106 protein-coding genes, 1 tRNA gene, 1 pseudogene and 2 riboswitches (2 of these 110 cut by a window edge) are annotated in these 115,343 nt (G+C 58.8%); of the genes and pseudogenes, 52 read left to right on the forward strand and 56 right to left on the reverse strand.

The features are described 5' to 3' along the window. The 9 genes from J122_RS03860 to cbiB all read right to left on the reverse strand — a co-directional run. On the reverse strand, positions 1–897 hold the 5' portion of the coding sequence (locus J122_RS03860) for a cobyric acid synthase (protein WP_061331221.1). It extends 573 nt beyond the left edge of the window; only the first 897 of its 1,470 coding nucleotides appear in the window; its start codon is at positions 895–897; its stop codon lies beyond the left edge, outside the window. Further along, the gene (cobO, locus tag J122_RS03865; protein ID WP_061331222.1) at positions 898–1,509 is read right to left on the reverse strand and encodes a cob(I)yrinic acid a,c-diamide adenosyltransferase; all 612 of its coding nucleotides are present in this window, start codon (positions 1,507–1,509) and stop codon (positions 898–900) included. 34 nt (positions 1,510–1,543) lie between these two features. After that, positions 1,544–2,851, reverse strand: a complete 1,308-nt coding sequence (locus J122_RS03870; protein ID WP_061331223.1) for a cobyrinate a,c-diamide synthase — start codon at positions 2,849–2,851, stop codon at positions 1,544–1,546. A 159-nt stretch (positions 2,852–3,010) separates the two neighbouring features. Next, the gene (locus tag J122_RS03875; RefSeq protein ID WP_061331428.1) at positions 3,011–3,781 is read right to left on the reverse strand and encodes an ABC transporter ATP-binding protein; all 771 of its coding nucleotides are present in this window, start codon (positions 3,779–3,781) and stop codon (positions 3,011–3,013) included. Between the two features lie 23 nt (positions 3,782–3,804). Continuing rightward, positions 3,805–4,719: a FecCD family ABC transporter permease gene (locus J122_RS03880; protein ID WP_061331429.1), complete on the reverse strand. Its 915-nt coding sequence runs from the start codon at positions 4,717–4,719 to the stop codon at positions 3,805–3,807. 69 nt (positions 4,720–4,788) lie between these two features. Next, positions 4,789–5,640, reverse strand: a complete 852-nt coding sequence (locus tag J122_RS03885; RefSeq protein ID WP_061331430.1) for a cobalamin-binding protein — start codon at positions 5,638–5,640, stop codon at positions 4,789–4,791. A 68-nt stretch (positions 5,641–5,708) separates the two neighbouring features. Then, on the reverse strand, positions 5,709–7,538 hold the full coding sequence (locus J122_RS03890; protein ID WP_061331224.1) for a TonB-dependent receptor domain-containing protein: 1,830 nt from the start codon (positions 7,536–7,538) through the stop codon (positions 5,709–5,711). 157 nt (positions 7,539–7,695) lie between these two features. Then, positions 7,696–7,889: riboswitch (cobalamin riboswitch) on the reverse strand. A gap of 39 nt (positions 7,890–7,928) precedes the next feature. Then, complete coding sequence (cobD, locus tag J122_RS03895) at positions 7,929–8,993, reverse strand: threonine-phosphate decarboxylase CobD (RefSeq protein WP_061331225.1); 1,065 nt, start codon at positions 8,991–8,993, stop codon at positions 7,929–7,931. Next, positions 8,990–9,949: an adenosylcobinamide-phosphate synthase CbiB gene (cbiB, locus tag J122_RS03900; RefSeq protein ID WP_061331226.1), complete on the reverse strand. Its 960-nt coding sequence runs from the start codon at positions 9,947–9,949 to the stop codon at positions 8,990–8,992. The genes cobD and cbiB overlap by 4 nt, the downstream gene beginning before the upstream one ends. 114 nt (positions 9,950–10,063) lie before the next feature. Between cbiB and cobT the strand changes: the two genes are divergently transcribed. Together cobT and J122_RS03910 are read left to right on the forward strand one after the other, a co-directional pair. Then, the gene (gene cobT, locus J122_RS03905) at positions 10,064–11,122 is read left to right on the forward strand and encodes a nicotinate-nucleotide--dimethylbenzimidazole phosphoribosyltransferase (protein WP_061331227.1); all 1,059 of its coding nucleotides are present in this window, start codon (positions 10,064–10,066) and stop codon (positions 11,120–11,122) included. A 4-nt stretch (positions 11,123–11,126) separates the two neighbouring features. After that, positions 11,127–11,726, forward strand: a complete 600-nt coding sequence (locus tag J122_RS03910) for a histidine phosphatase family protein (RefSeq protein WP_061331228.1) — start codon at positions 11,127–11,129, stop codon at positions 11,724–11,726. On the opposite strand, the gene cobU is transcribed toward J122_RS03910, so the two are convergent. Further along, the gene (gene cobU, locus J122_RS03915; protein ID WP_061331229.1) at positions 11,710–12,240 is read right to left on the reverse strand and encodes a bifunctional adenosylcobinamide kinase/adenosylcobinamide-phosphate guanylyltransferase; all 531 of its coding nucleotides are present in this window, start codon (positions 12,238–12,240) and stop codon (positions 11,710–11,712) included. The two genes, J122_RS03910 and cobU, sit on opposite strands and share 17 nt — an antisense overlap. 139 nt (positions 12,241–12,379) lie before the next feature. Here cobU and J122_RS03920 point away from each other — a divergent pair, with 139 nt between their 5' ends. From J122_RS03920 to J122_RS03940, 5 genes are all read left to right on the forward strand, one after another. Continuing rightward, complete coding sequence (locus tag J122_RS03920) at positions 12,380–14,257, forward strand: putative nucleotidyltransferase substrate binding domain-containing protein (RefSeq protein WP_061331230.1); 1,878 nt, start codon at positions 12,380–12,382, stop codon at positions 14,255–14,257. Beyond that, positions 14,250–14,972, forward strand: a complete 723-nt coding sequence (locus J122_RS03925; RefSeq protein WP_061331231.1) for a 3'-5' exonuclease — start codon at positions 14,250–14,252, stop codon at positions 14,970–14,972. The genes J122_RS03920 and J122_RS03925 overlap by 8 nt, the downstream gene beginning before the upstream one ends. A gap of 291 nt (positions 14,973–15,263) precedes the next feature. Then, positions 15,264–15,842, forward strand: a complete 579-nt coding sequence (locus J122_RS03930) for a QsdR family transcriptional regulator (protein ID WP_227510086.1) — start codon at positions 15,264–15,266, stop codon at positions 15,840–15,842. A gap of 120 nt (positions 15,843–15,962) precedes the next feature. Continuing rightward, positions 15,963–16,568, forward strand: coding sequence for a hypothetical protein (locus J122_RS03935; RefSeq protein ID WP_061331232.1), 606 nt, complete (start codon positions 15,963–15,965; stop codon positions 16,566–16,568). Between the two features lie 129 nt (positions 16,569–16,697). After that, complete coding sequence (locus J122_RS03940) at positions 16,698–18,272, forward strand: methyl-accepting chemotaxis protein (RefSeq protein WP_061331233.1); 1,575 nt, start codon at positions 16,698–16,700, stop codon at positions 18,270–18,272. Between the two features lie 102 nt (positions 18,273–18,374). Here J122_RS03940 and J122_RS03945 read toward each other — a convergent pair whose 3' ends face one another. The 3 genes from J122_RS03945 to J122_RS03955 form a co-directional block, all read right to left on the reverse strand. Beyond that, complete coding sequence (locus J122_RS03945) at positions 18,375–19,769, reverse strand: sodium-dependent transporter (protein ID WP_061331234.1); 1,395 nt, start codon at positions 19,767–19,769, stop codon at positions 18,375–18,377. 171 nt (positions 19,770–19,940) lie between these two features. Beyond that, positions 19,941–21,515, reverse strand: a complete 1,575-nt coding sequence (locus J122_RS03950) for a PAS domain-containing methyl-accepting chemotaxis protein (protein WP_061331235.1) — start codon at positions 21,513–21,515, stop codon at positions 19,941–19,943. A 144-nt stretch (positions 21,516–21,659) separates the two neighbouring features. Continuing rightward, positions 21,660–22,532, reverse strand: a complete 873-nt coding sequence (locus tag J122_RS03955) for a carboxylate/amino acid/amine transporter (protein WP_061331236.1) — start codon at positions 22,530–22,532, stop codon at positions 21,660–21,662. A 164-nt stretch (positions 22,533–22,696) separates the two neighbouring features. On the opposite strand from J122_RS03955, the gene J122_RS03960 reads away from it, so the two are divergent. Then, entirely contained in the window at positions 22,697–24,139 is a 1,443-nt protein-coding gene (locus J122_RS03960; protein ID WP_082780510.1) for an MATE family efflux transporter, read from the forward strand. On the opposite strand, the gene J122_RS03965 is transcribed toward J122_RS03960, so the two are convergent. Beyond that, on the reverse strand, positions 24,115–25,119 hold the full coding sequence (locus J122_RS03965; protein ID WP_061331237.1) for a GGDEF domain-containing protein: 1,005 nt from the start codon (positions 25,117–25,119) through the stop codon (positions 24,115–24,117). The two genes, J122_RS03960 and J122_RS03965, sit on opposite strands and share 25 nt — an antisense overlap. 244 nt (positions 25,120–25,363) lie before the next feature. Here J122_RS03965 and J122_RS03970 point away from each other — a divergent pair, with 244 nt between their 5' ends. Further along, positions 25,364–26,488: an HD-GYP domain-containing protein gene (locus J122_RS03970; RefSeq protein ID WP_061331238.1), complete on the forward strand. Its 1,125-nt coding sequence runs from the start codon at positions 25,364–25,366 to the stop codon at positions 26,486–26,488. A gap of 21 nt (positions 26,489–26,509) precedes the next feature. Here J122_RS03970 and fghA read toward each other — a convergent pair whose 3' ends face one another. After that, complete coding sequence (gene fghA, locus J122_RS03975; protein ID WP_061331239.1) at positions 26,510–27,355, reverse strand: S-formylglutathione hydrolase; 846 nt, start codon at positions 27,353–27,355, stop codon at positions 26,510–26,512. Between the two features lie 29 nt (positions 27,356–27,384). Then, positions 27,385–27,816, reverse strand: coding sequence for a CBS domain-containing protein (locus tag J122_RS03980; RefSeq protein WP_061331240.1), 432 nt, complete (start codon positions 27,814–27,816; stop codon positions 27,385–27,387). Positions 27,817–28,014: 198 nt separating this feature from the next. Between J122_RS03980 and J122_RS03985 the strand changes: the two genes are divergently transcribed. Together J122_RS03985 and J122_RS03990 are read left to right on the forward strand one after the other, a co-directional pair. Beyond that, a complete protein-coding gene (locus J122_RS03985; protein WP_058092812.1) occupies positions 28,015–29,376 on the forward strand; it encodes an alanine/glycine:cation symporter family protein in 1,362 nt (453 codons plus the stop codon). A gap of 155 nt (positions 29,377–29,531) precedes the next feature. Continuing rightward, complete coding sequence (locus J122_RS03990) at positions 29,532–30,185, forward strand: peroxiredoxin (protein WP_058092813.1); 654 nt, start codon at positions 29,532–29,534, stop codon at positions 30,183–30,185. A gap of 84 nt (positions 30,186–30,269) precedes the next feature. Here the strand turns inward: J122_RS03990 and J122_RS03995 are convergent, their stop codons facing one another. The 3 genes from J122_RS03995 to J122_RS04005 form a co-directional block, all read right to left on the reverse strand. Beyond that, positions 30,270–31,052, reverse strand: coding sequence for a MetQ/NlpA family ABC transporter substrate-binding protein (locus J122_RS03995; protein ID WP_058092814.1), 783 nt, complete (start codon positions 31,050–31,052; stop codon positions 30,270–30,272). A 200-nt stretch (positions 31,053–31,252) separates the two neighbouring features. Next, positions 31,253–31,930, reverse strand: coding sequence for a methionine ABC transporter permease (locus J122_RS04000; protein ID WP_058092815.1), 678 nt, complete (start codon positions 31,928–31,930; stop codon positions 31,253–31,255). Beyond that, positions 31,930–32,937 carry a methionine ABC transporter ATP-binding protein gene (locus J122_RS04005; RefSeq protein WP_058092816.1) on the reverse strand — a complete coding sequence of 336 codons (1,008 nt, stop codon included), beginning with the start codon at positions 32,935–32,937 and terminating at the stop codon, positions 31,930–31,932. Before J122_RS04005 ends, J122_RS04000 begins: the two co-directional genes overlap by 1 nt. Before the next feature lie 210 nt (positions 32,938–33,147). Between J122_RS04005 and J122_RS04010 the strand changes: the two genes are divergently transcribed. Then, on the forward strand, positions 33,148–34,572 hold the full coding sequence (locus J122_RS04010) for an HDOD domain-containing protein (protein ID WP_061331241.1): 1,425 nt from the start codon (positions 33,148–33,150) through the stop codon (positions 34,570–34,572). A gap of 27 nt (positions 34,573–34,599) precedes the next feature. Here J122_RS04010 and J122_RS04015 read toward each other — a convergent pair whose 3' ends face one another. Next, positions 34,600–35,298 carry an anti-sigma factor domain-containing protein gene (locus J122_RS04015; RefSeq protein WP_061331242.1) on the reverse strand — a complete coding sequence of 233 codons (699 nt, stop codon included), beginning with the start codon at positions 35,296–35,298 and terminating at the stop codon, positions 34,600–34,602. Beyond that, a complete protein-coding gene (locus J122_RS04020) occupies positions 35,295–35,852 on the reverse strand; it encodes a sigma-70 family RNA polymerase sigma factor (protein ID WP_061331243.1) in 558 nt (185 codons plus the stop codon). The genes J122_RS04015 and J122_RS04020 overlap by 4 nt, the downstream gene beginning before the upstream one ends. A 169-nt stretch (positions 35,853–36,021) precedes the next feature. Here J122_RS04020 and J122_RS04025 point away from each other — a divergent pair, with 169 nt between their 5' ends. Genes J122_RS04025 through J122_RS04040 form a run of 4 tightly spaced genes read left to right on the forward strand, consistent with a single transcriptional unit; the run spans position 36,022 to position 40,109 of the window. Continuing rightward, the gene (locus J122_RS04025; RefSeq protein WP_061331244.1) at positions 36,022–37,527 is read left to right on the forward strand and encodes a DUF4331 domain-containing protein; all 1,506 of its coding nucleotides are present in this window, start codon (positions 36,022–36,024) and stop codon (positions 37,525–37,527) included. A 20-nt stretch (positions 37,528–37,547) separates the two neighbouring features. Beyond that, positions 37,548–37,781 (forward strand): hypothetical protein, encoded by a 234-nt coding sequence (locus J122_RS04030; protein ID WP_061331245.1) that lies wholly within the window; start codon positions 37,548–37,550, stop codon positions 37,779–37,781. Then, positions 37,741–38,982, forward strand: coding sequence for a tetratricopeptide repeat protein (locus tag J122_RS04035; RefSeq protein ID WP_227510087.1), 1,242 nt, complete (start codon positions 37,741–37,743; stop codon positions 38,980–38,982). Before J122_RS04030 ends, J122_RS04035 begins: the two co-directional genes overlap by 41 nt. Further along, a complete protein-coding gene (locus J122_RS04040) occupies positions 38,979–40,109 on the forward strand; it encodes a HupE/UreJ family protein (protein WP_082780512.1) in 1,131 nt (376 codons plus the stop codon). The genes J122_RS04035 and J122_RS04040 overlap by 4 nt, the downstream gene beginning before the upstream one ends. 48 nt (positions 40,110–40,157) lie before the next feature. Here J122_RS04040 and J122_RS04045 read toward each other — a convergent pair whose 3' ends face one another. After that, entirely contained in the window at positions 40,158–40,766 is a 609-nt protein-coding gene (locus J122_RS04045) for a hypothetical protein (protein WP_058092818.1), read from the reverse strand. 142 nt (positions 40,767–40,908) lie between these two features. Beyond that, the gene (locus J122_RS04050) at positions 40,909–42,396 is read right to left on the reverse strand and encodes an amidase (protein ID WP_061331246.1); all 1,488 of its coding nucleotides are present in this window, start codon (positions 42,394–42,396) and stop codon (positions 40,909–40,911) included. A 96-nt stretch (positions 42,397–42,492) separates the two neighbouring features. On the opposite strand from J122_RS04050, the gene J122_RS04055 reads away from it, so the two are divergent. After that, complete coding sequence (locus tag J122_RS04055; RefSeq protein ID WP_061331247.1) at positions 42,493–43,260, forward strand: sulfite exporter TauE/SafE family protein; 768 nt, start codon at positions 42,493–42,495, stop codon at positions 43,258–43,260. Here the strand turns inward: J122_RS04055 and J122_RS04060 are convergent. Then, complete coding sequence (locus tag J122_RS04060) at positions 43,257–45,611, reverse strand: diguanylate cyclase domain-containing protein (RefSeq protein WP_227510088.1); 2,355 nt, start codon at positions 45,609–45,611, stop codon at positions 43,257–43,259. The two genes, J122_RS04055 and J122_RS04060, sit on opposite strands and share 4 nt — an antisense overlap. Before the next feature lie 155 nt (positions 45,612–45,766). On the opposite strand from J122_RS04060, the gene J122_RS24925 reads away from it, so the two are divergent. The 9 genes from J122_RS24925 to J122_RS04105 all read left to right on the forward strand — a co-directional run bounded on the left by J122_RS24925 (position 45,767) and on the right by J122_RS04105 (position 52,536). Further along, complete coding sequence (locus J122_RS24925; protein ID WP_061331249.1) at positions 45,767–46,552, forward strand: MotA/TolQ/ExbB proton channel family protein; 786 nt, start codon at positions 45,767–45,769, stop codon at positions 46,550–46,552. A 31-nt stretch (positions 46,553–46,583) separates the two neighbouring features. Beyond that, positions 46,584–46,934 (forward strand): ExbD/TolR family protein, encoded by a 351-nt coding sequence (locus J122_RS04070; RefSeq protein WP_227510089.1) that lies wholly within the window; start codon positions 46,584–46,586, stop codon positions 46,932–46,934. Beyond that, entirely contained in the window at positions 46,931–47,341 is a 411-nt protein-coding gene (locus tag J122_RS04075) for an ExbD/TolR family protein (protein WP_061331251.1), read from the forward strand. Before J122_RS04070 ends, J122_RS04075 begins: the two co-directional genes overlap by 4 nt. Beyond that, the gene (locus tag J122_RS04080) at positions 47,338–48,048 is read left to right on the forward strand and encodes an energy transducer TonB (RefSeq protein ID WP_061331252.1); all 711 of its coding nucleotides are present in this window, start codon (positions 47,338–47,340) and stop codon (positions 48,046–48,048) included. The genes J122_RS04075 and J122_RS04080 overlap by 4 nt, the downstream gene beginning before the upstream one ends. Before the next feature lie 296 nt (positions 48,049–48,344). Continuing rightward, entirely contained in the window at positions 48,345–49,181 is an 837-nt protein-coding gene (locus tag J122_RS04085) for a formate/nitrite transporter family protein (protein WP_061331253.1), read from the forward strand. After that, positions 49,178–50,908 carry a bifunctional protein-serine/threonine kinase/phosphatase gene (locus J122_RS04090; protein ID WP_061331254.1) on the forward strand — a complete coding sequence of 577 codons (1,731 nt, stop codon included), beginning with the start codon at positions 49,178–49,180 and terminating at the stop codon, positions 50,906–50,908. Before J122_RS04085 ends, J122_RS04090 begins: the two co-directional genes overlap by 4 nt. 204 nt (positions 50,909–51,112) lie before the next feature. Beyond that, the gene (locus tag J122_RS04095; RefSeq protein ID WP_058092827.1) at positions 51,113–51,631 is read left to right on the forward strand and encodes an Hcp family type VI secretion system effector; all 519 of its coding nucleotides are present in this window, start codon (positions 51,113–51,115) and stop codon (positions 51,629–51,631) included. Between the two features lie 83 nt (positions 51,632–51,714). Further along, positions 51,715–52,062, forward strand: a complete 348-nt coding sequence (locus J122_RS04100; RefSeq protein ID WP_061331255.1) for a hypothetical protein — start codon at positions 51,715–51,717, stop codon at positions 52,060–52,062. Positions 52,063–52,077: 15 nt separating this feature from the next. After that, positions 52,078–52,536 carry a hypothetical protein gene (locus J122_RS04105; RefSeq protein WP_061331256.1) on the forward strand — a complete coding sequence of 153 codons (459 nt, stop codon included), beginning with the start codon at positions 52,078–52,080 and terminating at the stop codon, positions 52,534–52,536. Between the two features lie 818 nt (positions 52,537–53,354). Here the strand turns inward: J122_RS04105 and brnA are convergent. Continuing rightward, on the reverse strand, positions 53,355–53,624 hold the full coding sequence (brnA, locus tag J122_RS04110; protein WP_061331257.1) for a type II toxin-antitoxin system BrnA family antitoxin: 270 nt from the start codon (positions 53,622–53,624) through the stop codon (positions 53,355–53,357). Continuing rightward, a complete protein-coding gene (locus tag J122_RS04115; protein ID WP_061331258.1) occupies positions 53,614–53,877 on the reverse strand; it encodes a BrnT family toxin in 264 nt (87 codons plus the stop codon). The genes brnA and J122_RS04115 overlap by 11 nt, the downstream gene beginning before the upstream one ends. A 175-nt stretch (positions 53,878–54,052) precedes the next feature. Here J122_RS04115 and J122_RS04120 point away from each other — a divergent pair, with 175 nt between their 5' ends. Continuing rightward, the gene (locus J122_RS04120) at positions 54,053–54,751 is read left to right on the forward strand and encodes a hypothetical protein (protein ID WP_227510090.1); all 699 of its coding nucleotides are present in this window, start codon (positions 54,053–54,055) and stop codon (positions 54,749–54,751) included. A gap of 7 nt (positions 54,752–54,758) precedes the next feature. Here J122_RS04120 and J122_RS04125 read toward each other — a convergent pair whose 3' ends face one another. Further along, positions 54,759–57,434: a nitrate reductase gene (locus J122_RS04125; protein ID WP_061331260.1), complete on the reverse strand. Its 2,676-nt coding sequence runs from the start codon at positions 57,432–57,434 to the stop codon at positions 54,759–54,761. A 486-nt stretch (positions 57,435–57,920) separates the two neighbouring features. On the opposite strand from J122_RS04125, the gene J122_RS04130 reads away from it, so the two are divergent. The 3 genes from J122_RS04130 to J122_RS04140 all read left to right on the forward strand — a co-directional run bounded on the left by J122_RS04130 (position 57,921) and on the right by J122_RS04140 (position 61,320). Next, positions 57,921–59,285 (forward strand): CmpA/NrtA family ABC transporter substrate-binding protein, encoded by a 1,365-nt coding sequence (locus tag J122_RS04130; protein WP_061331434.1) that lies wholly within the window; start codon positions 57,921–57,923, stop codon positions 59,283–59,285. A gap of 11 nt (positions 59,286–59,296) precedes the next feature. Continuing rightward, on the forward strand, positions 59,297–60,289 hold the full coding sequence (locus J122_RS04135) for an ABC transporter permease (RefSeq protein WP_061331261.1): 993 nt from the start codon (positions 59,297–59,299) through the stop codon (positions 60,287–60,289). 152 nt (positions 60,290–60,441) lie between these two features. After that, positions 60,442–61,320, forward strand: coding sequence for an ABC transporter ATP-binding protein (locus J122_RS04140; RefSeq protein ID WP_061331263.1), 879 nt, complete (start codon positions 60,442–60,444; stop codon positions 61,318–61,320). A gap of 50 nt (positions 61,321–61,370) precedes the next feature. On the opposite strand, the gene J122_RS04145 is transcribed toward J122_RS04140, so the two are convergent. Continuing rightward, complete coding sequence (locus tag J122_RS04145; protein WP_061331265.1) at positions 61,371–62,669, reverse strand: nitrate regulatory protein; 1,299 nt, start codon at positions 62,667–62,669, stop codon at positions 61,371–61,373. A 364-nt stretch (positions 62,670–63,033) separates the two neighbouring features. On the opposite strand from J122_RS04145, the gene J122_RS04150 reads away from it, so the two are divergent. The 3 genes from J122_RS04150 to nirD all read left to right on the forward strand — a co-directional run bounded on the left by J122_RS04150 (position 63,034) and on the right by nirD (position 67,343). After that, entirely contained in the window at positions 63,034–64,263 is a 1,230-nt protein-coding gene (locus J122_RS04150; protein ID WP_061331267.1) for an NAD(P)/FAD-dependent oxidoreductase, read from the forward strand. Positions 64,264–64,290: 27 nt separating this feature from the next. Continuing rightward, positions 64,291–66,804: a nitrite reductase large subunit NirB gene (nirB, locus tag J122_RS04155; RefSeq protein ID WP_061331269.1), complete on the forward strand. Its 2,514-nt coding sequence runs from the start codon at positions 64,291–64,293 to the stop codon at positions 66,802–66,804. 170 nt (positions 66,805–66,974) lie between these two features. Beyond that, complete coding sequence (gene nirD, locus J122_RS04160; protein WP_061331271.1) at positions 66,975–67,343, forward strand: nitrite reductase small subunit NirD; 369 nt, start codon at positions 66,975–66,977, stop codon at positions 67,341–67,343. A gap of 19 nt (positions 67,344–67,362) precedes the next feature. On the opposite strand, the gene J122_RS04165 is transcribed toward nirD, so the two are convergent. Next, complete coding sequence (locus J122_RS04165) at positions 67,363–68,028, reverse strand: nitroreductase (protein WP_061331273.1); 666 nt, start codon at positions 68,026–68,028, stop codon at positions 67,363–67,365. A gap of 144 nt (positions 68,029–68,172) precedes the next feature. Between J122_RS04165 and J122_RS04170 the strand changes: the two genes are divergently transcribed. Next, complete coding sequence (locus tag J122_RS04170) at positions 68,173–70,050, forward strand: MFS transporter (protein ID WP_061331276.1); 1,878 nt, start codon at positions 68,173–68,175, stop codon at positions 70,048–70,050. Positions 70,051–70,163: 113 nt separating this feature from the next. After that, a complete protein-coding gene (locus tag J122_RS04175; RefSeq protein WP_061331278.1) occupies positions 70,164–71,531 on the forward strand; it encodes a WS/DGAT/MGAT family O-acyltransferase in 1,368 nt (455 codons plus the stop codon). Here J122_RS04175 and J122_RS04180 read toward each other — a convergent pair whose 3' ends face one another. Further along, the gene (locus tag J122_RS04180; RefSeq protein ID WP_061331279.1) at positions 71,532–71,939 is read right to left on the reverse strand and encodes an NINE protein; all 408 of its coding nucleotides are present in this window, start codon (positions 71,937–71,939) and stop codon (positions 71,532–71,534) included. A gap of 400 nt (positions 71,940–72,339) precedes the next feature. Beyond that, positions 72,340–73,446, reverse strand: coding sequence for an AraC family transcriptional regulator (locus J122_RS04185; protein ID WP_061331281.1), 1,107 nt, complete (start codon positions 73,444–73,446; stop codon positions 72,340–72,342). Positions 73,447–73,675: 229 nt separating this feature from the next. Between J122_RS04185 and J122_RS04190 the strand changes: the two genes are divergently transcribed. Continuing rightward, positions 73,676–74,569 (forward strand): metal-dependent hydrolase, encoded by an 894-nt coding sequence (locus J122_RS04190; protein WP_061331283.1) that lies wholly within the window; start codon positions 73,676–73,678, stop codon positions 74,567–74,569. Between the two features lie 202 nt (positions 74,570–74,771). Here J122_RS04190 and J122_RS04195 read toward each other — a convergent pair whose 3' ends face one another. The 5 genes from J122_RS04195 to J122_RS04215 all read right to left on the reverse strand — a co-directional run bounded on the left by J122_RS04195 (position 74,772) and on the right by J122_RS04215 (position 81,207). Next, positions 74,772–75,545, reverse strand: a complete 774-nt coding sequence (locus J122_RS04195) for a class II glutamine amidotransferase (protein WP_061331285.1) — start codon at positions 75,543–75,545, stop codon at positions 74,772–74,774. A 50-nt stretch (positions 75,546–75,595) separates the two neighbouring features. Continuing rightward, entirely contained in the window at positions 75,596–76,702 is a 1,107-nt protein-coding gene (locus J122_RS04200; RefSeq protein WP_061331287.1) for a GGDEF domain-containing protein, read from the reverse strand. A gap of 94 nt (positions 76,703–76,796) precedes the next feature. Further along, positions 76,797–77,612, reverse strand: a complete 816-nt coding sequence (locus J122_RS04205; protein WP_058092851.1) for an SDR family NAD(P)-dependent oxidoreductase — start codon at positions 77,610–77,612, stop codon at positions 76,797–76,799. 131 nt (positions 77,613–77,743) lie between these two features. Continuing rightward, a complete protein-coding gene (yfbR, locus tag J122_RS04210) occupies positions 77,744–78,349 on the reverse strand; it encodes a 5'-deoxynucleotidase (protein WP_061331290.1) in 606 nt (201 codons plus the stop codon). Between the two features lie 23 nt (positions 78,350–78,372). Next, positions 78,373–81,207, reverse strand: coding sequence for a DUF748 domain-containing protein (locus tag J122_RS04215; RefSeq protein WP_061331292.1), 2,835 nt, complete (start codon positions 81,205–81,207; stop codon positions 78,373–78,375). Positions 81,208–81,384: 177 nt separating this feature from the next. Between J122_RS04215 and pdxH the strand changes: the two genes are divergently transcribed. From pdxH to J122_RS04240, 5 genes are read left to right on the forward strand one after another with little or no spacing between them, the layout of a single operon-like run. Beyond that, positions 81,385–82,020 carry a pyridoxamine 5'-phosphate oxidase gene (pdxH, locus tag J122_RS04220; RefSeq protein ID WP_061331294.1) on the forward strand — a complete coding sequence of 212 codons (636 nt, stop codon included), beginning with the start codon at positions 81,385–81,387 and terminating at the stop codon, positions 82,018–82,020. Next, a complete protein-coding gene (locus J122_RS04225; protein WP_061331296.1) occupies positions 81,989–82,750 on the forward strand; it encodes a 4'-phosphopantetheinyl transferase family protein in 762 nt (253 codons plus the stop codon). The genes pdxH and J122_RS04225 overlap by 32 nt, the downstream gene beginning before the upstream one ends. A gap of 15 nt (positions 82,751–82,765) precedes the next feature. Then, a complete protein-coding gene (locus J122_RS04230) occupies positions 82,766–83,350 on the forward strand; it encodes a DNA-3-methyladenine glycosylase I (protein ID WP_061331298.1) in 585 nt (194 codons plus the stop codon). Positions 83,351–83,407: 57 nt separating this feature from the next. Further along, on the forward strand, positions 83,408–83,713 hold the full coding sequence (locus tag J122_RS04235; protein WP_061331300.1) for a DUF6482 family protein: 306 nt from the start codon (positions 83,408–83,410) through the stop codon (positions 83,711–83,713). Further along, on the forward strand, positions 83,710–84,165 hold the full coding sequence (locus tag J122_RS04240) for a DUF3429 domain-containing protein (protein WP_061331302.1): 456 nt from the start codon (positions 83,710–83,712) through the stop codon (positions 84,163–84,165). Before J122_RS04235 ends, J122_RS04240 begins: the two co-directional genes overlap by 4 nt. 2 nt (positions 84,166–84,167) lie before the next feature. Here J122_RS04240 and J122_RS04245 read toward each other — a convergent pair whose 3' ends face one another. The 8 genes from J122_RS04245 to J122_RS04280 form a co-directional block, all read right to left on the reverse strand. Next, positions 84,168–85,160, reverse strand: a complete 993-nt coding sequence (locus tag J122_RS04245) for an RNA polymerase sigma factor RpoD/SigA (RefSeq protein ID WP_061331304.1) — start codon at positions 85,158–85,160, stop codon at positions 84,168–84,170. Between the two features lie 241 nt (positions 85,161–85,401). Next, on the reverse strand, positions 85,402–86,853 hold the full coding sequence (locus J122_RS04250) for an aspartate kinase (RefSeq protein WP_061331306.1): 1,452 nt from the start codon (positions 86,851–86,853) through the stop codon (positions 85,402–85,404). Positions 86,854–86,903: 50 nt separating this feature from the next. After that, positions 86,904–88,172: a diaminobutyrate--2-oxoglutarate transaminase gene (gene ectB / locus J122_RS04255; protein WP_061331308.1), complete on the reverse strand. Its 1,269-nt coding sequence runs from the start codon at positions 88,170–88,172 to the stop codon at positions 86,904–86,906. Positions 88,173–88,350: 178 nt separating this feature from the next. Further along, positions 88,351–88,866 (reverse strand): diaminobutyrate acetyltransferase, encoded by a 516-nt coding sequence (ectA, locus tag J122_RS04260; protein WP_061331310.1) that lies wholly within the window; start codon positions 88,864–88,866, stop codon positions 88,351–88,353. A gap of 147 nt (positions 88,867–89,013) precedes the next feature. Further along, positions 89,014–89,970, reverse strand: a complete 957-nt coding sequence (locus tag J122_RS04265) for a hypothetical protein (protein WP_061331312.1) — start codon at positions 89,968–89,970, stop codon at positions 89,014–89,016. Positions 89,971–89,991: 21 nt separating this feature from the next. Next, a complete protein-coding gene (locus J122_RS04270; protein WP_061331314.1) occupies positions 89,992–91,395 on the reverse strand; it encodes a sodium:solute symporter family transporter in 1,404 nt (467 codons plus the stop codon). 283 nt (positions 91,396–91,678) lie between these two features. Beyond that, positions 91,679–92,650: a radical SAM protein gene (locus tag J122_RS04275; protein ID WP_061331317.1), complete on the reverse strand. Its 972-nt coding sequence runs from the start codon at positions 92,648–92,650 to the stop codon at positions 91,679–91,681. Next, positions 92,637–94,829, reverse strand: a complete 2,193-nt coding sequence (locus tag J122_RS04280; protein ID WP_061331319.1) for an FAD-dependent oxidoreductase — start codon at positions 94,827–94,829, stop codon at positions 92,637–92,639. The genes J122_RS04275 and J122_RS04280 overlap by 14 nt, the downstream gene beginning before the upstream one ends. Positions 94,830–95,018: 189 nt before the next feature. On the opposite strand from J122_RS04280, the gene J122_RS04285 reads away from it, so the two are divergent. The 3 genes from J122_RS04285 (at position 95,019) to J122_RS04295 (ending at position 96,675) form a co-directional block, all read left to right on the forward strand. Beyond that, positions 95,019–95,639 (forward strand): RNA polymerase sigma factor, encoded by a 621-nt coding sequence (locus J122_RS04285; RefSeq protein WP_061331320.1) that lies wholly within the window; start codon positions 95,019–95,021, stop codon positions 95,637–95,639. Then, positions 95,633–95,908, forward strand: coding sequence for a zf-HC2 domain-containing protein (locus J122_RS04290; protein ID WP_061331322.1), 276 nt, complete (start codon positions 95,633–95,635; stop codon positions 95,906–95,908). The genes J122_RS04285 and J122_RS04290 overlap by 7 nt, the downstream gene beginning before the upstream one ends. Before the next feature lie 95 nt (positions 95,909–96,003). Continuing rightward, entirely contained in the window at positions 96,004–96,675 is a 672-nt protein-coding gene (locus J122_RS04295) for a TVP38/TMEM64 family protein (RefSeq protein WP_061331324.1), read from the forward strand. Between the two features lie 78 nt (positions 96,676–96,753). Here J122_RS04295 and J122_RS24930 read toward each other — a convergent pair whose 3' ends face one another. Continuing rightward, entirely contained in the window at positions 96,754–96,885 is a 132-nt protein-coding gene (locus tag J122_RS24930; protein WP_319822987.1) for a hypothetical protein, read from the reverse strand. A 51-nt stretch (positions 96,886–96,936) separates the two neighbouring features. Here J122_RS24930 and J122_RS04300 point away from each other — a divergent pair, with 51 nt between their 5' ends. Next, a complete protein-coding gene (locus J122_RS04300; RefSeq protein WP_061331326.1) occupies positions 96,937–97,542 on the forward strand; it encodes a TetR/AcrR family transcriptional regulator in 606 nt (201 codons plus the stop codon). Positions 97,543–97,553: 11 nt separating this feature from the next. Here the strand turns inward: J122_RS04300 and J122_RS25995 are convergent. Next, positions 97,554–97,659: pseudogene (locus J122_RS25995) on the reverse strand (UDP-2,3-diacylglucosamine diphosphatase); the annotation flags it as partial. Between the two features lie 135 nt (positions 97,660–97,794). Beyond that, the gene (locus J122_RS04305; protein ID WP_061331327.1) at positions 97,795–98,418 is read right to left on the reverse strand and encodes a YbhB/YbcL family Raf kinase inhibitor-like protein; all 624 of its coding nucleotides are present in this window, start codon (positions 98,416–98,418) and stop codon (positions 97,795–97,797) included. 327 nt (positions 98,419–98,745) lie between these two features. On the opposite strand from J122_RS04305, the gene J122_RS04310 reads away from it, so the two are divergent. Next, complete coding sequence (locus J122_RS04310) at positions 98,746–100,056, forward strand: NAD(P)/FAD-dependent oxidoreductase (protein WP_061331329.1); 1,311 nt, start codon at positions 98,746–98,748, stop codon at positions 100,054–100,056. Positions 100,057–100,082: 26 nt separating this feature from the next. Here J122_RS04310 and J122_RS04315 read toward each other — a convergent pair. Continuing rightward, positions 100,083–100,156, reverse strand: a tRNA-Gly gene (locus tag J122_RS04315). 71 nt (positions 100,157–100,227) lie between these two features. Between J122_RS04315 and J122_RS04320 the strand changes: the two genes are divergently transcribed. The 3 genes from J122_RS04320 to J122_RS04330 all read left to right on the forward strand — a co-directional run bounded on the left by J122_RS04320 (position 100,228) and on the right by J122_RS04330 (position 103,109). Continuing rightward, positions 100,228–101,940 (forward strand): potassium/proton antiporter, encoded by a 1,713-nt coding sequence (locus J122_RS04320; protein WP_061331330.1) that lies wholly within the window; start codon positions 100,228–100,230, stop codon positions 101,938–101,940. 123 nt (positions 101,941–102,063) lie between these two features. After that, positions 102,064–102,618, forward strand: coding sequence for a L,D-transpeptidase family protein (locus J122_RS04325; RefSeq protein WP_197463807.1), 555 nt, complete (start codon positions 102,064–102,066; stop codon positions 102,616–102,618). A gap of 209 nt (positions 102,619–102,827) precedes the next feature. Then, positions 102,828–103,109, forward strand: a complete 282-nt coding sequence (locus J122_RS04330; RefSeq protein ID WP_061331332.1) for an Lpp/OprI family alanine-zipper lipoprotein — start codon at positions 102,828–102,830, stop codon at positions 103,107–103,109. Between the two features lie 66 nt (positions 103,110–103,175). Here J122_RS04330 and J122_RS04335 read toward each other — a convergent pair whose 3' ends face one another. From J122_RS04335 to J122_RS04370, 8 genes are all read right to left on the reverse strand, one after another. Further along, a complete protein-coding gene (locus J122_RS04335) occupies positions 103,176–103,961 on the reverse strand; it encodes a slipin family protein (protein WP_061331333.1) in 786 nt (261 codons plus the stop codon). A 42-nt stretch (positions 103,962–104,003) separates the two neighbouring features. Then, positions 104,004–105,464, reverse strand: coding sequence for an NfeD family protein (locus J122_RS04340; protein WP_061331334.1), 1,461 nt, complete (start codon positions 105,462–105,464; stop codon positions 104,004–104,006). A gap of 22 nt (positions 105,465–105,486) precedes the next feature. Next, complete coding sequence (locus J122_RS04345) at positions 105,487–106,239, reverse strand: SDR family oxidoreductase (protein ID WP_061331335.1); 753 nt, start codon at positions 106,237–106,239, stop codon at positions 105,487–105,489. A gap of 43 nt (positions 106,240–106,282) precedes the next feature. Further along, positions 106,283–107,323 carry a L,D-transpeptidase family protein gene (locus J122_RS04350; RefSeq protein WP_061331336.1) on the reverse strand — a complete coding sequence of 347 codons (1,041 nt, stop codon included), beginning with the start codon at positions 107,321–107,323 and terminating at the stop codon, positions 106,283–106,285. Between the two features lie 60 nt (positions 107,324–107,383). Further along, entirely contained in the window at positions 107,384–107,953 is a 570-nt protein-coding gene (locus J122_RS04355; RefSeq protein WP_061331337.1) for a TMEM165/GDT1 family protein, read from the reverse strand. Positions 107,954–108,038: 85 nt separating this feature from the next. After that, positions 108,039–108,143: riboswitch (yybP-ykoY riboswitch) on the reverse strand. Positions 108,144–108,189: 46 nt separating this feature from the next. Continuing rightward, positions 108,190–109,581, reverse strand: a complete 1,392-nt coding sequence (locus J122_RS04360; RefSeq protein ID WP_061331338.1) for a DHA2 family efflux MFS transporter permease subunit — start codon at positions 109,579–109,581, stop codon at positions 108,190–108,192. 3 nt (positions 109,582–109,584) lie between these two features. Then, the gene (locus tag J122_RS04365; RefSeq protein WP_058092884.1) at positions 109,585–110,010 is read right to left on the reverse strand and encodes a MarR family transcriptional regulator; all 426 of its coding nucleotides are present in this window, start codon (positions 110,008–110,010) and stop codon (positions 109,585–109,587) included. Positions 110,011–110,172: 162 nt separating this feature from the next. Beyond that, a complete protein-coding gene (locus J122_RS04370; RefSeq protein ID WP_061331339.1) occupies positions 110,173–111,456 on the reverse strand; it encodes an MFS transporter in 1,284 nt (427 codons plus the stop codon). Positions 111,457–111,705: 249 nt separating this feature from the next. On the opposite strand from J122_RS04370, the gene J122_RS04375 reads away from it, so the two are divergent. The 3 genes from J122_RS04375 to J122_RS04385 form a co-directional block, all read left to right on the forward strand. Beyond that, entirely contained in the window at positions 111,706–112,608 is a 903-nt protein-coding gene (locus J122_RS04375) for a helix-turn-helix transcriptional regulator (protein ID WP_061331340.1), read from the forward strand. 9 nt (positions 112,609–112,617) lie between these two features. Further along, positions 112,618–114,384 (forward strand): ExeM/NucH family extracellular endonuclease, encoded by a 1,767-nt coding sequence (locus J122_RS04380; protein ID WP_061331341.1) that lies wholly within the window; start codon positions 112,618–112,620, stop codon positions 114,382–114,384. A 106-nt stretch (positions 114,385–114,490) separates the two neighbouring features. Further along, positions 114,491–115,343: the 5' portion of an alpha/beta fold hydrolase gene (locus J122_RS04385; protein ID WP_061331342.1), read on the forward strand. It continues 35 nt past the right edge of the window; the window shows 853 of its 888 coding nt (coding positions 1–853); the start codon lies at positions 114,491–114,493; its stop codon lies off the right edge, out of view.

Raw genomic sequence — 115,343 nt, forward strand, 5'->3', positions numbered from 1 at the left:
GCGGGTACTTTTGCTGCCGGGCAGGATAATCAGATCTGCCGGCGGAATGGTCTCATCCGGGCCAACGAAAACAAGGTCTACACCCGGGTGCAATCGCAACGGATCAAAATCGTTGTGGTTGCTGATCCTGGGCAGTACCGGCACCACCACTTTCAAGGCGCAGGCCTCGCTGGTACCGGCGGCACTGACACTGTCTTCGGAATCTATCACCAACCCGTGCAGGTAGGGCAAGACCCCGAACACCGGCTTGCCAGTGTGTTCTGCCAGCCAGTCCAGCCCGGGCTCCAACAGCGCAATGTCACCCCGGAACCGATTGATGATAAATCCGGCCGTTCTGGCTTGTTCACTGTCGGAGATCAACGCCAGGGTGCCCACCAACTGGGCGAAAACCCCGCCTTTGTCGATATCCCCTACCAGCAACACCGGGCAATCGGCGGCCTCGGCGAAGCCCATGTTGGCAATGTCGTTGGCCCGCAGGTTGATTTCCGCCGGGCTACCAGCGCCTTCGGCGATGACCACATCGAAGCGGGTGCTCAGAGCCCGCCAGCTTGCCATCACCGAATTCATCGCCTCAGCTTTGTAGGCGTGGTAATCCAGGGCATCCATATTGCCATGAACCTTGCCCCTTAATATCACCTGGGCCCCGCAATCGCTCTGGGGCTTCAGCAACACCGGGTTCATGTCACTGTGGGGCTCCAGACCACAGGCCAGTGCCTGCAACGCCGTGGAGCGGCCAATTTCGCCACCATCCACGGTAACCGCACTGTTCAGGGCCATGTTCTGGGGTTTGAACGGTGCCACCGACACCCCCTGACGCGCCAGCCAGCGGCACAGGGCCGCCACCACCGTGGTCTTGCCAGCATCCGAGGTGGTGCCCTGCACCATCAGGGTGGGCATTTACAGCTCCACGCCCTTCTGGGCCTTGATGCCCTGATCCTTGAAGGCGTGCTTGACCACACCCATTTCGGTCACGGTGTCGGCCAGGTCGATCAGTTCCTGGGGAGCACCACGGCCGGTGACCACCACATGCTGCATCTCCGGCCGGGCCTGCAGGTCATCCAGCACCCGGTCCAGATCGATGTAGTCGTACTTCAGCGCGATATTCAGTTCGTCCAGCAGAATCAGGTCATAGCTGTCGTCTTTGAGCATGTCAGCTGCGATATTCCACGCTTCAGTCGCACTCTGCACATCCTGTTCCCGGTTCTGGGTGTCCCAGGTGTAGCCCTGTCCCATCACGTGGTAGGTCACGTTCGGCAGGCTCCGGAAGAACGCTTCCTCGCCGGTGCTGAAAGCGCCCTTGATAAACTGGACGATGCCCACTTTCATACCATGGCCCAGGGCCCGGGCGACCATGCCGAAGCCGGAACTGCTCTTGCCTTTACCTGGGCCGGTCAGCACCAGCAATACGCCCTGTTCTTTCTGGGCGCGGGCGATACGTTCCTGCATGATTTTCTGTTTGGCGGCCATGCGCTTGGCATGGCGTTCGGGGTCTTTGGCGCGTTCACGCATGATGACTCTCCTTGGGTTCACGCATTTGTATTCATCAGGAAAACCGGATTTCCTCGCCGCGAAAGATCGCGGCAACCAACGCCGGCGACGACGGGAAGTAGCCGTGAAAATAGCTGGCCACCAGATTCTGGTGGCGATACACCGCCTCTCCGTCAGAGCCGGCCTGCTTCTTCGCCCTGGCCGCAGGTTGCCAAGGGGTCTCAAGACTGGAATGGTGATAGGTATGGCCCCGCAACCCGCCCAGCTGGGTCTCCAGACTTTGCAGACCCAGCGCGGTCAAACGGTTAGCCATGGTAGCGCGCCCGGGTACCAGGCCCAGCAGGCCATGCACCGTGCCGTCTTTGTCTGCCAGTTCTTCGGCACAGGCCATTAGCCCGCCACACTCTGCCAGAATGGGCTTACCGGCCTGATGGAAGGCGCGGATCGACAATTGCATAGGCTGGTTTTCCGCCAAGCTCCGGGCATGCAGTTCCGGATAGCCGCCCGGCAGCCAGAGCGCGTCGGCCATCGGTACTTCCGAATCGTGCAGGGGCGAAAAATACACCAGCTCAGCGCCCATGGCTGTGAGAAGATCCAGGTTGGCCCGGTAGATAAAGCTGAAGGCCGCATCCCTGGCCACGGCAATCCGGCGCCCGGTCAGCAGCGTTTCTGGCCTCGGTGGTGCTTGAAAATGAAAAGGTACGGGCTTGGGAAGTACATCCAGACCCGCTGATGTCAGGACTTCGGCCGCTCTATCCAGCCGATCACTGAGGTCGTCCATTTCTGCCGCCTGGACCAGCCCAAGGTGCCGGTCCGGGATATTCATGGCATCGTTTCGGGGTATCGCGCCCAAAAGGCTGATGCCATCCGGCAGGCTCTCCCGTAACAGCTCGCCGTGGTAGGAACTGCCAATCTTGTTGGCAATTACCTGATGAACAGGGAGTTCGGAATCAAAGCTCGCCAAGCCCAGGGCAACCGCGCCGAAGGTCTGAGCCATGCCCTTGGCATCAATCACGGGCAGGGCCGGAATGCCTGCCAGTTTGGCCAGGTCGCCGCTACTGGGGCTGCCATCAAACAAGCCCATGGAGCCCTCCACCAGGATCAGGTCGGCGCTCTGGGCGGCCTCGGCCAGCCGCCACCGACACTCGTCCTCGCCGGTCATCCAGGGGTGCAATTGGTAAACCGGGTTACCGGAGGCGACTTCCAGCACCATGGGGTCCAGGTAATCCGGCCCATGCTTGAACACCCGGACGTTACGGCCCGCATTCCGATGCAGGCGCGCCAGCGCAGCCGTAACCATGGATTTGCCCTGGCCGGAACCCGGGGCGGTGATCATGGCGGCGGGGATTTTGTTGTCTGGCATGTGTTGCTGTTCCCTGTCGTCTGAATTTGGTGCAGACGGGCAGCGGAGCAGGGCTTTCCGGGACACGCTGTAAATACATCCCTGTACGCTTGACTGCAGCATCCCTGCTGCAGACAGTCCCGGAAAGCCCTGCTCCGCTGCCCTCGCGATACTTCTGAGCTAGTCTCGTTTTGGCACGAAAAAAGGCGCGCCATCAACTTCCACCGTTGCCAGCTGCTGGTTATACAAACGTTCCAGAGCGTTCGGCACCAGCATCCTTTCTGCCGGGCCCCAGCAGGTTTCGCCATTGGGGTACATCAGCAAAATATGATCACACCAGCGGGCAGCCAGGTTCAGGTCGTGCAGGCACATGAAAATGGCGTTACCCGCTGCCGCCCGGTCAGTGAGCAATTTCATGACGGCCACCTGGTGGTGCAGGTCCAGGTGATTTGTCGGTTCATCCAGCAGCCAGGTGTGGGGCGACTGTGTCATCAGCGTGGCAATCGCCACTCGCTGGCGTTCACCGCCAGACAGGGTGCTGACCAGGCGGTTTTTCAGATGCAGGACATCCAGCGCTTCAAGTGATCTCTCGGCCATGGCCAGATCGTCTGCCCCTTCCATCTGCCAGGGTGCCAGCCACGGATGACGCCCGATCAGCGCGGTTTCCAGTACCGTTGCAGGGAAGCCATCCTGTCGGTCCTGGAACACCAGCCCCAACTGTTGGGAGAGGGTTCTCCGCTTTAGCTTCGTTGTAGGCACATCATTCAGGAACAAAGCACCGGCACGGGGCGCACGAAGACCTGCGAGGGTGTGCAACAGCGTGGTCTTGCCGGCCCCGTTGGGCCCAAGTACGCCCCAAACCTGACCTGATTTTATTGTCAGATCCAAAGGGTAACCGTCGGCCCGGCCAGGAATATCGATGACCAGTTCCCGGGTACTCAAGGCTTGCATTGGGGAGCGTTTATTACCGGACATCAGCGACTCCGGTACAACAGATACAGGAAAGTGGGAACGCCCAACAGCGCGGTGATCACACCCACCGGCAGTTGCTCCGGAGCGATCACAACCCTTGCCAGGGTATCCGCCAGCACCAACAGTGTGCCACCGGCTAACGCACAGGCCGGTAAAATCAGGCGCTGGTCGTTACCAAGCACCAACCGAAGCATATGCGGGACCACCAGCCCTACAAAGCCTATGCTTCCGGCCATGGTCACCGCCGTGGCCGTGAGCAGGCTGGCAAGTATGTAAATCAGCCATTCCAGTGGGCGCACTGAAATCCCCAGGGCAGCAGCCTGCATGGGGCCACGGGCCAATACATTCAGACTGCGGCCAAGAGGCACCACCAGCGCACAGACGAGCACCAGCACGCCAAGCCCCGGCCAGGGTGCCCTGGCGTAGGACACATCGCCCATGAGCCAGTACAACATGCCCGGCAACTCTCTGGCCGGGCTGATGGCCAGCATCAAGGTAATGACCGCCCCCCAGCCAGCCGCCACCACAACCCCCGTGAGCAAAAGGCGGGAGGGCGTCCAGCTGCCGGTGCCGTGGGCGAGCCCGAACACCATCAAGGTGGCCAGCATGGCACCGGCAAAGGCAGAACCGGAGATAACCGCGCCGCCGAGCCCCGCCAACATCGCCAGCAATGCCCCCACGGCGGCACCCCCGGACAGCCCCAACACATAGGGATCGGCAAGCGGGTTACGCAGCAGCACCTGCATCAATGCCCCGGCCACCGCCAGCAGACCTCCGGTGGCAAAGGCCGACAGCGTTCTGGGTAGCCGGAGCTCAAGAATCAGAGTACGGTGCAGGTTGGAGCCCTCACCCAGAAACACCAACAGCACATCCGCAGGTGCAATTGCGACACTGCCAATACCGACCGACATCACCATGGCGATCAGCCCGGCTACGGCTAGAACGGTGAGGGGCAGGGTGATCGGGCGTATCACACGGCTACTCCACTAGGGCCGTCGGCCACGGGCCACCTCCAGTTTCTCGCAAAACAATTGCGTTCCCTCAAGCATTCTCGGAGTCGGTCGCTGAACCAGTGACGGCGGAATAAAAAAGAGGTTGTTTCGCTCTGTCGCAGTGATACTGGGGAATGCCTGCCAGCGCGCCAGCCAGTGGCGATTCTCCTCACCCATTCCACCCGCCAGAATGGCCTCGGGATTCGCCGCAATCACCGCTTCCGCACTGATCCTCGGCACTAGCCGGTCCAGCTGACCAAACACGTTATCACCACCGCAAAGTTCAATCATTTCACCGATCAGGTGCTGGCTGTTGACCGTCATCAGGGGCTCATCCCAAACCTGGTAAAACACCGGCACCGGATCAGCCTTGGCGTACGCCTCCTGCAAGTCGGCAATGCCCTGACGGAATCGCTCCGCCTCTGCAAAGCCTTCTGCTTCAGTACCTGCCAGTATGGAGATGCGCTCAATGGTGTTGGAGACAGCTTCAAAACTCCGGGGTTCAATGGAGAACACCGGGACGCCCATATTCTTGAGTGTGACCAGCTGCTCCGTCGGATTCCCGGTTACCCAGCCAATCACAAGATCCGGCTGCAGCTCCAGCAGCCGTTCCATATCCATGCGGGTATGGCTACCCACTGAAGCGACCTCTCGGGCTGCCGGGGGATAATCGCTGTAAGCCACCACGGCAACTACCTGATCACCGGCGCCCGCCGCCCATGCCAGTTCTGTCGCCCCAGGCGAAAGTGCGGCAATGCGTTTTGCCGGGTGTTCCAGGCATATCTCCTCGCCCAGATCATCCGTGGCGCAGACATAGGATGCCAGGGCCGGAGATGCCAGCAGCATCCAGCCGAGCAGTATGCTCACACCCTTAAGCTTTCCCACTGGCGCCTCCCCGGCAAGATTATGCAGTTTTATCGGAAGTCATAGCGAATCGAAAGAAACCCTGCGGTTCCCGCCGCCAGGTAGCCTGAACCATCAAATCGGGTTGCCGTCGCGTATTCCTTATCCGTAACGTTCTGAAGCGTCAGCCGTGCTGTCCAGTCCGGAGCAAACTCCCATCCTGCACGGAGGTTGAAGGTGACGTAACCTGGTAACCGATTCTGATTATTCGCATCGTCGTAGCGGTAACCACTGGCCAGAGCGGTGCCTCCCAGGCTCCAGGCGCCCATTTGGCGGTCCAGGTCTACCCGCAGCGATTGGTGACTGCGACGACGCAGGCGGTTATCCGTGTCACGATCTCGCGGATCCATCAAGGTGAGCTTGACCCCAAGATCCCAACCGTTCGCACGAAGACCGGAGGTCAGCTCCGCCCCACGAATACGGGCTTCACTTACGTTGGCAGGCCGGAGATCCCCGTTGATGCTCTGTAGTTCAATCAGATTCTCTACGTCCAGCTGATAAAGAGCGGCATCCCAGTACCAGTTCTGGTAACGACCGCTAAGCCCCAGCTCCACGGACGCGCCTTCCTCCGGCTTGAGATCCGGGTTGCCGGCATAACTGCCACCGAAATCGAAGATCTCCAAAGGATAGTAAAGATCATTGAACGTGGGCGCCCGGAAAGAGGTGCCATAACTCAGCCGCACCCGATGGGAACGGTCAAACGAGTGGCCAAGGGCAATGCCACCGGTTTCCTGTCGACCGTATGCCTCGTTGTCGTCGCCGCGAAATGACAACTGAATATCGGAAGGGCCGAAGTTCAAGCGCAGTTGGGTGAACAACGCGGCATTGGTGCGACTGTTCTCATCGAACTCGATGGTGCTTTTCACTTCGTCGGATTGTAGCTCTCCCCCGACCGCAAGCTCGTGCACGCCGGCGGTGAACGTATTTTCCCATCGTGCGGTTCGGGTTTTGGTGTTGAATACAGAATCGCCGGCACTACGGAAGCTTTCTTGCTCGTCAGCGGATTCTGAAAGCTGGATGGACGTAGCCCAATAATCACTGACAGGGTTATTCAATGTGACGCCGATGGTCCGGATCATAAAATCCGTGTTGCCACCGTCAAATTCAGTATTGCCCTGTGACTGCATGATGACGAAACTGGCCTCTCCTCCGCTCGGCAATTCATGCACAACACGCCCGACGCCAGCGGTATTGCGAAAACCTTTGTCCTCGCCATCTTTCACAATTCTGGTGCCATCGGTCTCCTTGTGCAGCCCGCTGAGGCTGAACCGGGTTGCGCCGTGAGTCGCCGATGCGCCAGCACTGGTTTTCTGGGTGTTGAAATTGCCTGCTCCGGTTTCAACCCACCCTCTGTTACCGTGCTTTGGATCCAGTGTAAATGCCTGAATGACACCGCCTACCGCGTCAGCGCCATAGAGTGCACTGCGGGGGCCCCTGACGATTTCCACGCGCTCGACCAGATCAGCTGGAAAATACTGCCAGGGCGCGCCACCGCTGGTGGCAGAACGAAGGCGCACACCATCAACCAGAAAGACCGTGGAATCATTCGCAGTGCCACGAGTGAATACACTGGTGTTCTTGCCAAATGACCCGTTAGTGACCAGATCAATGCCGGGCTGCGCCGCCAGCAGATCGGTAAACTCGGCAGGCGCCTCACGACGGATGGTTTCTTCTTCGATGACCGTCACCGAAGACAGGCTTTCGCCCACCGTACGGGGGCCAAGCGTGGCAGTTACAACAATAGGTTCAAGAGTATCCGGGGCGGCTTCAGACTCTGAACCACTCGCCGGTAGGGCAAAAGGCATGAACACAAGGGCAGACAAGACTTTGGAACGCTTCATTTCTTCACTCGCTTCGCACCGCACTCACCCGTGCGGTTGATACTGATTCATGCGGAGGAGAAATGTCTGTATTGACGGAGGGTGGAGGGGCGTCGATCAGTTGCATTGGCCGGTTCACCCACCGCCGCTGCCCTCCGCAACGTAGGTGTCTGGAACTCATGGGCTCCAAATTCCAGGCCGGTCTCCGGGCTTCCAGGTGGAGCTGATGCTCCGGGGCAATCACCTTCCCATGCCAGAGGCACAGTGGCGCATTGGATTGCCTTTCACCTGATTACCGTTGCGGGGGCAGCGCCGGGCTCTCACCGGCTTCCCGTTTCACTCACTGCATTCGCCGGACTATCGCCAGTCCGGTTGGAACGCTCAGAGCACCTGAAATTGCGGGCAAGACTATCAACCCGGGTGGGGGTGGTCAATGAGATATGTTAATTCAGACAACGCACTTCCCAGACGTTGCCAACCGGACTCATCAGGCGGCAAACCGAAGCGCAGGGCTGGCGGCTCATCAAAACGCCTGACCAGAATGGCACGACGAGCCAACTCATCCGCTATTGGTGCTGCGTTTTCGTGATGGACCGTGCGAAACAGCAACGTACCGTTGGTTGCTGGCATGCCAGATTTCCTGAGCAGGCCGTCCATCCGCAGCCGTGACGTCTGCAGCCTGCCCAGCGCCTCTATCTGCCATGCCCTGTCAGCCAGAGCTCTTGCCATCAGGTAACGCGCCGGGCCACTGACGGTCCAGGGGCCCAATTCAAAAGCCAGCGCACGGGTCAGCTCAGGTTCAGCCAACACAGCCCCGGCGCGCATTCCGGCCAGGCCGAAAAACTTGCCCAGAGATCGCAGAAGTATCAGACCCGGCGCGCCCGCCCAGGGTTCCAAACCGTGTCCGGGCTCTCCCTCAACAAAGGCCTGATCAAGTACCAGCCAGCCCCCACGTGCCTGCAATCGTTGGTGCCATAGCAGAAGACGGGCCGGATCGACCAGCTGCCCGGTCGGATTATTCGGCTGTATCCACACCACCACGTCCACAGAATCCAGCCAGGTCAGATCGTCTTGCTCTATTGCCTGCTCAGGAATCGCCACCACCTCGAAACCGGCGCGACGCCAGGCATGACCGTGCTCGCGATATCCCGGCACGGGCACCGCCACTCGACCAAGACCATGCACCCTGGCGCGCACGGCGGGCAGGGCCATGATCGCCGCCTGGGATCCCGCCACCGGCAGGCAGCTGGCCCGCTCGGGCGCACCTGCCCAGGAACGGATGATCTCCTCCAGCCCATCGTCCGGCTCTGGCAGTCTTTGCCATACCTCCGGTGGAATGGCCGGCACCGGCCAGGGTACCGGATTGATGCCGGTGGACAGATCAAGCCATTGCTCGCGGGGGATGCCCCAACGCTGTATTGCAGCCTGTAACCGCCCGCCATGCTCCGGGGATTCAGGAAGGTCGAAAGCCGTCATCCGGCACCTCCAGGCACCACCCAGCTGCAGGCAAGGGCGAGGACGAGCAGCACCGACAACCAGAGCATTACCCCGCGCTGTACCAGGGCAATAGCACCTTCGATTGTCGCTGCCGAAGCCCCGGGGCCACGACCTAACACTGGCCGTTCCTTGATGCCGTTGGCATAGGGCGCCGGTCCGCCGAGGGTCACACCAAGGGCGCCCGCCCCGGCCGACATCACTGGCCCGGCATTGGGGCTATCCCAGGCTCTTGCCTGGGTACGCCAACAACGGAGCGCCACCCGGGTACTTCCCAACAGCGCATAAGTGAGGGCTGTCAGCCGGGCAGGCAGCCAGTTCATGAGGTCATCCAGCCTGGCGGCAAACCGGCCGAAGTAAAGAAATCGTGAGTTGCGATAGCCCCACATGGCGTCCAGGGTATTGATCAATCGGTGCAAAACCACACCCGGCAGCCCGGCAAGCAGGTACCAGAACAGACTCGAGAACACCGCATCGGCACCATTCTCCAGCATGGATTCCGAGGCAGCCGCGGCCACCCCCTCGTCGGACAGCGCCGCTGCATCCCGGCTGACAATCCACCCCACCGCTCTCCTGGCTTGGTCACCGTCGCCCGCAGTCAATGCCGTGGACACCGCCCGGCCATGTTCCGCCAGCCCCCGTAACGACATTGCGAGCCATACGCCGGCCACTTGAGCCACCAACCATAGCCAGCCGCCCAGCCAGAATTGCAGTGCTACAGCCAGTGCCAGCACCGGCGTGACGACGATCGCGGTTGCCAGCGCACCCAGGCACAGGCTCCTTGCGGCGGCCTGCGGCTGGCCATTCAGGCCAGCTTCCGCCACCGAGGCCCAACGGCCAAAGCCTGCCAGAGGGTGCCACCGGCGCGGTTCACCAACCAACCAGTCCAGTGCAACCGCCGCGACACATACCAACACCGCAACCAGAAACGTTTCCAAATGTGGGCTCCATGAATCAGATGCTGGCAAGTCTAACCGAGTGGAGCCTGATCTTGACACCTTCGCCTCCCGGTATAACCATCCTCGGTTTTCCGCCCACAAGGAATCATCGTCATGGCCCTGCCTCAAAGCTGGCTAACACCGCCCCCCGCCCCCTCAGCCGAACACGCCGCGCTTGCCGCAGCGCGACAGCAGGTTCTGACCAAACCGCCAGGCTCTCTCGGGCAACTGGAACAGCTGGCGATTACCCTGGCAGCCCTGAACGGCACAGACAGGCCAACCGTTGATCCTGTCCGCATGGTAGTGTTTGCCGGTGATCATGGCGTATGTGCTGAAGGTGTTTCCGCTTTTCCCCAGGAGGTCACCGCCCAGATGGTTGCCAACTTCGCCGGCGGTGGCGCAGCCATCAGCGTTATGGCCAGGGAACTCGGCGCCAGCCTGGAAGTTGTGAACCTGGGCACGGTCGGAGAGGTACCCATGCTCCCCGGCGTCATTCACCAGATTATCGGCCCCAGTACTGCCAATATGGCCGAAAAATCCGCCCTTGGCCCGGGCCAGGTAGCTGCTGCACTGACCAGTGGCGACCAGGCAGCCGAGCGGTCGGCCAACGCCGGATGTCGGCTGTTCATCGGTGGCGACATGGGTATCGGCAACACAACCAGTGCCGCCGCACTCGCCTGCGCATTGCTTGACCTGCCACCCGAGAGGCTCGTCGGGCCGGGCACCGGCCTTGACAGCGAGGGAGTCACTCGCAAAGCCCGGGTGGTCTCCAAAGCACTGGCCCGGCATGGCGACGACCGAAGCGCCTTGTCTGTGCTGACTTCTCTCGGCGGCTTCGAGATTGCGGCGTTGACCGGTGCCATCCTCGGCTGCGCAGCCCGCAAGATCCCGGTATTGGTGGATGGTTTTATCGTCTCGGCCGCCGCGCTTGTGGCGGTTCAACAGCAACCCGGAGCGCGTGATTGGCTCATGTTTGCGCACCGGTCGGCCGAGCCCGGCCACGACGCGGTGCTCAACGCGCTTGATGGCACTCCGCTGCTGGACCTGGGCATGCGTCTGGGCGAAGGCAGCGGCGCCGCCGTTGCCGTACCTTTGCTTCGGGCCGCCTGCGCACTGCATAACCACATGGCCAGCTTTGCGGACGCCGGCGTCAGCGGAAAATCCAGGGAGTAGAACCATGACAACCACCGTGATCGACCTGATGCGCCATGGCGAACCTGAGGGTGGGCAAATGTTCCGGGGCAGCAAGGACGACCCGCTGAGCCCCGTCGGCTGGCAGCAGATGGAAGCCGCCGTACACGGTCACGACCATTGGGATGCCATTGTCAGCTCGCCAATGACACGGTGCCGCCTGTTTGCAGAACAGCTCGCGCAAAGACGCAGGATTCCCCTGCACATCGAAGATGACCTGCGGGAAATCGGATTTGGTGACTGGGAGGGGTTAACTTCGCGGCAGGTCCAGGAACGTTATGGCGACCATCTCAGCCGCTTCTGGCAGGACCCCATAAACTCCAACCCGCCCGGCGGTGAAGCCATTACCGACTTCTACCAGCGAGTCACCCTCGGGTTTGATCGCTGGCAGGACAAACTTGCGAGTCAGCGTATCCTGGTGGTTTGCCATGGTGGCGTTATTCGCATGGTGCTGGCCAACGTGCTGGGCATTCCTCTGGAGAAATCGTTTGCCGGCTTTTCCGTACCCTATGCCTGCCGCAGCCGGATTCAGGTAGACCAATCCGAGTTTGGCACCTTCCGCAGCCTGGTCAGCCACCAGCCTTGAGGGTCAGTGGCAGACCAGCCACCGACATCACCACCTCATCACAGCGCTGCGCGAGTGCCTGGTTGAGCCATCCCAGCTCGTCGGCAAAGCGACGGGTGAGGGGGTCCATGCCGATGGTGCCCAGGCCTACCTCATTGGTGACGATCACCAAGGGGCCTGGATAAGTTTCCACGGCAGTCAGAAAGGCGGCACGTTCAGGCTGAAACAGCGAACGGTCGGCGAACAGGAGATTACTCAACCAGAGACTCATGCAGTCCACTAGAACCAGCGGCGAGGTACCATGCCCGTGAGCCAGGTCTGACAGCGCCCGGCCAAGGTAAACGGGCTCCTCAACCAGCTGCCAGTGTGCCGGGCGTTGTTGCTGGTGGCGCCGGATCCGCAGGGCCATTTCATCGTCACCGGCGGTGGCGGTAGCCACGTAGACCACGTCTGCGCCGGCGTCGCGTGCCCGTTGCTCCGCCAGCCCCGTTTTTCCAGACCGGATACCACCGGTAACCAGTAACTTGTTGACCATAAAACACTCTCTCGTGCTTACCCACCGTGGCCAAGGTACACCAAGTGAACAGACAGCTGCTATAGTTTGGCCAGACTCTGGAATAACCGGTCAGCCAACCGCAAACATTTAATCAAGACTCAGTCACTCTGGAGAGCCCATGCAGGCAGAACTGTTGGACATCCGCAACCACATTGCCCAATACCCCCCGTTCAATGACATGCCTGAAGAACTTCTTGAACGGGTTGTCAGCGGTATTGAGGTGGCCTACTACCGCGCCGGCACCCAGATACTTGAACTCGGCCAGACCAATCATTGGCTCCACTATATCCGCAGCGGCGCCGTGGAGATTTTCCGCCGCTCCGGTGAGCTGTACAACCGCGTGGGCGAGGGCGAAATCTTTGGCCAGTTCGGATTGATGATGAACAAGAAAGTCCGGTTCCCCGCCAAAGCCATCGAAGATTGCCTGATCTACAAGATTCCGGATACCACCTTTCAGCATCTGTGGGAAACCGACGAAAACTTTGCTGACTTTGTTGAGATTGAAGACCGCAGCCGACTGCGTTCGGCGGTTTCGCGTAGAGAGAAATCCAACGAACTGATGACCGCCAAGGTTACCCGCCTGATATCCCGGGAACCGGTTTCCGCTCCGACCACCGTTCGCCTGCAGGAAGCCGCCAGAATCATGACAGACAATGGCGTATCGGCGCTGCTGTTGATGGATGAAAGCGGCGAACGCCCGAAATTGCAGGGCATCATCACCGACCGGGATCTACGTACCCGTGCGGTTACCCATGCCCTGGCCTCGGAAACCCCGATCAGCGACATCATGTCGGAAGGGCTGATCACCATCAGCGCCCGCTCCTTCATCTTCGAAGCCATGCTCACCATGCTCCACAACAACGTGCACCACCTGCCGGTGATGGAAGGCGACGAAGTGCGCGGCGTGATTGCGCTGTCTGACATCGTCAAGTATGAAAGCCAGAGCAGCCTGTACCTGGTGAGCAACATCTACCACCAGAACGACGTCAAAGGCCTGAAGAGAATCAGCCTGGAAGTCCGCGACAGCTTTGTACGCATGGTCAACGAAGATGCCAACTCCCACATGATCGGCAGCGCCATGGCCGGTATCGGTCGCAGCTTCAGCCAACGCCTGCTGGAACTGGGTGAAGAAAAACTCGGCCCGCCACCGGTTCCCTACTGCTTCATGGCCCTGGGCTCCATGGCCCGGGATGAACAGCTGGTCGTTACCGACCAGGACAACGCCATGGTGCTGGACGACAGTTTCATCCCCGAAGAACACGACGAGTATTTCCTCGCCCTTGCCAAGTTTGTGTCCGACGGCCTGGCCGAGTGTGGATACACCTACTGCACCGGCGATATCATGGCCACCAACCCGAAATGGCGGCAACCGCTGAGTGTGTGGAAAGGTTACTTCACCGACTGGATCGAAAATCCCAAGGCGGAAGCCCTGCTCAACAGCAATATCTTCTTCGACCTGGATGGCATTTACGGGCAAACCGACTTCACCGAACAGTTGAAAACCCTGATTGTAGAGAAAGCCAGCGGCAGTCAGCGCTTCCTTACCTTCCTGGCCAGGAACGCCCTGAACCGCACACCACCGCTCGGTTTCTTTCGCACCTTCGTGCTTGAGGAAGACGGCAAGCACCAGAAAACATTCAACCTCAAGCGCCGGGGTACAGCGCCATTATCCGATTTAATCCGCGTACACGCCCTGGGATGCGGCAGCCGCTCCCAGAATTCCTTTGAGCGACTGAAAGACATTGCCAAAACCAAGCTGCTGCTGGAAGACGATGCCGGCAACCTGCGCGATGCCCTGGAATTCATCTCCATTGTCCGCATCCGCCACCAGGCCCTGGCCATTGAAGAGGGGCGAGAACCCGACAACAACGTACGCCCGGAAGACCTGTCCCCGTTCGAACGCAGTCATCTGAAAGACGCCTTCCAGATCGTCAGCAACGCCCAGAAGTTCCTGCGCTTCCGTTACAACGCCGGAGGAGCCACCAGGAATGTCTGACAGCATCAAAAGCGGGAACAGCAAACAGGACTGGCCAGACAACTACCGAAAAGCCGCGGAAAAAGCGAAGGATGCCCGAATCCGAGCTTTCTACCATGCCGGGTGCCCTGACCCGCAAACTCCCATTAAAGAGGTGCCACTGGTCGCCCTCGACTTCGAAACCACAGGCCTGGATGCCGACCGCCATTCCATCATCAGCATCGGCCTGGTCCCCTTTACCCTCAGCGGCATTCAACTCGGCAAAGCCTGGCACCAGATCGTCCGGCCGCAACTGCCGTTGCAGCAAGACACCGTCACCATCCACGGCATCACCCACAGCGAAATCGAACACGCCCCGGACCTTACCGACGTACTCGACACCCTGTTCCAACACCTCAACGGCCGTATCCCCGTGGTCCACTACCGCAACATCGAACGCCCGTTCCTGAACCGGGCCCTGCAGTGGCGCCTGAAAGAACAACTCCGCTTCCCGGTCATAGACACCATGGCCATCGAAGCCCACCTGCACCCCAAACGAAACCCAAGCCGCTGGCAACAACTCATGGGCAAACAACCCATCTCCATCCGCCTGGCCGACAGCCGAACCCGCTACGGCTTACCACACTACGCCGGCCACAACGCCCTGATAGACGCCATCGCCACCGCCGAACTGTTCCAGGCCCAGGTGCAGCATCATTTCGGCACTGATACGCCTATTGGAGATCTTTGGGTTTAACCAACCCCTCACACACTACTCCGGCCATGCAGGAAACTTTCATTCACCGACTATCTCGCCAGCGGATGGCTGCGGGAGTGGGGGCCTACTTTCCAAAAATCTCGGAGGCCATGGATGGCCGGAGCGAAGCGCACAGGGATGTGCTTGTAGCGTTTTTTGGAAAGTAGGCCCCCACTCCCACAAACTCCCCAACCCGCAGGCTAGGGAGGAAAACAGCACCAAGGCCAAAGGGCCATAGCCCCAAAGCCCCGCAACCGCTAGAATGACCCCACACCAACCAAAGAGCCCAAAGTGACCGAACAAATCACCAAAACCACCCCCCTGGACGCCTTCCGTCGCGCCAGAAGAATGTGGCTAAAAGGGGAGAAAATCAGCCTCGCCTCCCTCGCCGATGACCTGCACATCGGCCGAGCTACCCTGTTCCGCTGGGTCGGCAACCGAGACCTCCTGATTGGTGAAATCCTATGGTCGCTCTATGAGCCTCTGTACAAAGAAGCCCGGGCCCAAACCCCCGGCCATGGCGTAGATTACGTGGTCGGCGTATTCCGCCACATCAACATGACCATTCTGCACTTCAGCCCCCTGCGCAAATTCCTGCACCAGGACCCTGAATACGCCCTGAAAATGCTCACCTCGTCTCACTCCACCCTGCACGCCCGCACCGTGGAAGTGAACACCCGCTTACTGAAAGACGAAGTGCGCGCCGGCCACCTGAGCCCACCGATGAACATCCAGAGCCTGTCCTACTTCATGGTGCGCATCGCCGAATCCTGTCTGTACAGCGATATCATCGGCGGCCGCGAACCCAGGGATGAAGAGCTGGAAGATGCCTGCACCGCTGTGCGCATCCTGCTAGGCGGGAAAGTCTGACAACATCTGCGCTGGCAGAACCGTGCAACGCAGGCTAATCTGACGCAATAACGCCGGGCCCCGGCCCGTTCAAAAGCAGACCACAAACACCCGGAATCAACACCCGCAAAGGAGCGCGACATGCCGTTACACCAATCCATTAGCCAGAAACTGTTTACGCCAATCATCATTGCACTCGCCCTGACTGCCCTCACACTCGCCCCCCAGGCTCAAGCTCGCGACCTGACAGAAAAAACCGTCCGGTCATTCATCGACAGCCTCGGTGCCGCCGAAACCCTGGCCGAGGACCACAAAGAATTTCTAGATGCCCTGGAAGCCGAGCAGGACGACGAAAACATGGATTTCTCCACCGTGTTCTCTTCCAGCCTCAAAGATCTGAAAGGCCATGCCATGTACGGCGAACTTGAAAAAGTCGTCAAACAACATGGTTTCTCCAGCGTGGACCAATGGGGCGAGACCGGGGACCGTGTGTTCCGTGCCTGGTTCGCCCTGGAGATGGACCAGCAAGGGGGCGTAGCGCAACAGGAAATGCAGCAGGCACTGGCTGAAATCGAAAACAGCCCTCATATGACCGAAGAACAAAAAGCCCAGATGCGGGCGATGATGCAATCCGCTACTTCCGCCATGGACACGGCAAGGAACGCACCGGAAAGCGATAAACGGGCGGTTCGACCGTTTATGGAGGAATTGCGGGCCCTGAGCGAGGATGAAGACAGCGGCTGGTAACCAAAATTTACTGAACCGACATTGATTCAGGTCATATTTGGGTCCTTTATCTAAAGGTTTGGGGGTTATTGCCGTTAAGCATTAACCCTCCTCCCCAACTAGCTCTTGACTGATAAAAAGGAAACATCAATGTCAATTACCGCCAAGCTGAACGACATTTCGGTAGGTAAAAAACTCGGCGCCGGCTTTAGCCTACTGGTTCTGATAACCATCGTTTTGGTCTACGTTAGCGTTGACAGGCTGGGAGATTACCATGACCGCTCTGTGATTGTAGCAACGGTCAGCAGTGCAGAATCGAACCTTATTCGTGCGAGAGTTGCTGTGAAGTACTTTCAGATGACTCGGGAAATCGGCCATCGGAGAGAAGCCGAACGCTTTGCTGACCGGGCAGCAAGCTCATTAATTCCCCTGAAAGAGTCACTGGTAGTCGCCGAAGATAATACCCGGGTGGACTCAGTGGTTGAATCAATCCAGCGTTACAAATCCCTGCTTGGGGAATTGGCTCAGAACCTTGATAGCTCGCGCTCCGTTGTCCAGGGCCTGGAAGCTCAAATGACGGAAGTAGCCCAGGATATGGTCGGGATTACCGGGGAACTGCAGAATATTCAGGTTCAGCGCATGGATGAAGACTTCAGCGTTGCAGTTACCCAGCTCAGTGTCATCGCGCTGCTGGGAGTTGCCATCTCGATACTGATCGCATGGTATATGATTCAAGCCATTACCCGCCCAATTCGGGAAACGGTCAACGTTGCTAACAAGGTTGCCTCCGGAGATCTTACCGTAATGGTCAATAGCGACCGCGGTGATGAATTCGGCAGCTTGCTGGCCGCCTTCGGCACCATGGTGACCCGACTTCGGGAACTGATTCAGCAGATAGACACGGGCGCCTCTAACATTGCGTCGTCCTCCGAAGAGCTTTCCGCAGTAACCGACCAAACTCGCCAAGGTGTGGCAGAGCAGCGGGACCAGACCGATCAAGTGGCCACGGCCATGAATGAAATGGTCGCCACCGTCAGTGACGTTGCCAAGAGCGCCGAAGCGGCTTTTGCAGCAGCACAGCTGGCAAGCCAGAAATCCGGCGATGGCGAAGCCGCCGTCAACGAGACCCTGACGTTTGTGACTGATCTGAACCGCCAGATCGGCACAGTGATGAAGCAGCTTCGCGATCTGCAAAGCGACACCCAGAACATTGGCACCGTTCTGGACGTCATCAAATCCGTCGCCGAGCAGACCAACCTGCTGGCCCTGAACGCGGCCATTGAGGCTGCTCGCGCAGGCGAGCAGGGTCGCGGGTTTGCCGTGGTGGCCGATGAAGTCCGCTCACTGGCCCAACGCACCCAGAGTTCCGCCACCGAGATCGAAACCCTGATCAGCAATCTGGTGAGCAGCGCCGAAACCTCAGTCACCACCATGGAGAAAGGCTCCAAACTGGCCGAACAGACCCTTGAGCGCGCGCAGACCGCCGGTGCCACCATTCAGGAAATGGCTGAAGCAGTGGAGGAGATCCGACAGTACAACAGCCAGATCGCCACTGCGGCAGAACAACAGACGTCTGTTGCCGAGGACATCAACCAGAACGTCACCCTGATTCGTGATGTTGGCGAGCAGAGCGCCACATCGACCGAGCAGGTATCGGCCGCCAGTGAAGAGCTGGCCAGATTGGCGGAAGGACTCAGCACCCAGGTGGCACAGTTCAGGGTGTAACCCCTGGCGATTGCGCCTCCCGCAGTTATTCAAGGCCATAAAAAACCCGGCGACTGTCTCCAGCGCCGGGTTTTCTTTTTGGCGGGCTATCAGCCGGGCTGATTACGCCAGCAGGTTGTAGACAAACACGATTGCTACAGCAATCGGCGTCACAAACCGGATCAGGTTGTACCACAAGCCAAAGGTGCTTTCCTGCAGAGCCAGGTCGCTCTTCAGGGATTCCTTGGCCACGAACCAACCCACGAAGATGGCGGTCAGCAGGCCGGAGAGCGGCAGCATGATGTTGGCGGTGAAGTAGTCCAACAGATCGAAGATGGTCTTGCCTTCGAATGCAGCGAACATACCCAGCGGTGCCACATCGGCCCATACGTTCAGTGACAGGATTGACGCGATACCCAGCAACCAGCAGGCACCACCGGCAATCACGGCACTGCCCACACGGGCAAAGCTGGTTTTCTCCTCAATCCACTCTACCACTGGCTCTAGCAGTGAGATGCCGGATGTCCAGGCGGCGAACAGCAGCAGGACGAAGAACAGGGTGCCAAACAGGGTACCCATGGGCATGTTGCCGAACGCCAGTGGCAAGGTCTGGAAAATCAGGCCGGGGCCGGCACCGGCTTCAAGGCCGTTGGCGAATACCACCGGGAAAATAGCCAGGCCAGCCAGCAGGGCCACGACGGTATCCATGATGGCCACGGTGACTGCCGTGCGGCCGATAGAGACATCGCGGCTCAGGTAAGAGCCGTAAGCCATCATGATAGCCATACCGAGGCTCAAGGTGAAGAACGCATGACCCAGGGCCACCAGCACACCGTTAACCGTCAGGGCACTGAAATCCGGATTAAACAGGAAGGAAACCGCTTCCCCGAAGTGGCCGGTGGTGGTGGCATAACCCACCACCATCAACAGCAGGATAAACAGGGCCGGCATCAGAATGGTAACCGCACGCTCCAGGCCGCCTTTCAGGCCGCGGGCGACAACCAGCACGACCAGAGCCATGAACACCGTGTGCCAGAGCAGGAGCTTGGCCGGGCTGGCCAGCAGGCCGCCGAACATTTCACCCACGGATTCGGCGGTACCACCGGTGAAATCACCCATGGCGGCGTGGCCAACATAGGACGCAGCCCAGCCACCGATCACCGAGTAGAACGACAGAATGATGAAGGCCGCCAGCATGCCGATGATGGCGGAAATTCGCCAGCCGGACGATGCCAGGTTGCGCTCAGCCACCAGGCGGAAACTGGTGATCGGGTTGTGGCGACCATTCCGGCCGATAAACACCTCGGCCATCATGATGGGAATACCGATGATGAAGATACAGAGCAGGTAAACCAGAACGAAGGCACCGCCGCCGTTCTCACCAGTGACATAAGGGAACTTCCAGACGTTACCGAGACCAACAGCAGAACCGGTTGCTGCCAGAATAAACGCGAACTTGGACGACCAGAGTCCGCGAGCCCCGATACCGCTGTCTGATGCGGAGTTGGACTGTGACATGAATTTTCTTCCTGTGCTTTTGGCTATAGGAAACTACGAATTGTGAGGGCGCCAAACCAATGGTTCAGGCCATTGGTGCGGGATTCTGCCAGCACTGGCGCGGTGATGCCAGTGCTGAAATGTTGTTCAGTGGTTTCTGTCGACCACACAGATCCAACCGGCCAGCGCTAACTAGCCAGATTTACTGACAAACCGGGCGATCAGATCCTTCAGGCCACGGGCCATGCCACTGAGTTGGTCGCTACTGTCTTTAGCGGCTTCCGCCTGCTCGTCGCTCTGGTCGGCAAGACCGGCGATGTTCACGATTTGCCGGTTGATCTCGTCCGATACCTGGCTTTGCTCCTCGAACGCGGCCGACATGGTAATGAAACTGTCGGAAATCGAATCCACCGAACCCACAATGGTTTGCAGGGATTCTGCCGCGCCCTGCACCCGGGCCAGACCCTGGCTGGCGATTTCCTCACCAGAACGTACGGCCTGAATGGTTTCATCCACCTGGGCCCGAAACTGCTCAATCACCTCATGGATCTTGACGGTGGACTGCCGGGTTCTCTGGGCCAGGGACCGCACTTCATCGGCCACCACCGCAAAGCCTCTGCCTTGCTCGCCGGCGCGGGCTGCTTCAATGGCCGCATTCAGGGCCAGCAGGTTGGTCTGCTCGGCAATGTCCGAGATCAGGTCGGCCGCTTCACCAATGGTGCGGGTGGATTCACCCAGGCGACTCACCGATTCGCCAATGCCATTCACCTGCTGCACCAGCTGCTCAATCGCGGCAGTGGCCTCACCACTGCGCTGGCTGCCCTCGTGGGCCAGCCGGTTGGCCTGCTCTGCTTCTTTGGCGTTGTGGGTAACGGCTTCCGCGACTTCCTGAATGGACGCGGTCATTTCATTGATCGCCGAGGCGGTCTGGTCCGTCTCCGCCCGCTGCCGGGCAATCGCCGTGGCCCCCTCGGTAATGAAGCCATGGGACGCCCGGGCCTGCTGCAGTAAATGCTCAGCCTGATCGTCAATTCGCGCCAGCGCTGTGCGAATGCGTGCTTCCTCACTGACCAGCACCAGGGCCAACCGCGACATCAGGCCACGCTCACTGCTGTATGTGCGGGCAACGACGGGGTCCTGGAAAGCATCGGGGCGCAACGCGAGTAAACCTTTCAAACGATTGGAAATAGACCCGAACACCAGACTGAAAGCCAGACCATGACCCACCAACACGACCAGCGCTGCCAGCCAGAGCGGCTCGAGTTGCATGGCACCCAAGGTGATTACCAGGGATAACAAAAACGGCCAGCCGGATCGGCCCATCGACATGGCCCGGTTACTGAACGATGACGACAACTTGCCTGCGGAGATACCAGAATAGAGCTTTTCAGCCCGCGCAATCTGGTCCCGAGTGACAGCCACGCGCACGGACTCATAGCCCACCATCTGGCCGTTGTCCCAGATAGGAGTGGCATAGGCACTGACCCAGTAATGATCTCCGTTCTTTGCCCGGTTCTTGACCACACCCATCCAGGCCTTGCCCGCTTTCAGATACTCCCACATGTCGGCGAACACCGCCGGCGGCATGTCCGGGTGGCGAATCAGATTGTGGGCCTGGCCAATCAGTTCGTCCCGGGTGTAACCACTGATGGTTTCAAAATCGTCGTTGCAATAGGTGATCACGCCCTTGAGGGAGGTGGTACTGATCAGGCGCATACCTTCCGGTACGGTAATTTCGCGCTGGGTGACAGGTAGATTCTTGCGCATAGGGGGTCGATGTCCGTTAAACCGGGGAAATTATTTCAGGGCGCAAGCGTAAGTCTGGATGAATATCAAGGAAATATCTAATGAGTTACGCTACGTCACATTAATGTAACGGCACACAACCCGATATCTTGAAGACAAGGCTTGTCAGGGCCCGGCCAGGACCCTTGCCCGGGGATGAAAACGGGCATTCACCCACAGTGAAAACGCGATCACCGCGCCGCCAAGCATAAGGCGCATGAGGTCCGCATCCCGGTTCCAGATCGGCAGGTTCACCAGCAACCCGGCAGGCACCAGGGCATTGTTCATAATAGCCAGGGTGCCAGCATCTACCTCACAGGCACCGCGATTCCACAGGTATAGCCCAAGCCCCGAGGCCGCGAGCCCCAGCCAACCGAGAATGCCCCACTGAAGACTGGTTGTGGGCAGCTTGTCAGCATCACCGAATATCAGGAACGACGGCAAGGCGATCACCAGCGCCCCGAAAAAGAAGTAGCCGAAGGTACGGTAGCCCGGCAAAGCCAGGGCGTAGTGGCGCATCACGTGTTTGTAGCCCACTTGGCCGGCGGCAAAGGTAAAATTAGCCACTTGCAGTAACAAGAAGCCGGTAATGAAATCTTCACTCAGGCCATCGTAGCGGATAATGCCGGCGCCCAGAGTAGCGATGGCTGCCGCCAGCAAGGCCACCGGGGAGAACCGGCGAAACAGGGCATCGTCAATCAGCGTAACGTACAAAGGGGTGAAGATGGTGAACAGCAACACTTCAGGCACCGTGAGGTAACTGAACGAGCGGTACAGGCAAAGGTAGGTAATACCGAACTGCAGCATGCCGGTAATCAGAATACCAAGCTTCATGCCCCCGGGCACACCACGCCAGCGGGTGAAGGGCAGAAACACCAGGGCCGCCAGCAGCACACGGGTAAGCACGGCAAAATCGCTGTCTACCCGGCCAGCCAGGAACTCGCCGATCAAGCTGAACGAAAACGCCCACAGCGCCGTTACCAGAACCAGAAGAACCATACCACCGCACCTGAGATAAACCGGACCGCTACTGTACCGTTTTTGCCGGCATTATCCAGTACGGAAGGCGGTGCAAACCCCTATAAGCTGCCCGACCGCCAATCGGGTACCATGTCCGCCTCTGACAGGTACAACCCTGACGAACCAACATCGAAACCAGCACCATGGACGAAAACCACCAACCGTTACCCGAAGCCCGACAGCCCCTTGTTCGCCGCACGCTGGCGGAATGGAGAACCCTGGCCATTCTGGGCGGGCCGATCCTGATTGCCCAGGTGGCACAGATGGCCAATGGGGTTATTGATACCGTTATGGCGGGCCACGCCAGCGCTCGGGATTTGGCCGCGGTAGGCATTGGCAGCAGCCTGTGGATGCCACTGTTTCTGTTTTTCATGGGCATGCTGGGGGCGCTGCAACCGATCATTTCCGGCTACAACGGTGCCCGGCAGCACTCGAAGATCATGCCGGCCACCTGGCAGGGCATTTACATCGCAGCCGGCGGCACGGTGATCATGGCGTTGTTGCTGACCAACGTACACCCGGTACTGGCGATGCTGAAGATGGATACAGAGACTGCCGGCATCACCCAGGGATACCTGAACGCCTTCGCCTGGGGCATTCCAGCCCTGCTTCTTATGAACGCTCTGCGGGGACTCACTGACGGCCTCGGCCACACCAGGGTAATCATGGCTTTCTCTGTACTCAGCACGCTGATCAACCTGCCGCTGAACTACATCTTCATTTACGGCAAGCTCGGCCTGCCCGCCATGGGCGGTGTGGGCTGCGGCTGGGCGACATCGCTGTCCAACGGGACGGCCGCCATTGCCTTACTGATCTACCTGAACCGGAGCCGTACCTTCCGCCAGTTTCACCTGCTGGCCGACTGGGTGAAGCCCAACTGGCGGGGAGTTCGCTACATTCTGGGTATCGGTGTGCCCATTGGCTTCACCATTTTTGTTGAAGCCAGCATGTTTTCAGTCATTGCCCTGTTCCTGGCACCCCTGGGGCCGGTGATTGTGGCCGGACATCAGATTGCGCTGAACGTGGTGTCGTTGTTGTTCATGCTACCGCTGAGCATAGGCATGGCACTGACGCTGCGGGTGAGTTTTCTGGTGGGTGCCCGGGCGCCGGATACCGCCCGGCTGATTTCCCGTAGCTCACTGATCCTGGCCTCGGCGGTTGCCCTGATCTTTGCCACGTTGCTGTTTGTGTTCTCCGCACAGATCGCCGCACTCTACACCGGCGACCAGGCCGTGCGGGATGTCACCATTCGCCTGCTGGCGTTTGCCGCCATGTTCCAGGTTGCTGATGTGATTCAGGTAACCTGCATCAGTGCGCTCAGGGGCTATAAAGACACCCGCATTCCCATGTTCATTATGCTGTTTTCGTTCTGGGGGGTTGGCCTGCCACTGGGCTACATTCTGACCTTTACAGACCTGCTTTGGCCGGCGTTGGGAGCGGCGGGGTTCTGGGTGGGGCTGACGGCGGGGCTGACCTCCGCCAGTGTTTTGCTGGGTTGGCGATTGTTTCGCTACCGGCCCGGAAACCACCATCACGGCGAACCCGACAGCCGGACTTCAGTTCAAGCCGGTTCGGCCACCAACTGAGTGTTCTTATCTGCAAATACAATCCGATCCCGCCCGGTCTCCTTGGCCTGATACAGCGCTTCATCAGCCCTCGCCAACCAGCTCTCCACGCTCTCGCCGTGGCCCAGCAAGGCGACACCAAATGACGAAGTAACCGGGCCACCGGGGTACTTGAGATGCCTGCGCAACACCTGTTGCAGGTTGTTCATAACCGCCTGCAGGCTGGACCCATCCACACCGGGCAGCAATAACACGAACTCCTCACCGCCATAACGGAACAGCTGATCAGACTTTCGTGTGTTGCGTTCAACCAGCGCCACCAAGTCCGTCAGCACATTATCACCGACGCCATGACCATACACATCGTTGATTTTCTTGAAGTGGTCGATATCCAGCATCACCAGGGCATAGGGTAGCCCGGATCGCTCAGCATTGGCAGCAGCCGCATCCAGTTCCTCATCCATGGAGCGGCGGTTCTTGACACCGGTCAGTGGGTCGATGGTGGCCAGGTGCTCCAAGCGTTCCCGCTGATCCTGGTTACGATAGGCAAAGACATAGGCACAGGCGCTGACCACCGTCGCCGTGGTCGCAAACGTCCACATTTGAACCGTTGAGCTGAAAGCCGTTTCAATCGACATCAGCGCCAGAACGGATAGCAGGTTCAGAATGGCCGCAAGTCGGCTGGATACAAGAAAGAAGGTTGTTACCAGGCAAGGGAATATCCAGAACAAACCCGCCTCACCCATAACCGCACCAACGGTGACCGCGCCCGCGCAGATAATAATCGCCAGGAACATGCCGCTGCGGTATGTGTCGCCGGTGACCCAGGCATAAGCGAGGCTGCCAACGATGCCAGACAGAATCCCGAGATCAACAAAACCGGCGAGCGGATTACCCTCGACAAATCGCAGGATCACGAACGGCGTGATGCCAACGATGGCACTGATGCCAAGCAATGTGATGATCGATAATCGGAAATCGTTTTTTAGCCGATGAAACATTCAGATCGGGTCCGACTATGGTCTTAGTTAGTGCACAAGCTTAGCGTAAGCTATGTAAGGGGGCGCTACCGGGCTACGATTCTTAACAATTCTATCTCTGAACACGACACAATGTGACATGCATCACAAAAGTGTGTCGGTTAGTATTCTAAATACACAAGCCTATGCCGGTTTTGACGTCAGAATATTGAAAGAAGTATTCCGAAGAACAAGAATCGCTCTACGACACCTTGGGATATTCAAATTGGATTCACTCATACGCATCGCCCCTGGGGCATTGACCATCGGCCGTCCATTACCCTGGGATGTTTTCGACGCCGATGGAAACGTCTTGCTGCGTCAGGGCTATGTTATCCAGACCAATACTCAGCTGGAGCAATTGTTTGAGCGGGGCCGGTTCAAGCCCCGGAAAATCGAACGGAAAAAGGAAAAAATTCAGGAGGATCAACGGCAGCGTAACCCCTTCGCCGACTACGCCGACCTGCTGGCCACCCTGGAAGCAACCCTCAACGCCATCACCAGTGAAGATCCGTCTGCCCAAAAACGCTTATTGGGGCTGGCGCGAATGCTGGAGCGGACCTGTCAGGAAGCGCCGGAAGCCAGCCTGGCCCTGGTGCATCTGTACTCCATCGGCCCCACCATTCACGAACAGATTCTTTTCTACGGCATTTTGTGCCACTTCACGGCCAGGGCGTTTGGGCTTGATGAAAAACGTACCAGTGTGCTGACCGCCGCGGCCCTGACCGCCAACCTGGCACTTGTGCCGGTGGCCGACCAGCTAAATGCTTCCACCCGTGTGCTCACCGACGACCAGCGGGCGGTTATCCGCAAACACCCGCACCGCAGCATCCAGGCACTGACCTCCGCCGGCATTACCAATAAACTGTTGCTGAAAATCATCGCCCAGCACCACGAGCAGGCCGATGGCTCCGGCTATCCGGAAGGATTAAGTGGCACTGATATTCTGCCAGAGGCGGAAATTCTGGCTCTGTCAGAACGCTACGTGGCCATGATCACCAAACGAGCCTACCGCAACAGGATGACCATCACCGCTGCCCGCAAACTGATAGCCACTCTCGGTGACGGCAAGGTCCGCCCGGCCATTCCACGGTCACTGTTGCAAGTACTCGGCGAATACCCGCCTGGCATGCTGGTGCGGCTCGACAATAACGAAGTCGGTGTGGTGACCGGCCGCGCCGTCAGGGCCAGGGGACCGTTTGTCAAAGCTATTTTCGGGCCCCGGGGCAACCGCTACAGCGGCACGTTTGAGCGCGACACCAGCGTTCCCGAATACAACATCCAGGGCGCCGAAGAGCCAGAAGAGATGCCCTCCATGGATTTCAGCCTGCTCTGGGGCTTTCGCAACTGAAACCCGCGGAGCGTGGCGGGCTCATGCCAAACCCAATGCCCTGGCATGATGATTCAGGTGGTCGTCAATGAACGAGGCAATAAAGAAATAGCTGTGGTCGTACCCACGGTGCATTCGCAGGTTGATGTGGTGATGAAACTTCTCACAGACATCCGCCAACGTTTCCGGGTTCAGCTGGGTTTCCAGAAACTCATCGGCCGTACCCTGGTCTACCAGTAGCGGCAGCCGCTCTTTTGCGGTCGGAATCAGGCGGGTGGCATCCCACGCTTCCCACTTGCTCTGGTCATCTCCAAGATAACCCTTGAAGGCTTTCTGCCCCCAGGGGCACGCCATCGGGTTGGCAATGGGCGCGAACGCCGATACCGATTTGTAATACCCCGGATTCTTCAGGGCACAGATCAAAGCTCCGTGGCCGCCCATGGAATGGCCGCTGACCGACCGCTCACCGCTAAGCGGCAACTCATTCTCGACCAGTTGGGGCAGCTCCTTCACAACGTAATCGTACATGCGGTAGTGGGGTGCCCAGGGCTGTTCTGTGGCATTCACGTAAAAGCCCGCGCCACTGCCAAAATCGTAACTGTCGTGCTCGCCAGGCAGGTCCACGCCCCGGGGGCTGGTATCCGGGCACACAATCGCCAGGCCCAGCCTGGCGGCCAGTTTCTGGGCACCGGCTTTCTGCATGAAATTCTGGTCGGTGCAGGTCAGCCCGGACAACCAGTAAAGCACTGGCGCTGGTTTGCCTTCCTCGCCCAGAGCCGACGGCGGCAGAAACACCGCAAACTCCATGTCGCACTGGAGCGTGGCAGATGAGTGGCGGTAGCGGCGGTGCTCGCCGTCAAAGCAAACGTTGGTGGCTAAAAGTTCCATAGCTCTCCTGGCGATTGTAGGTGGAGAAGTCAGTCCTCGACGTTGGCGAAACGCTGTTTTTCGATAGTATTACCGGATTTGGCCAACTGGGACAGAATAGCTGTACGGGTGACAATCCCCACCAGTTTGCCATGATCAACCACCGGGTACACTTTCGGCTTTCCGGCCCCCAGATTCTGCGCCAGATCGATCACTGACATCTCTGGCGACACCGTCAGCGGTTTATGGAACATCACATCGTCCACAATGGGCTCGCCCTCGCTGTGATAATTGCTCACCAGCAGCGAGTGAATGCAGTCCTGCTCCGACACAAAGCCCAGAACCTGGCGCTTTTCATCCACCACTGGCAAACCGGTAACGTGGTTATCCAGTAACGCTTTAACAACCTTGGTCAGCGGTGTGCCGCAACGGATAGGCTCAATGTGATTCCACATGACTTCCGAGATTTTCAGTGAGCGCATAGGCAGCCCCTTTTCGGTTTTATTTAAGGCGCCGAAACTGGCACCGCAGTTACTCTAAACATAGGCAATGCTCGGCAAAATGGACAACTCTCAGGAGCAAAACGGTTTACACCACAAAATAGTCGACTAAACTCAACAGGTTATGCCCTCTGGGGCTCTAATCATATGACCTAGCCGTGGTAAACAGTGGGAGAACCCATGGAACCCATTTCTGAATTTGTAAGTCAAATCAATAGCCTGGTCTGGGGACCCCCCATGCTGGTGATGATCCTCGGGGTAGGGCTGTTTCTCAGTATTGGTCTGAAACTGATGCCGATCCTGAAATTGGGTGCCGGTTTCCGGCTGATGTGGAGCGGCCGTGCCCGCGGTGACGAGGACGATGGTGATATTCCGCCATTCCAGGCCCTGATGACCGCCCTGTCAGCCACCGTCGGCACCGGTAACATTGCGGGGGTTGCCACCGCCGTGTTCCTGGGCGGCCCGGGCGCCCTGTTCTGGATGTGGCTGACCGCCCTGGTGGGCATGGCCACCAAGTACGGCGAGGCCGTGCTGGCCGTGCGCTACCGGGAAGTGGATGAGCGTGGTGCCCATGTGGGCGGCCCCATGTATTACATCCGCAATGGCCTGGGCAAGAAATGGGCCTGGCTTGGGGTGTTGTTCGCGATCTTCGCCTCCATTGCCGCTTTCGGTATCGGCAATACGGTACAAGCCAACTCGGTGGCGGATGTGTTGTCTGCCAACTTCGGCCTGCCCCACTGGATCACCGGCGTTCTGCTGATGATTATGGTGGGCCTGGTGCTGATTGGCGGCATCAAGCGTATTGGCCAGGTGGCCAGTGCCCTGGTGCCATTTATGGCGGTGTCTTACGTGCTGGTTGGCCTGATTGTTCTGGCCATCAATGCCAGTGAAATTCCCGCAGCCGTCAGCATGGTGTTCAGCTATGCCTTCAGCCCGGCCGCAGCCGAGGGGGGCTTTGCCGGTGCCGCTGTCTGGGCGGCTATCCGCTTTGGTGTCGCACGCGGTATCTTCTCCAACGAAGCGGGCCTGGGTTCTGCGCCCATCGCCCATGCCGCCGCCCAGACCAAGAACCCGGTCAAGCAGGGCATGGTCGCCATGCTGGGCACCTTCATCGATACCATCATTGTGTGCAGCATCACCGGCCTGGTGATTATTACCTCCGGCGCCTGGACCTCCGGCGAGACGGGTGCGGCCCTCACCTCCCTGGCCTTTGAAACAGGCCTCCCCGGCTTCGGCAACTACGTGGTAGCGATTGCCCTGGCGATTTTCGCCTTCACCACCATCATTGGGTGGTCATTCTATGGTGAACGCTGCATCGAGTTCCTGTTCGGTGTGAAGGCCATCGTGCCTTATCGGGTGTTGTGGATTGTCGCCATCCCCGTGGGTGCCACCATCAACCTGGGCTTTATCTGGCTGGTGGCCGACACCCTCAACGCGATGATGGCGCTGCCCAACCTGATCGCCCTGCTGTTACTCAGCCCGGTGGTGTTCAAACTCACCCGGGAGCACTTTGAGAAGCAGAAGGCATTGGGTGTGAAATAGTCGGCATCTAAGTCTGGTGCTCATAAGGATGTGAGCAAACCGTTGGATGCTCTGGATCAAGCCCCCCTTGCATTCAGGGCATCCATCGCCACAGTGTCTAACGTACACAGAAAATAACACCGTGTTTGCCAACAACCTGTCTGAGGAGAACGACTATGAGTTTGCGTCTTGGAGACACTGCACCGGATTTTGAACAGGATTCCAGCGAAGGCACCATTCGCTTCTATGACTGGCTTGGTGACAGCTGGGGGGTTCTGTTCTCACACCCTGCCGACTTCACACCGGTATGCACCACGGAACTCGGCCTGACCGCCAAACTGAAAGACGAATTCGCCAAACGTGGCGTCAAGGCCATTGCCCTGAGTGTCGACCCGGTTGACTCCCACAAGGACTGGATCAAGGATATCAACGAAACCCAGGGCTGCACCGTCAACTTCCCGATCATTGCCGACCACGACAGCAAGGTCGCCAAGCTGTACGACATGATCCACCCGAACGCCGACAGCACCCTGACCGTGCGTTCGCTGTTTATCATTGATCCGAACAAGAAGGTGCGCCTGATCATTACCTACCCGGCATCCACCGGTCGTAACTTCAACGAGGTGCTGCGGGTTATCGACTCCCTGCAACTGACCGATGACCATAAAGTGGCTACGCCAGGTAACTGGGAAAAAGGCGGCGATGTGGTGATTGTGCCGTCACTGCAGGATGAAGACGAGATCAAACAGCGCTTCCCGAAGGGCTACAAGGCAGTGAAATCCTACCTGCGGATGACTCCAGACCCGTCCTCTAACTGGAGCGGTGACTGATCCTCGCCTTACAGTAAGTTTTGTGCCAGTAAAAAGCCGGGCAGTACGAACTGCCCGGCTTTTTCATTATCGGGTACCCGGATGTCAGAATGCCGGTACTACTGCACCTTCGTATTTTTCTTTGATGAACTCGCGAACGGCGTCTGATTTCAGCGCATTGGCCAGTTTCTGCATGGCGTCGCTGTCCTTGTTGTCCGGGCGGGCAACCAGGATGTTCACGTAAGGGGACTCGGCACCTTCAATCACCATGGCATCTTCAGACGGGTTCAGGCCGGCTTCCAGGGCGTAGTTGGTGTTGATCAGGGCCATATCGACCTGGTTCAGGATACGCGGCAGGGTAGCGGCTTCCAGTTCGCGGAAGTTCAGGCGCTTGGGGTTGTCGGCAATGTCACGGGGTGTGGCGGTGATCTTGCTTTCGTCTTTCAGGGTGATCAGGCCAGCTTCCTGAAGCAGCAACAGGGCGCGGCCGCCGTTGGTGGGGTCGTTGGGGATGGCCACCACGGCACGATCTTTCAGTTCGTCCAGCGAGCTGATTTTGCTGGAGTAGGCGCCGAACGGCTCAACGTGAATTCCGGCAACGGTGACCAGGTTGGTGCCACGGCCGCTGTTGAATTCGTCGAGGTACGGCTGGTGCTGGAAGAAGTTGGCGTCCATGCGCTTCTGGTCAACCTGGATGTTGGGCTGTACGTAGTCGGTGAAGACTTTCACATCCAGCTCAACGCCTTGTTCGGCCAGCGCCGGCTTCACAAATTCCAGCAACTCAGCATGGGGCACCGGTGTGGCGGCTACGGATAGTTTCTCTGCAACAGCAGCAGAGGAGAAAGTTGCTACGGCAGCGATGGCTACCAGAGTTTTCTTCAGATTCATTATTGCGTTCTCCTGTGGAGCATCGTGTTTAACTTTGGTTTACGGCACGCTGCTGGGAGGCTCCTTCCGAAAAACGCCCGTGAATACGTCCATGTAGGGCTCCGTCGCGCCATCCCTGGCGCTCCAGGTTTTCGGAAGGAGCCTCCCAGCGGCCTGCCTATACCGGACTTTGGAATTGCCTGCCCGGCTCAATCACAGTCTTACTTTCTGCTGAAATACAGCACCAGACGATCGCCGACCATCTGGAGTACTTGTACGAAAATCACCAGCAAGGCGACAGTAATCACCATCACGTCGGTCTGGAAACGCTGGTAACCGAAGCGGATGGCCAGGTCGCCCAGGCCGCCGCCACCGATGACGCCAGACATGGCCGCGTAGGAGACCAGGGTGATGGCCGTCACGGTAATACCGGCGATGATGCCCGGAAGCGCTTCCGGCAGCAAGGCGCCGAAGATGATCTGGCGCACGTTAGCACCCATGGCCTGAGTGGCTTCGATGATGCCGCGGTCGACTTCCCGCAGGGAGGTTTCCACCAGGCGGGCGAAGAAGGGGGCACCGCCAGCCACCAGTGGCGGGATGGCGCCGGCCACGCCCAGTGACGTGCCAATGAGCAGTACGGTGAACGGGATCATCACGATCAGCAGGATGATGAAAGGCACGGAACGCAGTACGTTGACCACGAACGACAACACCGCGTAGGCCACCGGTTGTTCCAGGAGCTGGCGTTTGCCGAACAGGAACAATAATACGCCAATGGGCAGGCCGATCAGTACGCTGAACAGCAGGGACATGCCCACCATCACCAGGGTGTCCCAGCTGGCCCAGCCGATTTCCAGCCAGTCGACGTTGCCCATGAGGGTTTCCATTAAAGCTTCCATCAGCGCACTACCTCCACGTGAACATCGGCGGCTTCCAGCGCCTGCATGGCGACGTCGAGATCACCGCCCACCAGTGACAGGGTCAGCTGGCCGTAGGGGGTGTCTTTGATGTGATCGATCCGGCCGGAGAGGATGCTGAAGTCTACGCCGGATTCCCTTGCCACGCTGCCCAGCAGGGGTTTGTAGGTGGATTCGCCCTTGAAGGTCAGGCGCAGGATGCGGCCTTCGGCTTTCTGCAGGTCTTCCTGGAGTTCGTTGCGGTCGATGTTTTCGCTTTCGAACACAAAATCCCGGGTGGTGGGATGCTGGGGGTGCAGGAACACCTCGCTCACCGGGCCCATTTCCACGACGCGACCAGCGTCCATTACGGCTACCCGATCGCACACCCGGCGTACCACATCCATTTCGTGGGTGATCAAGACAATGGTCAGGCCCAGCTCTTTGTTAATGTCACTCAGCAGTTTCAGCACCGACTGGGTGGTTTGCGGGTCCAGTGCGCTGGTGGCCTCGTCGCATAGCAGAATGGTGGGGCGGCAGGCCAGGGCACGGGCGATACCAACCCGTTGTTTCTGACCACCGGACAGCTGCGAAGGATACTTGTCTGCGTGGTCGGTCAGGCTGACCCGGGCCAGCAGTTCCTGTACCCGCTCCCGTATCTCGGTTTTGCTGTAGATGCCCGCCAGCTTCATCGGAAACGCGATGTTGTCTGCCACGGTTTTGGACGACAGCAGGTTGAAGTGCTGGAAGATCATGCCCACTTTGCGGCGGAAGGCTCGCAGCTCCGCAGAGTTGTACCGGGTAATGTCTTCGTCGTCGATCAGGATGCGGCCGCCGGTGGGCGGTTCCAGCAGGTTGATCAGCCGCACGAGGGTGGACTTACCCGCGCCGGAATGGCCGACGATGCCGAATACCTCGCCGGTTTCAATGGTCATACTGGTGGGGTGCAGCGCGGGGATCGCCCGGCCGGCCACCTGGTATGACTTCTGTACCTGGTCAAATACAATCACGATCAGTGCCTTGGTCTTTGCCTTTGGAGTGCGTAGGGCGCGCAGCCGAAAACCGGCGATTATAGCCTATTCGATGACCAAACCCGAATCCAGGCGGTGTGTAGTTGCCCTTACACAAAAAGCTACCTGACACACCCGCCTGCCCTCAGCTAAACTGCTATTTGAAAAGAACATTAATAAACCTCCACCTATCCGAGGCGCGCCGTAACTGTGACTACACCGTCCGAGAATACGCCCTCAAGGATGAATTCCACCCAGGCATGGGTTTCCTACCTCAGCAAGGTAGAGCTGCCGGTATTGGCCAACACCCTCCGGCAGATCAACGAACTGACCGACAGCCGCAACAGCACAGTGAACGAACTGGCGAATGTGATTCTGAATGATGCCCAGTTGACGTCCCAGGTGCTTCGGCTTTCCAACACGGTGTTCTACAACCAGACCCGCACCCAAGTGAGCACGGTCAGCCGTGCCATCACGTTGATCGGTTTCGATGCCGTGAAATCCATGGCGATTTCATCGCTGATTGTCGACACTCTGCTCAAACGCAACGACCGGCCACACCTGTTGCGTTGCCTTGCCCGCGCTATTCACGCAGCCGTTCAGGCCCGGTGCCTGATGCCCAAACGCACCGAACATGCGCTCGAGGAAGTGTTTATCGGGGCCTTGCTGATGAACATCGGTGAGCTGGCATTCTGGTCCTGCGAAACCGATCAGGCGACCGAGCTGGAAGAGCGCCTGCGGTTGGACGAACCGCCTGTGGAGGCACAGAAGGCCGTGCTGCACACCACCTTTACCGAGATCACCCGGGGCCTGGTGGAAGCCTGGTCTTTAGGTCCGTTTATCCGTGAAGTGGTGGCGCCCGGCAAGGCCAACTCCATGGCCAGCAGCCTGGTGCGCAACACCGTGGAAATGGCCACGGTGTCCGAGCATGGCTGGAGCGGGCCAGAGATGGACAAGGTGCTGGAACGTTTGTCGGCAGATGTTGGAGAAAGCCCCGCCGCCATCCGGGACCAACTGAAGGTCAACGCCCAGGAAGCCACCAAAGTAGCCGTGTCTCTGGGCATTCCGCAGGTCACGGCGTTGCTGCCCGGCAATCAGGAGAGCGCCGCCGGACACGGCGCCGAAGCCCCGGTTATGGACCCCGCCCTGCAGTTGCAGATCCTTCGGGATCTGACCCATACACTGGCAGAAAAACCCGATATCAACGAAGTGTGCCAGCTGGTGATCGAAGGCATTCACCGGGCCATTGGAATGCAACGGGTAGCCCTGCTGATGAGTGACCGCACCGGTCAAGATCTGATCCCCAAAAAGGTAGGCGGCCGTGGTACCGAAGAGTGGCGAGAACACCTGATTATCCACAAGGATGGCACCGGGCCACTGGGAGAGCTTTTACCCCATGGCACTTGTGCCATCTACAAACCCGGCAAACAGGCGGGCGGTGTTCCCTATGACCGCTGGCTGGGCAAGGTGCCGGCCCTGGTAGGCTCGCTTACCGCCAAGGGCCGACTGGTGGGCCTGTTCTATGCCGATAATGCGGCGGCGGGCTATGTGCCGTCGGAGCAGCAGCTGGCAGCCTTTGCCCACTTTATCCAGAACGCACAATTGTGCCTCACGCTGCTAACCACCAACCACTGATCAGCCGAGAGGCGGCTCGACCCTGTTTCACATCTCGTAAAGCCGGGTGATATGCAGGACCGGGCCGGTCGGTACGCCCGTGGGAGAGCCGCCTCTCGGCTCCAGGCTGATGGCCAGCGTGCGGCTGCTGGCCAGCAGCCTGCGGGCATCCTCAGACAGCGTCACCTCGTATACTCCTCCCACGGCCATAACGCCCAACGACAAGGGGCTACCGTCACCCGGCACTACCCATAACTCGTAATCCCTGCCCTGTTCTGCGTCGACGGCGGCCACGGGTCTCAGCCTCAATCGGTTACTTCCCGCTTCGCTGACCAGCCATAGCGGATCGCTCACGTCAGCCTGTACCACTGCGCCGGTTAACTGGACATCACGGCCTGTGCCCGTCTGGTGAGGAGAAACCACAATCACTGCCAGAACCAAGGCAGCCGCGCTTGCCAGCAAGCTCCAGCTCGGCCAGAGCCAACGCATGCGCGGGCGTGCCTGGGGAGTTTCGCCGGCAGTGGGCCAAAGCCGCCGTTCTATGTTCGCCCAAACCGAAGCAGCTGGACTGACCGAAGGCACCGCCCGGGTCAGTTGGCCAAGCCGCTCTTCCCAGAACCAGACCTCCTGCCGAACCTGCACCGATTGCATCATCCAGCGCTCAAAGCGCTGCCTCGCCCGCCCGGTTAGCGAACCCAACACATACTCTGCGGCGAGACTTTCAACACGTTCCGGCGTTTTTTTCATCGTTCCAGGCACCTCTTCAGCGCCATCAGGCCGCGTCTTATCCAGCTCTTCACAGTGCCGACAGGCGAACTCATGGCCTGAGCCAGCTCATCGTGGGTCAGGCCCCGGTAGTAGGACAGCAAAATGGTGTCTCGCTGGGTATCGCTCAACTCTTCCAGGCACCCTGTCAGCGCTGTTGCTCCAGCTTGCTGTAGCCGGGTCTCCAGTGGCCCCCGGCGTCCGTCTTCCAGATGTTTCAGCATGTCGTCACCAGCACTTCTCAGAGGTCGGCGTGCCCGGATGAGATCAAGAGTTCGGTATCTGGCAATGGTCAACATCCAGCCCAGGGGTGCGCCTCTATCGCCGTGATACTCGCCCGCGTTGTGCCAGATCTGAACAAAGGCATCCTGCAACGCTTCTTCCGCGAGATCCTGTTGGCCTGAGAGCTTGTAACACAGCCCGAACATGCGAGCCGAGACTCGCTGGTACAGCTGTCGAAAAGCCTCCCGATCATGCTGTGCCACTGCCAACAACAGGTTCAACAATTCTTTTTGTTCTGACTCATCAACCGTCATGTTCTGCCCCGTGTCATCCAATGCTCCTGAACAGTTACGGGGCGGGCGCCGCGAAAGTTGCAAGACCGCTCGTTGAAAATCGCACATTTTTTTCGCTTCGGAGTGCATCTTTTCACCGGTGGCACCCGTTATCCCTTGGCAATACCAACCATCGATGAGGAAGCACGGAATGAACACATTAATAAAACGATCCGGCCTCGCAGTTGCGGTTGCCGGCTTGTGCCTGGCCGCCGGATCCGGACACGCGTCCAGCCACAGAGAAGCCCCATTTATTACCGAAATGCCGAAAGTGGATGGAACCGATTTCTATATGTTCCGCAGTTATGAAGCCGGCCGGGAGGGCTTTGTGACCCTGATCGCGAACTATCTGCCGCTGCAGGATGCGTATGGCGGGCCCAACTACTTCGATCTTGATGAAGACGCCATCTACGAGATTCACATCGACAACACCGGGAACGCGCAGGAAGACATCACCTTCCGTTTCTCATTCCAGGATGTGAAGCAGGATCTGAAAATCGATGTGAACGGAGAAATGGTCTCCATCCCTCTGAAAACTGGCGCACCGGTTGGTCCCGGCGCCATGGATGACGCCATGAACGGCGCTATTCAGGTTCGGCAGACCTACACCGTGGATGTCATTCGAGGTGATCGACGCACTGGCGTTTCGCAGCCCGTCACCGGTGATGGCGGCAGCCCTACCTTCAGCAAGCCACTGGATAACATCGGCAGTAAAACCATTGCAGACTATCCTGCCTATGCCCAGAGCCACGTATACACCGCCAATATCCCGGGCTGCGGTACCGGACGGGTGTTTGCCGGCCAGCGGGCCGAAGCCTTTGCCGTCAACCTCGGCGAAGTCTTCGATCTGATCAACCTGTCTGCCGCAGATGTCACCGGCGCCAACGGCCGGGATCTTGGTCTGAATATTCTGGAAGGCAAGAACGTGACGTCGCTTGCTCTTGAGGTGCCGATCGAGTGTGTTGCCTCGGCCAATGATCCGGTCATCGGTGCCTGGACTACAGCCAGCGTTCGCCAGGCACGAGTGATCAATCCGCGACCTGTGGCCTTCGAAGAAGGTGATGCAGGCAAGGGTGCGACCGTTGAAGGTGGCGCATTCACCCAGGTGTCGCGCCTCGGTTCCCCGCTGGTCAATGAAGTCGTGATTGGCCTTCGGGATAAGGATCTCTTCAATGCCAGCGAGCCGAAAGACGATGCGTCTAACTTCGCACCCTATGTACTGACTCCCACCTTACCAGTGCTGATCGAGAGCCTGTTCGGTGTGCAGGCGCCCGACGCCTATCCACGCACCGATCTGGTTTGGGCCTTCCTCAATGGTGTACCAGACCTGACACGCCCCGGCGGCACGCCAACCCTGGGTGAAATGCTTCGGCTGAACACCAGCATTGAGGCCGCCAGCAGCGACGTCACCATGCAGGATGATCTGGGCGTCATCGCCGGAGACGTTACCGGCTTCCCGAATGGCCGCCGGCCTGTGGATGATGTGGTGGACATTGCCTTGCGCGTGGTGATGGGCGTCCTGCTCGATGAGGAATCGGCACCTGCTGGTCAGATCGAATACACCGACGGAGCAGTGGTTGATCGGGATCTTCTGCTGAGCGGCTTCCCGTACCTGGGCCATCCGTTCTCTGGCTCCCCGAATCCACAGCGTAACTGAAGCGACAAAAGGAGGTTTCCATGAAACCCATGCTCAAGATCGCGGCGTTGTTGGTGTTTGCTCTGGCACTTGCTGGCTGTTCAGACAGCTCCAATAACCGGGGCCAGGGCCTGAAAATCTCGGTGGACTTCACCACATTTGTCCAGAACGAGATACAGCGCACCGCGGATGATCGAGAACCGGTCAATATCAATAACCTGGAGTTCAGCTTCAATGATCAAGACAACGAACAGGCGTTTGACAACCTGTTCTGATCGCGGCTTGCTCCGCTACCAGCGTGCCGGGAAAGGCGCGCTGGTAGCTCTTGCTCCTGCCCTGAAGGGCGGAGCCTTTTCGGTCATCCTGACAGGGATGGCCGTCTTTGGCTCCGCCGCCTGGGCAGCACCTGCCGACATCAGAACCGACTTTAATGACGCCGACATTCTCGTCACATTGCCACAACCAGCGCTGACCCGAGCCCCGCTGCCCGACAACGCAGCGGAACTGGCAGACACCATACAGCAGCAGATCCTCCAGGCCAGACGGGATGGCGATCCAAGATACCTGGGTTATGCCAGCGGCTTGCTCGGCCAATGGCCCGAGGACCGACTGACCGACCGACTGAGAGTTCTTCGAGCCACGGTTCGGCAAAGCCTGCATCAATTTGACGATGCACGGGCCGACCTGCAAACCGTCATTAACACCGCCAATGACCCAACTCAGAAGCGACAGGCCCAACTGACGCTGGCAAACCTAGAGTTGGTGCAGGGCCGCTATGAACAGGCGGCCGTACAATGTCAGGCTTTGATTGAATCCTCGCCGGGGCTGGTTGCCCACAGTTGTCAGGCACAAGTTCAGGGCCGAACCGGGCAACCACAAGCGGCATATCAACAGCTTCTTGATCGTACCCGCGCAGAACAGCGGCACAACAGCTCGGCAAGACTCTGGGCGGAGGGGACGCTTGCCGACCTCGCAGCCCAGCTCGGCGATGCCCGTGCCCGCGACCACTGGCGGTTCATTCTCAGCCAGCAGCCAGACGATCTGTACACCCGCGCCCGGCTGGCCGACTGGTTTCTGGACAACAACCAACCAGAGAACGCCCTGCCTTTGACAGAAGGCTATGAGCACGTGGACTCCCTGGCAGTTATCCAGGCGATTGCCATGCTGCAAACCAATCATCACCAAGCCAACGCCATGATCACTCGCCTGAAAGAGCGGTTTTCCGAAGCTCGCTGGCGGGGGAGCCTTCTGCATGAACGAGATCTCGCACGGTTCCAACTGGATGTGGAAGGCCAACCACAGCAAGCGCTTAGCCATGCCTTGGCCAACTGGCAAGATCAACGGGAGCCGGAAGACACCAGGCTGGTATTACGCGCCAGCGTTGCGGCCGGCGAAGACGAACCCGCCAATACGGTTCGCAACTGGCTGAACCAACACCGGCAAACCGACAGCCGCTTCCCGGAGACCGACTCATGAACCGATTCCTTCTTCCTGGGTTACTGTTCGTTGCGATGCTGGCAGCAAGCTCATCGCCGGCCTGGGCCCACAAGGCCAGCGATGCCTTTATCTACCTTGACCTTGACCAGTCGACCGTCCGGGTGGACCTCGCCCTCAGGGACCTTGCCCTGGAGGTGCCCCTCGACCGCAATGCCGACCGGAGGGTCAGTGGTGCCGAGCTGAGAGCAGCCCGAGGAGAGATTACCCGTTACCTGGAGGAGGGTCTGCTACTGGCCAATCACAGCGGCAGCTGCGCCCTGCAGGGTGAGCAGTGGGGGCTATCCACCCACAGCGATGGCCCTTACGCGGCGGCTTTGTATCAGGTCTCGTGCCCCAACGGACAAGTGGCGGAATCCATTACCTATACACTGCTGTTTGATCGCGACCCCCTGCACAGAGGGCTTGTCAGCCTGACCTACGAAGGCCAGCAGACGCTTGCCGTTATTGGCCCCGATGACCCGACGCTGGCCTTAGCAGCAACCAGCTTCGGTAGTGGTCGCTTATTCGGCACGTTTCTCTATGAAGGCGTCGTTCACTTGCTGATAGGGCTTGATCACATTCTCTTCCTGCTGGTGTTGATGCTGCCAGCCACGATTCGACGACGGGAAACTACTGGGACCCGACATACTTCGGTTCACGCCGGTCTGAGACCGAGGCTGCTTGAACTGGTCGGCATCGTCACCGCTTTTACTGTGGCCCATTCCATTACCCTTGGACTTTCAGCACTCGGTGTGGTGCGCCCGCCCATTGCCTGGGTAGAGACCATTATTGCGTTGTCCGTTGCGCTGGCCGCCCTGAACGTCATCTGGCCGATACTGGGCCGGAAAACCTGGAAGCTGGCCTTCGGCTTCGGTCTTATTCACGGGTTTGGTTTTGCCAGTGTGCTGGGCGATCTGACCACCGGCGTCTCTCAAATGGCGGTGGCGCTGGCCGGGTTCAATCTTGGCGTGGAACTGGGGCAGGTTGCGCTGGTGCTGGTGGTTTTCCCATTGCTGTACCTCGCCGCCCGCTCGCGTTTCTACGAACGGGCCGCCGTGCCAGCCATGCTCGTGGCAGTCGGCGCCCTGAGCCTGTATTGGGTGGTGGAACGGATCGCCGAAATATAGAACCTATCCGGCCGGGGCCGTGGCGCCCGGCCGGCCTTTATCACGGGATCAGTGCAACGCCCGCATCTGCCGCGGGTAGAGCGCCGCGCTGACCTCGGGTTCTTCCAGCAAATCCGCCAGCTCGCGGTCGATATCGGTTTCCTCGCCTTCGTCTGGCAAAGGTTCGAACAGGGTGCTCAACCAGGCAGCCACACTTGGCGCGCTGTCTCTGTCGTAGTCGGTGGACAGCGCTTTGATCCGGCGAAAGCCGATAATGCGCTGATGTTTGGGATCGCGGATTTGTTCAAAGCCCCGCCAATAGATTCTGTCTCGGGTGTGCAGCTGAACAAACAGGGTGTCGATGGGACCGTTATCATCATCGGCACTGTCTTCATCCTCTGCCTGGGCCTGGGATGTTTCGGCATCGGTCGGTTTTCGACGGATGGTGGTCCAGGCCGGGTAGAGTACCGCTACGGCGTCGGCTTCCACATGTTCGCGGGCCGCCCGCAGAATCAGACCCCAGCGGGCCTTGTCGGCATCGGTTTCCAGAGAGTTGATGGGCAGGTCGTAGCTCTGCTCACTGGACAGAACTATGGCCATCATCGGGGCGTCCAGTTCCCCCATGGCTTCGGCCTGTGCTACGGATACCAGATCGTCGATTGCCATCGATTGGTTCATAAGATGCTCGCCTCCTCGATGCCATCAGGGTAGTCAGGGAATCAGATCCCTGTGTTACAGCATAGCCTGTTCCACCAGTAAAGATAAACGTGGAGTTTGCCGGCGCGGATCACAACCTCGCACGGGAGTTTGTGTCACCGCGTCAGAATGCGTTTTCCAGGCGTTCGTAATTGGCGAACCAGGGGTTTGCTTCCTCAAGCTGGGCGGCCAGCTGCAACAGTCGATCCTCGCGGCCATGGGCGGCGCCGAACTGGACGCCTACCGGCAAACCATCGCGGGTCCAGTGCATGGGTACCGACATCGCCGGCGTGCCGGTCAGGTTCGCAAGCTGGGTAAAGGGCGTTCGGGCCAGGCTTTCCAGCGCCATCTGGTCCACCTGGCCGCTACGATGGACCAGTTTGCCCGCTTTCAGGGTTAGCATCAGCCTGGCGATCAGTTTGAGGTGGGCCGGCGTATCCATTTCACCGATCCTGGCCGGCAACTGGCCGGTGGTCGGGGACAGGTACAGGTCAAAACGCTCGAAGAATGCGCCCAAGGCACGGGAGAAATCGTTCCACTGCTGGCGACGACGAACATAATCCGGCAACGGCATTGTACCCCCCAACATACCCAGTAACCGGGTCTCCAGCTCAAAATCCTTGTCCTCGGCACCGAACTGCTCCCGGGCCCTGTCCATCATTGAGGACACTTCACCGAAGTAAAGGGCCAGGTAGCACCGTGCCAAGGCCATGCCGTCAAATTCCGGCCGGGCATACTCGACATGATGCCCAAGGCCTTCCAGCATACGGGCGGTTTCTTCGACGGCGGCCACACACTCCGGCGCTACCTCGGTGTCGTAAGGCGACGAGGTAAACACACCAATCCTCAGCCGCCCCGGCGATTGCTGCATCAGGTCCAGCCAGGAACCCTCCGGTTCCGGAATGCGGAAGGGGTCGCCACTGGCTGCACCGGCCAACACATCCAGCATGCTGGCGCTGTCTCTCACCGTGCGGGACACCACGTGGTCGGTCGAAGCGCCGGTCCAGGCCTCTCCGGCGTGGGGCCCTACAGAGATCCGGCCGCGGGATGGCTTTAGTCCAAACAGCCCGTTGTAAGCTGCCGGAATGCGGATGGACCCACCGCCATCGTTGGCTCCGGCCATGGGAACAACACCGGCGGCTACCGCGGCACCGGAGCCACCACTGGAGCCCCCGGGCGTCAGTTCCGTGTTCCAGGGGTTGCGGCTCGGGCCCCAAAGAGCAGACTCGGTGACGGCCTTGAGGCCGAACTCCGGCGTTGCCGTGCGACCGATAAACACCAAGCCGGCCTTACGGGCACGTTGTACGAACTGTGAGTCCCGGCTCGGAATATTCTTTCGCATGGCCCGGCTGCCGTAGGTGCAAGGTTGCCCGGCCTGTTCCTGGGCCAGGTCTTTCAGCAGCAGGGGTACACCAGAAAACGGCCCATCAGACACCGGCGACTGCCCCATGGCATCCGAGTACTGGGGGTGGCAAATGGCGTTCAAGGCCCCATTGACATGATTGGCTCGCTCCACCGCCGCATCGGTTACTTCTCGGGGCGTCACATCACCCCGACGGATCAGATCAGCCAGCGCTGTTGCGTCGTATCTCAGATATTCGGACTGGTTCATGGGCCACCCTGTTTGTTGTTATTTACCCGCCCCCACTGGACTTTCGGGGCATAAACCGGAAACTCAGGAGCTTACGCCAATCCCAAAGTGAGTTCCATGGACCTGACCCTGTTTCCAGAGGCCATTAGCCCGGGCGTCGCTCTTTTTCTGCTATTAGCCTCGGCGATAACCTCAATGCTGACCGCTGTGCTCGGTGCCGGTGGTGGCGTTCTGCTGCTGGTGTTGATGGCATCCTGGATGCCACCGGCGGCGATTATTCCGGTGCATGGCATGATTCAGCTTGGCTCCAATACCGGCCGGGCAGTGCTGACCCGGCACCACATCGACTGGAAGGTTATTGCTGCCTTCACGCCCGGCGTAATCGCAGGGGCGGCGCTTGGCGCCTGGCTGTTGGTTGATTTACCCGCGCACCTCTGGCAGCTATCCATCGCTCTGTTCGTGCTGTATCTGTGTTGGGGGCCGAAACTGCCAAAAGCGTCGTTCGGGCCCGTTGGCATTTTTTTAGCTTCCGCCGTCACCAGTTTTGTCAGCCTGTTCGTGGGCGCCACGGGCCCCCTGGTCGCCGCCTTTATCAAGCAGATTCACCGGGATCGCTTTAAAACCGTGGCCACCTTCGCCGCTGCCATGACCTTGCAACATGCGCCCAAAGCGCTGGTCTTCGGGGTTGCCGGATTCGTGTTCTCGGACTGGCTGCTGTTCATTCTCGCCATGATTGCCTGCGGCTTCACCGGCACCTGGCTGGGGCTGCACGTTTTGAAATCCATGACCAACCGGTGGTTCAGCCTCGCCTTCAACCTGGTACTGACACTGCTGGCGCTGCGCCTGCTGTGGCAAGCGGCGGAGTCCGCCGGCTGGTTGGCCTAAAGTCCCGTGTCGTCAGGCGGGGCGGGCACTGAGACCACCGCATTGCGCCCCCGAGATTTGGCGATATAGCACCCTTCATCCGCCCGTGCCATGACCTCCCTCGGGCCGCTGTCGCCAGCAGACACCGGTGTGAGCCCAATGCTTACAGTGACACCGAAAGAACGGCCATCGTGCTGGACTTTCAGTGCCTCGACCCGGCTGCGCAGGTTTTCTGCCAGGGCTTCGGCCCGGTCCAGACCACATCCGGGCAACAGAACCGCAAATTCATCACCACCCAATCGTGCGACGGTATCCGATTGGCGAACCGCGCTCTGGAACAGATCCGCCAGGCGTTTCAACAGGTCGTCGCCCACCAGGTGGCCGCCCTGGTCATTGACCGGTTTGAAATGATCAAGATCGATCATCATCAAAACAGCGGGCGTTGCCTGATGTGGCGCCTCAGCCAGCGCTTTCAGCAGCGCGGCAGTGAAAGCCCGGCGATTCACCAGTTGGGTCAGCGCATCGTGGGTAGCCTCCCAGGAGAGTCGTTCTTCTTCCCGACGCCGCTCGCTGTCGTCCCTCAGCACAAATACCAGGCGCTCCTCATGCTCACCCCTGCGCAAGTGCAACATGGTGAGATCAATGTCGTAGACCTGGCTCTGCGAGTTTTCCAGAGTAACGTACCGGTTATCGATTTCCTCGCCTTCCTGAAATTCCTCCGGCTCCATCTTGTGGTTGTCATAACGAAAGGTCACCGTCTCGAAGAAGTTCTTGCCAATGCAATCATCGCCCAACGCAAGAAACTCGCCGGCCGCGTCGTTGGCGTAACGGACAAGGCCCGCCTTATCAACCATCAGAACGCCTTCCTGCAACACATCCAGTATCGAGTCGGCCCTCTGTTGCTCTTCCCGGAGTGCCTTCTCGAAACGCATTTCTTGAGTGACATCCCGTACAATCGTAATGGTACCGAGAGCCTGGTCCGGCAAATCAACGACCGACGTCATGGTATCGACCCAGACATACCCCGGTGAACGGGTGGTCAGCAATCGCAGGCGTCCGCGATAAAACCTTCGTCGGGTCAAAGCCCGGCGCCAACCCACCATAGCCGTAACGCGATCCTCACCGGCCACTCTCGAGATCAGGTACTGTTGTGCAAGTTGCTCAGCCGTCTCACCGAGAATATTCAACAGCGCCGGGTTAACGAACTCAATCCGACCGAGAATATTGGAGTGGACAATGCCAATGGGGGCATCCTGGGTCAGAGAACGGAAGAACGCCTCTCGTTCCGCCAATGATCGCAGAATCTCATCGCGCTCATGGCGGACCATGTTGAAAACCCGGGCTACATTCCGGATTTCCCGACCCCCAATTTCCGAGACCGGCATCTGGCGTTCGCCGGTATGGCGCTGATAGATCTGAACGCTCAGATCGCGCAGTGGCCGCAACAAACGGTGGAAGAACCAGAATGCCAGGGGTACCAGTAAGACCAGCACCAATAGCAGTGTCCAACTGAACGAATCGCGCATTCGGTTGACCGAGGCGAAGGCATCCGCTTCGGGCCAAACCGCCGCCACAAACCAGGGGACCTGAACCATTTGGCGATAGGCATTGATGGTTGGGCTCTCCCCGGCAGACGCATCGCGAAGTGAACCTTCAAAGCCCTCCATGGCACGTGCAACAGAGCTCTGCCGGGCATCTACTGGCGACATTACGCGACCATCGCTGCCATCAGCCAGTACCACACCCCGGCGAGTAATCAGGCGCAGATAGCCTGCATCCCCCACCCGAATGCTGGAGAAATCCCGCATGAAATTGTCACCGTTGAGCAGAATCAACCCGCCAATCATGCCGGCAAATCGTTTGCGGTGATCAAAAAGTGGTGCAGCAATCATGACACCCGGCTCACCATCAATGTGAGTCAAGTAAGGCTCACTGATGATGGGTACCAGTTGGCTGGAAACGGCTTTGAAGTATGGCCGTTCCGAGGCATTGAAGCCGGGGATCAGGTCATCACGGGGATTGGCGGCCAGTAGCTCACCAGTGGCATCGATGATAAGCAGGGCATCAAAGAGCCGGAGTAGCGAGGCCTGCTGGCGCAATACCACGCGCGCCCGATTCTGTAGCAGGGCATCCGAGGCCAGGATTTCAGTGGCAACGTGAGAGAGAACATCACGCCGCAGGGCAAGTTTCTGGTCGAGGTCACCTGCCACCATTCCGACAATCACTTCCACTTGCTGGTGCGCCTGATGCTCCAGTTCAGCCCGGCTCAGCGCAGAACTAACACTGGCCACCACAACCGCGGTCACCAACACAAAAGCCACTACCAGGGCAACTGCCCGGTTCGCCAGACTCGAAAACCACAACTTGATCAAATAACTAACCTCATACCGTCCAAAGCGGACGCTTCGCATTCTCCGGGCTTTATTGAAGTGTAGCAAAGGCAGGTTTTTCCTATCAGATCCCCGCTTGTAATTCAGGTGATAATCGTTATTATTTAGATCAACTTTAATTTTCCGAGCGATTCTGTATGGATTCCATCAGCCCTGCCTCCGCCGCACTGGCTCAGCACGGCCCCCTTGCCCAGCTGATCGACATGGGCGGACCGGTGATGATTGTGCTCATCGCCATTGCCGTTATCGGCTTCGTCACCTTCGTTTATCTGATGCTGTTTGGAGCCCTGTACGCTCCCCGATACACTCGCAGGCTGAACCACCTGATCCATCAGTGGCAGTCCTCCCCGGCAGATACCCGGCCCGAAAAGGTGCGAGAGCAGGCAGGCTTTTTGGGTTGTTGTAACCCACTTATGCATTTGTTGGTTAACACCATGTTGGCCTGCAAAGGCACGGCAAACACCACAGCAGTTCGGGAGACCGCCGTGCGGGATGCCCAACACGCTCTGGAACCCTTTGAAGCGCCGCTCAAGATCATTGAAGTGATCGCAGCCCTGGCGCCATTGCTTGGCCTGCTGGGTACAGTCATGGGCATGATGGAAGCCTTCAGCGCCATGGCCGCAACCGATGGCCGTGCCAATGCCAGCCAACTCAGTGGCGGTATCTACGAAGCGCTGACCACTACTGCCGCAGGCCTGGTCATTGCCATTCCATTTGCGGCACTGGCGGCCTGGGTGGAGTTTCGCCTGCGACGCATTCACAAAGTGATCAACAGCACCCTGGTAAGCGTGTTCAACGTGCTGCCTGCCACTGAGCCGCAGCCCGTTACCGAGCAATCCGCAGTTGCTGCGGAGCAGACCGCTCAAGCCAGCCACAGCTACGACAACGCAGACAACCCGCGTTTTGCCCATGCAGCTGGTTGAGCCCCGACCAAGCAGGCCCATACCGATCCGGATGACACCACTGATTGACGTGGTGTTTATCCTGCTGGTGTTTTTCATGCTCACCACCCGGCTGTTACCTGTGGATTACCTGGAACTAAGCAACGACACCAGCCAGCGCAGCACCACCGCAGGCGACCCCCACCCGGAACTCCGGGTAGAGGCAGATGGCCGCATCCTTTGGCGGGACACCCGCTACAGCCTGCAGGAGCTGATGCCGGCCCTGACCGCCGCCGGCGTTTCCGAAGCGAACCTCGAGACGGCTCCAGAGGCCAGCCTGGCCAGCTTTACCCACACGCTGAGCGCGCTGGATAACGCCGGCATCACCCCCCACTGGAAACGTAGCGGCACACCCGAGTCATGACCGAACTGGTTCCACCCCCCGCCACCTCCGGAAAAGGACTGCTCGAACGTGTTGAAGATGCGTTGTTGCCGCTGATCAATCTGGTGTTCCTGTTGTTGATGTTCTTTGTTGTTGCTGGCCAGCTCACTGAAGACCCATTGCCGGAACTGCCGGGAAGCTCCCAGCTGGAAGAAGAACGTGCTCCAGAGGCAGATCTGATGGTCAAGGCCGATGGCAGCTGGACAGTGGGTGGAGAAACGGTCAGCCGGGACCGACTGCTGGCAAGTTTACCCGAACCTGAAGATCACGCGTCTTTGCGCATTGCCGCAGACCAAAGCCTCACCATGGCGGACCTGGAAGACCTGTTGGGTGTTCTTGAAACCGGCGGTTACACCGACGTGCTACTGCTGACGGAGCCCGGGGCATGACAGCCGCAGGCCGGGGCCCGAAAACTCTGATTCTGACCGCCGCCATTGTGGCGACGGTAGCCACACTGGCGCTGATGGCACCAGACAAACCCATGGAACTTCCGGTGCTGGGCGACAGCGCTGTCAACACCGCTCCGGCCATCCGGATCAGCCTTGCGGGCCGACAATCGCCAGAGCCGGAACAGGAACCTGTGACCGAACCTGAACCCACCCCGGAACCAGAGCCGATACCGGAACCTGAACCAGAGCCCGAACCAGAGCCCGAACCGGCTCCGAAGCCAGAGCCCGTTCCTGAGCCAGTCAGCGAGCCCAGCACACCAGCGCCCACGGATTCAGCGGCTGTAGAAGAAGCGGGGGAGGAAGCAGATGCCGAAAACAGCCAGGATGCGATACCCCTCCAGAACGCAGGAAATTCCAGCGAGGTCGACAGCTACCTGAGCAAGCTCAGCCGCCACCTCGCCCGTTATTACGAATACCCCCGGCGGGCCCGCCGCCTCGGGCAGGAAGGTACCCCGGTGATCGTCTTCGAATTTGCCCGTGACGGCACGCTGGTCAGCCATTCGCTGCGGGACAGCTCCGGGCATCAACTGCTTGATGACTCAGCCATGCAGATGCTGGCCCAGGCAGCGCCCCTACCCAAGGTTCCGGACTCCATGCGCGGCCAGACGTTTACCTACGCGCTGCCCGTTCGCTTCAGCTTGCGCTGAACCCGCACCACAGAAGCGCAGATCGCACTGAGCCGGTGCAGGCCAGCAAACACCGCCCCGGGCACACAGCCCGCTGCCCTTTTATTACTTACTGAATTAAAAGCCTTTTCCCCGAAAAACCCAGAGCTGGCACGGTGCCTGCTGAGTCCTGGTCAGCAGATCGAATTTGTCTGCCCAAACAGCAATCTTTCAGACGACGGCGTCTGCTCATGCCTGCCATTCACGGCAGCCCATGGGCGTCGTCGTTTTTTTTCGCCCACGGAAAAGCGGGCAAAGAAGGAACCAGGGGATAACCTATGTCTTACATCATGCCTTCGGAATTTGTCACCAAAATGGTGGACACCGGTGAATCAAAAATCTACATGGCTACCCGGGATGTACTGATCCGAGCGTTCATGGCTGGCGCCATTCTGTCCCTGGCAGCGGTATTCGCGGTCACCGTTGCCGTTCAGACAGGCAGCCCACTGATCGGCGCCATGCTGTTCCCGGTTGGCTTCTGCATGCTTTACCTGATGGGCTTTGACCTGCTCACCGGGGTGTTCATGCTCACCCCCCTGGCCCTGCTGGACAAACGCCCGGGGGTAGATACCCGCGGCATTCTTCGCAACTGGGGCTGGGTATTCCTTGGCAACTTTGCCGGCGCTTTAACCGTCGCTGTCATCATGGCCTTTGTCTTCACCTACGGCTTTAATACCGAACCCGGCGTGGTCGGCGACCGCATTGCCGCGATCGGCAAGGAGCGCACTCTGGGTTACGCGGAACACGGCGTGGCCGGCTGGTTTACCATTTTTCTGCGGGGCGTACTCTGCAACTGGATGGTATCTATGGGCGTGGTCGGAGCGATGATCTCAACCACGGTACAGGGCAAGGTGCTGGCCATGTGGATGCCGATCATGCTGTTCTTCTACATGGGCTTTGAGCATTCCATCGTCAACATGTTCCTGTTCCCCTTTGCCCTGCTGATGGGCGGCGAGTTCGGCATCATGGACTACTTCGTCTGGAACGAAATTCCCACCGTACTGGGCAACCTGGTCGGAGGCCTGTCGTTCACCGGCCTGACCCTCTATGCCACTCATGTGCGCACGGCGCCCAAGCGCACCCTGCCGGAACGCTTTAACTCCAATGCGGTATGACCTCACAGCTCGCGGTCTCCACCGGCCAGCACACTGACCCGGGGCCCAAGCCGGTCAACCAGGATTTTCATGGACTGATGATCCCGGGCGACCATCAGCTGGGCACCAAGGGTATCGCGGTGGCAATTGCCGATGGCATCAGCTCCAGCAACGTCAGCCAGATTGCCAGCGAATCTGCCGTCGCCGGTTTTCTGAACGACTATTACGCCACACCAGACAGCTGGTCCGTAAAGCAGTCGGCCCAACGGGTGCTTCGGGCCACCAACGCCTGGCTGCACGCCCAAACTCGACAAAGCCGCTACCGCTATGATCAGGACAGGGGCTACGTCTGCACTCTCAGTGTACTGGTGCTGAAATCGGCGACGGCCCATGTGTTCCATATTGGCGATGCCCGCATCTATCGGCTGCAGGGTAACTCGCTGGAACAGCTAACCACCGATCACCGGGTATGGTTGTCGCAGGAAGACAGCTGCCTGAACCGGGCCATGGGGCTGAGCCAGCAAGTCGACATCGACTACCTGGCGGTGCCGGTATGGCTCGGTGATACATTTTTGCTGGCGACTGACGGCGTCTATGAACATCTGTCCGAGCGTGACATGGCCGGCATTATCCAGGCGGCCGGTGAAGATCTGGACTCCGCCGCCCGAACGCTGGTCGAGCGAGCCCTTGCCGCTGGCAGCAACGATAACCTGAGCGTGCAGCTTGTTCGTGTAGATTCCGTTGCCGCCGGAAAGAGCAGCGCCGAATTCGCCCGGGATGTTCAGCAGTTGCCGTTCGCCCGGGAACTGGCATCGGGGCAGGTACTGGATGGCTACCGTATTGTGCGGCCGATTCACGCCAGCAGCCGCAGCCAGGTCTACCTGGCCATCGATGAAGCCAGCCATCAGCATGTCGCCCTGAAAGTCCCAGCCATGGAACTGCGCGAAAACCCGGCGGGGCTGGAGCAATTTGCCACCGAGCAATGGGTAGCCCAGCGCATCGACAGCCCTCACGTAGTGAAAGCGTTTGCGCCGGAACGCCCTCGCAGCTGCCTGTACCTGGCCACCGAGTACGTTCAGGGAATCAGCCTGCGGCAATGGCTTCTGGACCACCCGGCGCCGGCACTGGAAACCGTGCGTCAATTGGTGGAGCAGATTGCCCGCGGGCTGCGGGCGTTTCACCGGTTGGAAATGGTACACCAGGACCTGAAACCGGAGAATATCCTGATCAACGGCGAGGGCACCGTGGTGCTCATCGACTTCGGCGCCACCCGCATCGCTGGCCTGCAGGAACTCCATGACCACGATGAGCCCACCTGGCCCCGTGGCGCCGCGCTTTACAGCGCTCCGGAAGCCTTTCTCGGCGAAACCACCGGCTGGCAGACGGACCAGTTTTCACTGGGAGTGATCGCCTATCAGATGCTGACCGGCCAGCTACCCTACGGCACCCGCGTGCCGGGTATTCGCAATCACCGCCAGTTACGCCAGCTCAGCTACCATCCTGCTCGCTTGCACCGGGAGGACCTTCCCGGCTGGATTGACCATGCCCTGGCCCGGGCGTTGCACCCGGAATCCCACAAACGCTACCCGGCGCTGTCGGAATTTCTGTTCGACCTGCGCCAACCGAATCCGCAGTGGCAGCAGCATCACCAGAAACCCTTGATGGAGCGCCACCCGGTGGCCTTCTGGCAGGGAATGTCTGCGCTGTTGTTACTCGCCTTACTTGCGTCCTTCGCCTGGCGCCCCTGATCGGGCAACTTTTTGCCCGGCCAGCAAAAGCTCGCCCAGAGGCCAAGCAAGGGTTTGCTCACCACCAACTTCGGCTTCGCCGAATATTACATAACTATATGTATTTAATATATTTTTTAGAGTTGGCACAGCGCTTGTAACCAGTAAGCGCGTCCAGGGAACAGCCCGGGGACAAACATTCACTTAAACGTCATGGAGCAGACTATGCCAACTCCTTGTTATATCAGCATCGAAGGTAAAACTCAGGGTAACATCACCGCTGGCGCATTCACTTCCGACTCCGTAGGTAACATCTACGTTGAAGGTCACGAAGACGAAGTGCTGGTTCAGGAATTCAGCCACGTTGTCACCGTCCCTACTGACCCGCAGTCTGGTCAGCCTTCCGGCCAGCGTGTTCACAAGCCGTTCAAGTTCACTTCTGCCCTGAACAAAGCCACCCCGCTGATGTACAACGCCCTGGCTTCCGGCGAAATGCTGCCGAAGGTAGAGCTCAAGTGGTACCGCACTTCCGTAGAAGGCAAACAGGAGCACTTCTTCTCCACCATCCTGGAAGATGCCACCATCATCGACATCAACTGCAACATGCCCCACTGCCAGGACGCCGCCAACGCTGACTTCACCCAGCTGGTGACCGTTTCCCTGTCCTACCGCAAGGTAACCTGGGAGCATGCCGTTGCCGGTACTTCCGGTGCAGACGACTGGCGTACGCCGATCGAGGCGTAAGTTAGCTTCGCCCATGCGTCATATTGCCCCGGCCATCGTAAGATGGTCGGGGCATTTGCTTTGGACTTCAAGGAATGAAGATTATGAGCGACACTATTACTCAGAATGATGTCGATATCATTCAGGCAATCATCAGCGCATTTTACGGACAGGCTAACGCCCGACTTTTTACATCATCTTCGATTACGGATGAGACAATCATAAGGGTGGTTGAATTACTGGCGGAAATGGAAGACTGCAGCACATGGATTGATGCCGTTCCAAACCCTCAGGATCTCCTTTGGCCCGCAAACAAGCTTAGAAAATGGGCTTTACGTGTCATTAGAAAGTCGGGGGAGCCCTTTCTACTGGGCAACGTACGCATTAACATGATGTGCAAGCGCTTTCGCGCTGTTCAATTCAAACCTGCTATTCTCGACTCTTTGAACTAAACAGGGATCCGTTTGATGAAAAGAACTATCGCTATAGGGTTTGTGTTAGTCAGCATGCTCTCTGGTTGTGCTGCTACGGGCCAGACACCCATTCAGTTTCGCACCTCCAACGACCTGACTTTCGAACTCAGTAACAGTCAGTTTGATACAGTCGATGTGCAACCATTTGAAACTCAGATTTGGCTCGATTCGGCAATGATTGGTTCGTTGATGACCATGGAAACCAACCCAAATTTTGACACAGCGGTCGACGAAGTCAGGCAAGGATTTGATGAAGCGAAAAAATCCTCCGGCAAGATCGTTCAGCTGGACTTGGGTGATAGCGCCTACGGCTTCTCAGTCACCGTCAATGGATACACCACTGCATTTATCGCCACCTCAAAACATCCAACTTCATGGATTACCATAAGTATTAAGGAAGACGTGTTCGACGATGTTCTATCTTCCATGTCTGTCAGCAAGGCACACAAATGATCCACGCCGGTTATATTTGTTCAGGAAAAGAGGGGTTCTACCCCATTTTAGAACCTCTATCTAAACGCCATTGAGATTAGCCTTCTACCATGCCACGGATGGGCCTAGCTTTAGCATTTGTACTTCTTCTCTCCGGCTGTGCATCGCACTCTTCATTGGTGATTCAACCATACAGCGAATTAACCATAGAAGTACCAGATACGATGTTCTCCTCTGTAAAGGTGAGAGATGGCGAGCTCGTGTTTCTACGAAACGACCGAATCGTAGGTTTTGTCCAATCAGAGGACATCCCAAGTTCAGTAAGCTCAGGTTCAGCAATCGACACTTCACTGACGCTCTTTGAGAGCGCAAGTCAGGGTTCAAACAAACCAGCTTGGATAGAGCAGATTCCCGAAGCTCGGGTATTTGGAGTAGTTCAGGGAGAATTTAGAACCGTATTTATCGTACCGAACAGCCAAGCTCAATCACTTATTACATTTCAGGGGCCAGCTGCAAGCTCAACGTCATTGCGTATAAATGGCGTAAGAATTTCGGAGTAGTGCAGCCGGCTTGTAACTTTGCATAGAAAAAACTTGTAATCGAAATTCTATTTTTTTATCTGTCAGAAAACCACGCAAATGATCTATGCTGTCTATGTTTGTTTAGGCGATGAAACAACTGCCTATGGCGCAGAGATACCCGATATCCCTTGAAACCATGAATGTACTGAAGGCGCTGCAATAGCGCCTGCTCGATATTGTCTTCCGAAATAAAACTAGCCATCGGCCTGCCGACTCCATGGACCGGGTGGTGGACTTCCCCGGAGTTACACCGCTCCGTTAGTGAGTACCGCCTGCATTGTCCTGATTAAGCGGCTTGTTGGCCGCCTCCGCCTGCAAACGTTCAACCAGCCAGACCTTGATGATGGATTGACGGGTAACGCCAATACGCGCAGCCTCACGGTCCAGAGACTCCACGACCCAGGCCGGAAAATCAACATTGATTCGCTTTTGTTCCTGATTCACCCGCCTTGCAGAAGACAGATCAAGATCTCCAACAACATCTTTCTGGCTCTCATCAAACTTCTTGTCAAAATCTTTAGCTTTCATAAAGCTCAACCTCTTTCTTGCGGGAACGCCTGACCGAAATCAGACGAATACGTCCTTCCCGGTGGGTCGCAACGGCCGACCAGTGCTTGTCCCCAATCTTTCCAATCAGCAGATATCGAGGCTCATCCACGCACTTTGCCTTTACTTCCAGCAAATACGGGTCTTCCCACAACTGCTGGGCAGCCAAGAAATCAATGCCGTGTTTGTCCAGATTGGCCTGGCTTTTGGTTCCGTCAAATTCAAACACATCCATGAGTACAAACTATTCCTTTTTTACTCGCCCGGCAAGAGAATACTACCACGGTACAAAACGTCAAAGAGACTCTGAACAACTTTGCCAACACGGGCCATAGCAATTTGTGAATCCCATGGTTACGCTTGCACGACCATTACCACTCTGTGCTTTTCAATCCAGATATCCAACGCGTATGCCAGTACCAACATCAACCACCCGAGCCATCGGCACTCTCATGTGCCAAGCCACCCGCGACATCCTATGGGCACCCGCCGAAGCCCGGGTTCGGGAGCAAAACCGGGGTGTAGCGCTGGCATTGCGGGTAGGGTCCGGCCAGGCCACCTATCACCGTTACGATCCAACCCAGAAGCAGCATCTGATCACCTATGGCGCGCGGATGATTGCCGCCAAGCATCAGCCGGAAACCGCCCAGGGCTGGTTATCGACTCGGGAAATCCGGAGTCGGGGTTATTTTGGGGGTGAGGTGAGTGTATTGAACCTGCTGGCCCACACCTGCTGCCATGAGTTTGCCCATTTGCTGCAATACAGTGCAGGCCAGCGGCACTATGGTTCGGTGCATAACCGGCATTTCTATGAAGCGCTGGACGGGTTGTATAGCAGTGGTGCGTCGGTCGCCACCCGGCAGTACCTTGAGGAGACTGCCGTAGAAGCGGGAGTGACATTGCCCAGCACACCGTTTGTATTCCCCAGTCCAGTCCGGGAGCTCCGGCAGTGGCAGGTCGGCGATGCGGTCTGTTTTGGCGAAGGCCGGCACGAGAAACGGGGCCAGGTTGTCCGGGTGAACCGAAAAACCTGCACGGTTGCGGTTACTTTGAATGCCCGCGGTTTGCGGTACCGGGTACCGGTTTCCCTCCTACGCCGCCCGGACTGATCCGGTTTCAGGCAGGCTCCCGATCCGCCGATTTCGCCAGCAAGCCACGAATCTCAGGTATACAAGAACCACAATTGCTGCCGCACTGCAGCCGCTGACCCAATGCTTCAACGCTGGCGGCCCCATCTTCGATTGCCTGGTTGATCTGGCGCTCGCCTACCTGGAAACAGCTGCAGACCAGCGGCCCGGTCGGTTCTGCATCGATCGAACCTGCAGCCAACAAGGATCGGCGCTGCTCCGGTGTCAGGTTCTCGGAGCCAAAACAGTCATCCAACCAGCCGAGGTCCGGCATGGTTTGCACACAGGACTCTACCAGCAATACGCCATCCAACCGGTTGCCGGTGAGCCAGGCCGCACGAAAGCGACGCCGGGCACTATCTTGCATAACCAGCTCCGGTTCCCTGGCGAAAATCTGCTGGGCCCATTCACGCCAGTCCATTGACCGGCGACCGGCCAGCCACCAGGACCGGCTATGAGGCAGTGCCTGGTGGCTCCAGTAGTCCAGCGACGTGGCGTCCAATGCGGTGCCCCCGGCCGCGGGCAGCATCAGCCGGGCTTGCCATCGAGTGATTAGTGGCCGAAGGGAGGCTACGCCAAATTTGGCTTCCGGTTGCCCTGAAATCGGGTCGACGACGGGGGCGATCAGGTCGGAGGCCAGGGCTGAGGATGCAAACTGCCGATTCCAGTGAATGGGAACGAATACCTCTCCGGGTCTCTGTGCCGGGCTGGCCCGGACCCGGCCGGTGAACCCCTTTCGGGCATGCCCTGTCAGCGTGGCCAGTGCACCTTCAATCAAACCAAAGGTGGCGATGTCCTTCGGGTGAACCTCGATAAAGGGCTCACTGCGATGGGCAAACAGTCTGGGCGCCAGTGCCGTGCGCGTCATGGTGTGCCACTGGTCCCGAATACGACCGGTATTCACGATCAGGGGATGCCGGGCATCGGGCTGCTGTCCGGGCGGCAGGTTCGAAACCGGTACCAGGCGGGCGCGACCATCGGGCGTGGGAAAGCGACCATCGGAGAACAGCCGGCGGGTCTGCAGCCAGGCACCGGGATTGCCCCCGGTAAGCGGCCACTGCACGGGTTGAAGCCGGTCATATTCCGTGGAACTCAGCTTGGCCAGGGCGGAAATATCAAACACTCTCTCACCGCCGTTACCGTAACCGGACAGTGCCGCGTGTTCTCTGAAAATCTCCGCAGGCTCCTGGTAGTCAAAGGCGTGACCATAACCGAGCGCCTGGGCGATATCCCGGATGATTCGCCAATCCGGCCGGACACCCTCTGGCACTGGCAAAAATCGACGCTGGCGTGAAATGCACCGTTCCGAGTTGGTCACGGTACCGTCCTTCTCGCCCCAACCGGCAGCAGGCAACAGGATATCGGCAAACGCCGTGGTATCGGTCTGGGCCACGCAGTCTGAGACTATAAGGGTCTCGCATCGCGCCAGGGCCTCCCTGACCCGGGCGTTGTCGGGCAGGCTGACCGCAGGATTGGTGCCCATCACCCAGAGCACCCGGATGTCGCCCCGATGAACGGCTTCAAACAGATCCACCGCCTTATAGCCCGGTCCCGCTGCCAATTTTTCACTGTGCCAGAAGTCGGCAACCCGTTGCACCGCGCCGGGCGTGTCGTAATCCATATGGGCCGCCAGGGTGTTGGCCAGACCGCCCACTTCCCGCCCACCCATGGCATTGGGTTGACCGGTGAGTGAAAACGGACTGGCACCGGGCCGGCCAACGCGCCCTGTGGCCAGGTGGCAGTTGATAATAGCGTTGGCTTTGTCGGTGCCAGCCACCGACTGATTGATGCCCTGGGAAAAGGCGGTGACTGTCCGATCGGTCTCGGCAAACCACCGATAGAAGCGTTCCACATCCGCAGCCCGAAGGTCACATCCGCGGGCGACCGCCAGTATCGAAGGCGCACAGGCGCGGGCCACACTCAGAGTCTCCTCGAATCCATTGCAATGCTGTTCCAGGTACTGTGTGGCCAGGGCTCCGTGGTCATGCAGCCAAACCAGCAAGCCATTGAACAGCAGGGTGTCGGTTCCCGGCCGCAGTTGCAGGTGCAGGTCAGCCATCTCTGTGGTTGCGGTTTGCCTTGGGTCAATGGCTACCACTTTGCGCCCGGGCCGGTGGGACGCTTTTATCCGCTGATAAAGTACCGGATGCGTCCAGGCGGCATTACTGCCCGCCAGCACCAGCAAGTCCGCCAGCTCGAGGTCCTCATAACAGCCGGGCACGCAGTCCTCACCAAACGCCCTCTTGTGGGCTGCCACGGCAGACGACATGCACAACCGGGAATTGGTATCCACGTGCGGGGTGCCAATAAAGCCCTTGGCCAGCTTGTTGGCAATGTAATAGTCCTCTGTGAGCAGCTGGCCAGACAGGTAAAAAGCCACAGACTCCGGGCCATGGTCTCTGACCGAAACACGAATGGCCTCAGCTACCCGGTCAATGGCTTCCGACCACTCAACGGTATGCCCTGCCACACGGGGGGCCAGCAAACGGTCGTGTCCGGTCACGGTCTCATGTAACGCAGAGCCTTTGACACAAAGGCGACCATTATTGGCCGGGTGGCCAAGATCGCCCTGAACGGCGTCAGGTTTCGCCAGAACACCACAGCCCACACCGCAATAAGGGCAGGTGGTGGCGGTACTTCCGGGAGTGGTTCGGCGGTTTTTCATGATCAATCCTCTGCTTTACCCATAAAAAAGCCCGCCATCCGGGGTCTGTTTCCAGAGCCGGGGCGGGCTTCTTTGCCAAAATTGTCTGTTTTATGGAAAGCAATAACGGGGCCAGCGATTGCCAAAACAGCACTTGCCCGGCCGGCCTTGTGGCAACGCCCGGGCTACGGCCTTGTTCAGCAGATCCATCGGCTCCGGCAGGCCGGGATACACTTCTGCCTTGAGGTTTCACATTGGTGCGAAATCGCTCAGGTTGCACCAAAAACAGACCGGGCTCGATTGGCGTTTTCCTCGCTCAACACGGAAGGGAATATCAAGCCTTTGAAAACTATGAATATTAAAAAATGGCACGGCTTATGCTGAGGTAACAGCGAACCATCAAGACATCACATCTCTCGTTCTAAGGCATTGGCGCCTGCTCTCCGGAAACGGAGGGTGGGCGTTTTTTTTGTGCGCCAGAAAAGAGAGACACAGAGAGGTAACAGCATGAACACACGCCGTCATCAACTCAGAGGCTTGCTCACAGGCGCACTGATTGGGCTGAGCACGCTGGCCCAGGCGAGCATCGGGCCGGCCGAGAAACCAGACCTGAAACTGGGCTTCATCAAACTCACCGATATGGCGCCACTGGCGGTTGCCTGGGAACAGGGCTACTTCCTGGACGAAGGCCTGTTCGTGGAACTGGAGGCGCAGGCCAACTGGAAAGTGCTGCTGGACCGGGTGATCACCGGCGAGCTGGACGGTGCCCACATGCTGGCCGGCCAGCCTCTGGGCGCATCCATTGGCTATGGCACTCAGGCCAACATCATTACCGCCTTCAGCATGGACCTCAACGGCAACGCGATTACCGTGTCCAACGCGGTGTGGGACACCATGAAGCCCCACCTGGAAATGGATGGCGACAAACCCGCCCACCCGATCTCCGCGAGCGCACTGAAACCGGCGGTGGAGCAATCCCTGAGCAAAGGCGAGCGGTTCCGGATGGGCATGGTGTTCCCGGTGTCTACCCATAACTACGAACTCCGCTACTGGCTGGCGGCCGGTGGCCTGAATCCCGGCTTCTACGCCCCACAACGGGGTGATACCAGTGGCACCTTGCAGGCCGATGTTCATCTGTCCGTTACCCCGCCGCCGCAAATGCCGGCGACCATGGAAGCCGGCACCATTCAGGGCTACTGCGTGGGCGAACCCTGGAACCAGCAGGCGGTATTCAAGGGCATCGGGGTGCCGGTCATCACTGATTATGAGATCTGGCCAAACAACCCTGAGAAAGTCTTTGGTGTGACCGAGACCTGGGCAGAGAAGCATCCCCATACCCACCTGCGGTTGTTGCGGGCACTGATCCGCGCGGCTTACTGGCTGGATGAAAACGACAACGCAAATCGCCAGGAAGCGGTAGAGCTGCTTTCACGCTCCAGCTACGTGGGCGCAGACAAAGACGTGATCGCCAACTCTATGACCGGCACATTCGAATACGAGAAAGGGGATGTGCGGGAGGTTCCGGACTTCAACGTGTTCTTCCGCTATCACGCCACCTACCCCTATCCCTCGGATGCCATCTGGTACCTGACCCAGATGCGCCGGTGGGGCCAGATTCCGGACGCCAAGCCGGATGACTGGTACATGCAGACCGCAGCAAGGGTATACCGGGGTGATCTGTATGCTCAGGCCGCACAGTCACTGATCGATGATGGCGTGATGAATGCCAGTGACTTCCCGGACTTTGACGCCGAGAACTTTGAACGCCCCTACCAGGGCGAGCTGATTGACGGTGTGCCTTTCACACCTCGCGAACCGAACGCTTACATAGAACGCTTTGATATCGGGCTGAAAGGCACCGAGACACCGTAAGGGGGCACAACATGAGCACATTAAGCATAAGGATTGGTCAGTCGATGGCCACCAGGAGCCGCAACCTGCTCTCCCGGCTGGGCCCGAATGAATTGTTGGCGGCCGGCAAACAGACTTTGCTGCCCTTGATCGGAATTCTCGTGTTTCTGGGATTCTGGCATCTGGCAGCTCCCCAGGTGCAGACGTCCCTTGGCGCCTTTCCGGGGCCGGCTCAGGTCTGGGAGCAGGCGGGGCAACTCTGGCAAGAGCACGCCAACCAGCGGGAACGCGCCAGCCAGTTCATCGCCATGCAGGAGCAGCGTAATGCCAGGATTCTGGCCGACAACCCGGAGGCGGAGGTGCGGATCCGGTCTTATCCCGGCGCACCCACTTTTATCGATCAGATCGGTACCAGCCTGGTCACGGTGTTGTCTGGATTTGCCCTGGCCACGCTGATTGCGGTGCCCCTGGGAATTGTGTTCGGTCTTAACCGGTATTTTCAGGCGGCGGTCAATCCGCTGATCCAGATCTTCAAGCCGGTGTCGCCCCTGGCCTGGCTGCCACTGGTCACCATGGTGGTGTCAGCCACGTACGTCAGCGATGACCCGATGTTCCAGAAGTCGTTTCTGACGTCGATGATCACGGTCACCCTTTGCAGCCTGTGGCCCACGCTGATCAATACCAGCGTGGGCGTGGCCGCGGTGAATCCGGACCTGCTGAACGTGTCGAAGGTGCTGAAGCTGTCGTTCTGGACCCACGTTCGCAAGGTGGTGCTGCCGTCGTCGGTACCGATGATTTTTACCGGGTTGCGGGTGTCTCTGGGTATTGCCTGGATGGTGCTGATTGCGGCGGAGATGCTGGCGCAGAGTCCCGGGCTTGGCAAGTTTGTCTGGGACGAGTTTCAGAATGGCAGCAGTCAGTCTTTGAGCCGGATCATGGTGGCGGTGCTGGCCATCGGGTTTATCGGGTTTTTGCTGGATCGGGTGATGCTGTTGATTCAGAAGAAGGTGGCCTGGAATGAGTGATCAAACTTGGGAGCATGCCGCACCGGGTGGGTTACGCCGCCCGAAACACGCGGCGAGTACATCCATGTAGGCTCCGCAAAAACATCCATGTTTTTGAGGGTTTCGGGAGGCGTAACCCACCCGGCGCTCCGCTTACTTTTGAGGTGATTTCCATGAGTAAAACACATTTAGAACTTACCGGTGTTGAGATGGCGTTTGACACGCCGAAAGGGCCGTTCGTTGCCCTGGACAACGTGAACCTGAAGATCCAGAAAGGGGAGTTTGTTTCGCTTATCGGCCACTCCGGCTGTGGTAAATCGACGGTACTGAACATTGTCGCCGGCTTGTTGCAGGCCACCAAGGGTGGCTGTGTGTTAAACGGGCATGAGGTGAACTCACCGGGGCCGGAGCGGGCGGTGGTGTTTCAGAATCATGCGCTGATGCCCTGGCTGACGGTGTATGAGAATGTGGAGCTGGCTGTTCGGCAGGTGTTTCGCAAGTCGATGAACCGTAAGGAGCGCCGGGACTGGATTACCCATAACCTGGAGCTGGTGAATATGGCCCATGCCGCCAATAAACGGCCGGGGGAGATTTCCGGGGGCATGGCGCAGCGGGTGGGGATTGCCCGGGCGTTGGCGATGAAACCGAGCGTGCTGCTGATGGATGAGCCGTTCGGGGCCCTGGATGCGTTGACCCGGGCACATCTTCAGGATTCGCTGATGGAGATTCAGCAGGAGCTGAACAATACGGTGATCATGATCACCCACGATGTAGACGAGGCGGTGCTGTTGTCGGACCGCATCATCATGATGACTAACGGGCCGGCGGCGACGGTGGGGGAAGATTTGCACATTGATTTGCCTCGGCCGCGTAATCGGGTGGCGTTGGCGGATGACGCCAAATATGTGCATTACCGGCAGGAGGTGCTGTCGTTCCTGTACGAGAAACAGCGCAAGCTGGAATCCCTGAGCAGCCGGCGGGCCGCCAGTGCCTCCACGCAGGGTGGGGAGAGTGCAAAGGTGGAGAAGGAGAAACAGCCGGCGTCTGCCTGAGGCTGCACGGCACCGGGGCTACTTTGCCCCCGGTGCCATCAAGGATGGTGTCAGCCCAGAACGCCGGCCATGGAGACCAGGGCTCTAGCCACATCAGGCAGGCGTTTGCCCTGATCCATGGCCAGCTTTCGCAGCAATCGGTGGGCTTCGTCGTTGCTGATGCCACGATGTTCCATCAGTAGCAACACGGCCTTTTCCTGGGTACGTCGGTCTTCCAGAGCTTCTTTTGCACTTTGCAGTTCTTCAGACATCTGGCGCAGGCGGCGGGTTTGCTCCTGAACCAGATCAAAGATGGATCTGCCTGACTGTTGCCCGACACCGTCACCGGCCCAGGCATCTGCCGTACCCGCATCTACTCCATTATCGCAGACCACCAATACCGGCATTGTCGAGGCGTTCCGTTGTTCCAGCGAGGCCAGCAGAGTTTCCTGGTGAGCCAGGGAGTGGCGCGCCTCGGTGTAGCGTTCCACGCAACGGTGGTGGAAGGCGTTTTCCACGGAATCTTCGATTTTCTTGAGATCATCCATACGGTCGGTCATCAGGTTAAACCAGCGATCGGCCATTTCCCTGTCCAGGGATTTATAGGGTCCGACCGACACCGCCTTCTGGCGCATCCGCTCTATTTCCAGTTCCCGCGGGTGAGACCGCAGCGCCTGCCAGAGAGCCAGGCTGTCTTCGCTGGCAAAGGCAACAAATACCTCGAAACACCGTTCCTGCGCTTCAACCAGGTGCATCATGCGCCGTGACAGTGCGTTTTCGAAGTGGCCACTGGAGAATCCCGCTGAGCCTGCCGCCCGCTCCTGGCCACAGTATTCCTTACCATTCATCACGTGCACCATGGCCACCAGCAGGCCGGCAATGGAGGGTTCAGCAACGGTTTCGGCGGCTTCAAAAACCACCGTAATCAGCTGATGGATGGTGTCGCAAAACCAGTCCGTAGCATCCACCACGCTGGCTTCCTGCCCGACCACTTTCTGCCTGAACTCGGCCAGCTGATCGAGGCTATGAAGGGCACTGGCAATATGACCCAGCAGCGGGCTGCTGACCGGATGGGTAGTCAGGTCTTCCTGTATGTCGGTCAGCGCCTTACGGAAGATGACAGCCAGTTGGTCATTCTCTTTCAGGATAACCGAACGCTCCCGGGCGAAACGCTGGCAACCGGACCCCAGATACAGGTTGGTAGCTCCCCGCTCCCGTTGCAGTCCGTGCACCAGGTTACCCACGCTCTGCACCAGCCGGCCCATCTGCAGAAAGTACTCCAGGTTGCGGATTTCGCACTGCCGGGAGGCCATCAGAAAGTCTGCGGCTGTGGCCGTCGCGGCCGTATTGGTCTGGCGTTTGCTGTTCATGGTGCAACTCCTGGTATCGGTACACAGCGGGTTCCTGTCTGACTGGACTGCAGCAATTAACAGGCCAGAACCACCGGCATCATCTTCGTGCGTTTCGCCCCATCCCGGGGCATCTTTTCTGCCCGGCACGGGTGCAATAGAGCCGCGATATCATCTAAGCAACTGAATTAAATGGAGTTAAAAAGTTGGCATGGAGATCGCTTTGTCCTAATCAAGGACGACTGTCCCGGCCATGGAATCAGGCCGGACCATCAGATCATTGTTGTTGGCATTGGTGCCGGACCATCTGTTCTCTTCGGAGAGCATGATGCTCCGGCTTTTTTCGTTTGGTTTTCGGCAATTCGTTGAGTAAGGGAGCGCACCTATGGAACACACACAGACCCCTGCGCTGGTGATCTGCGGCCATGGCATGGTTGCGCAGCGATTGCTGGAGCAACTGGTGGCCACAGGGCACCCGTTCAGCCGCATTGTGGTGTTCAACGGCGAGCCTTTCGCTGCCTATAACCGAATCCAGCTGTCGTCCTTGCTGGCGAATCAGGTCCGGGAGTCAGAGCTGGAACTGAAACCCCGGTCCTGGTTCCGCCAGCACAAAATCGAGGTCTATAACCGTGAGCCGGTCACGGCCATCGAACCGCATCAGCGCCGGGTGACGACCGCCAGCGGGCGCACGCTGGCTTACCACACCCTTGTGTTGGCCACCGGCGCCAGTCCTTCACGTCTTGGCCTGCCCGGTGAGGATCTGGATGGCGTGATGACCTTCCGGGATCTGACCGATACCCGCACCCTGATTCACCGGGCGCAGACACATCGCCGTGCGGTCGTCATCGGCGGCGGTTTTCTTGGCCTGGAAGCGGCCGAGGGGCTCAGGGCCCGGGGCATGGACGTCACGGTTCTGCATCGCAGCGGTCACCTGCTGAACCGACAGCTCAATCCAGCTGCCGGCGAATTACTGAAGCACCAGTTACAGCAACGGGGCCTTACCGTTCTGACCGGTACCGAACCCACAGCGCTGCTGGGCAAACACCAGGTCCGGGCGGTACAGCTCAGCGACGGCACCGTGCTGGCTACCGACCTGGTGGTGCTGGCAACCGGTATTCATCCGAACAAAGCACTGGCAGAAGCCGCCGGCCTGGCCTGCAACCGGGGCGTACAGGTGGATTCGCAGATGACCACTTCCAATCCTCATATCCACGCCCTCGGTGAATGCTGCCAGTTTCAGGAACACACGTTTGGCCTCGTGGAGCCCGGCTACGAACAGGCGGCCGTGTTGGCCCAGCATCTCTGCCAGGTGTCCGGAAACCCGGGTTTCACACCGGGAGAAATCGCCACACGCCTGAAAATCAGCGACCTCCCCATTTTTTCCTGCGGGCCGATCACTCCGGGTCCGCACACCGAAACCATTGAGTGGCAGGACTACGCCCAAGCGGTCTACGGCCAACTGCTGGTGGAACACAACCGCCTGACCGGCGCCATTCTGCTCGGCGACACCAGCAGCGCCCCCTGGTACAGCGAGTTGATTCGTTCAGGCACGGATATATCCCGCTACCGGGACACCATCGCTTTCGGCAAACCCTATTGCGACGCAGCGGCCTGATCCGCTGCCATGAGAGAGGACAAGACTATGAGCAAACAGACCCTGATCGTGATCGGTAACGGCATGGTTGGCCATCACTTCCTGGAACAGTTTAGCCAGTCTCCGGCCGCCGACGCCTATAACATCGTCGTTTTCGGCGAAGAAAAGCAACTGGCCTACGACAGGGTGCACCTGTCGGAGTATTTCAGCGGCTCAAGCCATGCGGACCTGGCAATGGGCACCGCGGACTGGTATGCCGACCAGGGCATTGATCTGCACCTGAATGAGCCGGTGACCGGCATTTATCGGGACGCCCGGATGATCACCACACCCAAGGGCGAGTACCCCTACGACCAGCTGGTGCTGGCCACCGGCTCTTACCCGTTTGTCCCGCCCATTGACGGTAACGATCAGGAAGGCTGCTTTGTGTACCGCACCCTGGATGACCTGGACGCCATTCAGGCCAGCGCCCAGAAGGCGAAGACCGGCGTGGTGGTCGGCGGCGGTCTGCTGGGGCTGGAAGCGGCAAACGCGCTGAAAAGCCTCGGCTTACAGGCCCACGTGGTGGAGTTTGCTCCGCGCCTGATGCCGGTTCAACTGGACGATCAGGGCGGCGCCCTGTTACGCCAGAAAATTGAAGATCTTGGTGTGCAGGTGCACACCGAGAAAGCCACCACCGCCATTGTGCCGGGCAGCGCCGCGCGGCTACGGATGAATTTCTCGGATGAAAGCCATCTGGAAACCGACCTGATTGTGTTCTCCGCCGGCATCCGCCCCCAGGACACCCTGGCTCGGGCCTGCGGCCTTGAACTGGGCGAACGCGGCGGGATTGTGATCAACAACCAATGCACCACGTCCGACCCGCATATCCACGCCATCGGCGAATGCGCGCTCTGGAACAACTTTGTCTTCGGCCTTGTGGCGCCGGGCTACACCATGGCCCGCACGCTATCGGCGGCGCTGAACAACGACGCCAGTGCGGCCTTTACCGGTGCCGACATGAGCACCAAACTGAAGTTGCTGGGGGTGGATGTGGGCTCCATCGGCGACGCCCATGCCAAGACCCCCGGCGCCCGTAACATTCGCTTTCACGATGAGCAGGCCGGCCACTACCGGCGCATGGTGGTGAGCCAGGACGGCAAGACCCTGCTGGGCGCCATCCTGGTGGGCGATAACGGCCCCTACGATACCCTGCTGCAATACGCCCTCAATGGCATTGAGTTGCCGGCCAATCCGGAAGCCCTGATTCTGCCGGAGAGCGAAGGCGGTGCCCCGGCCCTGGGTGCCGATGCCCTGCCGGATACCGCGTCTATCTGTTCCTGCCACAACGTTACCAAGGGCGACATCTGCTGCGCGATTGACGCCGGCTGCACTGATCTGGGCGGCGTGAAGGCCGAAACCAAGGCCAGCAGCGGCTGTGGTGGCTGTGCCGCTTTGCTCAAAAAGGTGGTGGACAGCGAGCTGGAGAAACGCGGCGTGGAGGTGTGCACGGATTTGTGCGAACACTTCCCCTACACCCGCCAGGAGCTGTTCCATCTGGTGAAGGTAAACGGCATCCGCACCTTCCGGGGCCTGCTCAAGCAATACGGCAAGGGCCAGGGCTGTGATATCTGCAAGCCGACTGTGGGTTCGATTCTGGCCACCTGCTGGAACGAGCACATCCTGGCCACGGACCACGTGCCGCTGCAGGACACCAACGATACCTTCATGGCCAACATGCAGAAGAACGGCACCTATTCCATCGTGCCGCGCATTCCCGGCGGCGAGATCACCCCGGATAAGCTGATTGTGCTGGGCGAGGTGGCCAAGCAGTACAACCTGTACACGAAGATCACCGGCGGTCAGCGGGTGGACCTGTTCGGTGCCACCCTGAGTGAGCTGCCGGAGATCTGGGAGAAGCTGATCGCCGCCGGTTTCGAAACCGGCCACGCCTACGGCAAGTCCCTGCGCACGGTGAAGTCCTGTGTGGGCAGCACCTGGTGCCGCTACGGCGTGCAGGACAGCGTGGGCATGGCGATCACCCTGGAGAATCGCTACAAGGGCCTGCGGGCGCCCCATAAGGTGAAGATGGCGGTGTCTGGCTGTACCCGCGAATGCGCCGAGGCCCAGAGCAAGGATTTCGGGGTGATTGCCACGGAGAAGGGCTGGAATCTGTACGTGTGTGGCAACGGCGGCATGCGGCCCCGGCATGCGGATCTGTTTGCCACGGATCTGTCGGATGAGGAGCTGATCCGCACGATTGACCGGGTGGTGATGTTCTATGTGCGCACGGCGGACCGGCTGCAGCGGACGTCGGTGTGGATGGAGAATCTGGAGGGCGGTCTGGAGTATCTGAAGCAGGTGGTGCTGGAGGACAGCCTCGGTATTGGCGAGGAGCTGGAGCAGCATATGGCGGATCTGGTGGATACCTATCAGTGTGAGTGGAAAACCGCCGTTGAGGATCCTGAGAAGCGCAAGCGGTTCCGGGAGTTTGTGAATGCGCCGGCGCAAAAGGACCCGGTGCAGCGTTGGACTTCGGAGCGGGGGCAGCGGCGGCCTGTTTTGGAGGTGGCTTCTTCGTAGCCTTCTGGTTTGGGGGCGGAGCACGGGGGCCGGGGTAATTTTCTTCTGGAAAAAATAACTCGCTTTGCTCAGACATCTTTTTTCCTGCCAGAAAATTACCCCGACCCCCGCGCTCGCAGACATAAGTGGGATAGGCAAGTTAAAGACATTGGGATTCAGGAGAACGTTTTATGAAAGCTCGGACTTGTTGGGAAGCGGTTTGTACGGTGGACGATCTGGTGGCTGACTCCGGCATTGCGGTTTGGACGGAGGACGGGCCGGTGGCGGTGTTTTATCTGCCGCATCGCTTGCCGGCGTTGTTTGCCATCAGCCATACCGATCCGTTCAGCGGCTCGAATGTGCTGGCCCGGGGGATTACCGGGGATATCAGCGGCGAGCCGGTGGTGGCGTCGCCGTTGTACAAGCAGCATTTCAGTTTGCGCACCGGGCGCTGCCTGGAGGACGAGCGCGTATCGGTCCAAGTTTATCCGGTTTTACTGGACGGGGATCAGATCCGGCTGGAAGTGCCGGTGGCTCAGGCGGCGTCGGTGGCCGCCTGAGATCTGAGAGACGCTTACGTCAGCTGATGAATTCGACGTTTTCTTCCAGCGGTGCCCTTGGGCTGGTGATCTGGTTCACCGGGCTGTCGGGGTTGGCGTAGCCGATGGCCATGCCGGCGAAGACTTTTCGGTGTTCGGGCAGGCCCAGGAATTCGCTGATGGTTTTCGGGTACACCGACCAGGATTCCTGGGCGCAGCTGTCGAGGCCTTCGGCGCGCAGCAACAGCATGATGGTTTGCAAGATCATGCCCAGGTCTGACCACTGGGGCGGGCCCATGTTGTCGTCGACGGTGCAGAACAGGCCGACCGGGGCGCCGAAGAACTCGAAGTTGCGTTTGAACCACTCGAAGCGGGCGGCTTTGTCTTCCCTGGGGATGTCGAGCTGTCGGTACATGAGTTCACCAATCTCGAAGCGGCGGTCACGGTAGGGTGACTGCAGTTTCGGCGGGTAGATTTCGTATTCCGGCACTTCGTTGAAGCCTTTGCTGACTTTCGCCTGCATCAGGGTTTTCAGGCGGGCCAGGGCATCGCCGGTAACCACGTGCAGGTGCCACGGTTGCAGGTTGCCGCCGGACGGGGCCCGGGTGGCGGTTTCGATCACTTTGCGAAGGGTAGCCTCGGAGACCGGGGTGTCCAGGAAATCCCGGACCGACCTGCGGGACTGGACGGCTTGTTGTACATCCATTGAAGACAGCTCCCAAAAACGTCGTTGTTGTTTGAACAGGCTCAGACTGTGGCCCAGTATGGAGGCCGTTTCATAGCTTGACCACCCTCACCGGCGGGTTTAGTCTCCGGCAACATTACAAGGCCAATCGAGGGTGTTCGGGTCATGGAAGATCAAAGTCAGTTTCGCCTGCTGTCAGAGCGGCGGTTCCTGCCGTTTTTTGTGACCCAGTTCGCCGGGGCATTCAACGACAACCTGTTCAAGAACGCCTTGCTTTTGCTGGTCACCTACACTGCCGGGGGCCTGTTCGGGTTGTCGGCGGATGTGGTGGTCAACCTCGCCGCCATGCTGTTTATCCTGCCGTTCTTTCTGTTCTCCGCCATTGCCGGCCAGGTGGCGGACCGGTTCGAGAAGTCTGCGGTGATCCGCTGGATCAAGTTTGCCGAAGTGGTGATCATGGGCGTCGCCGCCGTCGGGCTCTGGTTCGGCTGGTACGAGATGTTGTTCCTGCTTTTGTTCCTCACCGGGGTGCAATCCGCCTTTTTCGGGCCGGTAAAGTACGCCATTCTGCCCCAGGCCCTGAAGGATTCTGAGCTGGTGGGTGGCAACGCGCTGGTGGAGATGGGCACCTTTGTAGCCATTCTGGTGGGCACGCTGATGGCCGGCGTGATGATGAAAGCCCCGGTGCCGGGCCCGGTGATTGCGGTAGCCGTGGCTTTACTGGCCATCACAGGCCTGATCGCCGCGCTGCGTATTCCCAAGGCAGAGGCCGCCGCGCCGAATCTGAAGATCCGGTTCCGCCCGCTACAGGAAACCTGGAAGCTGATGGCCATCGCCCGGGATAATCACAATGTGTTCCTGAGCATTCTGGCCATTTCCTGGTTCTGGTTTCTCGGCGCCGCCTACCTGACCCAGTTCCCCAACTTTGCCAAAACCCATCTGCTGGGTGACGAAACCGTGGTCACCATCCTGCTGGCCATTTTCACCATTGGCATTGCCGCCGGCTCCATTGCCTGTGAGCGGCTGTCCGGCCACAAGATTGAGCTGGGCATTGTGCCCATTGGTTCCCTCGGGCTCAGTTTCTTCGGCATTGACCTGTACTTCAACATGCCCGAGCAGCCCATCCCCTCAGACTGGTGGATGATCATCACCGATCCCCATTACCGCCAGGTAGCCATCGACTTGCTGGCCATCGGCATCTTTGGCGGGCTGTTTATTGTGCCGCTGTATGCCTATGTTCAGCGAGAAGCCTCGCCAGACACCCGGGCACGGGTAATCGCCGCCCTCAACATTTTTAACGCCTTGTTCATGGTGATCAGTGCTTTGCTGGCGATGCTGATGCTGGGCGTGATCGGGCTGAGCATTCCCGAGTTTTTCCTGGTGCTGTCGATCATGAACCTGATCGTGGCCGGCTTTGTTTATCAGCAGGTGCCGGATTTTGCCCTGCGCTTTGTGATCTGGGTGCTGTCCCACACCGTTTACCGGGTCAGCCATCATCACCTGGACAGGATCCCCGAAGAAGGGCCAGCGCTGCTGGTGTGTAACCACGTGTCCTACATGGACGCCCTGGTGATTGCCGGTGCCGTGCGCAGGCCGGTTCGCTTTGTGATGGACCACAACATCTTCGCAACCCCCATCATGGGCAGCTTCTTCCGGCTGGCCAAGACCATCCCGATTGGTCCGAAATCCAGGGTCCCGGAAATCTACGAAGCGGCCTTCGACCGCATTGACGAGGAGCTGGCCGCCGGCCATCTGGTGTGCATCTTCCCGGAAGGCAAACTGACCAAGGACGGCGAGGTGGATACCTTCAAGCCCGGTGTGGACATGATTCTGCAGCGCCGGCCGGTCACCGTCGTGCCCATGGCCCTGAGAGGCCTGTGGGGCAGTTTCTTCAGCCACTGCGGCGGCCCGGCATTCAGTCACCTGCCGAAGCGCTTCTGGTCCCGGATACACCTTCTGGCGGACCACCCCGTTGGCCCGGAGCAGGCCTCCGCATCGTTTCTGGAGGAAAAAGTCAAAGCCTTGCGGGGTGACCACCGCTGATCCCAACTACCGCGCAGTCGCCTGGGTAACACAGAACCGGGTTAATAAAGTCAATAAAGCCTGGGCCGACTTGCGCTAGTATCGGCCCATAGATCAATAACAAGGATTGCGCTGTGAAACCTCTGAGCCCCACCGACCAATTGTTTCTCTGGCTGGAAAAACGCCAGCAACCCATGCATGTGGGAGGCCTGCAGTTATTCTCGTTTCCCGAGGGCGCGCCGGATGATTATGTGGCACAGCTAGCGGAGGAGTTGAGGCAGAAATTTGAGGTGACGCCGCCGTTTAACCAGCGGCTGAGCTACAAGCTGGGTCAGCCAATGTGGGTGGAAGACGAACACCTGGACCTGGAACACCATTTCCGTTTCGAGGCCTTGCCAACCCCCGGCCGTATCCGGGAGTTACTGGCATTTGTGTCGGCGGAGCATTCCCATTTGATGGACCGAGAACGGCCCATGTGGGAAGTACACCTGATTGAAGGGCTTAAGGATCGGCAGTTTGCCATCTACACCAAGATTCACCATTCCCTGGTGGATGGCGTATCCGCCATGCGCATGGCCACCCGGATGCTCAGCGACAACCCGCAGGACACCGGTCTCCCCCCCATCTGGGACCTGCCCCGCAAAGCCCGGCCAGACCGGGACGACCCGGGCAGCTCCCTATGGCACAGCATCACCCACCTGCTGGGGATGTCTGGCAAGCAGCTGGGCACCATTCCCACGGTGGCCAAAGAGCTGCTGAAAACCATCAACCAGGCCCGTAAAGACCCGGCGTACGACTCCATCTTCCACGCGCCACGCAGCGTGTTGAACCAGAAAATCACTGGCTCCCGCCGTTTCGCCGCCCAGTCCTATTGCCTCACCCGCATCAAGTCGGTGTGCGAAGCCTACGGCACCACCATCAACGATGTGGTCACCGCCATGTGCGCCTCGGCTCTGCGCACGTATCTGATGAATCAGGATGCCCTGCCGGAGAAACCGCTGATTGCCTTCGTGCCGGTGTCCCTGCACCGGGACGACAGCACCGAGGGCAATCAGGTGGGGGTGATTCTCGCCAACCTGCATACCGACGAGACCAACGCCGGCCAGCGCTTGCTGAAGATCCATCATGGTATGCAGGAGGCAAAGGACCGGTACCGGCACATGTCGCCGGAAGAGATCATCAACTACACCGCGCTTACCCTGGCCCCTGCGGCATTCCACCTGCTCACCGGCATGGCGCCCAAGTGGCAGACCTTCAACGTGGTGATTTCCAACGTGCCGGGGCCGTCCTCACCCCGCTACTGGAACGGCGCCAAGCTGGAGGGTATGTACCCGGTGTCCATTGCCATGGATCGCATGGCCCTGAACATGACCCTGATCAGCTACAACGGCCAGGTGGAGTTCGGGCTGATAGGCTGCCGAAGAACCCTGCCCAGCCTGCAGCGGATGCTGGATTACCTGGAAGACGGCCTCGCAGAACTGGAGATCGCCGCAGGCCTTTGATCAGCCGATCTGGTCGGCGTGGTTACGCTCGGAGATCTGGCTGTTCAGGGTCCAGAAGTCGTACAGCACACCAATCAGGAACAGGCCGCCGGTGAGCAGGTAGATGATGCCGGTGATCCACTTGCCCATGTACATGCGGTGTACGCCGAACACGCCCAGGAAGGTGAGCAGTATCCAGCTGATGTTGTAGCTGATATTGCCTTCCTGGAAGCGCTTGTCGGCCTGGCGATCCATGCTGGGGATCAGGAACAGGTCGATGATCCATCCAATGAGGAACAGCCCGAAGGTGAAGAACCAGATGGTGCCGGTGATGGGTTTGCCGTAGTAAAAGCGGTGGGAGCCCAGGAATCCGAAGATCCAGAGCAGGTAGCCGATGATTTTGCTGTGGGTGTCTGGTTGTCCGTTCATCTTGGTTCCTTTTTTTGGCTTTAACTCCGGCCCTAGCCTGTGGGTTTTGGGGGCGGGACTGGGGAGGTGGGATTATTTTTCCCTTGGAAAAAACAACTCGCTTCGCTCAGACATCTTTTTTCTGGCGGGAAAAATAATCCCACCTCCCCGTCCGTCACAATATCGGGGCATAGGCGGAGAAAGACAACTGCGAAAACGAATAAAGAACACTGAAAAAAACGTTCAAAAACGGCGATCTATCAATAGGTACGCCTTCTAACAGGCTAACAGGCTAACAGGGCGCGGGGTGGTCAGAGAATTTTTCCTGTGAAAAAGATGTCTGAGCGAAGCGAGTTGTTTTTCGCAGGAAAAATTCTCTGACCACCCTGCGACCACGCTCCCAAACCAGAGGCGCAACAAATCAGGGCCCCACCTCCGGAGCCGGATCAACCCCACCTTCCCGAAACTCGGACGCCGACTTCCCGGTCCACTTGCGAAAGGCCCGGCTGAAATTCGACAGGTCGGCGTAGCCCAGTTCATAGGCGATCTCGCTGACTGACTGATTGGTATAACGCAACAGCTGGATGGCCCGGTCTTTCAGTACCGCCTCGACGATTTCGCGGTAGCTGGTGTCTTTCTCCGCCAGTCGGCGCTTGAGCGTTCGGGACGACACACAGAACCGCTCCGCCATCGCTTCCAGGGAGGGCAAGGGCCCGGGCGTCATGCGCAGCATGTTCCGAATCGCGAGCACGATATCACCCTGTTCCTTCAGCGCCTTTTGCAGTTCAAACTCACACTGGTCCCGGGCCATGCGGGAGGCCTCGGCGTCGGCCAGGCGCATGCGCACATCAAGTAGTTTGCGGGGAAACACCAGCATTTCCTCCGGCTGGCCGTACTCAAAGCGCACCGGCAGTTGGCTCGCAAACCCAGAATAGTAGGCCGGCTCCGGGCCAGACAGGCGCACCGAGACCCCCGGCAACTTGCCGTCTTCCAGGGCAAAGCCGCGGCTTTCGGCATCGGCGCGGTCCAGGAGCTGTTCGGTTAACAGAATCAGGGTGGCGCTGACGGTTTCCGCCAGAAAACCGTAGAGCCCCGGCACATCGAATTCGGTGCACAGCTGCACCAGCACCTGATCACCGGCCAGGGATTGTTTCATACTCAGGAACGGGGCCCGCAACTGCAGATAGCGGCGGACCGAATCCAGTGCCCCTTCAAAGGTCGGGCTGGTCAGGGCAGCAAAACCGAGGGTGCCGTGAATGGTCAACCGCAGTTCCTTGGCCAGGTGGAAGCTGAGGCCATCCTTTCCGGCCAGCTCCAGGGCGCGCTGGGCCATCAGGATGGCATCGGTTACGAAGATGCGGCTGTCGTTGGCCTTGAGGTCGTCGGCCGTGAAATCCAGGCCCTGGTAAAGGGCCCGGTCGTTGTGGCCGAGCTGGCGAACCGTTTCACCCAGTACCCGCAGGTAAACGCCGGGTACCAGGAACAGCCCCAGCATTTGTCGTTCTTTGTCTGCACTGGTTGATGCCATGCGGTGTCCCTGATTGATATTTATCGTGTTTCTGACTCTATCAGAAGCCACCGCCACTGGCAGTGGGGCGGCTCGCACCGATTTACCTGTCTCCCGGGCCAATTGTGCGGCGCTTTTTGTCCCAATGTGAACGGTAGCCGTCCCAACCTCGCATTCTGAAACGCCGTTGACTCCTCCACACTGGACCCATGACATCAGCCAAAGCGTTCAATCGCAGAGGAGTACAGACATGCTGACAACAACTCAAACAGACAAGCAAAACAAGGTTTCACATACACCGGACAATGTCTCGATCAAGCCGCAGCGCATGGGCTTTGAATTTGGAGAACAGGTACCCCGGTACTGGTTGGATAACAATTACCTGATCAGCCATACCATGAATGCGCTGTCGGTGCTGTTCCCCGAGGGCGAGCAGTTCTTTGTGGATTCGGTACGGGCGTTCCGGGGCCAGATTCAGGACCCCAAGCTGAAAGAGGAAGTTCGCGGCTTTATTGGCCAGGAAGCCATGCATTCGCTGGAACACATTGCCATGAACCAGCACGTGCGGGACCAGGGCATGCCGGTGGAGGAAATGGAGCGTGACCTGAAGGTGATTCTGGACGTGGCCCGCAAACTGCCCAAGCGCCACCAGCTGGCCATTACCTGCGCCCTGGAGCACATCACCGCCATGATGGCCGACATGCTGCTGGAGCGGGATGACGTGCGCGAGGATATGCACGAGAGCATGCGCCCGCTTTGGGTATGGCACGCCATCGAGGAGACCGAACACAAGGCGGTTGCCTACGATGTCTTCCAGCAGGCTGGCGGCACCTACGCCGAGCGGGCGTTCTATCAGGTGTTCAGTACTGTCGCACTGGGCATTGTGGGTACCTGGTACACCGGCCGTATGATCATGCACGATCGCAAGCATTTCTCGTTGAAGGATGCCGCCAAGGGCATGTGGCGCATGTGGGGCAAGGACGGTGCGTTTTCCAGCCTGATTCCGACCTGGCTGGAGTACTTCAAGCCTGGTTTCCACCCCTGGGACAAGGACAACAGTGAGGTGATCGGTCGGTTCAAGGCGGAGATCGAGGGTTACATTGCGCCGCAGTATAAGAATGGGAATCGGCGGACCTTGCAGTAAGGTCTGCCGCTCAGCGTGACTCCGGGGGCTCTGGGTTACGCTGAGGGCTCTGGAGTTACGCTGGCGAGTGGGTGGGGTAAGCTTTTCTTCCGGAAAAAACAACTCGCTTTGCTCAGACATCTTTTTTCCTGCAGAAAAGCTTACCCCACCCACTCTCCTGCTTGACTGGACTTTGTACTTTGGGCTCTTTCGGCCCAGAGTCTTACTTTCCTCCTGATGCTATCACTTCTCCCTTTTTCCACAGCCGCCACTCGCCTGGCTGGTAGACATCCCATTGTTCATCACTGGTCAGAGGTTCGGTGACGATCACACTGACAATGTCGTTGGGGGTGGTTTCGGATTCGAAATCGACGGTCACGTCGGCATCTTTTAGGCGGGCCGGGCCGAAGGGGGCTCGGCGGGTGATGCTGGCCATTTTGGTGGTGCAGTAAGTGAACAGCCAGTCGCCGTTACTGAGCAGCAGGTTGAACACGCCTTCGCGGGCGTAGGCCTGTGACAGGCGCACCAGCCTCTCTACCACTTCCTTCAGGGGCGTTTTGCGGTCACAGTGACTGCGCAGGTGGTTGAGGATATCGCAGAACAGGGCTTCGCTGTCGGTGTCGCCCACCGGCTCGTAGAATCCCACTGCGGCCCGAAAGTGGGAGAGCTGGCCGTTGTGGGCGAAGACCCAGTAGCGGCCCCAGAGTTCGCGGATAAACGGGTGGGTGTTGGCCAGGCAGATTTCGCCAACGTTGGCCTGGCGGATGTGGCAGATGGCCACTTCGCTTTTGATCGGGTGGGTCTGGACCACTTCGGCCAGGCGGGAGCTGGCACTGGCGTCGGAATCGTGGAAGCTGCGAACGCCCTTGCCTTCATAGAAGGATACGCCCCAGCCGTCTTTGTGGGGTCCGGTTTCGCCACCACGGCGGGTCAGACCGGTGAAGCTGAAACACAGGTCGGTGGGGGTGTTGGCGCTCATGGCCAGCAGTTCGCACATGGTGAATTCGGTCCTTGGCTGTCGATGCTGTCCGCCTTAGGATACCCGATTCAGACCGTACCTCCAGCCACGGTTTTTTCGCTCCGGTCACGGTGCACCGGCCCCGCAGGGGCCACCCGATTCCGACCGGCGCGTTTGCCGGTATAAAGGCAGCGGTCGGCGACACAGAACAGGGTTTCGGCATCCTGGCCATGGTCAGGCCACTGGGCAATGCCGAAGGACGCCGTCACCCGGATACCGGCCTCACCGTAGTGTAACTCCCGGCCGGCAATGCGCTCTCGCAGTTCGTCCATCAGTTCAAAGGCGTCTGCAGGTTTTACGTCCCGCAGGATCAAACCGAACTCTTCACCACCGAGCCGGCCCACGGAGTCGGTGGTGCGCAGGCGTTCGGTCAGGCACTGGCCGATGTTGCGCAGCACGTGATCACCGGCATCATGGCCAAGGGTGTCGTTCACCAGCTTGAAGTGGTCGATGTCCATCACCACCAGCGCAAAGCCGCTGCCGTTGCGTTCGCATTCGGCAATGGTGCGGGCCAGGGTGGACTGGAAATTAGCCCGGTTAGCCAGGCCGGTCAGGGCATCGGTCTGGGCCATGTCCACCAGCCGTTGCTCGGCCTCCTCCCGGCGCTCCTCGTACATATGCATGAACACTTGCATAAGCACGCCGCACAACACCATGTTCAGCAGATCAATCATGCCGTGGGCGGTGCCAACGGTTTCCAGGAAGAAGTAGTAGACAACAAGGCCAACAACCATGAACGGCACGCTCAGGATCATCCCTTCGCATTTTCCCAGCAGCAAATAGGCCAACACCGGCATCATCAACACCCAGACAAACGCCGCGATGGAGGCATCCGGCAACAACATGATGACAATAAAGAATGAGAAGAGGGCCACCAGATAGGCGTAGATCCACTGCTGCAGGTGGGGCGTGGTCTTCAGCCGTTGCGCGCCGAAGAACAGAAGGCCGCTGGCAAGCAGTTCAATGGCAGACACCCAGGGGAATCCGTTGAAAAACTGAAGCACAGCAAACACCACCAGTGCAGAACCGGTGACAAAGAACAGTAATCTTGCGAGTGTACGGCGGTGATTGTCCCGCAAACCGGAGCGGCTGTGTTCCAGCGCCGCGCCCAGATCGGGATGCTTTGGCGTATTCATGCTGACTCTTCCCTGGATCAGCCTCAGAGTATAGCCCTTGAATACTGGTTGTAAAATAAGCAATCGGTATTCAAGGGCCGGGGGTTAGAACCGATCAGACGTACAGGTTCTTTCTGGAGAAACGCTCCACCAGTGGCTGATAGGCAGAGCCCAACAGGCGGTTGATGGCATCAATACCCCAGGCATCCGGGCCCACCAGGATGCGGGATTCGTTCTTCAGAATGCCTTTGACGATGATTTCGGCCGCCTTGTCCGGGGTGGTCATGGCCAGCTTATCGAAGCCCTTACGCTGGGCGTCGGCGTTTTCGGACTTGCCCATACGAGCGGCGTTGGCAATGTTGGTACGAATGCCACCCGGGTGCACACAGCTGACATGCACTGGCTGGTTCTCCAGCTTCATTTCCTGGCGCAGGGATTCGGTGAAGCCACGAACGGCAAACTTGGCGGCGTTATAGGCGCTTTGCTTGGGCACACCAATCAGGCCGAATACGCTGGAGATGTTCACCACGTGGCCGTCGCCGGAGGCGATCAGGTGCGGCAAAAAGGCCCGTGTGCCGTGGGCAACGCCCCAGAAATCGATGTCCATGACCCACTTGAAGTCGTCGTCAGTCATTTCCCGCACCGTGGCAGACAGCGCTACACCCGCGTTGTTGATCACCAGGTTTACCTGGCCGAAATCTGCCTTCACCTGTTCGGCGTGGGCGTAAATCTCATCACGGTCAGACACGTCCAGGCGGTAGGTTTTCACACGGTTCTTGTCGAGGGTGGCGACGGTTTCCGCCAGGCCAGCTTCGTTGACATCCGACAGCGCCAGGCGGCAGCCCCGGGCTGCCAGGGCGTGGGCCAGGGCACGGCCAATGCCGGAACCAGCACCGGTTACCACGGCAACTTTGTTTTTCAGATCTTTCATGGCGGGAGCCTCTTGTTGTGGTCTTTCCAATTAAAGCAGCGTCTAGGTACTTCGCCACTTTAGAGAGCCACCCGGGCCAAACCTATGGCAGCGGACTCCGCCTGGTGCCGGCAGCGGGGCCAGTCAACCGGCTATTCCAGCAGATTATCCAGGGGCTGGTCGTAACCCGGTGCAAAGACCTCCAGAAAGTAGCGCACCTCCAGCAATCCGTCTGCGTCCAGCCGGGCGCGGATCTGGGCTTCGGCGGGCACGAATTCCGGGTTGCCGGCACGGATTTCCGCCCGGCACTTGAGCCAGGCCGAGAGCCGGTCAGCCGCCTTGATCAATTCCTTTTCCTGCTCAGCCAGCCGGGACTCCCGAACATAGGGCGAGAAGTCATCCCGGAGATCGGCCGGTAACAAGGCCAGTAACTCCGCTTCTGCCTTGTGTTCGATATCACCGAAGGCTTCCCGCATCACTTTCGAGTGATATTTCACCGGTGTCGGCATGTCGCCGGTGATCACCTCGGTGGCATCGTGGTAAAGCGCGGCAGCCGCGATGCGGTCCGCGTTGACCTGACCGTCAAAATGCCGGTTGCGGATCAGCGCCAGGGCGTGGGCGATGGTCGCCACTTCCCAGGAATGGGTGGCGACGTTTTCTTCGATGGCGTTGCGCATCAAGCCCCAGCGCTTGATCCAGCGCAGGCGGGAAACATAGGCAAAAAAGTGGCTGGCAGTGCGCTGTGTCAGACTGGCCATAGAACTACCTGATTCGATTAGGATTAACGAACGTCCAGCGTGAACTGCACGGTGACAAGCCCCTGTTCATCGGTGATGGCCTGGCGGGACGGCTCCAGGGTGAACAACTGGGCGGGGTCTACTTCGTGGGTTTCCTGCAGCAGGCGGCGAACCGCCAGACCCCGGTTGGTAGCCAGTTGCCCCAGGGCCTCTGGCGGCAGCGGGCGCTCACCCTCGCGCCAGGCTTGTTGTGCCTGGGCCCAGGCTTCGTCGGTCAGTTCCTCGCCCCGGGCTTCCATCCGGGCGCGCAGTAGCGCCAGGGCGTCAGCTTCCGGGTTTACGCCGCCGCGAACGTTCAGCACCAGCTCAGGGCGCTCCCTCAAAGCCTGTGCCAGGGCCGACAGTTTGGCGGCCTCACCCTCCGCCAACTCAACGCTACCCGGCACAAAACTGACCTCGCCCAGGTCTTCATTACTGAAGCCCGCCAGATCAGCCAGGGAGCCCAACATGCTGAAGGGGGATGCCGCGGCTTTCACCAGCAGGTTCACAAACGCGCGCATGACGATCTGGCCGACCCGAAACTCCGGATCGGCGATATCACCCTGCACCGGCAAGTCGACCTCAATGAGGCCACGGCGGTCTGTCAGCAGCGCGAGGCCGAGCTTGACCGGCGCGCTGATGGCCTCATCACTCGGAACGGCCTGACCCAGCTCCATACGGTCCAGCACTACCCGGTTTGAGGCTTTCAGGCGGGTGCCGGTGAACGCATAGTCCAGATTCATTTTGAGCTTGCCCGAGTCGACGGCGTAGCCCAGGTATCGGCCGAAGTAGGGTGACAATACCGGCAATGCCAGATCCTCCATGGCCAGGCGAATGTCGCTGGTATCCTCGGTGCCCAATGCGCCCAGCGTGCCTTCAAAGGTGACGGGGGCAACGCCTGCGAGCCGGCCCTTGAGGTTCACCCGTCCTTGCTGTGGCGGCACATTACTGATGCCGCTGACCGCACCGGTGAGATGATCAAAGTTGGTACTGAACGGCGGCTCCAGTGTGCGATCGGAATAACCGACGGCTCCGTCTTCAACCACCAGTTGATTGATCCGGAAAACAAACTCCGTTTCTCCGGAGCTGGCTTCGGGGCCTGTCGATTGCGCTGATGCAGGCTCACTGCCGGTATCTGGCTGCCCGCGAACGATCCGGGCCAGATTGTGCACGCCATCAAATGAGCGAACGACGTTCAGCGAGGGCCGTGCCAGGGTTACCGTGCCGATTTCCAGCCTTGGCGGGTAAACATTGAATTCGATTGGCGCCAGGCGCAGGGTACGCCAGCCCAACATGGAGGCATCGCCATCAGGCAGCCTTAAATCCAGGTTTGCGACCTCGCCGGTGCCGCTGAACGTGCCGGTCATCGGATCGTCCTGGCTGTCCAGGTCCAGGTTGCCATCAAAACTCAACTCACCGCTGGCCAACGCCAGGTTGGCCGCTTGCTGCAGGTATGGCTCAATCACCGCAAGCACAAGATCGGAACCGGATACTGCCGCCTCCAGCGTGAACGGCGCCGGTGTCAACTGGCCGTTGGCGGCGACACGGCCACCACTGGCAAGCGCTGAACTCAGCCGGTAGCTGACGGGTTCATCCAGGCGATCCGATAAACCGCCCAGGGTTATGTCCAGATCCACCAGTTCCAGCTCCGCCGCTTGCTGTGGCACCTGATCCCGCCAGCGCACCCGCCCGTCAGCCAGCTCAAAACCCTGAACCGACCAGCGAAACGCCGGTACGCCGGTGTCCGGTGGCTCGCCCTGGCCTTCATCGGCAGTGGCTTCTGGCATAGTTGCCAGCCAGTCAATTTGACCCTCGTTGTTGCGGACCGCGGCAACAAAGGGTTGATCGAGTGTGATCATACCTACGCGGACTTCTCTGGCTGTCAGATCAAAGCCGATACCATCAACCTGGATACCGGAAGTGGTCAAGCCCGGTTCCTCATCCCCGGCATCCAGGGCCAGGGCCAGGTTCTGCACAGTCAGCTTGCCCTGGGACGTGATCAGCTCAAACGGCTCGCCACCCGCCAACTGGTAATAGGACTCTATGGCCACGGTGCCATCCCGTAACTGCCATGGCAAAAACGGCGACAGAAAATGCGCCAGGGTGTCATGGCGCAAATCAGCCACCTTCAGGCGGCCTTCGGAGTAAAGTGGCGCTATGCTCAGCTCACCGTCCCACTCAATGGTCTGGTCACCCAGGGCAGCGATCACTGAATACTGACTGCCACCGGTCTCCCTTGGCCAGGTGGCCAGCTCGTTGATGGACAGGTCGAGCGGGGTAATACGGAACTCTGCCGGCTCCGCCTGGCTGAAATCCCGGAACAGCAACTCGCCGCCATCGATCGCCAGGTGCTGGAAGTACAGCTTGGGTATCGCGCCTGCCTCATCCCCGGCTTCGGCTTCGGCTGCGGCTACGGGTTCCTGTGCGAGCTCATCTGGCCGGGAGGCCTGCCAATCGCGGGCAAAGTTGATCCTGTAGTCATCCAACAGATCCAGCCGGATGTGCGGTTCCTGCAGGCGAATGTCCTGGAAATGGACGATCCCCCGGAACAGGGGAAAGAAACCCAGATTTACAAACAGGCGATCAAACCCGACCACTTTTTCGCCGGCACGGTCGTCCGCAGACAACCCCGTTATATCCAGGGTCAGGGTGAAGGGGTTTACCTGAACTTCCGACAACTCAGCCTGCCAGCCCATCTGCTGATTCAGCTGTTCCGGCAAAGTCTTTTCGAGCCACCAGGGCAAAGCCAAAAAGCCTGCGAGGGCGTACAAGCCAAACAGAACGACCGCTACAATAGCCAGGTTTCTGGGCAAACGACTGGGGGAATGACTCCGGGCCACGAAACTCTCCTTGATCGAGGGCGAACACACGGGGCTGCCTGCACCCCCTGCCTGACACTAGGATAGTCCGCCCGGTAGTCCTTTGTCAGCCGCTGACACGCCAACGTGAACCCGTTATGCTTGAGTGCCGTACCTGTAGACACTTAGCGGGTTACGCAGCAAGACGAGGAGAGGTGAATGGACATCGGCGATATGCGTCGGGATTTTGAAAGTAAGGGGCTGGACAGGGAACACCTGAATGACGACCCAGTAGCCCAGTTCCAGGCCTGGTTTAACGATGCCCGTAGTGCCGGGATTCTGGAACCCAACGCCATGTCACTTGCCACCACCGGCTCTGACCAGATGCCGGACTTGCGCACCGTGCTACTGAAATACTTTGATAGCCAAGGCTTTGTTTTCTACACCAACTACGGCAGCCGCAAGGCCAGAGAACTGGACGAAAACCCAAGGGCTGCGCTGCTGTTCCCCTGGATCGGTCTGAACCGCCAGGTACGTATTCAGGGAAAGGTAGAGAAAGTCAGTAAGGCGGAATCCCTCAGGTACTTCGCCTCCAGACCCCGTGGCAGCCAGCTCGGAGCCTGGGTTTCTGAACAGAGCAAGGCGATTACCTCAAGGGGGCTACTGGAACAAAAGGTGGCGGAGATGAAACGCAAGTTCAGCTCCGGTGAAATACCCTTACCCAGCTTCTGGGGCGGTTATCGGGTGGTACCGGAACGCATCGAGTTCTGGCAGGGACGGCCAAGCCGACTTCACGACCGTTTTGAATACGTGAGAGAGGCCGATGGCTGGACCATCCAACGACTCCAACCCTGATCGTCCCAGTATCTGGCTGTGCCACCAGATCAACCGGGATGTTCCCGAAGCTCCTGCCTGGATGACCGGTTTCGAGGCTGAAACACTGGCTCGGCTGGCGGGTACTCGCCGTCAGGAGTTCCTGACCAGCCGCTGGCTGCTCCGGCAAAGCCTTGCGCAAACCAGTGACCAGGCACCAGAGTGCTGTCTTCCCGTGGATGGGCGACCAAACAGTGCCGTTAATCCGGAAGGCCGATTTCTGTCCTTGAGCCATAGCCGGGGGCTTTGCGCCGTGGGCACAGACACCTATCAGCTGGGTATCGACATCGAGCCAAGCCAACGCAGGCCGGATTGGGTCGCCGTTGCCAGACGCTGGTTCTCCCCCATCGAACAGGAGTGGCTGTTTCGCGCTGATGATCCCTTCGATTTCCTTAAAGTATGGACCCTGAAAGAAGCCTGGCTCAAGGCAACCGGTCGTGGCATTGCCGGCAACCTGCAAACCCTTGAAGTTCGCAACCAGTTTGAGCTCTATGGCGATCAGCCCGACCAGACCTGGCTGGCCAGTTGCTTCTACGTGGAGGGTTTTCTGGTAACGTTGGTCTATCGAAACAGGGATCAGGGCGGCCCGAGCAGTTGGCCCGGCATCACCCTGCTGGAACCACCTCCGGATGACTATAACCTGGCACTGGCGGGTACCCAGGAAGCAAGTTGGGAGCCCATGTTCCACAGGGTCATCCGGTCAAAGCGATAACCGGGATTCACTGTTATGACCCAATACACCGAGCGCTGCCCCTGGTGCGGCACCGACCCACTCTACGTGCATTACCACGACACCGTCTGGGGCCGCCCGGAGTACGATGACCAGGCGCTGTTTGAAAAGCTGTGTCTGGACGGCCAGCAGGCAGGTTTGAGCTGGATCACCATCCTGCGAAAGCAACAGAGCTATCGCGACGCTTATGCCAACTTTGATCCGGAAACCGTCGCCCGCTTTACCGAGCAAGACCAGCAACGCCTGCTGCAGAACCCGGGCATCATCCGTAATCGACTGAAAGTACGTTCGGTGATCAACAATGCCCGACGCTACCTTGAACTGCAGGAACAGGGCATTGGCTTTTCCTCGTTTCTCTGGCAGTTCGTTGATCACCAGCCAATCCAGAACACCTGGCAACGTTTCGAGGAAGTTCCGGCGATCACCAAAGAATCCGAGGCCATGTCCAGGGCCCTGAAGAAAGCCGGCTTCACGTTCGTTGGCCCGACCATCGTCTACGCCTTCATGCAGGCTACAGGCATGGTGAATGATCATCTGGTTCAATGCCCGGCCTATCAGGCCTGCTTTGAGATGTCACAATGATCTTACCGGAGCGGTTGCACGTAAATCCCTGGGTAACACCATTTCGGGAGCCAATCCGTGCGCATCACCCTCAACCAACTCAGGAACCTCGAGCAGCCGGTTATTGAACTGCTGGAGATCATTTCACTGGAAGGCCAGCATTACATGGCCAGACTGCACGGGCCGGATGGCCTGATGCTGTTGTCTGACGACAAAGGGCAAACACGCCTGTTTCGCAGCGCCTGGCAACTGCAGGACACCCTGAGCGATCTGGACGTGCGTGAAACCCAGATTGTTCACCCGTCCGCCTACCATGAAATGGTGGGCATGGAGCCAACAGAATTCGAACCCATGCGGATACAGGTTCAGAGGCAACGGTCGTGATTGCAGTTGCCCGTCTCGCCATCCTGGTCGGCATAGCCGGCCTGATACCGTTTCTTGCAGGAACCGCCGGCCTGTTTGCAATGCCGGGGAAAAGCATCATCATCCTGAGCTGGTTCTACGCGTACAGTGCGGGCATTCTCGCGTTCATGGCCGGCATTTACTGGACCATCGCACTGCAACTGGAGAACCGCTCCTACCCCCAGTCACCACTGGTGTCGATGTTACTCAGCCAGCTGTTTTTCGTCGCCGCCGGAGTAGGGCTGCTATTACAAACGCCCCACAAGATTGCCCTGTACACCACCGCCTACCTGCTGCTGTACATCGTCGACGCTCGCTGGATGCGGCCCTACTGGCCGGCATGGTATCTGCGACTGCGCCTGGTGCTGACCACCGTGGTACTGGCGTGCCAGGTGACCGTCGGCGTGTGGTTCTATCTTAGTCACGGTGCCTGAGGTCAGGCACCGTTGTTCGGCTCCGAAAACCACTGTTGCAGCTTCTTTAACGCGGTCTTCTCTATCTGGCGTACCCGCTCACGGCTGATTCCCAACTGATCCGACAGGGTTTGCAGCGTCTCCGGTTCGGATACGCCCAGTCCGTAACGTCGGGACAGAATATCCCTCTCCCGCTCAGTCAACTCACCCATCATGGCCTGCAAGGTAATCTGCCGGTCCCGCTGCCGCAGAGGATGGTCTGGAGACATGGTTTCGCCACTGGCCAGGCTGTCGCCCAGGGTAATGGTACCGTCTTCAAGCAAAGGCACATCGGTGGACACTTCCCGGGCGGCCAGCGCTCTCAGTTCGCCGATGCGCGAGGGCGAGGCCTCCATGGCTTTGGCCAGCTCGGTCTGCGATGGCGTGCGCCCCAGGGCCTGGTGTAATCGCATGGAGGTTTTTTGGAGCTGACGTATTTCCTCGACGACGTTCTCCGGTGTGTGCACTACCCGCACGCCACGCTGCAGGCAACGGCGCACCTCCTCGCTGATCCACCAGTAGGCATAGGTTGAAAAACGAAAACCCTTAGCCGGGTCGTATCGTTCAACCGCCTTGATCAAACCCACATTGGCGTCCTGAATCAGGTCTGACATGGGGATACCGTGCTGGTTGTAACGGCGGGCAATGTGCACCGCCAACCTCAGGTTGCACTGAATCAGCCGGCGCCGGCAGGCCATGGCTAGGTGATAGGCCCGGCGACAGCGGCTGGAGAAGGCACAGGCATCACCCAGGCTACCAACCACTTCCCGAAGGGTTTGTGGGGTGTCATCGGGCAAACAGAGTTCCTGGCTGATCACTCTTAAGCTGCGAATCAGCTGCCGCGCCAGACGGCGCTCCGCATCATCGCTGAGAAGTTCATGTCGGGACGCATCCCTGAAGTACAACCCTACCAGGGAATCCCTTTCACCATCGTGGGGAAGAGTCGGAGACGGTCCCTGCCGATCATGTATCTGCATTGGCTAAGGTACCCGTTGAAACTTTGTCGAATATACGGTGAGGTCGGGCGGGCAGATTGCCCTGGAAGGCGTGGAAAACCGAGACAAACGAGCGGGGAGGTGAGGAGATCGGTCACGCCCGGCCATGTTACTTACCCGGTGAAAACACCGGGCAAAACGGCCGACCGGGCGCCCGATCAGGAGGCAAGACGTCCTCCATTACCCACCGGCAAAGCGACCGGTTTTGCCGGTGGGTAATTCTTCAGGTGGTTGAAGCCGCTACAATGGCGTACTCGTGATTGTGGGGTTCAATCAGAGCACCGTGCAGGGCCACAATCGCCTGGTTGTAGTGGTCTTCTTCAATCACAAACTGGATATCCACCTGACGCATGCACTGGTGGATGGCCAACACGCTGATGTCCTGGTCTGCCAATGATTTCACCGAACGGGCCAGGATGCCTGGCACCTTCATATCACTGCCAATGGCAGACACCAGGGCCACTTTGCGGGTACTGATCTCGGCATTGGGGAATTCTTCCTCCAGCGCCTTGACCACACGCTTCACGTGCTTGAGCGTGGTGTCCACATAATGGGTAATGGTGTTGGCGTTGGTGTCCTTGGACATGAAGCGCACCTTGAAGCGGCTGAGCACTTCCAGGATTCGGCGGTCTGAGCCCGGCTCACCCTGCATGTCCTGGTCAAACACCTCAATGGCGAACACGCCCTTGGCACCGGCCACGATTTCCACCTGCGGCTTCTCGCTGACGTAATCGCCAGTGATCAGCGTGCCGGTGTGCTCCGGTTCAAAGGTGTTCATCACCCGCAACGGAATCTCGTTTTGGCGCAGGCCCTTACCGGCACGGGGGTGAATGGCTTCCATACCGAGGTTGGCGAGCTGGTCGGCCACGTCGTAGTTGGTTCGGCCCAGGGGCACCACCTTCTCTTCACCCACAATATTGGGGTCAGCAGAACTCAGGTGGTATTCCTTGTGAATGATCGCTTCACGGGCATTGGTGATTACCGCCACCCGGCTGAAGGTCATTTCACTGTATCCCCGGTCAAAGGTTCGCATCAGGCCTTCCTTGCACTGAGCGTAGCCGGTGACAATCGGCAGTTCGCGAGTCAGGTCAACGCTGTCGAACGCCTGCTTGAGCTTCTGGTCGAGAGGCAGCAGTTCGCTGTCGCGCCAGCCGGTCAGGTCGACAAAGCGCGCATTGATGCCTTCCTGCTGCAATTTCAGGGCGGTGTTGAACGCACTGTGGGCTTCACCGATTCCGGCGAGCATTTCCCGAACGGTCAGCAGATGCTCTTCCAGCTGGAACTGGCCATAGGAACACAGACGCTGGAGGTCGATCAGACAACCCCGCACCCCTTCAATTCGGTCGGTAATGAACTGGTCAGCCTGCTGTTTGAGCATGGGGTCTTCAAACAGTTCGCCGTTGATGTCGGTCAGGAACTGGATCAGTTTGGTGAGGTCGTCGCCCCAGGCCCAGTCTGATTCAGCGTCTGCGAACAGGGCGTATACGCCCGGCTCGCCGGTTTTCTTGTGCTCCAGCAGTTCGTTGGTGACACCACCGTAGGCTGACACCACGAAAATCCGCTGGTAGAGGTCGCTCTTCTTGCGTTTACCAATAATGATATTGTCGCGAACGGCCTCATAATTACTCATTGAGGTACCGCCGATCTTCTCGACGGTATGCTGTGCCGTAGTCATATTTTTGCCTTCGCTATCCTGCGGAATGAATGGTCTGGATGACGGGCGCCTTACGACGCCTCGCTGACACCTTCCTGCATGATTTCATCAACCGACTCGGCCAGCAGGCTGGCTCCCAGGCGCAAGTCCTCCTCGCTGGTGGTCAGCGGCATCAGGCACTTGATGACTTCGTCGTTCGGACCACTGGTCTCGATGATCAGGCCCTTCTGGAAAGCACGCTTGGTAATGGCACCGGTGATGTCCGCATGGGTCGCTTCAATGCCACGCATCAGGCCCCGGCCCTTCATCTTGAACTCACTCGGGTACTTGTCGCAGATCGCTTGCAGGGCGTCGCCCAGCACCTTGGTCTTGGCCTTCACTTCGTTAGCGAAACTGTCGTCTTTCCAGTAGGTTTCTACCGCGGCACGGGCCGTGACAAACGCCATGTTGTTACCACGGAAGGTACCGTTGTGCTCACCGGATTCCCAAACATCCAGCTCCGGCTTGAACAGCACCAGCGCCATCGGCAGACCGTAACCGGACAGCGACTTGGACACGGTCACAATGTCCGGCTTGATGCCAGCAAATTCAAAGCTGAAGAATTCACCGGTACGGCCGTTGCCCGCCTGGATATCATCCAGAATCAGCAGGATATCGTGCTTCTTACACAGGTCAGAAAGGCCTTTGAGCCATTCGGCACGGGCTGCGTTAAGACCGCCCTCGCCTTGAACCGCCTCAACAATCACTGCCGCCGGCAATTCAACACCGGAAGAGCTGTCGGACAGCACCTTGTCCATGATCATCAGGGTGTCGATGTCTTCACCGAGGTAACCATCGTAAAACTGGAAATCAACGCTGCCCAGCGGTGTGCCGACACCACCACGGTGGTGCTTGTTACCGGTTGCAGCAACCGCACCCATGGTGACACCGTGGAAACCGTTGGTGAACGAGATAATACCGGTGCGGCCTTTGACCTTACGGGCCAGCTTCATGGCCGCTTCCACACAGTTGGTGCCGGTGGGGCCAGTGAACTGCATCTTGTAGTCCAGGCCGCGGGGATCCAGGATGTACTTCTTATAGGCTTCCATGAAGTCATGCTTGGCGGTGGTAAACATATCCAGGCCCTGGCTCACGCCGTCCGCTTCGATGTACTCAAGCAGCGCTTTTTTCAGAATATCGTTGTTGTGGCCGTAGTTCAGGGAACCGGCACCGGCCAGGAAGTCCAGGTACTGTTTGCCGTCTTCGGTGTACAGGTGCGCGTTCTTGGCACGGTTAAAAATCACCGGGAAGGCACGGGAATAAACGCGTACTTCAGATTCAGTGGACTTAAAAATTTCCATTGTCTTGCCTCTTAGCATGTCAGGTTCGAGGTAATTGCGCGGGGAGCCTGCTGGTAATACGTGTCGGTCGCAACAAGCCCGCCGTGCGTTGATGTCAGCCCTTTGGCAGGCCCACCTCGGGTAGCCCGCCGGCTGTTTCTAGTCGCTATCGGCGATTCACATTGGTGAATCAGGGCACTCAGACAGGCTTCGTGAAGGGCCCGATGCGCAGCAGGAACTCGGAGTCGTGCTTGCCGCCAAAGTGGGTCTCTTTCTCGAAGTGCTCGTGATAGGTGAGCTCGGCTCCCAGATCACGTGCAAAAGAGCGGAACAGCGCCCAGGAGGCTTCATTGTCTTCGGTAATCGTGGTTTCCAGATGCGTGACATTCTTGCACGCTTCGCGACCCACAATTTCCTTCAGCATCCGCTTGGCGAGGCCCTGTCCACGACCTTTCTCGTGAACCGCCACCTGCCAGACAAACACGGTCTCGGGCTGTTGGGGAGGGATGTATCCGGAGATAAAGCCGACCAGATCGCCGTCCTTCTCCGCCGCCACGCCGGTCTCGGCAAAGTGGCTGCACTGCAACAGGTTGCAGTAAATCGAGTTGGGGTCCAGCGGCGGACATTCCGCAACCAGCTGGTGGAGCCTGAAGCCATCATCCTTGGTAGGTTTGCGCAAGGTGATGGCGGTGGTATTCGATCCTTCTGATGTCATAACGTGATCAATTCGCTTCAAAAGTTAGAGTTGAATTATATAGACCACAAAATATATTTCAAGTCGCCCCCAACAGCCACCAAGAACTACCGGGGTTCGATTCTTTCAGAATAGACCGAATTGAAGCATTCGCCAGTGACAGACTGGTTACGGAATGGAAGGAAAAACCACATTGCCAGGATCCAGACTGGTTCCACCCACCAGGCGGCTCCGATAAGACACTGCCGCAGGCGAGCCTTCCGGCCACAGCCGGTCAAACTGTGACAGCCAGGCATTCACATCGTAAGCCACAGGCATCAGGGAAACGTGCAAACCGGGCCGCGCCAAGCCCGCCACAGGCTCAGAGAAGGGGCTCGTAAAGCCAAGACGGGTAATCAAACCGCGTGGGTCAGAGCGCAGGTTACCCATCCCCGCCGCGCCGTTATTGGTCACCAGGCAAGGGCGCCCATCCACTTCTCCAGACCAGAGAACCGGCAGGCAGGTGTGAGTGCACGCGATCACATCGGCACCGGTGGTGCGAAACCAACTGACCAACTGCCGGTCGTTACCGGCGGTGAATGCTTCATGGGACAACCCCCAGCCCGCCAGCGACTCAGGGTCACCATGCAACACCAAAATCTTTAGGCCTCCAAAGATCAGGCAGCGGTATCTTGGTAATAGCGAGAGTTTCTTTTGGATATCGGGGTGTTGGTCCGCCAGCGCCTGCAGGCGTTCCATCATCTGGTTCGAACGCGCCACCACACCTTGATCCACGTACTCCGGGTAGGCACAACCACAGCCCGCTCCGGCATTGGGAAGCGATAGCTCATAATCCACATTGCCGAGAACCGCGGTATGGTCCAGAACCCGGCTGTTGATCTCCCGGAACAAGGTGTCGTCGGCGTTGAACCAGTTAAAATCGCCATTGAACACCAGTTTGACCCGGTGACCATGGCGCTCCTCCGCCTGCGCCATGGCTTCGATTTCGTCCAGGGCAAAGGGGTTGCCGTACAGCCCGCCGACGATATACAGCACACTCTCGGAGGCATGGGAGGGCTCCCCGCAAAGCGCTTCCGGCCGGTAGCGGTAAGCCAGCGGGCAGCTGCGCCCTTCTGTGTCAGCCATTGCCTGATCCCTCCCGTTTTATCACGCGCCCTCAGCAACCACAGACTTTCCGGCCAGGCGCCGCAGCAGCAAAGGCAGGAAGAAACACGCCGTACAGATCAGAAAGCCGTAGGCATTCACACCCAGCAACATGGCGTAGGCACCATCACCAATCGCCCAGCTGGAGGGAATGAGGCCCGCCGCCAGCAGAACACCCAACCCGAGCCCGGTCCAGAAACTGAGGTGAAAGCTCCAGGGCGACCACTGGGTAAAGCCATAAAACAGGAACACCGGCGCCAGGCCCATCACCATGGTGCCCGAAATAGTTGTGGCCTTGAGGATGTCAGTGCCTGCGAACATCGGTAGATTGCCGAGCAAGGCAAACACAACCATGACCACAGCTCCCATGCGAACACTCGGCAACTTATCCTGAGCACGACGGGCCAGGCGGGGCAGATCCACCGCCAGGGATTTCGCCAGCGAACTGAAGGTGGAATCCAGCGTTGAACCGGCCGAAGTCATCATGATGACGCTCATAAAGAACAACGCCGCCAACCCGAGCGATTGCCCGACGGCGGCCGGCGCATTACCCATGGCTTCAATGCCATTGAGACGCGCATGCACGCCCACCAGACTGAAGATAAACACTGCCACAAAGCCAAGAAGACCCGCGACCACGAAGCTCTTGAGCATGGTCTTTTCCTTGTTCACAAAGCCCCGGTCGGTCAGCACCGGGTCATGGAACGGGTAACTGAACAGCTGCAACAAAGCCACCAGCAGCAGATCGAAGCCGGCGTTCAGGCGGAACTCGCCGTTGGTCAGCAGCGCGCTGGTATCGTTGGCCGGAATAATCAGGAACAACACCGCCCCGACGAAGAACACGAACACAAAGGCCTGAATCACATCGGTAAAGATCGAAGACCGAAGCCCGCCTTTAAGGCTGTACGCCAGGGTAAAAACGGTAAACAGCATCGCCGCAGCGTAGTATTCCCACTCACCAGGCAGGCCGAAATACCCACCGACCACGGCGGTGTTACTCCAGACTTCGTTATACAACCGGATGAGGATCGCCGCCGCAAACGCCAGCGCTGCGAACCGTCCAAACCGGGAGGTCAGGAAATCCTGCAGGCTCCTGGCCCCGGTCTGGGTACGGATCAGGTAGATAACGTAACCCGCCACCGGAATCGACAACCAGTAACTGGCGTAGGCCAGGCCACCGACCACGCCATAAGCGGCGCCGAGGTTGGCGGCGTTGGTCACCGATTTGGCAAAGATCCAGCTGATAAAGATACTCGCCGTGAGCGACCACTGGCCCACCGGGTTGCCGTGGTCATCTGCGCCTTTGTAAAACGAATTGGCGTTCTTGCTCTTGGGCGACAGCACGTACATAACCACGCCGTAGACCAACAGAAATCCCCAGAACAGGGAGGCTTCAGTAAAGTTCATTTTTTTATTCCATTGTTTTGGTGCAGGTCATTGAGCGGTGGAGGGGGTTCCAAAACGAAAATCGTGGATTTTCTAATGGTTTTGGAACCCCCTCCACCGCTCAACGCCCCCGACATCGATAACAGCTTTCCGGTACACCACCGGTATTCAACAAGGCTGTTGGGGTTGGGGGATGCCCTCCAAAACCATTAAAAAATCCACGATTTTTGTTTTGGAGGGCATCCCCCAACCCCAACAGCCGTAACTCCAAAGCTCCAGAACCCCAGAACTCCGAAACAAGACATCAACCGGGCGCCGAACAACTAGCCCCAAACCGGTAACAGGAAAAACACCGGTGATGCCGCAACATAATCCGCTCGTCCATGCTCTCAGCCAGCGTGCCGCCCAAGTCGTACTGCGGGTCATCATCCACCAGCGTGCAGGCATACACCCGAACCTGATCGCCCTTCTTCACCAGCATCCGCGTGTAGGTGCACATGAAGTGGGAACGGGCCTCTTTGGTCGGGTACTTCTCCATGCAAGTCTCGGTAATCTCCGGGCTGCCGTCTTCAGATCCCGGCGTGCCCAGGTCCGGAAACGCGGTAAACGCCAGGTTCTCCGGAATGTTCCACTGACGGAAAATCTCACGGAACGCGGCTTCCACCTCCACCGGGTTTTCGCCGGGGTCGGTCTGCCGGGCGATGGACACCTTGAAACCTTGTTCGATCAGCCATTGGATACCGTCCAGTGCCTGGGCAAAGCTGCCTTCGCCGCGATCTTTGTCGTGCCGTGCGCGATCCGGAAAATCCAGGCTGACCCGGAAGTGAATCGGGTAGGGGTTGTCCAGTAACGGCAACACCTGGTGTTGCCGTTTATGCAGCGGCTCGGTGGCGTTGGTCAGCACAAAACAGGGCCGGTGCTGGCTGGCGTAATCCAGGATATTCACGAAATCCCGGATCACGAACGGCTCTCCGCCGGTGAAGGAGAACTGCTCCACGCCCATGTCGATGGCTTCGTGGATAAACGGTTTCACATCGCTGAGCTTCATGCCCGGAATGCGACCATCGCCGGGGTGTGAACCTTCCAGGCAGAAGGGGCAGGCCAGGTTGCAGGCGGTGCCCGTGTGAATCCACAGCTCCTTGAGCTTGTCCGCGTCGATGTATCCCCGGGGGTCGCCGTTGCGGGTGTGGGTCCAGCTGTCGAATGCCCGGGGTTCCAGCACTTCCACGGCCGGAATGCGTTTACTGCGTGCCGGTCGGGTTTCAGTCAGGGGCATAGGTGCTCCTCAATGCTTTTGTATTTTTGCCACCACGGCGCCAGCCGTGGAGCTTCTCCAGCAGCCTCAGAATGCCTTCGGGCGCATGGGCCCGCTTCCATTCACCCGCCGCGTACTTGGCTGACTCGTTCCAGGTGGGGTACGGGTGAATGGTGCCCAGAATCTTGTTCAGCCCCAGGCCATGTTTCATCGCCAGCGTGAACTCGGCAAGAATTTCTCCTGCATGGGCACCCACCACCACGGCCCCCAGAATCTTGTCTTTGCCCGGCGGCGTGAGCACCTTGATGAAGCCGTGGTCTTCGCTCTCGGCGATGGCTCTGTCCAGATCGTCCAGGGCATAGCGAGTCACCTCGTAGGCAACCCCTTGCTGCTGAGCCTCCGCTTCACTCAAACCAACCCGGGCCACTTCCGGAGAGGTAAACGTCACCCAGGGCATTACCCGGTAATCCACCTTGAAGCGCTTGAACTGGCCAAACAGACCGTTCACCGCCGCGTACCAGGCCTGATGGGCGGCCGCATGGGTGAACTGGTACGGGCCGGCCACGTCGCCGCAAGCAAACACGTTGGGATAACGCAAGCTCATGTCGTCTTCCACCGGCACAGTTCCGTTCGGCAAGGTGTCCACGCCAATCGCTTCCAGGTTCAGGCCGGAGGTATTCGCCGCGCGCCCCACCGCCACCAAAACTTGATCAAAGGGAAGCCGTATTGTCTCGCCTTCATAATCGCAATAGGCGACCTTCTCTCCATCCTCTATACGAAACTCGGCAGCGGAATGTTTCAACCGGACGTCAATTCCGTCGGATTCAAACTGTTTGAGTACCAGCTCCGAGACATCAGCATCTTCTTTTGCCAGCAATCGCTCGCCTTTTTCCACCTGGGTCACATGGCAGCCAAGCCGGGCGAACGCGTGCGCCAGTTCCGAGCCAATGGGGCCACCACCGAGCACGAGCAGGCGTTGCGGTTGCTCCTCCAGTTCCCACAAATTATCGGAGGTCAGCGGCTGCATGTCGTTCAGGCCGGGAATGGGTGGCACGGCAGGTTTGCCACCGGTGGCGACGATGATGCTGCGGGCAGTGAGGCGTTCGGTGCGGCCATCATTGTGTTTCACCTCCAGCTCCCAGGGCGACACGAAACTCGCCTCGCCGGAAATGCAGTCCACACCCAGCTTCCGATAGCGTTCCGGGGAATCGTGGGGCTCCACTTTTGCGATGACATCCTTGACCCGATTCATGATGTTCTTGAACGAGCCTTTTACCGGCACCGACTCCAGCCCGTAACGATTGGCATGGCGCAGGGTATCCGCCGCCTTGGCACTGCGGATCAAAGCCTTGGAAGGCACGCAGCCGGTGTTCAGGCAGTCGCCGCCCATTTTGTGCTTTTCAATCAGCGCCACTTTGGCCTTCACCGCGGCCGCAATGTAGGCCGACACCAGCCCGGCCGAACCACCGCCGATCACTAGCAGGTTGTAGTCGAAATGATCCGGCTTCTGCCAGCCGGCATAGACCTTGCGGCGGCGGATAAAGCCCACCACAAACTTGGCGATCAGCGGGAACAGCCCCAACAGGGCAAAGGACAGCAGCAGGTTGGCCGACACAATGTCACCGGTGGACTGGATCTGACCCAACTGGGTGCCGGCATTCACATAAACAAAAGTGCCCGGCAACATGGCAATCCAACTCACCAGAGCATAGGTGCGCAGCTTCATCGCGGTCAGGCCCATGGCCAGGTTGATCAGGAAGAAGGGGAACACCGGCACCAGGCGCAGGGTGGCCAGATAAAAGGCGCCGTCTTTCTCGATGCCACGGTCCATTTTGGATACGGTTTCCGCGTAGCGCTTACGCAGGGTATCCCGCATCAGGAATCGGGCAACCAGAAAGGCCAGGGATGCGCCCACGGTCGACGCAATGGAGACCGCCGCCAAACCGTAAAGGTTGCCGAAGAAGGCTCCGCCGGCCAGAGTCATGATGGTGGCTCCGGGCAGAGACAGGGCAGTCACAACCACATAGATAACCGCGTAACCTGTGACGGCCAATACCAGATTCTGGTCAATCCACTGCCCGATGGCACTCTGGTGCGACTGCAGGTTTTCCAGAGTCAGAAGTTTGTGACCGTCGAGTCCGAGAAAGCCCCCCACGATGACGGCGATAATCAGAAGAAGTAAAAGCTTGCTGCGATTCATATCCATGCCTGTAAGAATTGAATAAACCAATACGCTGTTATAGCCAAGACACGATCACCGGCTGGATGTTACACCGCCCCTGAACTATTATTTTTGAGCATTCGCTACAGAATACCGGAACTTTTACCGATTCCGAAACACTATACAAAGACAAACAGCCATACTGACAGCAACAAGGGACGGAAACCCATGGACACAGCGGCACGCCCTGAAGTTGAAACATCACTGATCGACGACCTCAAGCAGGGCGAGCCCAGCGCCTATCGCCGGGCAGTACGTGAATACTCACCGGGCATGCTCGCCGTGGCCCGGTTTTACCTGGACCACTCCAGCGCGGAAGAGGTTGTCCAGGACTGCTGGGTAACCGTGATAGACGCTATCCAGAAGTTTGAGGGCCGTTCTGGCCTGAGAACCTGGCTGCACCGCATCGTTGCCAATCGGTGCAAAAACAAACTGCGCTCAAGCAATCGGGAAGTGGCCACGGATTTCTCGGAAAGCCTGGAACCGGAACTGGCCGACCGTTTCAACGCCAAAGGTCGTTGGGACCTGCCCCCAAAGCTTCAGTTCCATGACTCAGCCGACAATCTGATGGAAAATGGTGCCCTCAGCGATTGCCTGGACAAACATTTGTCCGCCCTGCCGGAAACCCAGCGTTCAGCGCTTATGCTCTATGAAGCCCACCAGCACAAATCGGATGATGTCTGTAACATTCTGGATGTCAGTGCCTCTAACCTGCGTGTGCTGATACACCGAGCGAGGCAGAAGATCTTTCTCATGGTGGAGACTTTCCAGGAGACCGGCGAATGTTAATGTGCAGGGGCCTGGCCGAAATCGCCAGTGATTACATCGATGGCGAACTCAGCGGCCGCCAGAATCTGACGGTGAAAATGCACCTGATGATGTGCAAGGACTGCCGGACGTTTATTGGCAATTTGAGGGCCAGTAACAACCTGCTGAGGGCGCACTCCTCGGGGCGCGCAGACGAGGAATTCCTTCGCCGGATTGATGAGCGGGTTTCCGAGGCTCTGAAGACTCAAGCCACAGGCCCAAACGACTCGAACGACACGCCTCAGTCATAGTGATATCCTAGGTTTCACTGATACGACACGCTCTTGCTTGAGTAATAAGCCCCGTTATCCCAGAGCTAACCCGCCACTTCCTTGAAGGTTGTTCAATGACTCTCAGAATCACAATTCTGGTCGTGGTTCTTGTTGCGCTGACAGCATCCTGGTGGTTGTTACAGAACCTGGGTATGCCAACGAACCTTTCTCCGGATGTACTGTCCGCCTGGCTTGGTAGCCAAGGCGCAATCGGTCCTCTCCTGCTGATGATGTTGATGATCATCGCGGTGGTGGTGGGCCCCATCCCAACCCTACCTGTCAGCGCAACCGCCGGACTTGCCTTCGGCGTTGTGTGGGGCACAGCGATCGCGGCGACCGGCGCGCTGGTCGGCGCCATGGCGGCCTTCTGGATTGCCCGAAGCCTTGGCCGCGATGCCATCTGCAAACGGTTCCCCGACAACCCCGTGCTGGCTCAGGATGGGTCTCAGCGTTTTCTGACCATCGCAATTCTGCTGACCCGGCTGATTCCTGTATTTTCCTTTGCTTTGATCAGCTATGCCGCCGGCGTTACTGCCATTAAAGCCTGGCGTTTTGCCATCGCGACTCTGCTCGGCATGCTCCCGATGACAGTGGTCTTCGCCGGGCTGGGGAACACCTTTAGGCTAAATCCCATACTGACCGTGCTGGCCGGCGCTGCAATTCTGGCCGCCATGGTATGGTTACCCTGGTCGATCAGCCGACGCCCCGGCTCAAGGCTGGCCCGTTGGCTGCAACTAAATCAATAACAACAAAAGGGTGGGCCCAGCCTCACCATCCCTGACTTCTGGCTGGACTCTCCAGTCTGCGGGCGTAATCAAGGTAGTTCAATTGAAACGGCCATCTACCGGCTTGTTGGCGATGTGATTGATGTAGTTACTCATGATTTTCTGGGACAACGTCATGACCACTTTCAGTACGTGCCGGTTACGGTAGCTCAGCTGTTTTTGATCAGTCACTCAAGCTATAATTGAGTGAACATTCAAAGCTCACACGAAGGCGGTGTTGTTATGCCAAGACCTCCAAGCTATGACCGGGATACAGCCCTGGCCAAGGCCGTCAGTCTGTTCTGGCACAAGGGCTATCACGGCAGTTCAATGAAGCAGATTGAGCAGGCGCTGGATATGCGCCCGGGCAGCATCTACGCCACGTTTGGCAGTAAAGATGGCCTGTTTTCTGAAGCCCTGGCCAGTTACGCCCAACAGGGCGGGGTTGATCTTTCAGAGCACATGGCCGGCTATGACAGCATTGTCGAAGGGTTGCAGGCGTATCTTCGGAAAATCGCGAGCAGCTGCACAGACGTTGACTGCGCCCCCGCACGCGCCTGCCTGATCGTGAAAACCCTGCTGGAGGCCAGCAGCACCAACCCGGCACTGTATTCACAGGCCCAGAGTGTGCTGGCCGCTATTGAAACGTCCTTTGCCGAGCTGCTGGAAAGTGCGAGGACTCAGGGAGAAATTGCCGCCAAAACCGATTGCCGGCGGCTGGCGAGGCTGCTTCAGAGCCAGATTATGGGGCTGCGCTCCATGGCTGAGCGCAACCTGTCGGCCACCGAGCTGGAGCAGCTCGGCGACGACATGGCGGCGATTCTGGAAGCTTATAAAGCACAGAACTGAACAACAGCCTGGCGTCTGGCAGCGAACGTTGTTGAGGAAATCCAGCAGGTAGTCGGCCTGGCAATCGGCCGTTCCCAGATGAACGTCGGAAATGAATACGCTGCGATACGCTCGCATGTTGCCTCCCGTGGTGTCAGGCCTGCCTTCGGTTTCCTGTAACAACCTTGGCAAGCTCCGGTGACACCCGGGTGACAATGGCAAGTCAGTTTTATGAAGCCGGGCGCTAAACCATCAGCCCGGCAACCAACGGCATTAACGCAGGTCCGGATTCAGGGTGTAAGTGCCGGTCACCCGCGCACTGGCCAGCACGTGCCCGGCCATGGCCTGGCGTACATCGTTGCCGTCAAATTCACCCTCCAGCCCCAGGCTTTCGACATCCAGCGCGTGCACTTCAAAATGGTAGTGGTGGATGATCTCGTCGTTCCAGGGCGGGCAGGGGCCGTCATATCCGGCATAGGTGCCCGCCATGTCCGGGTTGCCGGCAAGGAACTGGGTGTAATTATTCACGCCCCGAACGCCAATCGGACCCGGCCCATGGTCCTTGCCCTTGGGCAACACGCCGTCACTGTCCTCGCCTTCCGGGATGCGGCCGATATTGGCTGGAATGTCTGTCAGCAACCAGTGGAAGAAATCCACCCGGGGCAGGTCGGCGGGCACCGTTTTGCCTTCCTGATTCACATCATCGGCTACGCTGGGCACGTCCGGGTCAAACATCATCACCACAAAACTCTTCGTACCCTCCGGTGCCCCAGACCAGACCAACTCGGGGTTTCGGTTGGGGCCAAAGCTCATGTGGTCCTGCTCGCTGAAAACCCCAAAGGCAAACTTCTCTGGAATGGGTTGTCCCTCTTCTACACCACGAACCTCTAGTTTCACGATCGTCTCTCCTGTCGAGCGGCTTTTGATTAATTCAGCCATCGCCGAATGATACGGGACCGGCCGGTGTTCCGGTTTTATCAACCACGTCAGGTCTTTGTCCAGATTAGCAAACTAGCGGCGGAAAACACGGCTTCTGCGCTCAGGTGTAACCCAAAGCACCCGCCAGGCAACACTTCTGTCCAATTGTCATCCCGGGCCGTCAACGTTAGTATAACGGAGTTAGCAGCCTACCTTTTGTGTTCACAGGTCAGACTGATCAGAGCAGACAGCCAAGCGTTTTCCCGCGAGAGCGCTTGGCTCTCATCTTCTGAAGGTCTGACTGTTATGGAAAACCTGCATCACATTGTCGTCGTCGGCGGTGGCGCCGGAGGCCTGGAACTGGTCACCAGCCTCGGCAACAAACTCGGCAAGAAGAACAAGGCTCGCATCTCCCTGGTCGACGCCGGCTTGACCCACGTCTGGAAACCTCTGCTGCACGAAGTGGCCTCCGGCTCACTGGACGCCAGTGCCAACGAAATTAATTACCGGGCCCACGCACGGAAACATCACTATGAATTTCAGCTGGGGCGCATGAACGGCCTTGATCGGGCGGCCAAGGAAATCATCATCGCGCCGTTCCTGGACGAAGAGGGCCACGAGGTGGTGCCCGAGCGTCGGATTCAATACGACACCCTGGTGATCGCCGTGGGCAGTACAGCCAACGATTTTGGCACACCCGGCGCCCAGGAACACTGCCTGTTTCTCGACAGCCTCAGGCAAGCAAGGCGATTCCATAACCTGATGCTCAACGCCTTCCTGCGCAAGAACCACGAGGCCAATCAGGGCAAACCCCATACTCTGAACATCAGCATCATCGGCGCTGGCGCCACGGGTGTGGAGCTGGCTGCCGAGCTGCGACTGGCATCCAGGGAATTGCCGGTCTACGGCATGAACCACCTGCAGTCCTCGGATGTTTCCATCAGCGTGATCGAAGCGGCAGACCGGATTTTGCCGGCCCTGCCCGGGCGCCTGTCAGCGGCAGCCACCCGTGAACTGGAACGCCAGAAGGTGAAAGTACTGACCGGGCAGCCAGTCAGCGAAGTGCGCGAAAACAGCCTGGTCATGAAAGACGGCACCGAATTGCCATCCGAAATGACCATCTGGGCCGCGGGCATCAAGGCCCCCCCGTTTCTGGCGGAACTCGGCGGCCTGGAAACCAATCGCAGCAATCAGCTGTTGGTGAAGCAAACCCTCGAAACCACACGGGATACCGACATCTTTGCCTTCGGTGATTGCGCAGCCTGCCCGCAGCCCGATTCCGACCATCCCGTGCCACCACGGGCCCAGGCCGCCCATCAGCAGGCCGATGCCCTGTTCAAGACGCTGTGCAACCGCCTGGAAGGCAAAGACCCAGTGGCCTTTGTCTACAATGACCATGGCTCACTGATCAATTTCAGCCGTTACACCACTGTCGGTAACCTGATGGGCAACTTGTCAGGCCGAAGTATGTATATCGAGGGCAAGGTCGCACGGCTATTCTACGTATCGCTGTATCGAATGCACCAGGTCGCCCTGCACGGGTTTGTGCGCACGGGCATTATCTGGCTGATGGACAAGATCAGCCGAGCGATGCATCCTCGCCTGAAGTTGCATTGAGCGAACCACTGCTTAGCGTGTGAGGCTGGAGCGGGCGATGGGAATCGAACCCACGTCGTAGGCTTGGGAAGCCTCTGCTCTACCATTGAGCTACGCCCGCCTGCATAATGATTGCCACAGCAATATAGGCCCGGACCAGCGTCCGGGCAAGTCCCTTTGGTCAGGAGTCTGATGGATCCCACGTTTACTCTGATTGGCGCCTTGATGCTTGTGTTCAGCATCGTTCTCAGCCCGCTTTCAAGCAGGGTCGGCATGCCGGTGCTGCTGGTTTTTCTGGCTGTTGGCATGATGATGGGCGAAGACGGACCGGGCGGCATCCAGTTCAATAACTTTGAGCTGGCTTTTCTTATCGCCAATCTTTCACTGGCCGTTATCCTGCTGGATGGCGGCATGCGCACCCGGGTAGAGACCTTCCGGGTAGGTCTGCGGCCAGCCCTGGTACTTGCCACCCTTGGCGTTGCCCTGACCGCGGGTGGCGCGGCCATCGTGGCATGGTGGGTATTCGATTTGCATTGGATGATGGCTTTGTTGATCGGGGCCATTATTTCCTCAACCGATGCCGCCGCTGTCTTTTCTCTGCTGCAGGGCCGGGGCCTGCACCTGAACGAGCGGGTCAGTGCCACCCTTGAGATCGAATCTGGCAGTAACGACCCGATGGCCATTTTCCTCACCCTGATGCTGGTGACCTTGATTGGCCAACATGAGCAGGGGTCCATTCTCTCGGGCCTGATCATGCTGGTACAACAGTTCGGCATCGGCGCCGCAGCCGGCGTTCTGGGTGGCTTTCTGGTGGTGGAACTGGCCAATCGGATGCGCCTGACCCCCGCGCTGTACCCCCTGCTGGTGGGTGCGGCCGGCATTTCGGTGTTTTCAGCCACCAACGCTGTCGGAGGCAGCGGATTCCTCGCCATTTACCTGTGCGGTGTGGTCATTGGAAACCGTCATGTCCGGATGATGCCGATGATTCTTCAGGTGCACGACGGCATGGCCTGGCTGGCACAGCTGTGCCTGTTCCTGATGCTCGGCCTGCTGGTGAGCCCATCAGACCTGATCCCCCTGGCAGGCGCCGGTTTGGTGCTGGCTCTGGCGCTTATCTTTGTTATTCGGCCATTAACCGTGCTGATCACGCTCTGGCCATTCGGCTTCAACCGGCGGGAGCTGGGCTTTATCAGCTGGGTGGGCCTGCGAGGCGCGGTGCCCATTGTTTTGGCGCTGTTCCCGATCATTGCCGACCTGCCGGATGCGCAACTGGTGTTCCATGCGGCGTTCTTTATCGTTCTGGTGTCGCTGATTGTGCAGGGCACCACCATGGCACCTCTCGCCCGCAAGTTGCGGCTTGAAGTTCCCGCTGGCGAAGATCCCTACCGTCGGCTACCACTGGATGCACCTGCCGCTGGCGACCATGAGCTGATGCTGTTTCCGCTCCGGGGAAAGGGTTGGGACAAGCCCAGAGCCCTTGGCCAGCTGCGCCTGCCGGAAAACACCGCCGTGGCCGGGGTGTTTCGCGACCGCAAGTGCCTTCAGCCCACAAAGGACCTCGAAGTGACCGCCGGCGATATGTTGGCCATGTTCGCCACGCCGTCGGTTCTACCCGATCTCGGCAAGGCATTGAGCGGGCGGCAAGCTCCGAAACACCTGGCAGAGCGAGCCTTCTTCGGCGACTTCGTGCTGAACGGAGATGCCCTGCTCGGCGATGTGGAACAGGTCTATGGTATCGAGTTCGACGAGTTGCCTCCCGAGTTGTCGCTGGCCGAGTGTTTCGCCAAACGCACCAAGGGGCATCCAGTTGTTGGCGACACCGTCATATTGGGGCCAGTAACGCTCGTGGCCCGGGCCACCGAAGCCGACCGGGTAACCAAGGTTGGCCTGAAAATGGATGCGTGACGCCCGTCCGGTTTGTGCAGGAAAACCAAAAACCGTAACAAAACCCCTTATCAATCCCCTTGCTGGCTATGTTATAAACACACGTGAACAAAGTTTAACCATCCAGCGACCTGTGCCAGCATCATGATCTTCAGAGTTTTTCTATCACTGTTAGTTGTCTTATTGCCTGCCATGGCCAGTAGCTCGGAGTTGCTGGCCCGGGCTGATACACGCATGGCCATGCCTGGCAGCGAACCAACGCTGGAAGACCACCTGAACATCACCAAGGTTCTGGTGCGCAAAAGTGAGCGCAGGCTTTATCTGTTGAGCGGTGAGCACAAGGTGCGCAGCTATCGGATTTCACTGGGAGGCAATCCGGTAGGACACAAGCTGTATGAGGGTGACAAGCGAACGCCAGAAGGGGATTACATTCTCGATTGGCGCAACGCGAACAGCGATTTCTACAAGTCCATCCATATATCCTACCCGAACGCCCGTGACCGGGAGCTGGCCGAAGCCTGGGGGCTCAATCCCGGCGGCAGCATCATGATCCACGGACTGCCCAACGAAGCGGGCGACCTTGCCTTCGCGTATACCGGCCTGGACTGGACCGAAGGCTGTATTGCGGTCACCAATGAAGAGATGGATGAGATCTGGGCACTGGTCGATAACGGCACCCCCATTCGGATTCTTCCCTGATCGCAGAACCCACCCCGTTCATGACGGGAGTATTAAGTTGTTGTCATAGCCTAAGAAAATTTACGTATCCTTAGTTAACATTTTGTCTCTGAGTGTTTTACACTGTTTGACGACTCCGGTAGTCAACGCCTATCGGGCTTAGCTGACAGGAAGTCGTCTTAATGACTTCTGGATCACAGGAAATAAAACGACCAATAAGGGGATTTACCATGCGTAAACTGACGATCGCCGGGTTTGCAATGGCCGCTGCTCTGACTGCAGGCTGTGCCACCACTGAGCAGGGCGCTATCGACGAGGCCAATGCGACTGCAAGCTCCGCCGAGCAAACTGCTAACAACGCTCTGAACACTGCTAACAGCGCTGCAAGCTCCGCTCGCACTGCTCAGCAGACTGCTGAAGAAGCCCTGGCTGCTGCCCGTGCTGCTCAGAAGTCCGCTGACGAAGCGAACGAGCGCGCCAAGCGCATGCTCGAGCGTGCCAGCCAGAAGTAAGGCTGCCGTTTAGCAAAAAAGGCCGGTTCAACCGGCCTTTTTTGTGCTCGCTCAAAATGTTTTGTCTTACCCCTCCGGGTTGCCGGAAGCCTTCTGTTGCTGGTTTTGCATAAAGGTTTTCATCATGTCCATCGGTAGCGGGAACACAATCGTGGAGGAGTTGTTGTTGCTCATGTCTGACAGGGTCTGCAGATAACGCAACTGCATGGCGCCGGAATTCACAGACATCACCTCTGCGGCCTCGACCAGCTTTTTGGAAGCCTGCAATTCGCCCTCTGCGTGAATGATCTTGGCGCGACGCTCGCGCTCTGCCTCTGCCTGGCGGGCAATCGCACGAATCATCGACTCATTCAGGTCAACGTGTTTGATTTCCACATTGGCCACCTTGATACCCCAATCCTCGGTCTGGGAATCAATGATTTCCTGAATATCCGAATTCAGCTTGTCTCGCTCAGACAGCATTTCATCGAGATCGTGTTTGCCGAGCACAGAGCGCAAGGTTGTTTGCGCCAACTGGCTGGTAGCAGCGCCATAGTCTTCGACCCGGATAATCGCCTTCTCGGGGTCAACCACGCGGAAGTACAGCACTGCATTTACTCTGACCGTCACGTTGTCTTTGGAAATAACATCCTGGCTTGGGACATCCAGGGTGATCACCCGCAGATCCACCCGGACAATTTGCTGAATTCCGGGGATGACGATGATCAGGCCGGGGCCTTTGACACCCTGAAAGCGGCCCAGGAAAAACACCACACCGCGCTCGTATTCCGGCAGGATCTTGATGGCGGAACCGAGAATCAGAAGCAGCACCACAGTCGGTGCAATATAGGGAATAATGTCACCCAGGTTCATACGGCCTCCTTGATTTGCCGTTGGTTAGTACGAATTGCTCGTTCAATGACCTTGATCAGAATCAGGCCTGGCTTCAACCAGAAGGGTCAGCCCCTCCATACCGTTTACCTGCACCTGCGTGCCCTTGGTGATCTGATGCGGACAACGGGCATTCCAACGCTCCCCACTGACTCGGACATGGCCCTTGTAGCCGTCATAAGAAGATTCAAAGTCGTCCAGTGCCACGCCTTTTTCCTCAGCCATGTGTTCGCTGCCACTGACCGGCGTACGGCGTCGCAAACCGATGAAGCGGGTAACCGTCCAGAGAATAAACCCGCCCGCCACAACAGCCGTGCCGCCAACGGTGGGCAATGAGATATCCGAGTGGCTGCCATCCATCAGAATCACCGATCCCGTGACAAAGGCGACTATGCCACCGACACCAAGAATGCCGAAACTAGGCATGAAGGCTTCCCCCACGATGAACGCCAGCCCCAATAGGATCAAGGCAAGGCCGGCGTAATTCACCGACAACACCTGAAATGCAAACAACGCGAGTATCAGACAGATAGCACCGATCACCCCGGGGAACACGGCACCGGGATTCGACAGTTCAAAGATAATGCCGTAGAAACCGATGATCATCAGGAAATAGGCGACGTTCGGATCGGTGATCACCGACAGTAACCGGGTTCGCCAATCCGGTTCTGAACGGACCAGTTCCAGGTCCGCCGTGACCAGCTCCCGCTCGCCGGTGGCCATCTGCACGGTGCGACCATCAATGGCCTCCAGCAATTCGCGGAGGTTAGGCGCCACGACATCGATAACATTCAGTTCCAGCGCCTCGGTTGCGCCGAGGTTGACGGCTTCGCGGACGGCCTCTTCCGCCCAGTCGGCATTCCGACCATGGCGCTCGGCCAAGCCACGGATATAACTGACGGCATCCTCCAGAACCTTACGCTCCATCGCCGTGTCGCCCCGGCGTTTCTGTGGTTCGGCGGCCGAGTCGTCGGCACTGGTCTCTGAAGCTTCGTCGTCCCCGGCGGGCTGCTCCGGTTCTTGCTCTGGCGAGCCTGGCAGGCCGCCCATCTGAACCGGCGTTGCCGAACCGAGGTTGGTGGCGGGCGCCATAGCCGCAATATGACTGCCGTAGAGGATGAAGGTACCGGCACTGGCGGCGCGGGCGCCCTGGGGTGACACGTAGGTTGCCACCGGCACCTCGGAGGCGAGGATGGTTTTGATGATTTCCCGCATGGAATCCATCAGGCCACCCGGCGTATCCATTTCCAGAATGACCAGGCCAGCATTCTCCTGCTCGGCCCGTCTGATGCCACGGGTGACATAATCCATTGTGGCCGGGCCGATAGCACCCTCGACCGTCAATACCAGTGCCGTTCTCGGCGTGTCCTGCTGGGCAATTGCCTGCCAGGAAGCCCCGATCAGTCCCAGCAGCCCTCCCAGGAAAAAAATCAGGGACCAGAGGGGCAAGCGGAGGTTCTGACGTTGCATCGGGTTTGGCGTCATGGCGATCTCCCAGGCAGAGTGATCAGAATATTCGGGCCAGTACGGACTCCGGCAGTCGCCTCAGTATGAAACCAATGGGCGTCCAGGGCCAACCTGGCACAAAACGTTCGGCCTTGCCGGACTCAATGGCACGGACCATGGCCCGGCATCCGGTCTTGGCGTCCACAATGAAAGGTGTGTTCTTGACCTTTTCGTTGATCTCAGTCCGGATATACCCCGGATAGAGCGTGGTCACGCGAATGGGAGACCGGCGCTTTTTCAGTTCGACACGCAAACCCTCGCAAAGTGCCGCCAATCCGGCCTTGATCGCCGCATAGGTGGTGACGTTGCCCGGCATCCCCCGAACAGCCGTTACCGATGATACGGCAACCAGGTGACCATGGTTCTGTGCCCGGAAAATCTCCATGGCGGCTTCTATCTGGGCCAGGGCGGAAACAAAATTGGTTTCTGCGGTCTGCCGGTTGGCATCAAAGCGCCCGGTGCCCAGCGGCTGCCCCTTGCCAATCCCGGCATTGACGATGATCCTGTCGAGCTGACCAAACTCCTCCCGGAAAGCCTGAAAAACCTCGGCCACTTGTGCGTGATCATTCACATCCAGGGCCCGCACACTGATCTTCACTCCCGGATAGGTGCCCTCCAGCTCGGCCCGGAGCTGGTCCAGCCGCTCGGTACGACGGGCACACAGGGCAAGGTGATCACCCCGGGCAGCAAACTCCCGGGCCATGCCTTCACCCAGTCCGGAACTGGCTCCGGTAATCAGTATAGTACGACTCATGAGTACTCCTGCCGTTTGGTTTTTGTTGGTTGCGGCGCCGGGGTCAAAAGTACAGCTTTTGCTCCGGCTCTGCAGGCTCTGCCGGGTTGCTTTCCGTCTGCCCCTTATCAGAAGCCACCCGGGTCAGCCGCTCACCGACCATAGTGGGAATGCCATCGGCCTGATCCACCACCAGCTCGATGGACCGGCGCTGGACTTCCACGTCCGGGTGTTGCTGGCGGAAGGCTTCCAGTTTTTCCAGTGTTACACGCCATAGCTGTTCGCGATCCTCGGGCGAGTAATCTTCATGGGGCCGGTGTACTTCAAGCCAAACCTCGCCGCCAGACAAGCCAAGCTTGACAGGTTCGCGAATAATCTGGACCGACGTGCCCTTCTGAACCTGATAGACAAACCGGGAAATGTCTTCGTTGTACATACGGAAACAGCCGGCACTGACCGGCAAGCCGATACCGAAACGCTTATTGGTTCCGTGGATCAGATAGCCTTTCTCGCTTAACATCAGGGCATGAGTGCCAAGCGGATTATCCGGGCCGGGCGGGATCATACGCGGCAGATACTCTCCGCGGGCCTCATAGGATGCCCGGATACTGGCCGGCGGATACCACGCAGGCGATTCCAGTGGCATGGTTACCTCGGCGTCGGTTAGCGGTGACGGATTCTCTTCACGCCCAATGCCCACCGGATACACCTGAACGCCATCGTTGGTGAAATAATAGAGCCGATACTCGGCCAAGTTAATCACGATGCCTTCCCGGCGCGCATCGGGCAGAACATACATACGCGGCAGGGTAATGGTCGTGCCGTCTCCCGGTAACCAGGGGTCAACACCCGGATTGGCCTTCACCAACTCCAGGTAACCCAGAGCCTCATCATGGCCAATAGCAGCAAAGGTATCCTCATAGCGGGTCGTGAAAACCTGCAGCTCCCCCGCCAGATCGCCGTTAAGAGCGAAAGTTGGTACCCGGGGCGAACGATCGTTTTCCACCGTTGCAGTGTCTGACGGCTTTTGGTTCTGCGCAGCATTGACAGCTGACGCCAGGAACATCAGGCACACCAGAACGGCGACACATTTTTTCAACCACATATCAACCAGTTCCCATAAACATTCATTCCGGGCCTCTGCTCTGAAAGACACGGTTCCGTGTCAGGAGTTCACCAGGGTGGTCCAGACCGTTACCACCGCCAGCACCACAAACAATACGCTGGCACTGATCCTGGCCGTCGCCAGCGGCATTCGCTCCATTAGCCAGCGCCCTGCCAGGATCACCGGAATATTGGCCAGGAGCATGCCTACCGTCGTGCCGATGATAACCCATAACGTTTCCGTATACCTTGCCGCCAGGACCACCGTAGCCACTTGGGTTTTATCACCTATCTCCGCCAGGAAGAACATTACCGTAGTAGCCCAGAAGGCGCCCATGCCGAGAAACCGAGATTCGGCACTGTCGTCTTTATCCGGTATCAGCAACCACAGGGCGATGGCGACAAAGCTCACTGCGAGAATCCAGGGCAGCCACTGGGACGGAATCCAGCTGGCCACCCAGGCCCCCAGCCACGCTGAGAGCGCGTGATTGAGCACGGTCGCAACCAGAATACCAAGAATGATAGGGGTACGCTTTGCGTATCGGGCAACCAGGAAAAGAGACAGGAGCTGGGTTTTGTCGCCAATTTCGGCAACGGCCACGGCAAGGGTTGAAGCGAGAAACGCATCCATTCGAAGAGACCTCAGGGCGGAAATCGTCAGACATGAGACAGCTCACCTTCCGCCCAGTGGAGGTGATCTGCCTCAGGTCTTGCCAATTCCGCGATCAATCACGGAACACGGTAGCCATGGAGAATGAGCTCCAAGTATGTTGACTACCGTCCGCTCCTGTTACCCAGAAGCGAAGGCTACTCCCCCGAAGTTGGCCACATGCTAATGAATCCCGCCGGAAATGGCAACTGGCCACCTTACACCCGCATTTTCCAGACCGGCACGGCAGCCAACGCCACAAACACCGCTACCAGCCACCAGGCTGCCTCGAACGCAGCCACAGTAGGCACACTGCCCTGGTGTTCACCGAACTCGATGGTCAGTGCCACCACATTTACCCCCAGGGCACCCCCGAGTTGGCGGGCGAAATTGATGGTGCTGGACCCGGCGCCCAGCTGTTCCTTGGGCAGTGGATTCAGCGCACCGGTGGACAGGGCCGGCAGCATAAAGCCAATCCCAATCCGGCCCAGCACTGCCCAGAGTACCAGCCAGCCAAACCCAGCGTACTGGCCGGTCAGAGCAAACAGGACCGCAGACAGGGCGAACACCGCGATTCCAAACAGCACCAGGCTGCGGGCGCTGCGCTTGTCTGCCAGCCGGCCCGACAGTGGAAAAACAATGCCCAGCACCACCCCGGCGGGCAGCATCAGCAGACCCGCCTCCGTCGCGGAGAAGCCCAGCGTGGTCTGCACAAACAGAGGAATCAGGTAGGTTGAGCCAAACAGCGCCAGCCCAAGCGCCATGGCGCCCAGCGTGGCGAACAGAAACACCGGTTGGCGCAACAGTAGCAGGTTAACCAGGGGATGCTTCGCCGTGCGTTCCCGAAAGACAAAGGCGAACAGAAGGCCAAGGGCCAACGCCCATTGCATCACGATTCGCAGTTCCTGGCCTGGCCAGGCCTGCATTCGGGTCAGGGTATCGAGGGTCAGGGCGATGGTTGCCCCAAGCAGTAACAAACCGGGCAGATCAAAGGGATAAGGCGCAGGGCGGGAGCGGGGCAGCGGCAGGAACCGCCAGGCCATCCAGACACCCAGAAGGGTGACCGGTGCCGGCGCAAACATCACATAGCGCCAGTTGAACTGGTCCACCAGAAAGCCACCCAGCACAGGGCCCAATGCCGGTGCCAGAATCACCCCCATGCCATAAATGCCCATGGCTTGACCACGCCTGTCTGCCGGAAATATCCGGAACACCAGGTACATGCCCATGGGTTGCATCAACCCGGCCATGGCGCCCTGGCCTATTCTGGCGGCAATCAGCTGTTCAGGAGACTCGGCAAAGCCGCCGACAAGGGATATGACGGTGAACACCGCCATGGCAACACCCAGGGTCAGGCGCACACCAAAACGGTCCAGCAGCCAGGCGGACGCCAGCATGGTGGTGGTCATGGCGGCGATGAATCCGGTGGCCAGCCAGTGCACCTGGCCCTGGCGAATGCCGAACTCCATCATGATGTCATGGAGCGCAACATTCACCACCGTGGCGCTGAGCACCGTGGCCATGGTGCCAAGGACAACCGTAGCAACGGCCAGCCAGCGCCAGCGTTCGCCGTAACGGGCGGTCAGGCCCTCGACAGAATTATCGATCAAGCGTTACTTCTGCTTCTCGGCATTATCCATAATTTTGTGGAACACCTTGAGCGCGCATTCGATTTCCTTGTCAGTCACGCCCTCCAGCATCTCTTCACGCAACACAGCGGCACGCTCGGACAGCTCATCCATGAACTCGGCACCGGCCTTGGTCAGATGCAACCGGCGGGCGCGTCGATCGTTCGGGCAGGGGCGTCGCTCAATCAACTCCTGCTGCTCCAGGCTATCAAGCAACCTGACCAGGGTGGGATTTTCAATGGCCATCAGACTGGCCAGTTCGCGCTGGGTAAGGCCTTCACCACCCTGCTGCAGATACACCATGGTGCTCCAGCGAGCCTGCGTGACTCCCAAGTCTTTCAACCGCTCATCCAGCATCTTGCGCCAGCGGCGGGTAACCCGGGCAACGGCAAACGGGAATTGATCTCTCATGGTTAAACACTCCTGATGGTGATCCGGCATGGGACAAGCAAACGCCACCCCGAAAACCGAGAAAACACTTACCTTATTGGAAATTCACCAATAGTAAGCTAACCATTGAAATAAAAACAGATATCAGGGTGAAAATATAATTGGGGAAAACCGAAAGGCGCGTCAGCCAGCCTGACGCAACTCTTCCTGCATTTCCTCCACTTCCGGAGATTCGTGGAACTCGGTGTTACGCGGGTCCAGCTCGGAAAGCACCGGAGACGCCTCCGGCATGGCCGGGACAAAGTGCTCCTGCTCCTCCACCGGCACGTCGTCGGTGTGGCTGATCCGGTAGCTAGTGATCACTGCCAGCAACACCAGGAAGCCGGCGTTGCCATAGAACAAGCCGGAGGGCCCCATGATGTTGATTAACTCCGCCATGGTGATCGGCCCGATCACACTGCCAATACCGTAGCTCAGCAAAAGCGTGGCACTGGCGGCGACAATCCGGTTGCTGTCCATGCGGTCGTTGGTGATGGCCACCGCGATTGGGTACAGAGTGGCCGACAGACCGGTAAAAAGTCCTACCAGCAGGGTGAGCAACGCCAGGCTTGCCGCCCCGAAAACGCCAACCCCAACGGCCGAAGCGGAAGCAATCAGTGCCACCCAGAACATCACCCGGCGTCGGTCAAATCGATCGCACACCCGGCCCAATGGCCAGGCCAACAACATGGCAGCAATGATGGCGCTGGCCATGAAGGTCGAAGTTCTGGCCACGTCCAGCCCCACTAACGTGGCGTATACCGGCCCCAGTGCATAGAAGCCGCCAATCATGACGCCGCTGATCAGCGCGCCAGCGACACCGGAAAATGATTCCCGCCCGAGTTTGAAGATCGACATCCGGTGCACCTGCTCAATCGCCGGCGCTTCCATTCGAGTGAGAGCCAGAGGAATCAGGGCGAGAGTCAGCAGGATGGCCGCCAGCGAAAACGGCAGGAAACTGCCCGGGTCACCCACGTTGACAATCAACTGGCCGCCGGCGGCCGACAAGTAGAAAACAATCTGGTAAACGGCAAACAGCGCACCCCGGTTGGCGTTAGTGGCACGGCTGGAGAACCAGCTTTCAATCACCACCAACACACCGGCGATGGTGAAGCCAGACAGTACCCGAAGGACCGCCCAGAAAATCATCGACACCGCCATCGGATACATCAGCGACACCACGGCAGCCATAGCAGCAAATGCCGCAAAGGCGCGGATATGGCCTACCCTGCCAATAATCTTGTGGACATACAGGGTGCCAAGGACAAAACCGATGGAATAGCACACCAGCACCCAGCCAATGACATTGGGTGAGACTTCTTCGATACTCAGGCGAATACCCAGCAGCGTCATCAGAAACGCATTGCCGCTGACCAGCAACACAATGCTGAGGATCAGCGCCGAAAGGGAGGTGACCATTCGGGTCATGAGTGGCTCCGAGTATTGGGTTACATCAGGGTGACAGTAAAGAAAAGATAGCAACGTTATGGGTTGTCTGCTGGTGAGTATTTAACCAGCCATCGCCAGACGACTCCATTAAGCAGTTGCCGAGACCTCGAACCCAGTAGTGGCGCGGTATTTGACAATGTTTTACATTAATGGGCCGTAACAGAACCTGATAGCCGTAGCGGGTAACATAAACATCAAGCTACTTACTCGGACCGTGAGCGCCTGGTTATGAAGAAAACGGACTGGCCCATTCGCTGGGATTTACTGCTTCGCTATCGACTGATTGAAATCATCGCCTTGTGGGAAGGACGCCTGACCACCAACCACATCTGCCACAGTTTCGGCATTGGTCGCCAGCAGGCATCAAAGGATATCAACACCTACTTGCGGGAACTGGCTCCCGGCAACCTGGTTTACGACCGGCACCTGAAAGGTTATGTGCCGGCAGCCGGTTTCAAACCGGTGGTAACACGGGGCCAGGTTAGCGAATATCAAGACCTGCTTGCGCGGCAACAGAGCCTGAGCGACACGTTTTCTGACCTGGAGCTTGGACTGCCGGGCAATGCCGTCATCCCGGAACCGTCCCGGCGCATCGCCCCGGAAACCATGCGGGCTGTGGTTAACGCTACCCGTTATCACCGCCAACTCAAGGCCAGTTACGTGTCCCTGAGCCGACCGGAAGCCGCCGACAGCCTGCTGGAGCCGCATTCACTGGTATGCACGGGTAACAGCTGGCATGTGCGGGCCTGGTGCAATGCCAACCGGGAATTCCGGGATTTCGCCCTGAGCCGTTTTCAGGGCCAGCCGGAGGCACTCCGGCAGAAATCCAGGCACACCGCGCAGCAGGATGAAGACTGGCAACGCCTGGTCACCCTGGAGATCGCACCTGATCAGCGCCTGACCGAGGCGCAACAACAGATCATTGCCAACGACTACGGTATGGAACAGGGCTGCCTCAGCATCGAAACCCGTGCAGCGTTGGCGCCCTATGTCCTGTCCCGGCTCGGAATTACCTTTGACAATAGCCACCCGGACCCACTGGTGCAGCAGCTGGAACTGGCCAACCCGGACCAGCTTGGCTTTGGCAGCAAGCGCGAACGGGCACTCAAAGCGGTGGCCGGTCTCTGCTAGACTGGCCCGGTGACGACACTTTCCAGACTTCTGCTCAACGCCGCCCTCGGCCTGGCTACCACGATCTGCGTCCCGACGCAGGCAGTGGCCGAGGCGTGCGGCGCGCCGGCCACTGCCATCCACGCCATTCAGGGCAGCGGCCCTGCTTCGCCCCTGGTCGGGCAAACCGTCACCGTCGAAGGCATCCTCACCCAGGACAGTCGCCACAAAGGTGGTTTTGGTGGTTTCTACCTGCAACAGGCTGATGCTGAAACGGACCAGAACCCGGCCACCTCCGAAGCCCTGTTCATCTACACACGCCAGGCAGCGGGCAAGCTCGGCCAGCGCCTGCGACTGACAGGGACCGTCAAGGAATATCATGGTCTGACGGAACTGGTGGATGTCGGCAAGCTGACAGTCTGCGGCGAGGGCAAAATGCCCAGGCCCATCGAGGTGTCACTGCCCTGGTCACAACCACCGGAAAGTCTTGAGAACATGCGGGTTCGCTTTGCCGCCCCGCTGACGGTTATTGACCACTACAACCTTGCCCTTTACGGCGAGCTTACTCTGGCCGCCGAGGATCAAGTCATCCCGACGGAATACCTGGCACCGGGGCCAGCAGCCGTCACGCAGGCCCACAACAACCATCAACACCGTGTGTTTCTGGACGATGGCCTGGCCGTGCGCAATCCCGATCCCGTGCCTTGGCCACCGGGCGGGCTTGATGGGCGGAACACGGTACGCGCCGGCGATACCGTCTCGCAACTGCAGGGTGTTCTCGATTTCCGCTTTGGCCAGTGGCGTGTCCAGCCAGACAGGCAACCGGTCTTCAAAGCCAGCAACGAGCGCCCGCAACCACCCGGAAAGCCCGATGACGTCGACCTGCGGATCGTCACCCTGAACCTGGAGAACTACTTCAACGGTAACCGCCAGGGTGCAGGCTTTCCCACTGCCCGGGGGGCAGAGAGCGTGGCAGCCTTCCGGGAACAGAACCAGCGGCTGGTGGCGGCTCTCACCCTGCCAGACCCAGACATACTGGCCGTCACCGAACTTGAAAACGACGGCTATGGCCCAGACAGTGCCGTTGCCGAACTGGCCGCGCGACTTGGCGCCGAGTGGCGTTTTGTGGCGACACCCGGCGATGACGGCTCCGACGCCATTCGCAGCGCCCTGTTATACCGGACAGACCGGGCAACCCCTGTTGGCGATGCCAGCCGGCAGCCGTCAGAGCCCATGGGCAGGCCTCCCCTGGCCCAGATGTTCCAGGCCCGGCATGGCGACCAGGTTGTTCGCATCGTAGTGACGCACCTGAAATCGAAGTCCTGTCGGAACGCCAGCGGCAAAGATTCCGATCAGAAAGACGGCCAGGGCTGTTTCAATTATCGGCGCAGCCAGGCTACCGAAACCATGCTCGACTGGCTTGGCTCACTTCCGGCACCGGACACACTCGCCGGCACCCTGATCACCGGCGACCTCAACAGCTACGCTCAGGAAGACCCGGTGCAGGTGCTTTATCGCCAGGGCTTTACCAGCCTGGTGCACCACTTCCATCCCTGCCAACAGGACCACTGCCCACACCACAGTTACCGATACCGGGGAGAAAAAGGCAGCCTCGACTATGCCCTGGCTTCGGCCAGCCTGCTGCCCCATGTCATCCACGCCCAGGCCTGGAACATCAACGCCGATGAACCCCGGGCCCTGGGCTACGACCAGCCACCTCGGATACCGGTCAGCGGCCCCTGGCGCTCTTCGGATCACAACCCGGTGATCACGGATATCCGGCTGCCATCGCCTTGAACCCGGTTGCCGCACCGACGCCAGATCGGGGCGGGCAGGCAATAGCACCCAACCACAGGGGCGGTAAACTGGAATTCGGATTTACCATCAAGAGGTTGTCGTATCCATGAAAGTCCCGACCCCGAACCTATGGCCGGTCGCCCGCACCGGCCAACGCTGGCTGCTGCGCGCACAACGGCAGGAAGCCATTGTCGACGGCCATCGCATGGTGTTTCTGGAACGTGGCAAACCGGCACCCGGGCGACCAACCCTGGTGTTGATACATGGCTTTGCCGCCATGAAGGAAAACTGGGCCTTCTGGATGCAGAAACTCCCTGCAGACTGGCACCTGCTGGTTCCGGACGTACCCGGACTGGGTGAGAGCCAGTACCATGCTGACGCCTGCTACCGCTATGAAAGCCAGGCCCGACGGCTGAGTGACTGGCTATCCGGCTACGCGACAGACAACCTGCACATTGCCGGCAGCTCCATGGGAGGCGCCATTGCGTCGATTCTGGCCCATAAGCTGGAGCAACCTCCCCGGTCACTGACACTGCTTAACAGTGCCGGTATCCCGGAACATGCGGATGTGGATATTGACGCTCCCTTTGAGTCTGATCGCGATGCCATCCTGATTCCCCAGGACTGGGCCGGGGTCTACCGGATGTTCAACAGTGTGGGCACCGGCAAACCAACGTTACCCGGGCTGGCCATGGCCGGATTACTGGGCCCGGACCTTCTGAACCGCCGACAAGCACTGAGACACATTTTCAACGACATGCTCGCTGACGCCCTGGCTCCGGCCCGGTATCTCGGCCCGGGCACACCACCGCTGCAGGTGCAGTGGGGCGAGAAAGACGTTATCACCCCGACCCGTTGCGTAAACTGGTTCAGAACCGCCACACCAGACGCCGATGTGCATGTATTCCGGGGCGTCGGCCACCTGCCCATGCTGGAAAATCCTGGCCGTTCCGCCAAGG

The sequence above is a fragment of the Marinobacter excellens LAMA 842 genome, assembly GCF_001574445.1.
In the GTDB taxonomy this organism is placed as follows: Bacteria; Pseudomonadota; Gammaproteobacteria; order Pseudomonadales; family Oleiphilaceae; genus Marinobacter; species Marinobacter shengliensis.

Bases quoted from the DNA above. Each gene is read 5' to 3' on its own strand.
- cobO (WP_061331222.1), bottom strand. From the start codon at position 1,509: ATGCGTGAACGCGCCAAAGACCCCGAACGCCATGCCAAGCGCATGGCC.
- J122_RS03870 (WP_061331223.1), bottom strand. From the start codon at position 2,851: ATGCCAGACAACAAAATCCCCGCCGCCATGATCACCGCCCCGGGTTCC.
- J122_RS03875 (WP_061331428.1), bottom strand. From the start codon at position 3,781: ATGCAAGCCTTGAGTACCCGGGAACTGGTCATCGATATTCCTGGCCGG.
- J122_RS03880 (WP_061331429.1), bottom strand. From the start codon at position 4,719: ATGGTGATGTCGGTCGGTATTGGCAGTGTCGCAATTGCACCTGCGGAT.
- J122_RS03885 (WP_061331430.1), bottom strand. From the start codon at position 5,640: ATGCTGCTGGCATCTCCGGCCCTGGCATCCTATGTCTGCGCCACGGAT.
- J122_RS03890 (WP_061331224.1), bottom strand. From the start codon at position 7,538: ATGAAGCGTTCCAAAGTCTTGTCTGCCCTTGTGTTCATGCCTTTTGCC.
- cobD (WP_061331225.1), bottom strand. From the start codon at position 8,993: ATGACGGCTTTCGACCTTCCTGAATCCCCGGAGCATGGCGGGCGGTTA.
- cobT (WP_061331227.1), top strand. From the start codon at position 10,064: ATGGCCCTGCCTCAAAGCTGGCTAACACCGCCCCCCGCCCCCTCAGCC.
- J122_RS03910 (WP_061331228.1), top strand. From the start codon at position 11,127: ATGACAACCACCGTGATCGACCTGATGCGCCATGGCGAACCTGAGGGT.
- cobU (WP_061331229.1), bottom strand. From the start codon at position 12,240: ATGGTCAACAAGTTACTGGTTACCGGTGGTATCCGGTCTGGAAAAACG.
- J122_RS03920 (WP_061331230.1), top strand. From the start codon at position 12,380: ATGCAGGCAGAACTGTTGGACATCCGCAACCACATTGCCCAATACCCC.
- J122_RS03925 (WP_061331231.1), top strand. From the start codon at position 14,250: ATGTCTGACAGCATCAAAAGCGGGAACAGCAAACAGGACTGGCCAGAC.
- J122_RS03935 (WP_061331232.1), top strand. From the start codon at position 15,963: ATGCCGTTACACCAATCCATTAGCCAGAAACTGTTTACGCCAATCATC.
- J122_RS03940 (WP_061331233.1), top strand. From the start codon at position 16,698: ATGTCAATTACCGCCAAGCTGAACGACATTTCGGTAGGTAAAAAACTC.
- J122_RS03945 (WP_061331234.1), bottom strand. From the start codon at position 19,769: ATGTCACAGTCCAACTCCGCATCAGACAGCGGTATCGGGGCTCGCGGA.
- J122_RS03950 (WP_061331235.1), bottom strand. From the start codon at position 21,515: ATGCGCAAGAATCTACCTGTCACCCAGCGCGAAATTACCGTACCGGAA.
- J122_RS03955 (WP_061331236.1), bottom strand. From the start codon at position 22,532: ATGGTTCTTCTGGTTCTGGTAACGGCGCTGTGGGCGTTTTCGTTCAGC.
- J122_RS03960 (WP_082780510.1), top strand. From the start codon at position 22,697: ATGGACGAAAACCACCAACCGTTACCCGAAGCCCGACAGCCCCTTGTT.
- J122_RS03965 (WP_061331237.1), bottom strand. From the start codon at position 25,119: ATGTTTCATCGGCTAAAAAACGATTTCCGATTATCGATCATCACATTG.
- fghA (WP_061331239.1), bottom strand. From the start codon at position 27,355: ATGGAACTTTTAGCCACCAACGTTTGCTTTGACGGCGAGCACCGCCGC.
- J122_RS03980 (WP_061331240.1), bottom strand. From the start codon at position 27,816: ATGCGCTCACTGAAAATCTCGGAAGTCATGTGGAATCACATTGAGCCT.
- J122_RS03985 (WP_058092812.1), top strand. From the start codon at position 28,015: ATGGAACCCATTTCTGAATTTGTAAGTCAAATCAATAGCCTGGTCTGG.
- J122_RS03990 (WP_058092813.1), top strand. From the start codon at position 29,532: ATGAGTTTGCGTCTTGGAGACACTGCACCGGATTTTGAACAGGATTCC.
- J122_RS03995 (WP_058092814.1), bottom strand. From the start codon at position 31,052: ATGAATCTGAAGAAAACTCTGGTAGCCATCGCTGCCGTAGCAACTTTC.
- J122_RS04000 (WP_058092815.1), bottom strand. From the start codon at position 31,930: ATGGAAGCTTTAATGGAAACCCTCATGGGCAACGTCGACTGGCTGGAA.
- J122_RS04015 (WP_061331242.1), bottom strand. From the start codon at position 35,298: ATGAAAAAAACGCCGGAACGTGTTGAAAGTCTCGCCGCAGAGTATGTG.
- J122_RS04020 (WP_061331243.1), bottom strand. From the start codon at position 35,852: ATGACGGTTGATGAGTCAGAACAAAAAGAATTGTTGAACCTGTTGTTG.
- J122_RS04025 (WP_061331244.1), top strand. From the start codon at position 36,022: ATGAACACATTAATAAAACGATCCGGCCTCGCAGTTGCGGTTGCCGGC.
- J122_RS04030 (WP_061331245.1), top strand. From the start codon at position 37,548: ATGAAACCCATGCTCAAGATCGCGGCGTTGTTGGTGTTTGCTCTGGCA.
- J122_RS04035 (WP_227510087.1), top strand. From the start codon at position 37,741: ATGATCAAGACAACGAACAGGCGTTTGACAACCTGTTCTGATCGCGGC.
- J122_RS04040 (WP_082780512.1), top strand. From the start codon at position 38,979: ATGAACCGATTCCTTCTTCCTGGGTTACTGTTCGTTGCGATGCTGGCA.
- J122_RS04045 (WP_058092818.1), bottom strand. From the start codon at position 40,766: ATGAACCAATCGATGGCAATCGACGATCTGGTATCCGTAGCACAGGCC.
- J122_RS04050 (WP_061331246.1), bottom strand. From the start codon at position 42,396: ATGAACCAGTCCGAATATCTGAGATACGACGCAACAGCGCTGGCTGAT.
- J122_RS04055 (WP_061331247.1), top strand. From the start codon at position 42,493: ATGGACCTGACCCTGTTTCCAGAGGCCATTAGCCCGGGCGTCGCTCTT.
- J122_RS24925 (WP_061331249.1), top strand. From the start codon at position 45,767: ATGGATTCCATCAGCCCTGCCTCCGCCGCACTGGCTCAGCACGGCCCC.
- J122_RS04070 (WP_227510089.1), top strand. From the start codon at position 46,584: ATGACACCACTGATTGACGTGGTGTTTATCCTGCTGGTGTTTTTCATG.
- J122_RS04075 (WP_061331251.1), top strand. From the start codon at position 46,931: ATGACCGAACTGGTTCCACCCCCCGCCACCTCCGGAAAAGGACTGCTC.
- J122_RS04080 (WP_061331252.1), top strand. From the start codon at position 47,338: ATGACAGCCGCAGGCCGGGGCCCGAAAACTCTGATTCTGACCGCCGCC.
- J122_RS04085 (WP_061331253.1), top strand. From the start codon at position 48,345: ATGTCTTACATCATGCCTTCGGAATTTGTCACCAAAATGGTGGACACC.
- J122_RS04090 (WP_061331254.1), top strand. From the start codon at position 49,178: ATGACCTCACAGCTCGCGGTCTCCACCGGCCAGCACACTGACCCGGGG.
- J122_RS04095 (WP_058092827.1), top strand. From the start codon at position 51,113: ATGCCAACTCCTTGTTATATCAGCATCGAAGGTAAAACTCAGGGTAAC.
- J122_RS04100 (WP_061331255.1), top strand. From the start codon at position 51,715: ATGAGCGACACTATTACTCAGAATGATGTCGATATCATTCAGGCAATC.
- J122_RS04105 (WP_061331256.1), top strand. From the start codon at position 52,078: ATGAAAAGAACTATCGCTATAGGGTTTGTGTTAGTCAGCATGCTCTCT.
- brnA (WP_061331257.1), bottom strand. From the start codon at position 53,624: ATGAAAGCTAAAGATTTTGACAAGAAGTTTGATGAGAGCCAGAAAGAT.
- J122_RS04115 (WP_061331258.1), bottom strand. From the start codon at position 53,877: ATGGATGTGTTTGAATTTGACGGAACCAAAAGCCAGGCCAATCTGGAC.
- J122_RS04120 (WP_227510090.1), top strand. From the start codon at position 54,053: ATGCCAGTACCAACATCAACCACCCGAGCCATCGGCACTCTCATGTGC.
- J122_RS04125 (WP_061331260.1), bottom strand. From the start codon at position 57,434: ATGAAAAACCGCCGAACCACTCCCGGAAGTACCGCCACCACCTGCCCT.
- J122_RS04130 (WP_061331434.1), top strand. From the start codon at position 57,921: ATGAACACACGCCGTCATCAACTCAGAGGCTTGCTCACAGGCGCACTG.
- J122_RS04135 (WP_061331261.1), top strand. From the start codon at position 59,297: ATGAGCACATTAAGCATAAGGATTGGTCAGTCGATGGCCACCAGGAGC.
- J122_RS04140 (WP_061331263.1), top strand. From the start codon at position 60,442: ATGAGTAAAACACATTTAGAACTTACCGGTGTTGAGATGGCGTTTGAC.
- J122_RS04145 (WP_061331265.1), bottom strand. From the start codon at position 62,669: ATGAACAGCAAACGCCAGACCAATACGGCCGCGACGGCCACAGCCGCA.
- J122_RS04150 (WP_061331267.1), top strand. From the start codon at position 63,034: ATGGAACACACACAGACCCCTGCGCTGGTGATCTGCGGCCATGGCATG.
- nirB (WP_061331269.1), top strand. From the start codon at position 64,291: ATGAGCAAACAGACCCTGATCGTGATCGGTAACGGCATGGTTGGCCAT.
- nirD (WP_061331271.1), top strand. From the start codon at position 66,975: ATGAAAGCTCGGACTTGTTGGGAAGCGGTTTGTACGGTGGACGATCTG.
- J122_RS04165 (WP_061331273.1), bottom strand. From the start codon at position 68,028: ATGGATGTACAACAAGCCGTCCAGTCCCGCAGGTCGGTCCGGGATTTC.
- J122_RS04170 (WP_061331276.1), top strand. From the start codon at position 68,173: ATGGAAGATCAAAGTCAGTTTCGCCTGCTGTCAGAGCGGCGGTTCCTG.
- J122_RS04180 (WP_061331279.1), bottom strand. From the start codon at position 71,939: ATGAACGGACAACCAGACACCCACAGCAAAATCATCGGCTACCTGCTC.
- J122_RS04185 (WP_061331281.1), bottom strand. From the start codon at position 73,446: ATGGCATCAACCAGTGCAGACAAAGAACGACAAATGCTGGGGCTGTTC.
- J122_RS04190 (WP_061331283.1), top strand. From the start codon at position 73,676: ATGCTGACAACAACTCAAACAGACAAGCAAAACAAGGTTTCACATACA.
- J122_RS04195 (WP_061331285.1), bottom strand. From the start codon at position 75,545: ATGTGCGAACTGCTGGCCATGAGCGCCAACACCCCCACCGACCTGTGT.
- J122_RS04200 (WP_061331287.1), bottom strand. From the start codon at position 76,702: ATGAATACGCCAAAGCATCCCGATCTGGGCGCGGCGCTGGAACACAGC.
- J122_RS04205 (WP_058092851.1), bottom strand. From the start codon at position 77,612: ATGAAAGATCTGAAAAACAAAGTTGCCGTGGTAACCGGTGCTGGTTCC.
- yfbR (WP_061331290.1), bottom strand. From the start codon at position 78,349: ATGGCCAGTCTGACACAGCGCACTGCCAGCCACTTTTTTGCCTATGTT.
- pdxH (WP_061331294.1), top strand. From the start codon at position 81,385: ATGGACATCGGCGATATGCGTCGGGATTTTGAAAGTAAGGGGCTGGAC.
- J122_RS04225 (WP_061331296.1), top strand. From the start codon at position 81,989: ATGGCTGGACCATCCAACGACTCCAACCCTGATCGTCCCAGTATCTGG.
- J122_RS04230 (WP_061331298.1), top strand. From the start codon at position 82,766: ATGACCCAATACACCGAGCGCTGCCCCTGGTGCGGCACCGACCCACTC.
- J122_RS04245 (WP_061331304.1), bottom strand. From the start codon at position 85,160: ATGCAGATACATGATCGGCAGGGACCGTCTCCGACTCTTCCCCACGAT.
- J122_RS04250 (WP_061331306.1), bottom strand. From the start codon at position 86,853: ATGACTACGGCACAGCATACCGTCGAGAAGATCGGCGGTACCTCAATG.
- ectB (WP_061331308.1), bottom strand. From the start codon at position 88,172: ATGGAAATTTTTAAGTCCACTGAATCTGAAGTACGCGTTTATTCCCGT.
- ectA (WP_061331310.1), bottom strand. From the start codon at position 88,866: ATGACATCAGAAGGATCGAATACCACCGCCATCACCTTGCGCAAACCT.
- J122_RS04265 (WP_061331312.1), bottom strand. From the start codon at position 89,970: ATGGCTGACACAGAAGGGCGCAGCTGCCCGCTGGCTTACCGCTACCGG.
- J122_RS04270 (WP_061331314.1), bottom strand. From the start codon at position 91,395: ATGAACTTTACTGAAGCCTCCCTGTTCTGGGGATTTCTGTTGGTCTAC.
- J122_RS04275 (WP_061331317.1), bottom strand. From the start codon at position 92,650: ATGCCCCTGACTGAAACCCGACCGGCACGCAGTAAACGCATTCCGGCC.
- J122_RS04280 (WP_061331319.1), bottom strand. From the start codon at position 94,829: ATGAATCGCAGCAAGCTTTTACTTCTTCTGATTATCGCCGTCATCGTG.
- J122_RS04285 (WP_061331320.1), top strand. From the start codon at position 95,019: ATGGACACAGCGGCACGCCCTGAAGTTGAAACATCACTGATCGACGAC.
- J122_RS04290 (WP_061331322.1), top strand. From the start codon at position 95,633: ATGTTAATGTGCAGGGGCCTGGCCGAAATCGCCAGTGATTACATCGAT.
- J122_RS04295 (WP_061331324.1), top strand. From the start codon at position 96,004: ATGACTCTCAGAATCACAATTCTGGTCGTGGTTCTTGTTGCGCTGACA.
- J122_RS04300 (WP_061331326.1), top strand. From the start codon at position 96,937: ATGCCAAGACCTCCAAGCTATGACCGGGATACAGCCCTGGCCAAGGCC.
- J122_RS04310 (WP_061331329.1), top strand. From the start codon at position 98,746: ATGGAAAACCTGCATCACATTGTCGTCGTCGGCGGTGGCGCCGGAGGC.
- J122_RS04320 (WP_061331330.1), top strand. From the start codon at position 100,228: ATGGATCCCACGTTTACTCTGATTGGCGCCTTGATGCTTGTGTTCAGC.
- J122_RS04325 (WP_197463807.1), top strand. From the start codon at position 102,064: ATGATCTTCAGAGTTTTTCTATCACTGTTAGTTGTCTTATTGCCTGCC.
- J122_RS04330 (WP_061331332.1), top strand. From the start codon at position 102,828: ATGCGTAAACTGACGATCGCCGGGTTTGCAATGGCCGCTGCTCTGACT.
- J122_RS04335 (WP_061331333.1), bottom strand. From the start codon at position 103,961: ATGAACCTGGGTGACATTATTCCCTATATTGCACCGACTGTGGTGCTG.
- J122_RS04340 (WP_061331334.1), bottom strand. From the start codon at position 105,464: ATGACGCCAAACCCGATGCAACGTCAGAACCTCCGCTTGCCCCTCTGG.
- J122_RS04345 (WP_061331335.1), bottom strand. From the start codon at position 106,239: ATGAGTCGTACTATACTGATTACCGGAGCCAGTTCCGGACTGGGTGAA.
- J122_RS04350 (WP_061331336.1), bottom strand. From the start codon at position 107,323: ATGTGGTTGAAAAAATGTGTCGCCGTTCTGGTGTGCCTGATGTTCCTG.
- J122_RS04355 (WP_061331337.1), bottom strand. From the start codon at position 107,953: ATGGATGCGTTTCTCGCTTCAACCCTTGCCGTGGCCGTTGCCGAAATT.
- J122_RS04365 (WP_058092884.1), bottom strand. From the start codon at position 110,010: ATGAGAGATCAATTCCCGTTTGCCGTTGCCCGGGTTACCCGCCGCTGG.
- J122_RS04370 (WP_061331339.1), bottom strand. From the start codon at position 111,456: ATGACCCGAATGGTCACCTCCCTTTCGGCGCTGATCCTCAGCATTGTG.
- J122_RS04375 (WP_061331340.1), top strand. From the start codon at position 111,706: ATGAAGAAAACGGACTGGCCCATTCGCTGGGATTTACTGCTTCGCTAT.